The following is a 115343-nucleotide window of genomic DNA, read 5'->3' on the forward strand; positions in this document are numbered from 1 at the left end:
TCCTTACTGACAATACCAGCAAGGATATATGGGCGGATTCCGCCTACCGATCCGAAGAAAGATTGCAGAATCTCGCTAAGCAAGGTTTCCGTGAACATGTTCAACGCAAGGGTAGCCGTCATCGAAAACTGACCCCTACCGAACAGGAGGGGAACAGGACGCGGTCCAGGATTCGCTCCCGAGTCGAGCACGTCTTTGGTGTGCAGGCCCAGAAAGCCGGAAACCTAATTTTGCGTACGATCGGTATAGCTCGAGCCAGGGCAAAAATTGGATTGCGCAACCTGGCGTACAATATCGATCGGGCTGGATTACTACTAACGGCGCGAACGTGAAACGTGCCATGATTCGCCCAACATGGCTCTCGCGTATTCAATCATTGATGCGCTGGCATGAAATTGTTGGGTTCATCCAACCGAACAACCGGAGCTGTTAAAAAAAATTCCCTTAAAAATGGTGCAAACGGGATCCAGGGTAATTTTCAAGGTTCCCTTTATATTTTTTACCCTGTCACCACCTGGACAATTACTGATATCAGGATACAACCCTGCTCCAGCAGTGGTGATCGGCAAAAAAGGCATAAACTCATCAAAGTTTGTGCTTTACCGGGAAGTTACAGCGAATGTTTTCCCGTTGCGGAAAGTGTCAACAACAGCTTGCCTGATCCTCCATTTTAGCACCAAAGAGAAGGCTATTGCCCCCCAAACTGGCCATTTCAAGGCATCATTTCGTTTGCTTTTAAAGAGTTACCTTGGTCCGACCCCGAAAGCTAGGTAGCGGCAAATGCGGTGGCTTGAGCGGCTGACATCCCTTTGCCACCGTCCTGTAAAGCATCAGTATAATCTTTGCCAGACATTCCAGCCGCTAAATTTGAGTACGCCGCAAGTGCAAGTTCTGAGTGCATGAAATATTCTGTTATCATACTCATTTCTTATCCCCTTTTATGAAAACTGCAGACTCAAATTTTAGACCTTGAGTTGGAGCTGGGCACATAAAACTTGATCCATGCCATAGGCCAGGTAGGCCTCCACCAACTCTAGCATAACGGATGAGTTCGCCGAGCACTTTCCCATCATTTCGACGGACAATTCGATGATGTATTCTTGACATCTTAGTATTCCCCTTCAAATAATAATGAATATCGGAATCGTAATAATACTTATCCGAAGGTGTTACCTCAGCTTTATCAGGTATCCGAATCCTGCCGAATTGATCAAGCAGCTCTGAAGTCAGTTCGACCATCTCATACACCTTAACTCCGCCATCCTTGGCGCACATTTCTCGCACCTGATGGTCAAGCCACATATTCCTCCCGACCGCGACCCAGAGAAACCATGCAACAAATCCAACAGTACCAGCCACGATCAGCCCTTTTACCACACGACTCTCTGTCCGAAAAAAAAGCCAACGCGCTAACTGAAATATGCATGCCGGAATTACAACCCAGTAAAAAAACATCAGTACAGCACTCATACGACTATCCTCCGTGGCAATATTCTGACTGAACATCTCCCTGATGGGAGTTCCCAAAGGCAATGGCCCAAAAGTTCAATTGAGTCTTATAGTTGCAATTGGGGTCGCACCAAGCTAACCACTCGATCTCATTTCTTATCCATTCCAAAACTGAAGGTTTTCCACGTCTATACTGCCCTTTTCGGTACCGAAAGAAGCGATATAGGGCGACAGGGACTCTCGCAGCTCATAGCAGTCAACCTTTTCCCGAACCTGGCGGCCGATCGCAAAACTACGCATCTGGCCTTTGACTGGCTCGACAAAGGTGCGCAGTCCCGGGGACAGGACAGGATACCTAACTCAACCGAATCCCATATCCTGTCCCCGGAACTCCACACTCCCCGCACCTGACCACATCTCCGGCGCCGCCACTGTCTCCGGCCGCAAAGAGATAGCTGTTTCTGCCGCTGCCGCCTGCCAGGTAGTCGCTGCCGGTCCCGCCCTGGAGAATATCGTCTCCCCCCTGTCCAAAGAGGTTATCGTCTCCCGAGCCTCCGGACAAGGTATCGAGCCCGTCATTGCCCTGCAGCTCATCATTGCCGCTGCCGCCGAAGAGCTGATCATCGCCGCCATGGCCATAGAGGTGATCGTCGCCGGCCTCGCCAAACAGCCTGTCTGCCCCGGTACCCGTGGCATCACCATTATCGCCATAGAGGGTATCGGTTCCTTCACCGCCCCTCAGGGTATCGTCGCCGGATTCACCGACGAGGATGTCAGAGTCAGCACCACCATACAGCTGATCGTTGCCGCCGTCGCCGTAGAGTTCGTCACCCCCGGTGCCGCCATAGAGGGTATCGTGGCCTGTACCGCCGTTGAGATAGTCGTCTTGATCGCCGCCGCTAAGGAGGTCATCTCCGCCATGGCCGAACAGCTGATCCTGACCCTGCTCACCAAAGAGCCGATCATTGCCGGCAAGGCCGTAGAGCAGGTCATCACCATCGCCGCCCTTAATGAGATCGTCCCCTGTGCCGGAAAGATCGCTGTTGTCCCCGACCAGCCAGTCGTTACCAGCACCGCCGGATAAGTTGTCGTTGCCGTCGCCGCCAAACAAGGTATCATGGTCCGCCTCACCAAGAAGGATGTCATTGCCACCACCCCCCTCGATGTAGTCACGCCCCATACCACCGGCCAGATAGTCGTCGCCCGCATTTGGGGCGTCGTTATGGATCTCGAAGTTAGAAGAGGTGAAGCCCGTTGCGTATCCGAGGGTAGAGTATGCAAAGCTTAACTGAACAAAAAGGGGTCGGATTTAATTTCTCCGCTCCCAGCCGCTCAGCCTCTCACCTCATGTCCAACAGCTTCCTGACACAACTCCTTGCTGTAAATCAGCAGGCAAAGCCCTTTCCCCACCGGCACAGGCCGTCATCCCGGGTAGGAATCAAACCATCCCGGGATAACTCCAGCGCAGCCTGCGCCGCCCTCTCGACAGCCGGCGGGGTAGTACCCCTTATCCTGATGGTTTGTTTAATCAGGCCAAAACACGAAGGCAATAGGCCGAAATACCTATACCCTGATGGGTAGATCTACCCATTGCACCGGCCTATGCCTTGGCCTGCTGCAAGTTTTCTCTGCCCCGGCAGAGGGTCTTATGGCTATTTTCCGAAAAAAATGTCCCTTTTCCCTGCTCGTCTGGACCAGGAGTGCAGGCAGCCTGGAGGGTGCTTCCCCTGAGCTCATTCATCTCTTTTTAACTGGTTCTGGAAGGGATATCTGAGGTTCAGGTCCTGCTCTGCACGCAGCTCCTTCCCTGACCCCGCTTCCAGGTCGGTAAATGTGCTGAGCAAGGGTTTTGCCTTGGTCAGGGTTTCCTTAATCATCACAGGCCCGGCCCAGAGAATGTACTGTTCATTATATTCAGCCTCTGCCCCTGCTGACCTGGGCGGAAAAACCAGCCTGCCGCTCAGGTGCTCGACGGCCAGTACCTCGAGGACGGTCTTGGCCCGTAGGATCTCGTTGTTGGCGAGAAACCAGTCCACCCGGCTGCGTACCGTACCAAAGACATCCACGGTGATGTAGACATCGATCTCCGCCTCAGACGGGGGCACCACATAGACCTCTTTCAGGAAGAAGTAGGTCTGGAGCAGTGCAGAGAGATACTGGAGGTCGTCTGAAGGGATCTCTTCGGAATTATGGTAGGAGCCCAGGCCCTTGTATTCCAGCCCAAGCTGAGCCTCCCCGCCGGTTCCCTCCTGGCTGGTGGTGCTTTTTACCGGATGGTTCAGCATCGTCTCTGTAGCCGAATGAGCGGAGCTTAGGGTTGAGGCGTCTTGGGTCGCTGAAGTGGTCGAGGAAGAGGTCGAAGAAGAGGTGGTTGAGGAGTATCGAGGAAAGACCGACCGCTCCACCGTGGCCGGCGTCTGGATATAATCCCCGCGCAGCTGCGAGACAACCGAAAACCTCCCGCCCAGCAGGTTGCCTGCCCCGTTATCTCCAATGGCATTGACAAAGAGGTTGACCCGCTTGCCGCGAAGAGATGAAAGATCTAGCTGCTTGATTGCCCCTCGGGTGGCAGCGGAGACCAGTTCCTGCTCCACGGCAAATCGTTTACCGCCGCCGTGTCCGGGCAGACCTGTCAAGGTCCCGCAGCCGCTGCAGATGCAGAGGGCAACAAGCAGAAGAACGGACAGAGCAGCGTGGCTGATCGATATCATTTCCCTATACATGCTGTGATTCATTTGATTTTTTTTGGCTGATCCGCCCATCCAACTCACGGCTCCCGGAGACTCTCGTCCAGCGCCCTGATGATCGGATAGAGGAAATAGGAGATCACCGATCGCCTGCCGACCTTGATCTCCGCCCGCACCTTCATCCCCGGCATGATCCGAAAACCAGCCGGGACATCCCGCAAGCGGGTTGAAAGCAGCTCTATCCTTGCCTTGTAATAGGCCTTGCCGGCGGCAGGCTCCCTGGTCGCTTCAAGAGCGGCCCCAAGACCTTCCTGGTGCCAGGCATCCTCACTGATGACCCGGACCCTGCCTGGCAGGGTCCCGTGGCGCTGGAAGGGAAAGGCGTCCAGCTTGACCCGCGCGGTATCATTCTTCCGGATTCTGCCGATATCCTTGGTTTGCACCTCAGCCTCAACCTCAATGGAACAGTCTGTCGGCACCAGGGTTACAAAGGATTCCGCCTGCTGGACAATGGAGCCGACCGAGCGTTTGGCCATCTTCAGGACAATGCCCTGTTCCGGCGCCCGCAGAGAGACCAGCTCGTGCAGTCGTTCCGCTTTTTTGATGCCTTCCAACACCTTCTCAAGTTCTGTGTGCAGGGTGACCTGCTGCTCCATCAGCTCACCCTGTCGTTCTTCCACGAAACGTTGCCATTCGGAACGAACCTGACGGATCTCATTCCGGATGACCTTTGCCTCCGCCTGCAGCCCCTCTTCTTCGTTTTTTGCCAGGGTCCTGGCCTTTTGCGCCTCCAGCAGCCTGAGCCGATACTCCCCGTTGTTTTGCGGCAATCTGGCCGTGGTTCCCTCCACATCGCGCAAGAGTTTCAACTGACGCCCCAGCCCCTGGCAACGTACAACATTGAGGGCAAGCTTTGCCTCCAGAGCGGCAATCCGGTCCTCGCTGGTCTGCTGATTTCTGGCAAAGATACGCCTGCGCTGCTGGAGCAGCTGCTGTTGCAGCTCTCCATCTTCCCCCTCTTCCCGGGTCGGAGCAAAGGCAGCATTGCCCAACTCTGCCTTTATCCTCCTGATTTGGACGCCAAGGGCGAGCTTCTCCCTGGTCAGCTGGGAGAGATCGGCACCGGTAAAGGTCGGGTCAAGGGTGGCCAGGACCTGGCCCTGTTCAACCACCTCGCCGACCTCGACATGGATCGTGCGAACCACCGCAGTGCTCATGGGCTGGACAACGATGGTCGGTGCGGTGGTAATCAACTCTCCCTCGGTGACCACGATACGATCGACCTTAAAGATGATCGCGCCGATGACCACCATGACCAGCGAGCAGAGGATGAGATAGAGCACCCAGCGTATCCTGCCCGGGACCGGTCGCTCCTCGATCTCGACTGCATCCGGCTGGTATTCGAGAATCTCCTGACGGAGAGGGTTGTTCTTTTTCTTCATTCTCTTTCCAGCCGAACCAGGCTCTCAGGTTGTGTCTCCAAAATGGCTCAGACCTCCATCTGCTGTTGCCAGAGATGATGATAGAGGCTGCAGCCTTTCAGCAGTTGTTCGTGGGCACCATGCCCCACCAGGCACCCATCTTCCAGGACGATGATCATGTCCGCGTCCTTGAGCATCGACAGCCTGTGAGAGACGATGACCACGGTTCTGTTTCTGGCAATCTCCACCAGGTTGTTGCGGATGATCCTCTCGCTCTCCGGATCGAGGGAACTGGTTGCCTCATCCAGGATCAGGATCTGCGGCCTGGTGAGCAGGGCCCTGGCGATCGCCAGCCGCTGGCGCTGACCTCCGGAGAGATTTTTCGCCCCCTCCTCCAGCTTGGTATCGTAGCCCTGGGAAAGCTTGACGATGAATTCGTCCGCACCCGCCTGGAGAGCCGCCTGGATAATCTCTTCCCGGCCGGCCTTCGCCTGGCCTGCTCGAATATTTTCGGCCACTGTTGCGTTGAAGAGGAAACTCTCCTGCAGCACTACCCCCATATTCTGACGAAGATGGGCCGTATCGATCTCATTGAGGTAACAGTTACTGATCCGGATGGTTCCGGCAGAAGGGAAATAGACCTTCTGCAGCATCCGGGTCAGGGTGGTCTTGCCGGACCCGCTTGGGCCAACGATGCCCAGGGTCTTATTGGCTGGGATGGTCAGCGAGATCTCCCTGAGCGCGTCGGGCAGGTCAGGAGCATAGCGGAAACGGACCCGCTCGAAAACGATATCCCCGTTCAGAGCCGGCCTGGCCCCGTGCCTGTCAGCACCCCACTCCGGCCTTGCGTTCATCACCACCCCCAGTTTTTCAACGGAAAGGGCCGCCTCCTGATACTGATGAATAAGGCCGACAAGTCGGACCAGCGGTGAAGTCACCCGTCCGGCCAGCATCTGAAAGGCGATCAGGGCCCCCACGGTCAGAGAGCCGTTAAACACCAGGCCTGCACCCAGCCAGATGAGGATGACCGTCATCAGCCGCTCCAGAAGCTGGGTCAGGGATTTTGCGGTTATCGAGATTTTCCCAACCCGAAACTGCATGCTGACCGCCTTGGCGACCTTGTTTTCCCACTGTTTGCGCAGCAGCGGCTCGATAGCCATTGCCTTGACCGTGGCCATGCCGTTGATCGTCTCGACCAGCATGGCCTGCCTGCTTCCCTCAGCTTCATAGAGGGCATCCAGCCGCCTCTTGAACGGCACGATGAGAGAGCCGATGACAAGCCCGATCAAGGTGGTGAACAGCAAGACTATACCCGTCAGGCGAAGGCTGTAGAAAAAGAGGAAGGGGAGAAAGACAAACAGGGATGTCGCCTCCAGGATGGTCAAAAAGACATTGCCGGTGAGAAAGTTCCGGATCTTGGAGGTCTGCTGCATATGCTGGGTCAGGACACCGGCTGCAAGATGCTCAAAAAACCCGAGGGGGAGTTGGAGGAGATGTCGGAAGGTCCGGCCGGTTACCCGAAGGTCGATCTTGTTGGTAGCGTGCAGCAGGAGGTAGTCCCTGAGGAAGTCCAGGCCCGCATTGACCAGCAAGGCTGCCGTCATGCTTATTCCCAGAACGTGGAGGGTGGTGAAGGCCTGGTTCACCAGCACCTTGTCGATGACGATCTGAAAGAAGATAGGTGTCACCAGGGAGATAAGGTTGATAAAGAGCACTGCAAGTGCGATATCCAGAAAGGTCACCTTCTGGCGAAGTATCTCAGGAATGAACCAGCGCAGGCTGAAGGGTTGATTCTCGTCGGTCAGCCTGTATGGCCGTTTTATGACATATGCCCTGCCTGACCAGATCTCTTCGAACTCCTGCCGGGTCAACCTGATATGAGCGCCGCCCATGCCGGCCAGGGGGTCGTAACAGCCGATCAGCAACTCATCCTGTTGTTCGCCCTGTCCCGGTGCCATGCCGGCCAACACCAGATGCCTGCCGTTTGTGAGAACCGCAACAGCAGGATAGCCCTTTCCCAGCTTAGCAAGCTCTTTCCAGTTGAGAGAAAGCAGCCTGGCTTTCAGGCCGACCTCCTTTGCCATCCGCAGGAAACGCTGTTGCGGGATCTCATCCTCATTGAGATGAAACTCATGACGGAGCCGCTCATCGGTGAGGTCAATCTTGTGCTCCTTGGCGACCAGGGAAAAACAGACCAGGGCGGTATTGATTTTTTGAAAAAGAAGAATTCCACCTGACCAGAGCTTAAAGAAGCGGGGAGCCGAGAGCCGACCCTCCTCCCAGGAGCCATCTGCTCCATTTCTGAGGATGCGGACTTCAGGCGCCGCCCCTTGACTGCTGCCGGCTATCTCGCTGAGGAGCACATAGCTGCCGTCCCGCAGTTCGGCCACCACCGGAAACTGATCGGTCATTGCGGCAAGCTGCTCTGCTTGCGGCCTGACGATGAGGGTCTTGAATCCCGAGGCCCGTCCCGCCCTGGTGATCTTTTCCAGGGTTTGTTTGCTGTTTTCTAAATGAGGAACGCCTGGAATGAGGTCCAGTTCATCCACAAGACCCTGCCAACCTGATTGCATGGCAAGCCGGCGACAACTGTCCAGGAGACCTTGCGCGTGGTCCGGTTCATCCACCTTTGTCATCTGAGTCATGAATCTGGTTTGTTTTCCATCTATGCTTTCTGGTCAAAGGGGGCAGGCAGTTCTCTGCTCGCGGGACAGCAGTGCTGGCAACCCCCTTACTCTTACCCTTACCCTTCACACTGTTGACGTTCTTCATGACCGTGGCGCGCAGCACAACAGCGCATCAGGTTCCAGCCACAGATATCTTCACGCTGGTTCGGTATGATTCGGTACGATTCGGTAGAACAGGGGCGGCAGAGGGTCAGCCTGGAGAATTCAACCCGTGATTTATACAGCAATATCAAGATGTTGTCAAACAGGTGACAGGGGGTCAGCAAGAAGACCTGAAGGCCCTGCTACCACATGACTTTTCAGGATATCCACTGTCTCTGCAAGGTGACGACCATAAAAAAAACTGGGATTATTTCCGGATAACAACCACTCCCTCATTCTCCACAGCTTTCCCTGCTCAAATCTTGACTGTCATTGCCGCGCAGGCGGGAATCCACTCCCGGAGGAAGGAAGAAGCAGCAGCCTTAACCGGGATCTCTACCTGGGTGGAGACCCCGCCAGGGACGGCAAGCGCAGAGGGAGCAAACCGGATACCCGCCTGCGCGGGCATGACGGCTGAAGCACGGAAATCCACTCCCGGAGGAAGGATGAAGCAGCAGCCTTAACCGGGATCTCTACCTGGGTGGAGACCCCGCCAGGGACGGCAAACGCAGAGGGAGCAAACCGGATACCCGCCTGCGCGGACATGACGGCTGAAGCACGGAAATCCACTCCCGGAGGAAGGATGAAGCAGCAGCCTTAACCGGGATCTCTGCCTGGGTGGAGATGCCGCCCGGGACGGGAAACGCAGAGGGAGCAACCTGGATGCCTGCCTGGGCGGACATGACGGCAGAAATGCGGTATGAGGGAAAAAACGGGGGAATGACCGATGACGAATGACGGTAACCGTAGGGATTGAGAGAGCCGAAAAAGGGCAATCCGTATAATCGGCGTCTACCCTCTATCTCTGCTGTTCCCTTGTTTTATTTCGCCCCCTCCTTGCCAAGGGCTTCCTGCATCTTTTCTGCAGCGACACAGCGATCAAAGGGGGACTTGTAGAACTCCTCGAGCACGAGGCAGGCAGCACCAAGTGACCAATCAGTATCCTTCCACTGGTGGACGACCACCTCGGTGGCGGCAAGGATATCAGGGGCAGTATTTTCCGCTATGGCCTCTTGCATGGGGGTAAACATCAGCTTCCCCGCTCTCACGCCGTTTCCGGTGACAATGACCTTTGAGGGATTAAAAAGTTGGGCAAGGCCGGCGATGGCCTGCCCCAGGTATTGCCCTGCCTGGGCAAAGGTTTCCACCAAAGGAGCAACACCCTCCTCTGCACCTTTCAGTACCTCCTCATAGCTGAGGATATCAGCTGGATCGTGCTGCCAGTCTCCCCGGAGACACCGCTCTCTTGCGCCGTTCACTATGCCGAAGTTGCTGATATAGGCCTCAAAGCAACCACGCTTTCCGCAACGGCACGGACGGCCGCCCCGGGAGACAACAAAATGGCCGAGCTCCCCGGCAAAACCAGAAGAGCCCCTATAGAGTTCACCATCGATAACCACTCCCATGCCGAGACCATCCTCAATGGTGACAACAATAAAATTATTAATCCCCTTCCCTTTGCCGACCCACAGCTGGGTGAGGGTAACGGTGTTGGTGTCGTTATCCACATAGGTTTCAATCCGAAATCGCTTTCTGATCAGCTCTCGCAAGGAGGCGGTATCGCGGCTGAACAGCGGGCTCCAGTAACTGACACCTTCACGGTTGTCCACATGACCGGGTATCCCGATTCCTATTCCGGAGATCTGCTTGAGTGACAGGCCCGCCTCTTTCACGCAGTGGCGGATAGCCTCCTCGATCAAGTCGGCAACAAACTGTACAGGACGCTCGCTGGTTCGAACCGGCATTACCACAGAACTCTTTACCTCAGCCAGGATATTGCAGACAACACAACCAACGCGAAAAGCAGAGACCTTGACCCCAACGACATAGGCCGCATTCGGATTTATGGCCAGCATCACCCTGTTTCTGCCACGCGCAGACGATCCCTCTGCCTTCTTTTCATAGATCAGGTCGCTTGCTATCATTTTGGCGGTGATATTGCTGACCGTGGCCCTGCTGTGCCCTATTATCCCGGATATTTCGGTTCGCGAGATAGCCCCGGCAATCCGGATTGCGTTGAGGATCTGGTACTGATTTAGCGTTTTTAACGCTATCGGACGCTTGATCATTGAGTTTCCTTGGATACCGGTAGAGCCCAAGACCATGAAGGTTTCCTGTTTTCACTGATACCCGGATTAAATTATGGGTCTGCTGCAGCTTCAAGCGCTCTAGCTCATTTTCTGCACATTATCATACGGTCTCGTGCCTTTGCAGGGGGACGAGTCTGGCACTTCACTCTGAAATGCCGGCGCTCCCTCCTTGCCGGCTGGACCGCAGGGCTGAATTCATTTTGTTAACACCGTAAACAAATCAAGACAACAATAAAGTTCACCGCCAGGGACAGACCTCATATGAGGGGCGAATCCCAGCAAAGTTGAAGGATGCATCCAAAAATGCATTTTTTTGTTAAACAGGTAAAATATATCTTGACAAGAATTCACTTATTAACGATGATCAGCCACATCTTACCAGGGATGACGCCTTTACAACTGTCTAACTTCAGATAATTAGGGTTGCGGATCATCCCGGGCTCACGCCAGTAAGGACAGCTGCTGTTTTTATTCGTTCACCAACTGAAATAAAACATTGCCGGGAGGTTACACCCAATGAAACGCACCTTGATGCTGATCTGTTCAACCCTTTGTCTTCTCTTCATGGTTATGCAGGGCGCTGCCATGGCCAAGACCGTCAAGATTGGCTTTATCCTCAAAACCTTACAAGAGGAGCGATACCAGAGAGACAAGGCCGCCTTTATCGCCAAGGCAGAGTCCCTGGGCGCAAAGGTATATTTCGATTCCGCCAACAACGATGAACAGGCGCAATTAATGAAATTTGAAAATATGCTGGCAAAGGGGTGTCAGGTTATTGTGTTGCAGCCCGTCAATACCGGAACCGCCGGAACAATGGTCAAGACAGCCAACGAGGAGGGGGTCAAAGTCATTGGTTATGATTCTATGCTCGCCAACGGCCCTCTAGATTATATGGTCATGCAGGACAGCTGGGCGGTGGGCAAACTCCAGGGAGAGGCCATGCTCAAGTGGTTTAAAGAAAAGAAGGGTAAGATACAGGGCAAGGTTGCCCTTATCATGGGACAGCCGGGTGACTCCAATGCCCAGGCCATGTCCAGCGGCGCCCTTGAGATAATACAACAGTACCCGGAGCTGGAACTTGTCGCCCAGCAATCCCATGAGGGCTGGTCTTCGGACAAGGCCATGGCCACTGCGGAAAACGTGCTGACCAAATACGATAACAAGGTTGATGCATTCATCTGTAACAACAGCGGCATGGCACGGGGTGTCATCTCTGCCCTTGACGGTCAGGGACTTGCAGATATTGACAGGGTCTTTGTTGCCGGCTCCGATGCCGACCTGGTGAACATTCAATATGTTGCCCAGGGCAAGCAGGCCGTGGAAATTTGGAAAAAGATCGAGCCCCTTGCTGAGACTGCCGCTGAAATGGCTGTGCAGATAGCAAACAAGCAAGACATTACCGTGGACATGCACATAAACAACGGCTTTGTCGATGTGCCAACGGTGGTCACCCCTATCGTTCCGGTTAACAGAGAAAATCTTGATGCAACCATCATAGCAGAAGGGTTCTACACCAAAGAGCAGGTATACGGTAACTAGTCGTCACGGCAGGTCCCTTGGCAAGCGTCGGCAAGATGGGGAGGGCGGGAGCCCTGCCATAATGGCCCGGAGCTCCCGCCTACTCCCTGCCCCTCCCCTTGGCGCTCCTCTTCCCGCTCCCCTCCCCCCATGGCTGCGCTGGGCAATGCGTCTGGGGATGAGCATGGCGATGAACAAATTGTGGTTGATATGGGTGAAGTGGTTTTACAGATGAAGAACATCGTCAAGGATTTTCCCGGAGTACGGGCCCTTGACCGAGTCAGCTTTGAAGCCCGCTCCGGTGAGGTTCTGGCGCTCGTCGGAGAAAACGGGGCAGGCAAATCCACCCTGATGAAGGTCCTGAGCGGGGTGTGGCCCTATCCGAGCTATGAAGGTGAAATAGCCATCAATGGCCACCCCTGCCGCTTCAAGGATACCCGCGAGGCAGAGCGGGCGGGAGTGGCCATCATTTACCAGGAACTCAACCTGATCCCCGAGCTGACGGTCGCTGAAAATATTTTCCTCGATCGCCTGTTCTGCAAGCCTCTGGGCCGTGTGAACTGGGGCAAGGTGTTTGCCGAGGCCCAAAGCCTGCTTGAGCGACTCAATATCAGCGGAGTGGCGCCGGGGGAAAAGGTTGGCGAGCTGACAGTGGGCAAACAGCAGATGGTGGAAATTGCCAAGGCCCTCTCAAAAAAGGCCAAGATTCTGGTGTTTGACGAACCGACCTCTGCCTTGACAGAGAAGGAGGTCGATGCCCTGTTCACCACCATGGAACAGCTGAAAGCGTCAGGGGTTTGCATGACCTACATCTCCCATAAGATGGAGGAGCTGCAGGTCATAGCCGACCGGGTTGCCGTGCTCAGGGACGGCAGGACCATCGGCGAGCCAACGGAGATCAACCGGATCTCCATGGATGAGATCATCAACCGCATGGTGGGGCGGGACATCAGGGAGATGTTCCCGAAGATCGAAGCGGAACAGGGCGACCCTGTTTTGGAGGTTCGCGATTTGAGCCTTGAACACCCGACCATCCCCGGCAAACACCTGGTTAACCGGGTATCCTTTACAGCCTATTCCGGTGAAATATTGGGCATCTCAGGACTGATGGGGTCAGGGAGATCAGAGCTGGCGGCCAGCATCTTCGGCGCTTCAAGGCAACAGATCTCCGGATCGGTGCAACTCAACGGAAAAACGCTCAAGATACGACACCCGCAGGATGCCGTCGAAAAAGGTATCGCCCTGGTTACCGAGGACCGTAAATCGCTGGGCCTGGTACTCGGGCAGAGTGTCCTCAGCAACATGACCCTTGCTGCCCTGGAGAAGGTGGCCGGTCGCTGGGGCATTATCAACAAGGCCAAAGAACACCATCTCGGCCGTAGTTATGTCGATCAGCTCAACATCAAGACCCCGGGCCTGGAGGTTGCGGTGGACACCCTCAGCGGCGGTAATCAACAGAAGGTCATCATAGCCAAATGGCTGAATACCTCACCCAAGGTGCTCATTCTGGACGAGCCTACCAGGGGGATCGACATTGGTGCCAAGGCGGAGATTTACAACCTCCTGAACACGCTGGTTCAGGAGGGAGTTACCGTAATCATGATCTCATCGGAACTGCCTGAAATCATGGGAATGTGTCACCGGATCCTGGTCATGTGCGAAGGCGAGATAACAGCAGAACTCAATGATCGGGAAGCCACCAGGGAACTTATCATGGCATATGGCACCGGTAGAAGAAAGAAAGAGGAGTAGACCATGGCAACAGCGGTGAACAGCGCAAACCCTTTCCATCATGTCGCTGGATTTTTAAAAGAAAATGGGACGCTTGTGGCTCTGGTGGCGCTGGCTCTCATTTTTTCACTCATGGATGAGGCGTTCTTTACCCCCCGAAACCTCACCAACCTTGCCCGCCAGACGACCATCATCGGGATCATCTCCGTGGGGATGACCATGGTTATCATCATCAACGGCATTGACCTTTCGGTGGGTTCCATCGTCGGGCTCTCGGCCATTGTGGTAACCCTGCTCATGCAGCAGGGCATGAATGTCTGGTTGGCAATACCCCTCACCCTGCTGACAACAGGCACACTGATCGGCCTCTGGAACGGATTCTGGATAGCCCACTACAATATCCCCCCCTTTATCATCACCCTGGGCATGATGACCATTGCCCGCGGCCTGGCACTGACCCTGTCCAACGGCAGCTCTGTGCCGGTCACCGATCCGATCTTTCCACAACTTGGCGGCTCGTACATTCCCCCTGCTGTTTCCGGAATCCTCATTATCCTGACCCTGTCCCTCTTTATCTTTGCCCTCTTTCGGGAGGTCGGGCAAAGGAGGAAATATGGTGCTGTCGTCAAGCTGCAGCCCCTCATCGCCTCGACGCTCATCACCGTGGTCGGGCTTGGCCTCTCCTTCTATGTGTTCACCACCTACCGGGGCATCCCCTATCCGGTGGCAGTCTTCTCCATCATTGCCTTTATCGGCATTTTTATGCTGAACAATACCATCTTCGGCAGAAGGATCTATGCCATCGGCGGCAATGAGGAGGCTGCCAGGCTCTCCGGCATCCGTATCTACCGGGTCAAACTGATTGTCTACAGCATCATCACCACCCTCGCGGCCCTGTCCGGCGTTCTTCTGGCCTCCCGGCTGAACGGGGCCTCGCCAAATCTTGGCAACATGTTTGAACTGGATGCAATCTCTGCGGTGATCATCGGAGGCACGAGCTTTTCCGGTGGGGTCGGGACGATATCAGGTACGGTCATCGGTGCCTTTATAATAGGCATCCTGAACAACGGCATGAGTCTCCTGGGTGTGCCCACCTTTTATCAACTCATCATTAAGGGCCTGATAATCATCCTTGCCGTCTGGTTCGATGTCCTGAACAAGAAAAAAAGCGCATAGATCGCTGGAGGCTCCACGCAACCGCAATGAACGATCCAATACTACTTGCCGGCGATATCGGTGGCACCAAGACCCGACTTGGGATTTTTTCACGGGAGCAGGGCCCCTTTAAGCCTCTCGCCGCCTGCACCTACTCCAGCACCTCCCATGGGGGTCTCGAAGATATTGTTCGCGCCTTTCTCCTCGACACGGGATACACGGTCAAGAGAGCGTGTTTCGGGGTGGCCGGACCGGTGAAGGATAATGCCGCAACTATCACCAACTTGCCGTGGCTGATTGATGGCAACACCTTGGCACAGGAGGTCGGCATCGATGAGGTTTGCCTGCTCAATGACCTGGAAGCCATGGCCCATGCAGTTCCTCTTCTCAGCGGAACGTCCATGGAGGTTGTCAGTCCCGGTGAAGCGGAGGCCCAAGGGGTCAAGGCCCTGGTGGCTCCGGGAACAGGCCTGGGTGAAGTCTTTCTCAGCTGGAACGGTTCCAAATATCGGGCTCACCGATCAGAGGGCGGCCACACCGAGTTTGGCCCCAGAACCGATATCGAATCAGAACTCCTCAGCTACCTTCGGCACAGATATGATCACGTCAGTTACGAACGTGTCTGCTCGGGTATGGCCATTCCAGATCTCTACGCTTTTTTTCGCGATACCGGACGCTACCCAGAACCTCCCGGTCTGGCCGAGCAACTCAAAAGAGCTGATGACCCAACGCCGCTCATCATCGAGGCGGCCCTTTGTTTTCCGGAAAAAAATCCGATCTGCGTTGCTGTGGTGGAGTTGTTTGTTTCCGTGCTTGGGGCAGAAGCCGGCAACCTTGCCCTGACAGTTTCCGCCTACGGCGGCATCTATATCGGCGGAGGGATTCCGCCTCGAATTGCACACTATATCCACAGCCCTCTCTTTATCAGGACATTAAAAGATAAAGGACGCCTCAGCCCGATGGTGTCGGACATTCCGGTTTATCTCATCACCCTTGACGACACGGCCTTAACCGGTGCAGCCAGTTACGGCTTACCATAGCAAACCCTATTGGCTGTCATTCCCGCGCAGGCGGGAATCCACTCCCGGAGAAAGGAGGCAGCAGCCTTAACCTGGATCTCTGCCTGGGTGGAGACGCCGCCAGGGACGGGAAGTGCAGCGGGAGCAAACTGAACTATTACGATGCAAGATCTAGACTACCAAGCGCTGTGATCTTCTCACACTCAACAGTAAGATTATCTTCCGCAGATCAAGGGGCTTTACCCAGCAGTTCTCCTCCCAAGTTTCAATCACACCTTAAAGCCGCCTATCATCTGTCGCAATTTTTCTGCAAGTTGCGAGAGCTCTTTTGCGCTGCTCATGACCTGGTTACCACTCGTTGACATTTCCGATGATGACTGACTGACACCTACAATGCTCTGAGAGATATCATTAGACACCACTGCACTTTGAGCAACATTCTCATTTACCTCACCCAGACCTTCTACCCCCTGAGTCACATTGGTCGAGATATCATTAATTGCGGCAGCTTGCTCTTCAACACTAGCAGCAATAGTGGCTACAGTATCATTAATCTGAGAAATAACTTCTGTTATATTAGCGATCTGAGAAACAGAACCAGCAGTAGAATCCTGTATCCGTTCAATCTTATTTTTTATTTCAAGGGTAGCCTCAGCGGTCTGTTTTGCAAGATCTTTGATTTCATTTGCTACCACGGCAAACCCCTTACCAGATTCACCTGCCCTTGCAGCCTCAATGGTCGCATTCAATGCAAGAAGATTTGTCTGGTCGGAGATCTCTGCTATGGTTTCAGTAACCTTGCCAATTTCCTGGGCAGATTTTCCAAGTTCCTCGATCTTTTCGGCAGCGCTACCAGCGACGGTTACGGCATCCTCAGTAACAGTCGCAGCCTTCCCGGTATTTTTTGCCACTTCACTTATAGCCGCAGACATCTCTTCGGTTGAAGAGGCCACCAGGTTCATATTCATGGTTACCTCTTCTGTTGCAGCAGCAACCGAATTCATATTCGTGCTCATCTCTTCAGTAGCTGCTGCAACACTGCTTGATTCGCCAGAGATATTTGTAGCACCAAGAGACATTTGCTCGGAAACGGCAGACAACTCAGTGGTCGCAGATGACATGGTGTTAACACCTTCAGCAACCTGCTTAAACATTTGCTGCAACTTTAGAATAAAACTATTAAAGTATGCTGATAACTGCTGAATCTCATCATATGTGGACTTTTTGTACACTTCACAATCCTCGCAGTGCACATGCTTGCCTGAGGTAAGTACCACACACACAGGGTCTTCACTATAACTTCCTGCCGTTTCCCAGCAGAGGCTATTCTTGCCAAAGTTTTCGCAGTTGTTATTATTACATTTGGTAACCTCAGAGCAAACTGGACAATCCAAGCTAAGACGGGTTGTAAGATCACCTTCACCTTCAGATATACCCTTTAGCATACCAGATACCCTAGATATAGGCCTGACAATCGCATTACTCATCAAGAAGGCCAAAGTAAAACCTGTACAAACAGCAGCAACACCGGCCCCAAAAGCAAATTTACCCAGAGACTTGTTTGCAACTGCAATCGATTCTATCTTTACACTTGATCCATGCTCAGATTTTTCACGAAGAGAATCCACTGCTGGCTCAATCTTATGCACAACGAAACGCATTCGCTCGACCAGATCAGCGATATTCCTATCTTCTTCCACCAGAAGCTCAAATAGATGTTTATATTCATTCAACTCTGCAGTCGTTCTCTCGACATGCTCCGAAAGCACACGACTGCTGCTAAAGCTAGCTAACAACCGATCAACGGCAGCAAATGTTTTCTGCACATACGATTCATCATTGCGAAGCAGATAGTCTTTTTCATTCTTGCGAACATCGAGAAAAAGGGCCTTAGAGTCAGGTACAAAAACATCATAGATAGCCGACTCCATCTGATGGGCTGCATCCCTCATAGCCCGGTAGTGCTGACCTTGGATTTCGGCCGACCCGCCTGCTTCATACCTCCTGAATCTCTCTTCGTACAAAGCAAGAGCCTTTTTTTGAGCCTCTTTGGAATCAGCTTCACAGGCACTGTTATCTATAAGTTTTTTGTAATTTTCTATCGCTGCAGTAAACTTTTTCTGATAGCTAGCGCTCTTGTTCAGAACAAAGTCTTTTTCATAACGACGCATCATCAGCATTGCAACCATCAGGTCATCAATTTGGTGCCCCTGCATGGATTTCGACACTCTCCCTGCAATAGCCCTGAATCTCCCCTGCAACCCAGAATTATGATCAAGCCCCCGCTTCTCCCACGACAAAGCAAGTTCATTGAAAGTTGCCTCATACTCTTCTGCATAGCCGATAATTGTGCTCGCAGCGGTTGCTGAATCTTGATCCCCAATCAGCTGAGCACGTTGAGATATTTCCCGTGCCTCTTCTTTCAAAGAGGCAATATTTTGGTTGAGTTTTTTTATGTACTTTTTATCTTTCCTTATCAAAAAATCTTTCTCATTACGCCTTGACTGCAGCATATAAATGTCACTCTTGTCGCTATGATCTGCAATTGCTAGCTCTTGATCAAAAAGATTTTCAAAATTTTTTACAGACGAACTGATAGCGTACTGATAAATAGCCATCAAACAAACCAGCAAAGAAAGCACCAAGCCAAATGCCCCAAAAAGCTTATACTTTAGGCTAAACTTAAACATAGAAAACCTCCCTTTGACTGTATTAATACGAACTATGGCAAACGAAACTACTTTAATCGACAAGGAGAAACCTACATACTGACGTTACTGGTAACGTTTTCTTTTGCGCTGCTGCTTGCTCTATCTGCTGCTGACTTCTCTACTAAAAACATAAAATAAAGATCAAATATTTACTAAACTCCTGCATAGTGGACCTATTCACAACTCAAAAGCCCTTTGCTCGCCAAAGATGGTTCTGCAAAATATGTTCTCATTATATGGTTTTAAATTATCTATATTCAACTTTTTTATTGAAACAAGGAAAAACACTTCGGTTCTCCTCTAGAAAGGGTGCATAATCCCTGCTTACAAATCCAAAAATGATCTCCTTTTTAGGCTGATAGAATCCCAGGCCAACCACCACCCTCCTCACGAAAGGAAAACCAAGAACAAAAGGGGGCAAGTCAACTTTTGGCTTCACAGGGTCGAAGAATAACACCGCCTCCATTCCGGCCCTAGATATACGAGCCGGCTGTCTCTAAGCTGAAGGGATTGGGAGCATCCGCTACTTATGGCATAATTTGGCAGCCGATTTTTTTCGATTTTACTATGTATTTTTAAACAGTTAGATGCAAACTTAGCTTTAAAAGCGAGCGCTTTTATGGTATAATACTCTGCAAAATCAGAAGGTTATGCCATGGCAAGGGTGCTGAAAATACAGACTGGGACTGAGTGCTATAAAGACATGTACGACGATAGTCTTGATCAAAAAATATCTGATATTATCCAGTGTGTTGATGCGCCCAACAACAGCCTGTTTAAAATCATCGAAAATGTCAGAAATATTTACCCTGCGATAGACCCTGAATTGGTTCAAATTATTATTCAAGGTGAGCTCGACAAACATGTCGCAGCCCCCAGGTGCACTTGTTGTGGGGCCAAAGCCCATAAAAAATATTCCAATAAAAAAGAGTGCTTTACCACAATAGGGACAATTACGATTACTTGCCCTTACTATGCTTGCCCAAAATGCAAGGCCGTTCTTACTCCATACGAAGATGCTCTCAATTTGAGAGATGGCAAGTATCAGTATGATATCCAAAAAATAGCAGCCCTCTTTGGCGCCAAAGAAACCTTTGAAGAGACTGCAGAGATGATGAGCGAAATTTATCGCGTCGACATCTCTCCTGATACGGTGCACAAACTTACCAATCAAATCGCCTCTGAAGTCAGCCTTACAGAGATTATCCCTACACCCAAGGAAGTGTCTAAAATTGTAGAAGATATTTCTAGGGATAATTACCGGAAACCAGTTCTCGTTTTTTCTGCTGACGGAGCGATGGTCCCTATCCGGACAGAAGAGAAAGGGCAGCCTCACTGCTGGCGTGAGGCCAAGGGAATCCGTGGTTACCTGCTCGACAAAGACAAGATTGTTCACCTGCTCAGCTGGCATCAAGTCAGCAACATTGAGGAATTTAAAGGTTTTTTAGCTAATCTGAGAGCCCAGGATATCATCCCTCTCGACAAAGTTCGTCTTTGCTTTGTAGGTGATGGAGCTGATTGGATATGGGACTGTGTCAAAAAGTACTTCCCCGAATGTAGACAGGTCCTCGATTATTATCACTGTTCAGAACATCTATATGACTTTGCCAAAATCCATTTTACTGGCCAGGAGAAGGCAAAGGCGTGGGTAGAGGAGACCAAGGTCCGGCTATTCCACAACAATGCAGTCCATGTCATTGCTGGTCTCAACAGAATGAAATGCAAAACAGCGGAGACTGAGGTTAAGAGAAATAACCTCTTCAATTATCTCAAGAAAAATATAGATAGAGTTGAATACGGCCGGTTGCGTCGTGGCGGCTACCCTCTGGGGAGCGGTGCAATCGAAAGCTCAAACAAGTTCATCAGTAATATTCGCCTCAAGAGATCTGGGGCTTGGTGGAAGGTGGACTATGCCAACAATATTCTGAAATTACGTTGCGCCAAATACAATTCTAAATTTGATTCCTTTTTTGAGGAATACGAGAGCAAGGCTCAGGCTAAACGTGCTTCACGGGAAAAGAGGATCCGAGTCGTTAAGTAATGCCATAAACGTCGGATGCTCCCGAAGGGATTTTACTCACCTCAAAGATAATTGAGACTTGGATACGGACGAGTCAGCTCAAGCCTCGGCTGCTCATCTTTGAATAATGGATTCTTAAAAAAGGGTCTATCCGAATCTCCCAACGCCAACGCATGAGCAGCGCGGTCCTTCCCGTTCCTTCATTCACTTTTTGGCTGCCATTCCCTCGTAGGCGGGAAGACAGTCCCGCATTAAGGGTGCAGCTGCACCCTTAACCCGGATGTCTGCCTGCGTGGAGACGCCGCCAGGGACGGATAGTGCTGTGGAAGCAACCTGGATGCCCGCCTACGCAGGCATGACGGCAGAAGCGCGAGAATGTGGGTAACAGCTGGGAAATGAAGGTAAAAGAAGGATTGACAGATCCACAAAAAAACGGGGACAGAACTATTTTCTGAGCTTCCTTGGCCTGCCAGGCCCCCTGTTGGACAGACGGATACCAAGCTTTCGGGATAGTTCCTCCCGAAACCTGTCTCCGCCGGTGACCTGTCCCCTCTGCAATGCCTCGCGTATCAGTTTGATTTCATCCCCGGGAACGGTCCCAAGGACATATTCGGCATATGCTCTTATTCGTTCATTCTCCCTTGTGCCAAGGGCCAGATAGGAAGGAGGGAGGTCAACGACAGGGTCCTGGCTTCCTGGTTGTACCTTGCGCCAAGCGACATCAGAAATTGGGTCAATCCGGATCTCCCAACACATGAGCAGCGCGGGCATGACGGCAGAAGCACCGGAATCCAGTCATGGAGAAAGGAGGCAGCAGCCTTAACCTGGATCGCTAGTTGGGTGGAGATGCCGCCAGGGACGGGAAATGCAGCAGGAACGAACTGGATACCCGCCTGCGAGGGCATGACGGCAGAAGCGCCGGAATCCACTCCCGGAGAAAGGCGGCAGCAGCACCCTTAAACTGGATCTCTAGTTGGATGGAGACGCCGCCAGGGACGGGAAGTGCAGCAGGAACGAACTGGATACCCGCCTGCGCGGGCATGGGGAAGCGATGCGGGTATGAGGGCAGCTCAGCTGCCGCCGGCGTTGCGCCAGCAGGTGGGGTCGCTGGCCAGGTAGTCGCCGGTGAGCTGGTAGGCGGCGCCGCGGCAGCCGTAGCACTCTGCAGCCTGCTCGCAGTCGCGGCACTCGCCCTTGATGGTCTGACGATAGTTCTTGAGGTCGGCGATCACCTGGCTGGTGGCCAGGATCTCGCCCAGGGGGGTCTGGCGGATGTTGCCCAGGGGGATGGTCACCCCCACGCAGGGCATGACCTCCCCGCTGGCGGTGACCACACAGGAGACCTGGTGGCGCATGCAGCGGTTGCCCACCAGGGGCGGCTGGGGGGTCCAGCTCCGGCCGAACTGGCTTTGGTCGAGCTCGGCCAGGGCGGTGAAGAGGGTCTTGAGCTCGGCGGGCGTCACCCCCAGCCAGTCGTTATCCAGGGCATTGGCCTGGGGGGTGATCACCTCGAAGAAGGGCTCGATCCCCTCCCGGCGCAGCCACTGCCAGAGCGCGGGCAGCTCGGCGATATTCTGCCGACAGATCACGGTGGAGATGGCCAGGAACCGCTCCCGGGAGGGGTAGCCCGCCCCCCTGAGGGCGGCCAGGGCCTGCTGGATCAGCGCAGAGGCCCCGAGCCTGCCGGCCAGCCGGTCCTGGATCTCGGGGTCACGGGAGTTGAGCTTAAGGGCCACCCGTGCCTGTTTTTCGGCGAGAAATGAGGCCAGCTCCGGGGTGATGCCGGAGCCGTTGGTGAAGAGCTCTATGGCCATGCCCTGTGCATCGATGAAGGAGAGCATCTCCCTGAGGTGGGGATAGATAGAGGGCTCACCGCCCAGGACGATGATCTTACGCGCCCCCAGCTCCCTGGCCTGGCGAATCAGCTCCCTGAGCTCCCGGCGGGAGAGTTCGCCTGCCCGCGTGCCCTCCTCCTCCACGTAGCAGTAGGAACAGCGGAAGTTGCAGACCCGGCTGAACTCGATCTCCATGGAGAGCAGCCGGTTCTCGGCCGCGGCCTGGCGAACCTCTGCCTCGCTGAACTCCAGATTATAGATCTGCATCTTTTAATACTCCTCGATATCGCTAAAACGGTTCATCTGCTCCCAGCGCTCCACCTCCAGGCGGTAGCGTCCCTCCCAGCCATAGCGGCGCATGATCCGACGATAGCGGAGCTTTAAGAAGGGCTTAAAGAGAAAACGCCAGATCGAGACCCAGAGCCAGCCCTGGCTCCTGACCTCCCGGGGCGGATTCCACCAGCCCAGCACCAGCTGCCGCTGGTACCAGAACTGGTACTGCAGCTCCCCGGCGCTGAGGTGGTGGGTGCGGACATTGGCCCAGAGGCCGTTATACTTTTTCAGGTCTGCCCTGTTGGTGATCAAGCCCTGCTCCCCCAGGTGCTCGCGCATGCCGGTCCGGGGATAGGGGGTCAGGATCTGGCAGTAGGCGGCATCGGCCTCGATGGATCTGAAGAACTCGTAGTTCTCCCGGATGGAGTCGGTATCGTCTTCGGGAAAGCCGAAGATCAGGCCGCCGATGACCATGATCCCGTGGCGGTGGCAGTTGGCAATGGCCTTCCTGGAGAGGGCGGTGATATCCCCCTTGCCCGCCACCTGGAGGTTCTTCTTGGAGCCATTCTCTATGCCGAGGAAGATCGAGCCAAAACCGGCCTCCGCCATCTTGGCCACCATGGCCTCGTTGTTGGCAATGGTCCGGCAGTCGGCCTGGACAAAGAGCCGCAGCCCGGAATAGTTGCGGGCAATGACGGCCTCGCAGAAGGCCATCACCCGCTCGGTGTCCAGGACCATGTTGTCGTCGACGATGAAGATGGCCCGGGTTTTGCACTTATGGTAGATATCATCGATATCCGCCAGCACCCGGCTTAAGGGGAAGGTCCGGAAGGTGCGGCCATACATGTGGCCCATGGAGCAGAAGTTACAGGCCCGGGTACAGCCCCGGGAGGTCTCGATCAGTTCGATCTTGGAGTTGACCAGGTGATAGCCCCAGGTGAGGCGGCGCCTATCCCGGATGGGCAGCTTGAGGCTGGCCAGATCCAGGTTGGCGGCGCGTGGGTTATGGATAAAGACCCCATCCCGCCTGTAGGAGAGCGAGGGGATCTCCTCCAGCTCCCCCTCACCGGCCAGTTGATTGACCAGCCGCCGGCAGACCTCTTCCCCCTCACCCCGGATCATGAAATCGATCCAGCGTGCCTCGGGGGAGGCGGCGATCTCCTCATACATCAGGGTGGCGTGGTAGCCGCCGATGACGATCCTAACCGCCGGGTCCAGCTCCTTGAGCAGGTGGGCGATCTTGATGCAGGTGTCGTACTGCCAGGCCATGGCCGAGAGGCCGATCAGGCCGAAGCGATGTCTGGCCAGCAGCCGGGTGAGGTACTTTTTGATGGACCTGCGCTTGCGGATCAGATCCACCAGCATGACCTGGTGCCGGTCATCGATGTTGCCGCCGATGCTGGCGATGCCGTGGTTGGGAAAGTGGACCGCGGCCTCGTGGATGATGATCGGCACCACATCGGGCATGGAAATCAACAGCACCTTCATGGGGCCTCCTGGTGGTAGATCTGCCGGATCTGCGCTGCCAACCCGGTCACCCCGGGCGGCTGCTCCCGGTCCCACTCGATCACCCCGAGGTAGCTGACCCTGATCCGGTTTGCGCTGCTGCAGGAGAACCAGAACCGGCCCGGGGTGAAGAGCCGGTCGGTTCCGGAGATCGCCAGCAGGTGAATCGGCCCCCCCTGGAGTCGGGCAATCTTGAGGGCGCCGCTGTGGATGGAGCCCAGGCGGCCGTCACGACTCCTGGTGCCCTCGGGAAAGACAAAGAGCTTGCCCTGGTCCCGGAAAAACTCGGCCAGGGAATCCAGCTGCTCGATCATGATCCCGGCCTGGCCGCCCTGGGCGGTGTCGGGCAGGTAGCCGGAACGACGCAGGACCCAGCCAAAGATCGGCACCCTGAAGAAACGGGATTTGACGATGGAACGGTGGCGGGGATAGAGGGCCATCAGCAGGAGGGGGTCCAGGTAGGAGAGGTGGTTGGCCAGGACCAGCCCGGAAGGGATCCGGCCCGCCTGGGGGTCGATTTTGATCTCCTGGCCGGGGGCCAGCCGGCTGAGCAGCCCGAAAAAGATCCGATAGAACCAGTGGTTGAGGCGCTGGAAGCGGGCCTCTGCCTCTCCCTTCTTGGCCTCGCCTGCCGCAGTGCAGAGCCCCAGGAGGGCGGCCCCCAGATAGAGCCAGGAGAAGATAAAGAGAAAGCCGAAGATAAACCAGGCCCAGCAGCCCAGGGTGACCAGGATGTCACGCCAGCCCGGGGAGCGGCCGGGACGGCAGCCCTGTGGGGCAGGAGCCTCCCTAGCCTTGAGCCGTCCGGCCATCACGCACCAGCAGGCAGGTGTTGACCCCGCCAAAGGCAAAGTTCTGGATGGCCGCGGTCCGGACCGGGGTCTCGGTCAGCTCGCGGGTATGCCGGAGCATCCGGCAACGCTCATCCACCTCCTCCAGGTTAAGGGTGGGCGCCACAAAACCCTGCTCCATCATGTAGAGGGTCAGGATCAGCTCGATCACCCCGCAGGTCCCCATGGTGTGGCCCATGTAGCTCTTCAGGCCGCTGACCAGGGGGCCCTTGCCGTAGACCGCATCGATGGCCTGGGCCTCGATCACGTCGCCCATCTTGGTGGCCGTGGCATGGGCGCTGACAAAATCCACCTCCCCGGGGCTGAGGGCAGCATCGTCCAGGGCCAGACGCAGGGTGGCGGTGATCCCCTCCAGGTTGGGCAGGATCAGGTCGCCGCCGTTGTTGTTGCAGCCGAAGCCGACCAGCTCGCCCAGGATGGTGGCGCCCCGCCGCCGGGCGGCCTCATACTCCTCCAGAAGCACCGCGCCGCCGCCCTCCCCCACCACCAGGCCGTCACGCCCGGCATCAAAGGGACGGGGGGTGCAGCTGGGGGTGTCGTTATAGTCCACCGAACAGGCCAGGAGGTTGTCAAAGACCGCCACCGTGGTGGTATCATACTCATCGGCACCGCCGCAGAGCATGGCGTCCTGCATCCCGTACTTGATCATCTCGTAGCCAAAACCGATGGACTGACTGGAGGTGGTGCAGGCCGTGGACGAGGCGATGATCCGGCCGGTGATCCCGAACATCCTGGAGATATTCACCGCCGTGGTATGGACCATGGAGCGGAGGTAATCGACGGCCCCGATGGAGGAGAACTTGGCATCCAGGTCGGAAAAAAAGGTCTTGTAGATGTCCCGCTGCACCGTGGGGCTGCCATGGGTGGAGCCAAAGGCCACCCCCAGGCGGCCTGAGGTGATGAACTCCTGATCCAGACCCGACTGCGCCAGCACGTCCTTGGCCACCTGGCAGGCATAGAAGGCCACCGGGCCCATGGTCTTGGTGTACTGGCGCTTAAAGCCGTACTCCATGGGATAATCCACGCTGCCAAAGACACGGGAGTGGATATGCTTGCTCAGGAGGCCGTCGTCACGCAGGGGGCTGACCCCGGAACGACCCGAGCGCAGGCTTTGGATGATCTCGTCCTTGCCGTAACCGATGGGGGTGATGGCGGAACAGGCGGTGATGACGACGCGTCGTTTCATGGCAGGCAGGCGGGGAAGGGTTAGCTGTTGCGGGAGCGTTGCAGTTCTTCGATATAGGCAACCACATCCTTGATGGTGCGGATGGCCATGGCCTGTTCCTTCTCCTCCCGGGTCAGGGAGAAGCCGAGGAGCAACTCGATCTTGCCCAGCAGCTCGATGGCATCGATACTGTCAAAGCCGTGGGCATCGCGGAGGTTGTCCTCCAGGCCCGGATTCTCGAACTCAAAGTCCTTGGTGAGGATGGTGATAATGGCTTGCTGTATTTCGTCTCTGGTCATAACACGATCTAGGTGGACAGCAGATGGCGTTCAGCCCCCTGGGGCCGGTTTTGCCGTACGCTCTGCGGATTTGGTCTAATGGGCTCGGATACTACACGGTTTCTCCTCCTTACAAAAGGGAAAAGAGCGGCTGACCGCGAGCCGCCCCCAGGCACCCCCCTGCGCCCTCGGGGATCCGTTCCCGCCGGCCTCTTGCCTGCAGAGACGGCCTTAGTGGAGAAAGCGCTCAAAGTGGTACCACTCAAAGGGATGGCGCCGCAGGGTGGCGGCCAGGAGGTCGGCATACTCCTGGGCAGCCCGGGAAATGGCCTGGTCCCGCTCACCCCGGGCCACCCGCTCGATGGTGATGGGCTCGGCCAGGCTGAAGTGATAGTGGTTGTCCCCCTGACGGAAGGCGAAGAAGGGCAGCAGCGGCGCCCCTGCGACCAGGGCAAAGACAAAGGGGGCCTGGGGCAGGAAGGCGCGGTGGCCCAGAAAGGAGACCTCCACCCGGCGCTGCTCCTCCCGCCAGAGCTGATCGCCGGCCATGGAGACCAGGCCGCCTGCCTGGAGGCAGCGGATCGCCTCCACCCCGCTCATGGGGGCATCGCTGCCCTGCTCCACCCCGATGATGGTGACCCCGGCCCGGCGCAGCTCCTCCTTCTGGCAGCGCTCCACCCCCTCCTGCTCCTTGACCCCCATGTAGAGCAGCAGCTGGAGATCCCCCCTTTGCTGCTTGAGCAGCGCAGCCGCCATCTCCCAGTTGCCCAGGTGGGACATCAGCAGGATCCCGCCCTGCCCGCCGATCAGCGCTTCCAGCCGCTCCCAGCCCCGGGAGGTGCAGCTCGGGGTACCGCGCTCCCGGGCCAGGAAACGATCCAGGTGGATGGAGGTGAAGCGCTGGTACTGCCTGAAGCTGCACCAGCGGTGATAGAGCGCTCCCTGCTCGGGGTAGAGGGCTGCATAGAAGCGGCAGCTCTCCGCCACCTGCCGGGAAAAGAGAAAGTAGCCCAGGGCAATCAGCCGGGAGACCAGCTTCAGCAGCCAGGGGCCGCAGCAGCTGGAGCAGCGGACCAACAGTCGATACCAGAACCCCCTCATCGCCCCACCACCCGGGCAAGCAGAGCAAAGAGGCGGCAGAAGAACAGCCGGCTGAACAGCCGGGAGTTGCGGAGGAAGTCGGTCCAGGGCCGGAAGTGACTGATCCGCTCGCCACGGGGCTGGTAGACCACCTGCACCGGAGCCTCCCGGACCTCCAAGCCGGCCTGGCGGGCCCGGACCAGGACCTCCACCTCAAACTGGTAGCGCCGGGACCGCACCCCGAACTCCAGGACCTCGGGCAGGGGGTAGAGCCGGAAACCGGACTGGGAATCGCTCACCAGCGGTCCACCCACGGCCCAGACCCAGAAGTTGGAGAAGCTGCGGCCAAAGCGGCTGGTCCAGGGCACATGGGCCATGCTCTCCATCTGCTCCCGCCGGCCCAGGACCAGGGCGCGGCTGCCGTCGGCCACCTCCTCCAGGAGCCTGGGACCATCGGCGGGATCGTGCTGGCCGTCGCCATCCAGGCTGAGGGCCCAGTCACAGCCCTGGTCAACTGCGGCCCCAAAGCCGCTGAGCAGGGCAGCGCCCTTGCCCAGGTTCTCCGGATGACGGAGGAGGGTGAGCCCGCTGAGAGCGCCGGAGCCAGCCAAATGGTCCAGGATCGCGGCCGTGCCGTCGGTGGAGCCGTCGTCCACCACCACCATGGGCAGCCCCAGCCGGGCGGCCCGGCGGACCACCGCCTCGATCTGTTGGCCATGGTTATAGACCGGAATAATCACTGCAGGCTTCATGGGCTTATCCTTGGAAAAGACGTAGGGTTCTGGAACGCTGGGGTTACGGGGCAGGCCGGGCGGCCCGGGCTCAGCCCCCTGCAGGGGGTTCAGGGGGGTGGGCAACCACGGCCAGGGACCAGGTCCCGGGGCCCATGTGCACCCCGGAGGTCAGGGAGAGGGGGGTGGTGAGGAGCTCTGCTCCCGGATAGCAACTCCGCACCCGGGGCTCCACCTCCCTGGCCAGCCAGGCCCGGTTATCCGAGTACTGGAGCAGGATCAGCGGTCGCGCCGCCCCATCACACTCCCGGGCCAGCTCTTTCAGGGAAAAGGCCAGCTGCCCCCCCCGGCTGTGGACCATGCCCAGCCGGCGGACTCCCCGGTGGCCGGGAGTGACCACCGGCTTGCAGTGCAAGAGGTCTGCAAAGAAACCGCCGGCCCTGGAGACCCGGCCGCCGGCCACCAGATACTTGAGCTGATCGATGAAGACATACTCCCGGGCCGAGTCGATCAGCTCCCGGGCGCAGGCCAGCACCGAGGTGTAGGAGGCACCCTTTTGGGCAAGACGGGCGGTGAGCAGGGCGATCAGGGCCAAGCGTCCGGAGGCGGCACCGCTGTCCAGCACCGTGAGGCGACCCTCGGGGTCATGCTGCTGCTGCCAGCGGCTGGCCACCTGGTGGTTGCCGGTAAAGGCCGAGCCCACACAGAGGTAGAGGCAGCGGGAGAAGCGTTGGCAGAGACTCTGGTAGTGCTGGTGACGCTCGTAGCGGGAGGCCTGGGCCGTGGTCACCTTGGTGCCCGCGGCCAGTAGCCGGTAGATCTCCCCGGCCGGGCAGAGGGTCTCGGGCACGGCCCGCTCCCGGGTGACGATGTAGCTGTCCAGGAGGGTGATGGCGTGCTCCCTGGCCAGGGCCCGGGTCAGGGAACCGGCGCCATCGGTGACGATCCGTACCGGCGCCTCGCTCCCGGCAGGAGTCCCTGATCCCGCTGACAGCGGGGACTCCGGCCGCAACGAGGGGCTGCCGAGGGGCTGCTCGATCCGCTCCTCCGACCAGTGACGGAGGGCGCCCACCTGGGCCATGGCCAGCCGCAGCTCCTCGGGGGCCCGGGTATGGATGTGGAATTTTACAGCAGGCTCACCCGCGTCAGCACCGTCAGCAGTATCGGCAGTATCGGCAAGCTCAGCAGTCAGCACCACCAGGCTGTCGCCCCAGGGACCGAGTTGTTCCCGGACCTGGTTCTGGTCCAGTTCGGTGGCCAGCACGGCATCGACACAGAAAGAGGGTGCGGAGGCGGCAGCAGAGCGGCCGGGATGGCCCCAACCCTGCTCCAGGGGCTCGGGCCGGTAAGCGCTGTTGATGGTCAGTTGGCCGGAAAATCGATCCAGGATGGCACCGCTCGGTTCCTCCCGCTCCAGGAGACAGGCAAAGAAGCCCTCAAAAAAGAGCAGCATCCCCAGTCCACCGGCATCCACCACCCCGGCCGCCTCCAGCTGGGGCAGCTGGCGGACGCCCGTGGCCACGGCCTCCTGGAGTTCAGCCATGATCCGGGGATGGAGCTCTTCCAGGGGCTCGCCGCTGGCCAGGACCCGGTCCAGGGCGCTGAACACCGAGAGCATGGTCCCCTCCCGGGGATCGGCCACCGCTGCCCAGGCCGCAGCCCGGCCCAGGGCGACTTTCTGGGGCAGCTCTTCAGGGTGGTCGGCGCTGACCAGTTCCCGGAAAAAGGCGGCTGCGATGTTGCCGGAGTTGCCGCTGGCAGAACGGGCCAGTTGGCTGCGAAGGTTGCCGGCAGAGGGTTCCCGCAGGGGCGCCAGGCTGAGCCGCAGGTTGACCCCGGTGTCGCCGTCTGCCACGGGAAAGACATTGATCCGGTCCAGGAGCTCGCTCCAGGCCGCAAGGCAGCTGTAGCCTGCCCCGTAACTGGGCCAAAGCTCCTTCATTGCTGCAGCAGCCGGGTGATGGCCTGGCCGTCGTACTTGCCGTTTGCCTGGAGCGGAATCTGCTCCACGATCAGCAGACGCCTGGGCCGGGCAGCGGGTTCCAGCCTCTCCTCCAGGAAGCCCTGGAGGAACGATGGATCCAGGCCGGGATCCCGGCCTGGATCCACGCCCCTGACCTGGACCAGGGCAGCGATCAGGTGCTGACGGCCGCCGCCCTCGGGCAGGGCCCGGACCAGACACTCCTCCACCCCGGCCACCTCCAGGATCAGCTGCCGCACCTCCTCCAGGTCCACCCGCTTGCCCCCCACCTTGACCACCTGGTCACTGCGCCCCTTGAGGAGAAAGCCCCGGGCGCCGCAGGCCTCCACCCGGTCGCTGGTATGGAAGAAACCGGCCTCATCCCGGGGGAGATCAGGGGAGATGTAGGGGGAGCGCACCGCCAGCTGCTCCCGATGGATCTGCCACTCAACCGTGGGAAAGGGGGTGAACCCCTCTTCCCCGGCCCAGCGGTTCCTGGTGGCAATGCCGCCGGTCTCGGTGGAACCATAGACCTCGATCACCCCCATGGTATTGGCCCGGCAGAAGGCGCTGTTATCCGCCGGATCAAGCATCCCGGCCGAGGAGAAGGCCAGGCGCAGGGGCAGGGTCCGGCCCCGGAGGACCCGATAGTGAGCAGGTACCGCGGCCATGATGCTCACCCCCCGGCTTCGGACCAGCTCCTCGATCTCCCCTGGAAAGGAGGGGCTCTCGGCCACCACCCGGGCCCCGGAGACCAGGGGCAGCAGCACCGAAAAGAGGAGGCCGTAGATATGGTAGGGCGGGATGGTGGCCAGGATCAGATCCTCCTCCCCGACCTGGAAGTGATCGGCCAGGAAGAGGGCCTCGGCCAGCAGGTTGGCCACGCTCTTGGACCAGAGCTGGGGAGCGCCCGTGGTGCCGCCGGTGAAGAGCTGGAGGAGCAGTTCCCCGGGTGCGGCCGGAACAGCCCCCGCCAGACCTGCCCCGGAGGATGGGCTGCCCTTGAGTTGGTGGTCGATCCGCCTGAGATCGGGCGAAAAGCCGGCGGCCTGCTCGCCCAGGACAGCCGCCAGCTCAACGGCCTGGTCCAGTCGCTCCAGGGCAGGAGCAGAGAGTGCATGGGGCAACAGCAGGGTCGGGCCACCGGCCAGCGCGGCCAGCAGGGCGGCCGCCAGGACCCCCTTATCCTCGCTGGCCAGACAGAGCGGAGCCTCTGTCCCGACCGGCTCCAGCGCCTGCCGGAAGCGGGCTGCCAGGCCGTGGACCTCCTGGAGGGTGCATCCCCCATGGATAAAGGGTTTTTCCGGCTGGCCAGGCTCCCCGAGGAGCCGGGCCACAGTTGCCCGGATCCCGGGGCTGATCGCCTCGATGGTCGTGTCGATGGTCGTGTCCCTGTTGGTCTTCATCAGAGCCTCCAAAAAAACTTACGCGCCGGCCCCGGCCTATTCGGCGACTCGGCCAAAGGAGCGCTGCCGCAGACGCCGCTCCCTGGGGCGAAAGGTGTCGGCCGCCATCTCCCGCTGGACCACCTGCTTAAAGAGCCGGGCCATCTTGATATGCTGGGGCTCATCCTGATAAAAGGTGTTCCAGGCATAGTCCAGCAGTTCCCCCAAACGCTCCGGGCTCATCTGTTTGGGTTGGTAGACCACCCGGTCTGCAGAGTAGTCGTCCCAGTCAGTAGAGAGGATCCGGCCCTGCCGACTGAGCTCCTCATAGGCCCGGGTATGGGGAAAGGGGGTCAGGACGGTGAACTCGGCCAGGTCCAGCTCGATCTCCAGGAGAAAATCGATCAGCCGCTTGATGAACTCCTCGTCATGGCTTTCCAGCCCCAGGAGGATGGTCCCCTCCACCCCGATGCCGTGGTCATGGTAGCGTTTGATCCGCTCCTTGATGTAGTCCGAGGTGTCAAAGACCGCCTGATAGACATACCAGGCACCGGCCTGGGCCGCCAGATCCAGGACCTGGGGCTTGTCCTCGATGGGATGGGAGCACCAGTTCTTCTTCAGGGGGATCATCTCCCGAAAGAGGTCCAGCTCCCACTGGGTATTCTGGGCCAGGGAGTTGTCCACGATAAAGAGACGGTTGTTATCGATCCCGGCCATCTCGGCCACGGCCTGGTCGATGGGCCGGGGCCGGAACTCCCGGCCGCCCAGGTAGGAGACCGCACAGGGGTAGCAGTTGAAGCGGCAGCCCCGGGAGGCGTGGACCAGGTCCACCATCTGCACCCCCTTGTGGTTGTAGAGCTCCCGCTTGAGGATATCCCGCCGGGCCGGGCCCACCAGGCCGATGTCCGGCCGACGGTCGAGATAGTCATAGCAGGGCTTGAGCCGCCCCAGCCTGAGGTCCTCCAGGAGCCCCTCCATCCGCCCCTCGGCCTCGCCCAGGAAGACCGCATCGGCATGCGCCATGGTCTCCTCGGCATGGAGCATGGTGGCGATCCCGCCGAAGATGACCTTGACCCCCTGGCGGCGATAGCGGTCAGCGATCTGCCAGCCCCGCTTGACCTGGACCGTGAGCATCATCGAGATCCCCACCACATCCACCGGCTCCTCAAAATCGATCTCGTCCAGATTCTCGTCCACAAAATCCAGTTCCACATAGGCGGGCAGGGTGGCTGCAAAGACCACCGGCCCGTGGGGGGGCAGGTGAAACTCGGTCTGACGGTTGAGCTTGGCCCACTTGGGGTAGATCAGTTTAAATCGCATTAGAACATCTCGGCGCGGAGCAGTTTCAGGTTGAGTTGATAGCCGCCGGGGCCCGGGGCGGTCAGCTCCAGGGTCCCGGCAATGGGGGTAACACCCACCAGGGTGCAGTCGGCGGCACGGATGGTCCGCTCCAGGGCCGCGGTCGGGCTGTAGCTCTGCAGCCGCCAACCGCCCTCTGCCCCGGGGCTGAGATCCACCACCCGGCCACCGGGTTCCAGGTAGCGACAGCTCGCCAAGGGTTCAGCGCCTGAACGGCCGGGGCCGGTTGGCCGCTGCAGACGACCGACCAGGACCTGCCCGGCCCGAGGCCGGCGAAAGAGGGTCCGGAGATCGGCCATCAGGCCCTGGGCAAAGCCAGGGGCATCAAAGGGGGGCACGGCACGGCTCACCGTAAGTTCACCTGCCGGGCCCTGACGGGCGGCAAAGAGGGTCAAGCCCTCGACCGTGACCAGGGCGCACTCCAGCTCCTGCCGGCCCAGGCTGGTCACCCCGATGACGCTGCCCTGGCCGCTCTGCCCCACCCTGTAGTCGATGGCATGGACCAGCTGCCAGCTGCCCCGGGGAAAGAGGGCGGCGCAGCGTAGCCGGGCCATCTCCTCTGCGGGGTTTTCTCCCTCCCGGGACTCCAGGATGCTGAAGGGTGGCAGGGCCGAGGGGGCACAACCGACCAGCAGCAGGCAAGCCAGGCAGCAGAGAGAAGAACGGACCAGGCTCATGGCCCTTGAAAACGGTGCAGCGGTATCTGGCCGTTGAGGAGCCGGTTGCTGAAGGTCATGGTGGTAAAGGCGTCCGGCCCCTCGACAATGGTCACCCGCTCCAGCAGGCCCTGGCCGCCGGACTGCTCGGCCAGCTGCAGCTCGATGGAGCTGATCAGGGTCCGCAGGCCCGCTTCCCTGGGGGTGAGGACGATGGTGCGGGGCTCCGGCCGGCTGGTGGTGAACAGGGGATTGTCGCTGAAGCGGCCATCCAGCCAGTTGCTGATCTCAGCCAGGACCAGCTCCATGGCATCAAACCCCATCCCCGGCTGTTCCACCAGCACCCCCTCGTGCTCCACGAAGCGGCGAATGGTATCGCCGTCACTGATCAGGATCGAGACCATGGGCCGGCGATACTCCCAGCGCAGGGAGCGGGGGGCCTGGAAGGCAAAGCTGCCGTAGGAGACCAGCGGCCGGGCCAGGATTTTGAGGTGCTTCTCCTGGACAAAGTCCGCCTCTATGGAGTGGATCTTGGCAGGGCTGTCGGGACGAGCAAGCGCAGGCTCCGCCTCAGCAGCGATGACAGGGCTCCCGATAGCGAGCAGCAGGCCGAGGGCCAGGGGCAGCCAGCGAGCGTTCATCAGAACATCCCGCCATTCACCGAGATCACCTGGCCGGTCACATAGGAGGCGGCCTCGGAGCAGAGGAAGCCCACCACCTGGGCCACCTCCTCGGGTCGACCGATCCGGGCCATGGGAATCATGGCCTTGATCTGCTCCCTGGGGGCCTCCTGGATCATCTGGGTCTCGATCAGTCCCGGGGCCACCACGTTGACCCGGATCCCCAGGCGGGCCACCTCGCTGGCCAGCGCCTTGCTGGCGGCATTGAGGCCGGCCTTGGCTGCGGCATAGTTGGCCTGACCCCGGTTGGGCATCAGGGAACTGGCCGAGGAAAGCGAGACCACCGCGCCCCGGCGCCTGCGGACCATCTGCTCGATCACCGGCCGGGTGACGTTGTAAAAGCCGTTGAGGCTGGTATCGATCACCGTCTGCCAGCTCTGTTGGGACATCATCATGAAGAGGCCATCGGAGATGATGCCGGCGTTGTTGACCAGGAGATCGATCCTGCCCAAGCGGCTTGCCAGCTCTTCCACCGCCTCCCGGGCGGCCTCGGTGTCGCGGACGTCAAGGGGGGCAATCTCCCCTGCCCCGCCGGCTGCCTCGACCCGGGCCAGGGTGGTCTGGGCCCCCTCCCGGTCGCTGTGATAGTTGATCACACAGTAGTGGCCCTGGCGGGCCAGCTCCAGGCAGATTGCCCTGCCGATGCCCTTACTGCCACCGGTGACGATGGCTATGGTCTGTTCATCTCTTGCTGTCATGACTGTTCTGCCTGAAAGAGTTGCAGGGTGACCCGGGCGATCAGGCGCTGCTCCTGATAGAGCTCACAGGCCACCTCTCGAAGATTTGCAAAGTTATGGGTTGTCCGGGCGCAGCTCACCACCTTTTGAGCAAAGGGCAGGCTATCGACAAAAAATTCCGCCTTCTTGATCCCCACCAGCCAGCCCATCTGGTTGGAGTCCAGGCCCTGGGTCTGGATCCGGTCCCAGCCGTTGCAGACTCCGGCGGTCTGGGCCGCCAGCTCCACCAGGATCAGGGGGTGGACCCCCGACTCCTCGGCCAGGGGCCAGCTTGGCCGGGGACTGGAGCTGGTCCGGGCGTGGCTGGACTCGACCTCCAGGACCTCGTCAACCAGCAGCATCCCCCCACGATGGGGGAGCAGGTCCTCCAAACTCAGACCATTGAGGGGTGTAGCAGCCATGATCTCTCCTGATCCCGAAGCTCTTGAAATAACCTGCCGCCAAGGGTCCAAAGGGGATGACAAATCCCTGGCCAGCAGATAACATAGCACCCTTTATCAACACTGACAACGGCACTGCCCCGGACCACAGCACAGCCGTGGCTCGGGCTCAGCGGTTAATTAATACAAACCAACTGCAAAATCAAAAAATTATGCATGCACTGATCGAAGAGCTCAAGATCAAACTGATCGAGATCCTCAATCTCCAGGATGTGAAGCCTGAAGACTTTGACGAAAACGCCCAACTGGTGGGCGGCGAGCTGGGGATCGACTCCATCGATGTCCTGGAGATGGTGGTCATGGTGGAAAAAGACTATGGCATCGTCATCAACAACCAGGAGGTGGGCCAGCAGGTCTTCTACTCCCTGGCCAACCTGGCCCGCTATATCCAGGAGAACGGCCCGCAAAGCGCTGCCGACACCGCCCCTTGAGTACGACCAGGATCTACATCAACGGCCTGGGCATCATCTCTGGACTGGGTAAAGGCCTGGCAGCCACCGAGCAGGCCCTGCGCGAAAACCGTTCCGCCCTTGCCCCCCTGAGCCTCTTTTCCCTGCTCCGGGGAGAGCCGCTGCCGGTGGGTCAGGTCGAGCTCGCCCCGGAGTCAGCGACCATGCCCCGCACCCATCAGCTGGCCGTAGCGGCAGGCAGGCAGGCCATGGCAGGCTGCAGCCATCCACCGGGCGCCATTATCCTGGGCACCACCACCGGCGGCATCCTGACCACGGAACAGCTCCTGGCCGAGCAGGAAGAGCGGCCCCACTGCTACCGCTATCACGGGCTCCACTCCGTGGCCCAGGCCCTGGCTGAGAGCGTAGGCTGCACGGGTCCGGCCCTGGTTGTTTCCACGGCCTGTTCCTCCGGGGCCGTGGCCCTGGCCCTGGCACGGGAGATGCTCCTGGCAGGAGAGGTGGACTCGGTCCTGGCAGGCGGGGTGGACTCGCTCTCCCGCCTCACCTACTTCGGTTTCCACGCCCTCCAGCTGGTGGACCGGCAGGGCTGTCGCCCCCTGGACAGGGAGCGCCAGGGCATGGCCGTGGCCGAGGGCGCCGGCCTGCTCCTCTTGAGCCGCAGGCCGGGCGAAAACTGCACCAGCCAACTGCTGGGGGCCGGACTCTCCTGCGATGCCTATCACCCTGCAGCGCCCCACCCCGAGGGCGACGGGGCGCTCCGGGCCATGGAACAGGCCCTGGCCGACGGTGGCCTCACACCGGCAGAGGTCGACTACATCAACCTCCACGGTACCGGCACCCCGGACAACGACCGGGCCGAGGCCCGGGCCATCCGCCGGCTGTTTCAGCCGCTGCCGCCCCTCTCCTCCATCAAGGGCGCCACCGGCCACAGCCTGGCAGCGGCCGGGGCCATCGAGGCGGTGATTGCCAGCCTGCTGATCTCCCGTGGGCTGCTGCCGGCCAACACCGGCCTGGAGCAGCTGGACCCGGAGCTCGGCCTCAAGCCGATTACCAGGCCGGAGGAGAGAGCAGTCCGCACCGTGCTCTCCAACTCCTTTGGCTTTGGCGGCAACAACGGTTCCCTGCTCATCGCCGAGCGGTGCTACTCCCCCGGGCCCCGGGCCCAGGTCGACTGCAAGCCTGGCCCCCCGGGCCTGGCCATCCATGGCTTTGCGGCCATCAGCGGTGCCGGCAACAGCGAGGCGACCCTGGAACGGCTCCGCCGGGGTGAGTCGGTGGCCGGCATGGCCTCGGCTGCGACCATCAGCGCGGGGCTCTCCCCCAGGCTGACCCGACGGCTCAAACGGTTGGCCCAGATGAGCCTCTCCCTGGCTGCAGCCGCCCGGAAAGCAGGGACCGACGCCCCCGGGATCGGGAACGTCTTCATGGGCACCAGCTGGGGCGCCCTCTCCGAAACCTTTGATTTCCTCCACCGCCTCAGGACCACGGAGGAGCAGTTTCCCAGCCCCACCGACTTTGTCGGCTCGGTCCATAACGGCCCTGCCGGCCAGGTGGCCCTGCTCCTGGGGGCCACCGGTGCCAACATCACCACCAGCGGCGGCGATTACTCCTTTGAGCAGGCCCTGCTGAGCGCCCAACTGATGAGGTGCAGGAGCGCACGACCGACCCTGCTCATGGGGGTCGACGAAGCCCAGCCCGACCTCTCACCCCTGCTGGATCCCTCCTGTACGACAGCATACCAGGCAGCAGACCGGGCAGCCGACGGCGGCGCGGCCCTCCTGGTCAGCCGGGAGCTCGAGGGGGCCTGCTGCCGCATCTGCCTGCCCTTTTATCAGCAAGACAGCGGCCCGGAGACCATGGCAGCCCTGGTGAGGGCCCTCAAGCTGGGGCCCGGCCGGAGCCAGCCCTACGGGCTGATCCTGGTGGGCATTCCTGCAGCCAGGCGGGATCTGGGCCAGGAACAACTGAGGGCCTTCCAGGCCCTGAGCCGCTCCAAGGCGCCCACCGTCGACTACCGCAGGCTCAGCGGTGAATTCGGCACCGCCTCGGCCCTGGCCGCGACCCTGGCCGCCGCCCTCTGTCAGGCCGGCCGCATCCCGGCAGGCTTGAGCGGGGGCCGGGAGCTCCGCCTGGAAGGCGAAGGCCGACGGATCCTGATCCTGGGCCTGGGCGATTGCCTCACGGCCATGGAACTGCAGCGACCATGAGGATCCTGCTGATTTCCCCCAACACCCTGCGCGAGCCCTACCCGGTCTACCCCCTTGGTCTCGACTATGTGGCAGGCTCCGTTGCAGCCCGCCACCAGGTGCGGATCGCGGATCTCAACACCATGGACCTGGCCGACCTGGCCCGGCTGGTGGCCGAGTTTTCACCGACCCTGATCGGCATCTCCTGCCGCAACATCGACAACACCGAGGCAGCGACCAGCCGCTCCTTTATCCGGGAGTACCAGCAGCTGGTCAGCTGGCTCAGAGCCCGCTCCCGGGCCCTGGTCGTCTGCGGCGGCGCCGGCTTCACCATCATGCCCCGGGCCATCCTGGCCGCCGTGGGCGCGGACCTGGGACTGGTGGGCGAGGGAGAACGCTTCGGCCTCCTGGCCGATGCCCTGGACCAGGAGCAGGACCCCTGCCTGATCCCGGGAGTGATCACCCCGGACTCCCCGGCAGCCCCCCCCCTGCCCCCCCCCTGGACCGGCCCGCAACGACGCGACTTCCGGGACGATGCCGCCCATAAGCGCTTCTACCTGGAGCACGGCGGCATGCTCAGCCTGCAGAGTAAACGGGGCTGCTCGTTTCGCTGCATCTACTGCCCCTATCCCCGGATCGAGGGCCGGCAGCACCGCCTGATCGACCCGGAGGAGGTGGCCCGGATGGCGCTGAAGCTGGAGGCAGCCGGGGCCAGTTATTTTTTTATCACCGACTCGGCCTTTAACTCGGATGTCCCCCACTCTCTGGCCGTGGCCCGGGCCTTTACGGCGGCCGGGGTCTCCATCCCCTGGGGCGCCTTCTTTGCGCCGGTGAAGCTGCCGCCGGAGTACTTTTCCACCATGGCCGAAGCCGGTCTTCGCCATGTGGAATTCGGCACCGAGGCCCTGGCAGACCCCATGCTCGAGAGCTACCGCAAACCCTTTCGGGTCCGGGAGGTCTTCACGGCCCACCGGCAGGCCCTGGAGGCCGGTCTCCATACCGCCCACTACCTGCTCCTGGGCGGTCCGGGCGAGTCCCGGGCCACGGTGAGCGCCACCCTGGAACAGATGGAACGACTCACCCGGACCGTGCTCTTCTGCTTCATCGGCATCCGCGTCTATCCGGGTACCGGCCTCTACCGGATCGCCCTAGAACAGGGCAGGATCGGCCCGGACACCGACCTGCTCAAGCCTGTCTTCTACCAGGCCGAGGGGATCGATCAAGCCGGCATCGAGGCCATGGTCCGAGAGCGGGCAGGCCAGCGAATCAACTGGGTGGTCGGCTCCGGCGGCAGCGGGGGCGCAGACACCGTCCGAAAGCTGCATCAACGGGGATACAGCGGACCGCTCTGGGAGTTTCTGATTCGCTGAACCGACCACCGGGAGAGCCCTCGCCAGACCGAAACAGGACCTGACAACAGAGCCGTCCAACCAAGGCGTTGCAAAGATCCGCACCTAAAGATCCACAGCTGCCACCGGCTTAGCGGTTGAGATATTTTCAGCCAGGTGGTATAAGCAATCTTTTTGGTCCATTCCCTGCTTTTTTATAGATGAACAGGGATCAGGCGACAACACCAAGAAGCTACAGCCGAGACCGATAAGCAGAGCAAGCGCTTTTTTTCAGCGACGAACATGGACCCAATCACCACCACAGCATCGGTGCGCATCGATGCCGGTTCCCCCTGGTTTTCCGGACATTTCCCCGACGACCCCATCCTCCCCGGTATTGCCCAGCTGAAGATGGTCGCCGATCTCCTTGGCCGGACAACAGCGGCCCGGGTGGATGTGCTGGGCCTTAGCCGGATCAAGTTCCGCAAGATCGTCCGTCCCGGTGAACAACTCGATATTGAGGTGAGCTGCACCCCGCAAAGCGACCAGTGCCAGTTCAAAATCACCTGTGGAGACCAGGAAGTCTGCTCCGGCAGGATGACGGTTTCCCCCCCTGCAACCCCCGAATAATTCCATGCCACAGACCATAGACCAGACCATCATCCGCATTGCCGAGATCATCATCAACGAGCTGAAGCTCGAAGATGTCACCCCTGAGACCTTTGACCCTGACCTGGACCTGATCGACGAGGTCGGGATCGACTCCATGGACCTGGCCACCATCGCCCTGGTCCTCAGGGATGAGTTCGGCATCCGGATCGACGAAGACGACTACCCCACCCTGACCTCGGTTCGGATCATCAGCCACTACATCAACGACAAGCTCAACAGCGACGAATAGATGACCGCCCCCCAACCGGAATACAAATTTGCCGAGATCATCGCCGATCCGCTGATCCGCGAGCGCTGGGAAAAGGTGCGCCAATACTTCTTCCTGCGCGAATCAACCTATGACATGACCAACCGCTGCAATATCCGCTGTGAGGGCTGCTACTATTTCAGCGGTGAAAAGCAGTTTGCCCGGGAGAACCGCAGTCAGGCCGACTGGAGAACCTTGCTGGAGGGCGAAAAACAGCGGGGGATCACCTTTGTGGTCCTGGCCGGTGCCGAGCCTTCGCTGGTGCCGGAGCTCTGTGCGGTCTGTCACCAGGTCATCCCCCTGGGCGCCATTGCCACCAACGGTATCAGGCCCATCCCCCGGGAGATCGACTACCGGATCCACATCTCGGTCTGGGGCAATGACCGGAGCAGCGAGCGGATCCGCAAGGCCCCGGACATGCTGGTCCGTCAGCTGGTCAACTATCGCGAAGATCCCAGGGCGCTCTTTGTCTACACCTTTACCCCGGATAACATCGGCGAGGCCCGGGAGGTCAGCCGGATCCTGGCCGACAACGGCCAGCAGCTCACCTTTAACATGTTCTCCGCCCCGGTCGGCTACAGCGGTCCCCTCCGCCACAGCAGGGAGAGCCTCCTCCGGACCAGGGAGATGATGAGCGAGCTCCTGGAGGAATATCCCCAAAACGTGCTCTTCTCGCCCTACAACATCGTGGCCCACACCGCAGAGCAGAGCCTTCATCAGCTCTTCAGCTGCTCCTATCCGCGCCAGAACCCCTCCGCTGCCATCGGCCTGGGCAAGAGCTTCCGCCAGTACCGGACCGACCTCCAGTGGGACCGCCAGGCTGCCTGCTGCGTGCCGGACACCGACTGCAGCGACTGCCGTCACTATGCCGCGGGCAGTGCCGTGGTCACGGCCAGGATGTACCGTCACGCCACCGATCCGGTCACCTTTAGCGCCTGGCTCGACTATATGGATACCTACCTGGCGGTCTGGGTCACAGGCTACCCCAAGGGAGCGACCCTCTGCCCCACCTATATCAATCCGCCTGCAGGCAAGGAGCGCCCATGATAACCGTCAGCTCCCTTCTCGACGATCACTGGTACGCACGCTATAAGAAAATCTCCAAGCTCAACATCCGCAGCTCCATCTACGATGTGACCAACCGCTGCAACCTGCGCTGCAAGGGCTGTTTCTTCTTCTCCTCCGGTGAGGACGAGGCCGCCGCCGAAGAGCATGACCTGGGCCGCTGGCAGGCCTTTATCGATGATGAGACCAGGCGGGGGGTGAACCTGGCCATCCTCATCGGCGGAGAACCCACCCTCTGCCTGGACCGGGTGGAGGCCTTCTATCGGCGTCTGCCCACCTTCTGCGCCACCAACGGCCTGATCAAGGTACCCAGGGAGCGCTTCCCGGATATGATGGTCGGCCTCTCCCTCTGGGGTGATGAGGAGGATGAAAAGACCCTCCGGGGCAAGGACACCTTCAAGATCTCCAGCGCCAACTACCAGGGAGATCCCCACGCCTACTACCTCTACACCATCACCCCCAGACAGCTGGGCAAGACCGAAAAGATCATCCAGAAGATCCGAGACGTGGGACTCAAGGTCCACATGCAGCTGCTCTCCAACGACGAGGAGGTGGACGGCTTTTCCTGGCAAGCCGAAGAGTTGGTCGCGGTGCGGGCAGAGATGGACACCATGCTGGATCGCTATCCCGAGACCGTGATCTCCTCCAGGTACTACCACGAGGTGATCACCACCGGCAGGATGCTGGGCAGACAGTTCGGCTGGCAGGAGTGCCCCTCGGTGACCGAGCCCCTGGACCGTCGGCAGCCGCGGCCCAAACGACTGACCAACTTCATCCGCTGGTCCTCGGACCTGCACACCATGCACCGCTGCTGTACCTCAGAGACCCGTGACTGCTCCACCTGTAAGGACGGGGCCGCCCACATGAGCTGGGTGATGGTCAACAAGCGGGACCATATCCGGACGAGCCGGGATCTCCAGAACTGGATCGAGGTCTACGAGATGTTTGCCAAGCTCTATCAGTTCATCCCCTGGTAGGTCTGCGGCAGCCCCCATGGAGGACACCACCCCGGTTATTCTCGGCTACGATGCCGTCTCCCCCCTGGGACTGGAGCTTGAAGAGCAGTGGCAGCGCGCCCTGGCAGGCGAGAGCGGCATCGGTCCCTTAAGCCGTTTTCCCCTGCCCCCCGAGTTCCCGGTGCGCGTTGCCGGCCAGGTGGAGGAACTTAGCGCTGAACTCTCAACCAGCGACTATCCCTTTCTCAGCCCCCGGCACCGGGCGGCCTGGAGCTCTCCGATCTTTCCCTATGCCCTGCTCTCGGTGAGCCGGGCGCTCAGGCGAGCCGGGCTCGCCATCACCCCGGAGCTGGCCCCCCGCACCGCAGTCACCTACAGCTCGGCCATCGGCGGCCTGGACGCCGTCCTGAACGCCGACCGAAGGCTCCAGGCCGACAACCGCCTGCCCCCGCCCTACACCAACCCCAATGCCTGCATCAACATGGTGGGTGGCAAGATCGCCATGGAGACCGGGGCCCAGGGGCCCATCACCTCCACCATCACCGCCTGTGCCACCGGCCTGAGCTCCCTGCTGATGGGGGCCATGTTCCTGGCCCAGGGCCGGGCAGACCTGGTCATCTGCGGGGCCGTGGACTTTGCCCTGGTGGAACCCATTGTGGCCGGTTTTGCCACCATGAACGGCAGCTACTCACCCAAGCCGGGTCAGGAAGAGGAGGCGCCCCAGCGGGCCAGTCGCCCCTTTTCCCTGGATCGCCGGGGCTTTGTCATCTCCGAGGGTGCCGGCGCCCTGATCCTGGCCTCCCGGGCCTTTGCCCGGGCCCACGGCCTGAGCTACCATACCCGGCTGGCAGGCTGGTCCATGACCTCGGATGCCCACCACTTTGTGGCCCCCCACCTCCCCACCATCCAGCGCTGCATGGCCCAGGCCCTGGCCGACGCCGGACTTGAGCCTGCAGATATCGCCGCCATCAACGCCCATGCCGCCTCCACCCGGGTGGGTGATCAGGTGGAGTACGAGGCCCTGCGCTCGCTCTTTGCCGGGCAGCTGCCCCCGGTCTGTGCCAACAAGTCCCTGATCGGTCATGCCATGGGCGCCTCCAGTGCCATCGAGACCATCTTCGCCCTCCTGGGAATGCGCGACCAGCTCCTCCCCCCCACCATCAACCATACCCCTGACCCGGCCCTGGAGCTGGACTGTGTGAGCGAGGGTAAACGCGCCCTGGACCAGGAGTTTGTCCTCAAGAATGCCTTTGGCTTTGGCGGCTGTAACGCCTGTGCCGTGTTTCAACATGTACTCTAAGCAGATGTAACAGATTTATGAGACCAGCAAAAAACAGAAGAGTGATGGTGGTGGGCTACGATGTCGCCACCGCCCTGGGCAACAACTTTGCCGATACCTGGGAGCAGGCGGCCGCAGGCAGGGCCGGCTTTCGCAGGCTCAGCCGCTGCGAGACCACCAGCCGCAGCAACGTGGTGGGTGAGATCCCGGACTGGGATCCCAGTCAGCTGCCCTATGTCAACCGCAAGGAGGCCAACCTCTGGAACGCGGACTATGTCTTCCTGACCATGGAGACCTGCAGGCGGGCCCTGCTCCATGCCGGCCTGGAGATCGACCAGCAGACCGGGCCCAGGACCGGCTGCCTGATCGGCTCGGCCCTCAACGGCACCGACTCCTACCGGATCGCCATGGACAACTACCTCAACCGGGGACCGTTCAAGGTCAGCCCCTATCTCCTGCCCAATGTCTGTGCCAACCTGCCCGGCGGCAAGGCCGGGATGCTCCTGGGCTTCACCGGTCCGATCTTCTCACCCCAGAGCGCCTGTGCCTCGGCCAACCATGCCATCGGCCTGGGCGCCAGGATGATCCGGGACGGTGAGTGTGACTTTGTCCTGGCCGGAGGGGTGGAGACCTGCCTGGTACCGGAGATCATCCAGGGTTTTGCCAACATGCTGGCCACCATCAAGATCAACCCCAAGGACCGGGCAGCCCAGGATCCCAGCCAGGCCTCCCGCCCCTTCAGCCTGGACCGTAAGGGATTTGTCCTGGCCGAAGGCGCCGGGGTACTGGTCCTGGCGGCCGAGGAGGCGGTCCGGGGCCTGGGCTTAACTGCCAGGGCCGAGGTGGCCGGCATAGGCTGGAACTCCGACGCCCACCACTTTACCCGACCCAACGAAGAGACCATCGTCCGGGCCATGCACGATGCCATCGACGATGCCGAGCTTGAGCCGGCGGATATCGGCGCGGTCAATGCCCACGGCACCTCCACCCCCACCGGCGACGGGACCGAGGTGGCGTGTTTGCGCAGGGTCTTTGCCAAGTCCCTGGCCGGGATCCCGGTCACGGCCAACAAGTCCCAGCTCGGCCACTCCCTGGGAGCCTCGGCCGCCATCGAGGCGGCACTCTCCATCGAGGCCATGGCCCGGGGCATGGTCCTGCCCACGGTGAACCATATCCCGGATCCTGCCTTCAGCGACCTGGATGTGGTCCCCGACACCAGCCGCAACCATAAGCACGAGTTTGTGCTCTCCAACTCCTTTGGCTTTGGCGGCACCAACTGCTGTATCGTCTTTCGAGGTATCTGATGCGTCCCAAACCCTTTGTCCCTGAATTCCTGGACGACCCCGCTTATCTCCGAGATCAGGCCACCGGCATAACCTGGCACCGCTGCCAGCTGCGCACCCTCTATGCCGACACCGACCGCTCCGAGGTGGTCTATCACGCCAACTACCTGAAGTACTTTGAGCTGGGCAGGGCCGAACTGATGCGCAAGGCCAACTACCCCTACAAGGCCATCGAGGAGAGCGGCTACATCTACCCCATCATCAAGACCGAGCTCAACTACTACAGCCCGCTCTTCTATGATGACCTGATGTATATCCACACCCGGCCGGCCAAGATGGAGCTGGTCAAGCTCCAGTTTGACTACCTGATCACCCGGGCGGACAACGGCGAAATCGTCTGCACCGGCTTCACCAGGCACTGTGCCGTCAACAGCAAGCTGATCCCGGTGGAGATCGACGAGCAGACCATCCGCCTCTGGAACGAGTTCCCGGAATAATGGCCTGCCAACGCTTGGAGCTCTCCATCCCGATCCGCCCCTGGTTTTCGGATCATTGCTTCCAGGATCGGGTGGTCCTGCCGGCGGTGGAGACCATCCTGATCCTGGCCGGGGTGATGGGCCGCCACCATCCCCGGATCGATCTCCGGCTGATGGAGGAGGCCCGCTTTGCCAGGTTCCTGCAGATCCCTCCGGCAAGGAAACAGCTCCCGGTGCTGGTGGAGATGACGGCCCAGGGGGAGGACCAGGTGCGGGCGACCCTGCTGAGCAGGGTCCGGATCAAGGCCATGAGCAGGCTCATCGAACATGGCTCGGTCTGCTTCGGCAGCAGCCAGGCCTTGACGGCGCCGGCGCCGGTGGAGCCGAGCACGGCCCGGGCCCAGCCGGACGCAGCTTCCCGTGCCAGCATCAGCGCCCAAACCATCTACCAAAAGCTGGTCCCCTTTGGTCCCCACTACCAGACCCTCCGGGAGCAGCTCCAGCTGGCCGACGGCCAGGCCTGGGGGATCCTCAAGGCCCCTGAGCTCCCGCCCAGCGATCCTGTTCAGGAACTGCTCGGCTCACCCTTTCCCCTGGACGGGGCCCTGCATGCCGCCTGTGTCCTGGGCCAGCAGGCGGTGGACTTCATCCCCTTTCCCGTGGGTTTTAGCCGGCGGATCATCCATCGCCCCGTCCTGCCGGGAGAGCGCTGCCAGACCAGGGTCTGCCAGACCCGGGCCGACCAACAGGAACTCTGCTTTGAGCTGAGCATCAGCGACGAGCAGGGGCGACTCCGGGAGGAGCTCTACGGCGTCCGGATGCGTGACGTCAGTCGCGCCCTTTGAGAATCAAGCTCCACCGCCCAAGGCTGCTCCTGCTCGCTCCCTGACCCGCCTCCGCCCTTGTTACTACCCGAGCCCGGAGAGAGGGTTGATCCCCTCAACTCTTTGCCCCCATTGAATATAATTCCTTGAATTGAGTCACAAACTCTCCTATACTAGCCGCTGTACCAGAACAACACCGACACCGTCTTCAACTGCCTGGACAGCTCCTCTCCACAACAGGCAGTAGCCTTTAGATGGTGCCCGTTTTACCCGAAGCTCAGCCCCCTACCCAGTACCGCAAGCTCAAAGTGAACAACCCGAACCTTTAAGGTAGAAGATCTGATGGCCACCCCGTCCCCCCCCATCGTCGGCCTGCTCATCGAGGCGGCAATCATCACCCCCGGGCAACTTGAACATGCCACCAGGATCCAAGAAAAGTTAAGCTCGTTTCAACCCCTGCTGAAGATCCTCAAAGAGCTCGACTATGTCTCGGACAAAGAGGTCAAGAGCACCATCCAGGCAGCCGCCCACTCCATCAGGATCGGTGACCTCCTGACCGAGCTCGGCTACATCTCCCCGGACGATCTGGACGCCGCCTGCCGGCTCCAGCAGGAGAGCGAGCCAAAGGACAAACTCGGGACCATCCTGGTCAAGCACAACTTCATCAACGAACAGCTCCTGATGAAGGTGCTGTCGATCCAGATGGGCTTCCCCCTGGTAGAACCCAGTCTCGCCTCCCTGGACCGCCAGTTGTGCCGCAAGGTGCCCCAAAAGCTGATGAAGAGCCACTGCTTCCTGCCCATTCATAAGGAGGAGGACGGCAGTGTCAAGGTCGCCTTTGGAGATCCCCTGGATCAGGAGGCCATCGAGATCGCCCGACGTTTTCTGGGCGGCAAGATCACCCCCGCCATTGCCCAGCGGGAGCTGGTGGCAAAAACCGTGGACCTGCTGATCGACAAGCTCAGCCACCGGGCCATGGCCGTGGACACCAAGACCACCGTGGGCACGGTCAACACCATCATCCTGGCCGCCATCGCCAACAATGCCAGTGATATCCATATCGAACCCCTGCCGGATCGCCTCCAGGTCCGCTTTCGCGAAGATGGCGTCCTCAGCCTTTATAAGGACTTTCCCATTGAACTGGCCCCCTCCATCTCCAGCAGGATCAAGGTCCTCTGCGAGGCTGATATCGCTGAGAGACGAAGACATCAGGGGGGACGAATACTCTTTTCCCATGACCAGGGAGAACTGGACCTGCGGGTCTCGATCTACATCACGGTCCATGGGGAAAAGATCGTCATGCGGCTACTCAACCGCAAACAGGAGCTCTTTGATATCCAGTCCATAGGCCTCTCCCCCAGGATGCTCTCCAGGTTCCTGGAAGAGGCCGTCTACCAGCCCAGCGGGGTGCTGCTGGTCACCGGCCCCACCGGCTCGGGAAAGACCTCCACCATCTACAGCTGCATCCATAACCTGAAGAGTCCACAGGTGAGCATCATCACCGCAGAAGAGCCGGTGGAGTATGTGATCGAAGGGATTGCCCAGTGCTCCATTGATCCGAAGATCAACCTGACCTTTGAGGAGACCCTCCGCCATATTGTCCGCCAGGATCCGGACATCATCGTCATCGGCGAGATCCGGGACACCTACTCCGCAGAGGTTGCGGTTCAGGCGGCCCTCACCGGCCACAAGGTGCTCTCCACCTTCCATACCGAGGACTCCATCGGCGGGCTGGTGAGGCTGCTCCATATGAATATCGCCCCCTTTCTGGTCTCCTCCACGGTGGTCAGCGTCCTTGCCCAGCGACTCCTGAGGCGGGTCTGTCCGGCCTGCGCCACCCCGGTCCAGCCCAGCCCCATCCAACTCCAGCGGCTCAGATGCACCCCTGCAGAACTGGTGGGGGCAAAGTTTCAGAAGGGTCGCGGCTGCAGCCACTGCAAGCAGACCGGCTACAAGGGACGGATCGGTGTCTTTGAGCTCCTGGTCCTGGACGAGATGGTGCGCACGGCCATCCTTGAACAGCGAACCAGCCACGAGATCCGCCAGATCAGCACCCAACACTCGGGCCTGATTACCCTGCTGGAAGACGGCCTGGTCAAGGCTGCGGCAGGTATGACCACCCTGGACGAGGTCCTGCGCTGCCTGCCGCTGTTACAGCCCACCCGCCCCCTTGCAGAACTTCGACGCCTCTCCGGTTACTAAGATGACAGCCAAGACCTCCTTTATCGACATTGTTCAACACTACCTCGAATCCGACACCATCACCCTACCGGTGTTCAGTGCGGCCGCCTCACGGATCCAGCAGGAACTGGCAAAGAAAGAGCCGAACATCACCATCATAGAACAAGTCATCACCGCAGACCAGTCCCTCTCCACCCAGGTCCTGAAGACAGCCAACTCCCCCTTTTACAGGGGCCTGGCTGAGATCTCCACCGTACGCACGGCAATCATGCGCCTGGGCATAAAGGAGGTCGCCAAGATCGTGCTCATGGCAACCACCAAGAACACCTTCCGCTGCCAGGACAAACTGGTCAAGATGATCATGAAACGGCTCTGGCAGCACTCGGTGGGCACCGCCTATGGCACGGTGTGGCTCTGTAAGCGCCACGAGTATGGGGTGGAGCAGAGTCAGGCCTTTTTCGCAGGCCTGTTTCACGATGTGGGCAAACTCTTTATCCTGATGGTGATCGAGCATATCAAACAGCAGAAGCAGCAGGTGCGAGTAACCCCCAGCCTGATGATAGAGGCCATGACCAAGCTCCACACCTCCCAGGGCTCCAAGCTGCTGGAGCACTGGAATGTGCCCCAGCCCTTTGTCGTGGTGGCCCGCGACCACCACGACCTGGAGCTGGATCAGAGTAATACCCTCCTGCTGCTGGTACGGATGGCCAGCCAGGTCTGCTCCAAGCTGGGGATCAGCCCTGTGCCGGCCCAGGAGATCGTCCTGCCGGCCACCCTGGAGGCCTCCCTGCTCAACCTGAGCGAACTCGACCTGGCAGAGCTTGAGATCTTTCTCGAGGACAACAAGGTACTGACCGCCTGAACCACTGAGCCAGGGTCCGTTCAGATCCGTTCAAAGACCGCGGCCACGGCCTCCCCCCCGCCGATACAGAGGGTGACCACCCCGTAACGCTTCTCCTGTCGCTCCAACTCCCGAATCAGGGTGGCCACCAGCCGGCCGCCGCTGGCGCCGATGGGGTGACCGATGGCCACAGCCCCGCCGTTGACGTTCACCCGCGCCGGATCGATGGCCAAGAGCTCCATGGTCAAGAGGGCCACCGCGGCAAAGGCCTCGTTGATCTCAAAGAGGTCGATATCCTCCAGGCTGAGCCCGGCCCGGGCTACGGCCAGCCGGATGGCCTCGACATCGGCCTCAGGGAAAAGCTGGGGGCCGGTGCTGGCCGTGGCTGCAGCCACCAACCTGGCCCTGGGGCGCAGGCCATAACGCTCCACCGCAGCCCCACCCGCGACCAGGGCCAGGGCTGCCCCGTCGTTGATGGTGGAGGCATTGCCGGCAGTGATGCTCCCCTGCTCCCTGAAGACCGTGGGCAGGGAGGCAAACTTCTCAGGATCACAGCGCCAGGGCTCCTCATCCTCAGCCACCACCAGCCACCCCTTGCCGGAGTTGAACCGCACCTCCACCAGTTCCGGAGCAAAGATCTGCTCCTTCAGGGCCTGCTGGGCCAGGCCGTAGGAACGGAGGGCATAGGCGTCCTGCTCCCTACGGCTTATCCGGTGCCCCCTCAGCCACTCTTCGGTGATCTCGCCCATGGATCTGCCCGAGGCAGCATCCTCCAACCCGTCCAGGAGCAGCAGGTCCAAGATCTCCCCATGGCCGAAGCGCTGGCCCTTCCTGGCCCTGGCGAGCACATGGGGAGCCAGGGACATGTTCTCCATGCCGCCGGCAATGACCAGAGACGCCTCACCGGCCCGGATGGTGTTGGCAGCCAGCATCATGGCCACCAGCCCGGAACCGCAGACCTTGTTGATGGTCAGGGCATGAACCTGGTCAGGCAGGCCGGCCAAACGCATGGCCTGGCGTGCCGGGGCCTGGCCGCAGCCGCCCTGGAGCACCTGGCCGATGATCACCTCATCCACCAGCGTACCCCCCAGGCCGCTCCGGCCCAGCAACTCCGGGATAACCGCAGCCGCCAGCTCAGGGGCCGGCACCTCTGCAAGGGAACCGAGAAAACTGCCAAAGGGAGTCCGCAGGGCCTCGACAATGAAGATGTCCTGATCAGTGATGGCCATGGTTCTGTCCTCCTGTATCCGGGAAGGTATCGGCTCCAGAGCCAGGCAGAGCCCTGGATAGGTGCCGGCCGCTTCGCGGCCATGATCCGGAAGGCCCCTCCGGCGAACCGGGCAAGCGGAGCAAAGGGTGTTCCTGCTCTTTTTCTTGATTCACACCCCCGAAGTTCTGCTATACTGTTTTATAAGCTAAGAACATCGTGACAAAAAAAAAGGGGCCAGGCAATGACAACCAGCCAGAGAATCATGGTCATAGGGGCCGGACAGATGGGCAGCGGTATCGCCCAGGTGGCGGCCCAGGCAGGCTACCAGGTACTGCTCAGCGATCTCGACCAAGAGATGACAGCCCGCGCTCTTCAAACCATCGAGGCCAGGCTGCAGCGAGAGGTCGAGCGGGCTCACGCCCCTCCTGCCGGGTGCGCATCCGTTCTGGCCCGAATCACACCCACCACCGGCCTGGAGGGCTGCGAAGGAAGCGATTGGGTGATCGAGGCGGCCAGTGAGCGACTTGAGCTGAAGAGAAAACTCTTCCGGGAACTGGGGCAACGCACCGGCAAGGCCACCATCCTGGCCAGCAACACCTCCTCCCTCTCCATCACCGAGATCGCGGCCGCCAGCGGCTCGCCCCGGCGGGTGATCGGGATGCACTTCATGAATCCGGTTCCCAGGATGATGCTGGTGGAGGTCATCCAGGGGCTGGACACCGCAGAGGCAACCTCTACGGCCACCATGGAGTTGGCCCGCAGCCTGGGCAAGGAGCCGGTCCTGGTCAAGGACTATCCCGGCTTCATCAGCAACCGGTTGTTGCTGCCCCTGATCAACGAGGCCATCTTTGCCGTCCATGAGGGGGTGGCCGAGGTCGAGGCCGTGGACCGGATCATGCAGCTGGGGATGAACCACCCCATGGGCCCGCTGGCCCTGGCCGACCTGATCGGCCTGGACACCTGCCTGGCCATCATGGAGATCCTTCAGCAGGGCTTTGGCGATGACAAGTACCGCCCCTGCCCCCTGCTGGTCAAGATGGTCAGGGCCGGCCGTCTGGGCCGAAAGAGCGGCCAGGGATTTTATCCCTATCCAGCCTCTAGGCCGCTGTAACTACCGGCAGAGAGGCGACTCCCTGGCCGGAACCACATCTCCTAAACCAATGGTGCCTGTATGATGAGCTACCCCATGTTGGACTTTGGTCTGGACAAAGAGACGAATACCCTCCGGGAGAGCTTGGCCGACTTTGTTAGCCGGGAGGTCTCGCCCAGGGCGGCTGAGATCGATCAGCACGAGCACTTCTCCTCCACCCTCTGGCAAAAGCTCGCTGACCTGGGGTTGTTGGGCCTGACGGTCTCCAAAAAATACGGCGGTCGGGGGATGAGCTATCGCGCCCATGTCATTGCCGTGGAGGAACTGAGCCGCGGCTCCGCCTCCCTGGGCCTGGTCTACGGGGTACACTCCAACCTCTGCGTCAACCACATCGCCCTCCATGGCAATCAGGAGCAGAAGAAGCGATTTCTGCCACCCCTGATCCACGGCGAGATGATCGGCGGTCTGGCCATGAGCGAGGCCACTGCCGGCTCCGATGTGACCGCCATGAAACTGCGGGCCCTCAGATCCGGGGATCACTATATCCTCAACGGCAGCAAGATGTGGATCACCAACGGCCCCCACGCCGACCTGCTGATCGTCTATGCCAAGACCAACCCGGAGAAACAGCACCAGGGCATCTCCGCCTTTCTGGTGGAAACCAACACCCCGGGCTTCAGCGCCGGTCCTCCCCTGGACAAGCTGGGGATGCGGGGCTCGCCCACCAGCGGACTGCGCTTCAAGGACTGCGCAATCCCGGCAGAGAACCTCCTGGGCGAGGAAGACCAGGGCGTGCGCCTGCTGATGAGCGGCCTGGCCTATGAGCGCTTGATCCTCTCCGGCGGCCCCCTGGGGATCATGGCCGCCTGCATGGACCTGGTGCTGCCCTATCTCCACAAGCGCAGACAGTTTAACCAGGCCATCGGCGAATTCCAGCTGATGCAGGGCAAGCTGGCCGACATGTACACCAACTGGAACGCCTGTCGCTCCTATGTCTACACCGTGGCTGCGGCAGCCGATGCAGGCCAGGATGTCCGCAAAGACGCTGCCGGTGCCATCCTCTACACCGCTGAACGGGCCACCTGGATGGCCCTGGAGGCAATCCAGTGTCTGGGCGGCAAGGGCTACCTCAACGACTACCCGGCCGGCCGGCTGCTGCGTGACGCCAAGCTCTACGAGATAGGGGCCGGCACCAGTGAGGTCCGCAGGATGCTGATTGGCCGCACCCTGTTCCAGGAGACCGCAGACACGGCGAGTCAGGACCGGGCCGGCAATTAAGCAGAGCACAGACAGCGACCATGGCGACCTTAAAGAGTTCCATTAGCACCGATTCCAGCGACTTCCATCACAACCGCAAGGCCATGGAGGGCTTGCTCCGCGACCTCAGGGCCAAGGTCTGTCAAATCAAAGAGGGGGGCACGCCAGAGGCACGCCAACGCCATGCCCAGCGGGGCAAGCTCTTTGTCCGCGAACGGATCCGGAGACTGCTGGACCCGGGCTCACCCTTTTTGGAACTCTCCCAGTTCGCCGCCTGGGAGGTCTATGAGACGCCCACCCCGGCCGCCGGGCTGGTCTGCGGCATCGGCCGGGTGCGTGGCCGGGAGTGCATGATCGTGGCCAACGATGCCACCATCAAGGGAGGCACCTACTTCCCGCTCACGGTCAAGAAGCACCTCCGGGCCCAGGAAATCGCCCAGCAGAACCGGCTGCCCTGTATCTATCTGGTGGACTCGGGCGGTGCCTATCTGCCCGAGCAGGACCAGGTCTTTCCGGATCGTGATCACTTTGGCCGAATCTTCTACAACCAGGCCATGATGTCGGCGGCGGCCATTCCCCAGATCGCGGTGGTCATGGGCTCCTGTACCGCCGGCGGCGCCTATATCCCGGCCATGGCCGATGAATCCATCATCGTCAGGAACCAGGGCACCATCTTTCTCGGCGGCCCGCCCCTGGTCAAGGCAGCCACCGGTGAGGTGATCAGCGCCGAGGAGCTGGGCGGCGCCGAGGTCCACTGCCGCCGCTCCGGGGTGACCGACCACTGGGCGGAGAATGACCGCCACGCACTCACCCTGGCCCGGGGGATCGTGGCCGGGATCAACACCTCCAAGCCCTGCGACCTGGAGGTAGAGGCGCCCCGGGAGCCTCTCTATGACCCCGAGGAACTGGCCGGGATCATCCCGGCCCGCTTGAGCAGCCCCTACGAGGTCCGGGAGATCATTGCCCGGCTGGTGGACGGCAGCGAATTCAGCGAATTCAAACAGCTCTTCGGTCCCACCCTGGTCTGCGGTTTTGCCCACCTGATGGGCTATCCCGTCGGGATCGTGGCCAACAACGGCATCCTCTTCTCCGAGTCTGCGGAAAAGGGCTGCCACTTCATCGAGCTCTGCGCCAAGCGCAAGCTCCCGCTGCTCTTTCTCCAGAACATCAGCGGCTTCATGGTGGGCGGCAAGTATGAGCGGGGCGGCATCGCCAAACACGGGGCCAAGCTGGTGATGGCCACCTCCTGTGTCCAGGTCCCCAAGTTCACGGTGATCATGGGCGGCAGTTTTGGCGCCGGCAACTATGCCATGTGCGGCCGGGCCTTTAATGGTCGCTTTATCTGGACCTGGCCCAACAGCCGGATCTCGGTCATGGGCGGTGAACAGGCGGCCCAGGTGCTGCAGCAGGTCCGCTACGGCGAGGCCCTGGAGGAGGGGAACCGGGAGCAGCAGGATTTTCACGACACCATCCTTACGCAGTACGAACGCCAGGGCCACCCCTACTATGCCGGGGCCAGGCTCTGGGACGACGGCATCATCGAGCCGGCCCAGACCAGGATGGTCCTGGGCCTCTCCATCTCCGCCGCCCTCAACGCCCCCATTGAAGAGACCCGCTTCGGGATCTTCAGGATGTAGCAAGGCCCCGACACCGGGGCCGGCAACAGCCGGCCCTTGGCAGCAGATCAGCAAATCAGCAAACCACGCCGAGGTAGACCATGGCCGATCTCCAGAGCAGCGCGGCAGACGGTGTCGCCACCATCACCCTCAACCGACCGGAACGACACAACGCCTTTGACCATGGCCTGCTCAAGGGCCTGGACCAGGCCCTGACCAGCTGCAGGGATGATCCCGAGATCCGGGTGGTGGTGCTGGCTGCCCGGGGGAGGAGCTTCTCCGCCGGCGCCGACCTGGAGTGGATGAAGAAGATGGCCTCCTTTTCCCTGGAAGAAAACTATAACGATGCCCTGGCCATGGCCGACTGCTTCCACACCCTGGCCAGCCTGAACAAACCCACCATAGCCCTGGTCCAGGGAGCGGCCTATGGCGGCGGCGTCGGCCTGGTGGCGGCCTCCGACCTTGCAATTGCCGCAGAAGAGACGAGCTTCTGTTTTTCAGAGGTCCGGCTGGGGCTGATCCCGGCGGTGATCTCCCCCTACATCATCCAGGCCATGGGCAGGCGGGCGGCCGGCCGCTACTTCCTCAGCGCCGAAACCTTTAGCGCCCTGGAGGCCCTGCAGCTGGGCCTGGTCCACAGGGTGGTGCGCGGCCCGAAGCTTGCCGCAGAGGGCGAGCGCTACTGCTCCCTCTTGCTCAACAACAGTCCTGCCGCCATGGCCGCGGTCAAAGAGCGCCTGCTCGCTCTCCCGCCGCCGGAGGATATCCGGGCCGCCACGGCCCGCTGGATTGCCGAGATCCGCTGTTCTGCAGAGGGCAGAGAGGGGATCTCGGCCTTCCTGGAAAAACGGAGCCCCTCCTGGCTTCATCACCGCCAAGACAAGAGCAGCCATGTTTGAAAAAATACTCATTGCCAACCGGGGCGAAATCGCCTGCCGGATCATCCGCACGGCCAGGACCATGGGGGTCCGCACCGTGGCCGTCTACTCCCAGGCAGACCGGGAGAGCCGCCATGTGCAGCTGGCTGACCAGGCCATCTGTATCGGCCCGCCGCCTGCGGCCCAAAGTTACCTCGACCAGGAACAGATCATCGAGGCAGCCGTACGCTCGGGGGCCCAGGCCATCCATCCTGGCTACGGCTTTCTCTCGGAAAACCCCGAGTTCGCCGAGGGCTGCAGCCGGGCCGGACTGGTCTTTATCGGACCTTCGCCCCAGGTGATCAGGGCCATGGGGATCAAGAGCTGGGCCAAACAGACCATGGGCAGGGCAGGGATTCCGGTGATTCCAGGCTACCATGGCTCGGACCAGGACCAGGCAAGCCTGCTCAGGGAGGCCAAGGCCCTGGGCTTCCCCCTCCTGATCAAGGCTGACCGCGGCGGCGGCGGCAAGGGCATCCGCAGGGTCACCCGGACCGAAGAGTTTCCGGCCGCCCTCATGGCTGCCCAGCGGGAGGCGGCTGCAGCCTTTGGCGATCAGGCGGTTATCCTGGAGCAGCAGCTCTCCACGGCCCGCCACCTGGAGGTGCAGATCTTCAGGGACAGCCAGGGCAACGGAGTCCACCTCTTTGAGCGAGACTGTTCGCTCCAGCGGCGTCACCAGAAGATCATCGAAGAGTCACCGGCTCCCGGAATAGACAGGCAGCTTCGCGAACAGCTCTGCCAGGCGGCCCTGACCGCAGCCCACACCATCGACTACCTCGGGGCCGGCACCGTGGAGTTTCTGGTGGACAGGCAGGGCAACTTCTTCTTCATGGAGATCAATACCCGGCTCCAGGTGGAGCATCCGGTCACCGAGATGATCACCGGCCTGGACCTGGTGCGCTGGCAGCTGCTGGTGGCGGCAGGCGAGCCCCTGCCCGCCTGCCAGGAGGAGATCCTCTGCCAGGGGCACGGGATGGAGGCCCGGATCTATGCCGAGGACCCGGCCCAGGGCTTTCTCCCCTCCTCCGGAATTATCCGGCACCTCCGTGAACCCCGGGAAAACCAACAGATCCGGGTGGACAGCGGCATTGGTCAGGGTGAGCTGGTGAGCCCCTACTATGACCCCATCCTGGCCAAGCTGATCGTCCGGGAGCGCAGCAGGAGGGCTGCTGTTCAACAGCTCCGCCGCGCCCTGGAGGAGTATCAGATCGCCGGCATCGCCACCAATATCGACTTTCTCCAGGCCGTGGTCGAGAGCGCGCCCTTTGTCCGGGGCGACTATGATATCCACTCCCTTGACAGTAACCTGGAGCAGTTGACCCGGCCCGAAGCGCTGCCGGACACGGTCCTGGCCGCAGCCGGCCTCGCCATCCTCTTCAAGGAGCGGCAACAGCTCCACCAGGAGATCCGCCAACAGCCGGATCCCTACTCCCCCTGGAACTCCAACCACGGCTTCCGGCTCAACGGCCAGGGTTCCCGCTCCATCGAACTGCTCCATCTCCAGAGCCCCGTCACCATCGAGATCCGCGCCTGGAGGAGAGGATATCAACTGCTGCTCCCCTCGGGAGCGGTCAGGGTGGAGGATGTCCGCTGGCACGAGGGGATCATCAGCGCCAGGCTGGATAAGCAGCGGCTGGCGCAGCGGGTGGTTTTCTGGGAGGACCAGCTGAAGGTCTTTGCCCGGGGCCGCTCCTTCCCCTTCAGCCGGCTGAGCCACGAGTTCGACCAGGGCAGCGGGCAGGGGAGCGAGGCAGGTTTCCGCGCCCCCATGCCCGGATTGATCGCGACCGTGGTGGTGGAACAGGGCCAGGAGGTCTGCCAGGGCGACCCCCTGCTCAGCCTCGAAGCCATGAAGATGGAGTACACCATCAGCGCCCCCTTGGACGGGGTGGTGGTGGAGTTGTTCTTTCAAGAGGGGGACCAGGTGGATGAGGGCGATCAGCTGCTGATCTTTCAGCCCCGGGAAAAGGATGAGCCCGAGTGAGATCCCAGCCCGCTGCAGCCGGCGCGACAGGCTCAGCCTTCACCCTCCCCCAAGCCCGAGTTCCTCCTCCAGCTCAGCCAGGGCCTGTTGCACCCTGACCCGGAGAATAATGATGGACCGCCCGGCGATCCTGCCCTGGTAGAGCCGCTCCCCCTCTCCTTGGGCCAGGGCCTGCTGATAGTAGCGGCGGGCCAGGGAGAGGTCCCGTTTAAAGCCGGCTGCACCCTTCTTATAGCGGGTTGCCAGAAAGACCATGGCCCCCGGGTGGCCCTGTTCCGCGGCCCTGGTGGCCCACTGTCTGACGGCCTCCTGCTGCTGGGGGCTGTTCTTCTTGCCCCGGATCATCCGTACCGCCAGTTCATACTGGGCCCTGGGCTCACCCTGCTCGGCTGCACGCTCCAACCAGGCCAGGGCCTGCGCCAGCTCATGGCTCTGGAGCAGTTGGGCCAACCCGTACTGGGCCCCTGGATCGCCCGCCTCGGCCCCCTGCCGCAGGGGCGCGATCTCCTGAAGATGCTCCTCCAGGGCCAGATACTCCTCGTCCAAAGCAGCCTGCTCCCCTCCCTGGGCCCGGGCCTGGTGATACCATTCTTCCAGTGCTTCTCGCCGCCCCTCATCCCCTGGGGCAAACCGGAGGCCGGCGCTGAAGGCGGGCAACCGGGCCAGCCAGCGCTCAGCCTGGACTCGCAGCTCCGGATCGGCCCGGGCACGCTCGAAGCCTTGACGGGCCAAATAATAATTTCTGGGGACCATCCCGGTTCCTGCCTGATAGAGGGCTCCCAGCTGCAGACTGGCTGCAGCCAGGCCTTGACGATCCAGGGCCTGGAGTGTGGTGACCGCTGCGACCTCCTCAGCGAAGCTGCGCGGACCGCGCAGGGTCCGCCGGGCCAAGGCCAAACGGGCCTGGGAATCGTTGCGGCCGGCGGCAGAGCGAAGATGCGCTATTCCGGCTGAATATCGACCGGCGCTGAGCATCTCCATGGCCAGGAGATACTCCTGATCGGGATCGACCTCGGCCCGGCGACGGGCCGCCTGCCAGCTGCCGTCCAGACGCCTGAGCCGGGCCAGCCGCCTTTCGCTGTCGCGGTACTCAGCGAGCCAATGCTGGTACCTGAAGCGCTGCCTCTGCTGCCTGGAACCGGAGCCTTTGCGGGGCAAGAGCTCCAGCAGGCGTTGATTATAGGCCAAGGAGTGGACGAGCATCTCCTGGTCAGCCTCCTCCCCGGCCTTGAAATATCGCGCCAGGATCTCCAGGGCCTGGAGGTTGTCCAAGTCCGCAGCACGCCGGTACCACCCCAGGGCCGCTGCACTGATTGCGTCCGCTGCCCTTGCCGCCTTCTCCTTCTCTGCCAGGGCTTGGCTGTCAGCCAGCTGAGCCAGGGCCAGGGCCGCTGCCCCCTGGCCCTGCTCAGCGGCCCGGACGAGATAGTCACGGGCCCGCTGCAGAAGCAGCCCATCCCGGACCGGATGGCCCAGAAAGCGCCGGGCCTCCTGATAGAGGATGGCGCCATCACCGGCCTTGATCCTCTCCCCCCTGGCCCGTGCCCCGGCCAGGTCCTGCTGCAGGGAGGCGGCGCTGAAACCGACTGGTTCTGTATCTAGCGCAGGGGCCTCTGCCAGCACCTCCAACCAGTGGTCGGCAGCCGCCTCATCCCGGGCAAAGAGCAACCCGCCTCCAAGGTACTGGCCGGCCAGAAACAGCATGGCCGGGCGTGAACCCTTTTCAGCGGCCTCCAGGAGTAACTCCCTGGCCCGGTCGAGATCTGTGGCCATGCTCTTTTCAGCCAGGATGAAGAGGGCCTCTGGCTGACCTTTATCCACTGCCAGCTCCAGCCATCTCTGCCGCTCCTCTGCACTGCGCTCTCTTCTGGCCAGTTGGACCATGGCCCGGGGATGCCCCTGCTCTGCGGCCAAACGATACCAGCGCAGCGCCTCCCGATGGCGTCTCGCCCTCATGGCCAGCAGGTATTGGGCCTCGGCAGCCCCGCCTTGCGCGGCCCTGGTATACCAGTGACGGGCCCGGGAGTGGGACTGGGCCAATCCCCCCTGACCGCTCTCGTAATGACGGGCCAGCCAGAGCTGGACCCACGGGACACGACTCTCTGCCCAGAACTGAACATATGATGCCGGCTTAAACCAGAGCAGGTAGCCGAGCAGCAGGCTGATCAAGAGCAGCCAGAAGCCATCCAGCCAGGGGTGGCCCACAACCCAGATGAGCAGCAGGAGCACGGGCAGCAGACAGCCCAGGACAAAGAAGACCACCTGGTAGCCTTGGGGGCGGGAGCCGTGGGAGAGCCCCAGGGCAAAGAGACCGATGGCCAGGATAGCCAGGCAACTGAGGATCAAGGGCAGGGCCACCAGGGCCCTGGATCTCCATGATCGAGGACAGGGACCTTCCCTGTCCGGGGCCTGGCTCCGGTAACGGCGAAGCAGGGAAGCTGCGCTGAGCGTAGCCAGGGCTGCAGCCAGGAAGAGGTAGCCATGAACAAGGACCAGGAGTTGCACTGAAGTCAGCTCATACATCGATTCCCCCGGCTGGTTGCTGTTTCAAAAGAACAGGGCCCTGGGGCCGGGGGACTGCTGCCCCGCGACCAGGCGGTTGCTGCCCTGGGCCTGCCGTATTCCTCCACCATGGACGTGTGGCTCCAGCTTAAGTATACTCCCTTTTTCATGCCCAGCCAAAGATCAGCCGGCCGGTATCCCGGACAGGAGATCCTTTCCGGGAACGGCCCACCCTTCAGCAGACTTTCCGCCCTGTTGCCCGCCTCGCCAAAAGGAGGGCCCATGCCGGCCAAAAGCGCAAGAAGGATCAAGCAGGATTCGAAGAAGAGGCTATAGTCACCCCCATGAACACGTCAAAAGAGAGCACCAAACAAGAATATGCCCGCCGGATGGACCGGGTAGTGGACCATATCCGGGAACACCTGGACCAGGAACTGCCCTTGGAGCGGCTGGCAGGGGTGGCCTGTTTTTCGCCCTACCACTTTCACCGGATCTTTCGGGGCATGGTCGGAGAATCGGTCAAATCCTATGTCCGGCGCCTGCGCCTGGAGCGGGCAGCAGGAAAGCTCAAGCAGACCGCCACCCCGGTGACCACCATTGCCTTTGAGGCCGGCTTTGCCGCCCATGAGTCCTTTACCAGGGCCTTTCAGACCATGTTTGGCTGCTCTCCTCTGGCGTATCGAAAAGCGTGTCAGGTGGAAAACAGCCACCGACAGATCCATTACTGGAAGGAGATGAAGATGAAGGTTGATATCGTTACCCTGGAAGAGATGAAGGTGGTTTTTGTCCGCCACACCGGCCCCTACACGGCCTGCGGCGCTGCCTGGGAGACCCTCTGCTCCTGGGCCGGCCCCAAGGGCCTGCTCCAGCCCGGAGCCCGGATCCTGGGCTTGAGTTATGATGATCCTGAGGTTACCCCGCCGGAGAAACTCCGTTACGAGGCCTGCATCCAGATCGATCAGCCCCTGGAGGTGGAACCGCCGCTGGGGATCAAGGAGATCAAGGAGGGACGCTATGCCATGACCACCCACTTCGGCCCCTATGAAGAGCTCTCGGCAAGTTATGCCCGGCTCTGCGGCCAGTGGATCCCCCAGAACGGGCACCAGATCGATAATCGGGCCTGTCTGGAGATCTATCACAACAACCCAGAAGACACCGAGCCGGAAGAGCTGATCACCGATATCTACGTCCCTCTGGCCTAGCCGGCGCAGGGGAAATCGAACCCGGAGAAAAGACGATGCCAATAACGGAAAAGATCAACCTCTTCAAGGAACTGAAGAACGACTATCAGCAGAGCAAGACGCCGGTCCTCCTTACTGCCAGCCCTGGCCGCTACCTGACGATCACAGGCCAGGGGGCGCCCGGAGGCAGGGCGTTTCAGGAGGCGGTTGGGGCCCTCTACAGCATGGCCTTTACCATCAAGATGACCCGCAAGGCAGAGGGGAGGGGTGACTATGTGGTCTCTAAACTCGAAGCCCTCTGGTGGGAACAGGAGGGCGCGCCCTCAGCCCGGCTGAATCCGGAGCGATGGCAGTGGCAGCTGATGATTCGCACCCCGGACGTGGTCGACCATGATGACCTCGGCCGCGGCTGCCGGGCCCTGGAGAGCCGAGGGAAATCGGAGGCCGTGGCAAGGGTGACCCTGGAGGAACTCGACGAGGGGCTCTCTGTCCAGCTGCTCCACCTGGGCCCCTATGAGAACGAGGAGGAGAGCCTGGCCCTGATCCGGAAGTTCATCCTCAGACAGGGACTGCAGGCCAGGGGGCCCCATCATGAGATCTATCTCTCTGATCCCAGGAGGGTCCCCCCGGAGCGGCTGAAAACCATCCTCCGCCAGCCGGTGGCTCCGCTCTAAACTACGGCTCAAGCTGCGGCCACCCCAGCCAACCCGGTGCCACTGTCACAGCCGCTGCGGCGGCACAGGGTTGGCTCAGCCAGGCTGTACCCGCCAATACCCCGAAGCCGACGGCTCCCCTTCCCCATCCAGATGGACCTTCCCTTTAGCCGGGACAGGCGCTAGAATAGGAACAACTGCAGGAGCAGCTGCAGCCGGATGGCTCCATTGCCGCCCGGAGCTGGGCGCGAGGACGGCAGCACTACAAACCAAGGCAAGGATGGGCCTCCCCGGAACCGGATAAGGGTGTTGACAGCACCCTTTCACCACACTATTCCACAGAGGCCAGGGAGAACAGAGAGTGCAACCTAAAAAAAGCTCCTCCATCAAGGCAGGTAAGGCTCCCGGCACCCTGACCCATGTGGGCAAGAGGATGGAGGCTGAAACCTCTGTCCAGGTGATTGCCTACAGTAAGACAGAGCTGGTGGAAGAGCCGTCGCTGCCCATAGCTGAGTGCCAGGGATTCATCGACAGGGAAGAGATCTCCTGGATCCAGGTCACCGGTATCCATGACCCGGACTCCATCGATGCCCTCGGCAGCTACCTCCAACTCCATCCCCTGGTCCTGGAAGACATCATGAACTCCGGCCAACGGCCCAAGCTGGAGGAGTTTGACGACTATATCTTCATCGTCCTCAAGATGCTCTTTGTCGATGGGACCGGCAAGGGTATAGACGTGGAACAGGTCAGCCTGATCCTGGGTCCGGGCTATGTCATCTCCTTCCAGGAATCGGCAAGAGACCTGTTTGAGCCCCTCCGTCAACGCATCCGCCAGGGAAAAGGGCGGGTCCGCAAGATGGGAGCAGACTACCTGGCCTACTCCCTCATGGACTCCATAGTGGACCAGTACTTTGTGCTGCTGGAACAGATGGGGGAGGTGGTGGACTCCCTGGAGGCGTCCATCGTTGAGGAGCCGGAGCTGGAGACCCTGCAGACCATCCAGCAGATCAAACGACAGCTGCTGCACTTTCGCCGGGCGGTCTGGCCCCTGCGGGAAATCGTTGCCGGTCTCCAACGGGATGGCGGGGCCCTGATCTCCGAGGAGATGTTTGCCTTTCTGCGGGATCTCCATGACCACACCATCCAGGTGATGGAGACCCTGGAGACCTTTCATATGACCATCTCAGAGGCCATGGACCTCTACATGTCCAGCCTCAGCATCCGGATGAACCAGGTCGCCCAGATCCTGACCATCATGGCCACCATCTTCATCCCCCTGACCTTCATCTCCGGGGTATATGGCATGAATTTCAAACACATGCCCGAGTTGAACCATCCCTGGGCCTATCCGGCCTGCCTGTTATTCATGCTCTTGATCGCAGCAGGGATGATCCTCTTCTTCCGGCGAAAGCGATGGCTCTGAGACCGGACTGGACGGTCTTCCCCTTTTACAGCTGCAGAGAGGCGATCTGCTGTGCAGACCTCAGCTCGGCGTCTTTAAGGGGCGCGCTGCCCCCCTTGCCAGGATCAGGTTGGTGTGGGCCTCACCTTCCAGGATAAAGGCGGTCTCTCCCACCTCCTCAAATCCTCGCCCTTGGTACCAGGAGATTGCCGGACCGTTATGGACCCAGGTTCTCAGCCAGTGGGGGTATCCGTACTCTGCGCTCACCCGCTCCAACAGGGCAGAGCCCAGCCCCTGGCCCTGAAAAGGCTCCTGCACATAGAGGGTGACGATCTCATAGCCATAGCCGGGGCCCGCCTCGGACACAGCCTCCAGATCGATGGTGATGAAACCCCGGAGCAGCGCTCCCTCATGGGCGAGGAGCAGCTGCAGGTGATCGGCCTGCTGGATTCGCCTGAAATAGTCCGGGGTAAACTGCTCCAGGACAAAACGGGCCATGGGCCCATTGATCCCCTCCCGGGCATAGGTATGCAGCCAGACCTGGATGGCCAGGGCTGCCAGCGGGGCCGCATCTGATCGCCTGCAGGGCCGGATATTCACGGCCCGCCTCCCCTCCAGGCCTGGTTCTGCGCCCGACTCCATCTTGCCGGTGCGCTTAACAGGGAGCGGCAAGGACATAGCCCAGAGTCATGGCGGCTGCGCACTGCTCGTGGCTGATAGGGAGCGTACTGCTGCTGGTGATGGTAAAGCCGCAACTGCTGATGCATGCACAGAGGCTCTCACAGCTGAAGAGCTGATGGGAGTGGTGCCCTGAGCTTGCCGCCCACTGTTGATAGCTCTCAAGCCCCTCTGCGCTCTCTCCATGACAGTAGGTCGGGGCAAGCAGCCGTCCTGAAGACTTGAGTACCCGCCTGGCCTCCCCTAAGACCGACTGGGGAGAGGACATGAGATGGAGACTGTTCAGGATAAGCACGGCATCAAAGACCCCATCTGCAAATCCCAGGGCAGCACCATCCTGCACCAGAAAGGAGACATTGCCCTGGCAGCGTGCTGCTGCTTTTTTGCGTGCAAGGGCGATCATCTCCGGCTCCAGGTCGACGGCATCCACCCACTGAACCTGCCTGGCACACGCCAGTGCCGCCCTGCCGGTGCCGGCTCCAAGGTCCAGGATCCGCTCCACAGCACCGATCTCCTCGACGATGGTCCGAACCAGTGCATCCATCCCATGGTTGGTATGCCCGTCATAGTGTGCTGTGTTCCGACTCCAATAGCTCTCTCTCTCTGCTGCCTGCACGTTCTTCCTCCTTCCTCTCTGTACGCTGTTCTTGCCATCCGCTCCCCGGAGATCCCGGGTAACAGCAAATAAGGCCCCTGCCTCAATCCGGGGAAAGACTCGGCAGTTTGCGGAGATAAAAACGCTCGCCACGATATTCCGAGACGATCATCTTCTCCTCAGCCACCAGCTGCTCCACCATCGAGAAGCTGCCCTGGGCCTTGTGCAGATACTCTCTCACCGCGTCCTCCCGCATGGGATGGACCGAGGTGATACTCAGGAGGTCGGCTTCGACCTTGCCGGTGTAGGCAAACTCGTTGCCCTCGTAACCGATCAGAAGTTCCGTCTTCAGGCCATGTTCCTGAAAACAATGAAAGGCACGGTTGATTGCCTGCTCTGCAGGCGGCCTGACCCATTTCACTGCAGGCGGCCTGGTGGGGATGCTCAGGAAGGAGACGGCCGGCTCAAGCCCGGCGATAAAGGCGGCTACCTCCCTGACCTCTTCGTTGAGCCCAGCCACCAACATGGTTTCCGTGACCAGCATGCCCTGATACTCTGCAGCAAAGGCCCTGATGCCGCTTAGGATGGGGCCCAGGGAGAGCGTTTTGTGGGGTCGATCGATTTTCCTCCAGATGCGCTCATCCAGGCTGTCCACCTTCAGTGAGACCCAGTCGGCCTGAGCGATCTGGGCCCTGACCTGGGGATCAGCCACTAAGCTGGCATTGGTGATCAGCGCAACCTTGCAGCCCAGGGGTTTGAGCAGGCCGATCAGGGTTCCCAGATTCCTGTCCAGGGTGGGTTCACCGTCGGCGACCAGGGTCAGGTAATCGACCCCCTCCCTGTTCGCACCGGCCCTGTCCAGTTTTTCGACCACCTCGGCCAGGAGCTCATTGGGATCGTAAAAGGCCTGCCGCTCGGCAGACATATCCCAGGAGACACCCAGCTGACAGTAGACACAGGAGTAACTGCAAACCTTGGGGGGGATGTTATTAATGCCTACACTTTGTCCCAGACGCCGTGATGGGACAGGGCCGAATACCCGTATCGTATCCATGGAGTGGCCACCTCCTAATCTTAATTGAAATTTTGCAGAGTTGAAATTATGGCAACCTTGCAAACTTGCAACCTTGCCTTTTCTTCCAATCTTTGCCTCATGAAGGAAAGGTCATCCTCGGAATATCCGTGATATGCCTGCGGAAATAATCTCCCCATGGCTTGGTCTTGATCGAAAAATCTCACTGTTCAAGGTAGCCTTATGCAATGGTGTGCTCTTGTCACAAGCTGTCTGGCAATACCTTTGCCAGCTCTTCGGCTGCCGGAACGGGACCTCTCCTCTCTTCGGCCCCCAAGCCACTGCTGCAGATCTTGCGCTGATCTCGCTCAAGGTGGAGCTGTGGATTCAACCTCAGCCAGCTGCAGGCGACGGACTATTGCCCGCTCAGGCCGTGGCTCAGTTGTCCTCCTGCTCCAGGCGGTACCGCTCTCTCATCTCCAGAATCATCCGGCTTATCCCCTGGACAGCACGCTCCGGATCAGCCACATACTCTTTATTCCCCTGTGCCAACAGCTCCCTGCTGATGCTGCCGTCTGCAGCAAACTCTTTGCCGGCCATGGTGACCGCTTCAAGCTGACCGGCCAGGAGTTCGGGGTGGCTGACCATAAAATGAGAGGCTGGAAAGTAGAATTCACCGACCAGCTGCGCCCCCATACTCTTGACAACCCGGTTAAAGACCCTGCTGATGGAGACAAAGGTTTCCCTCTCCGGATTACCAGCAGTGGAGATGACCACCGCCTTCTGTTGCTGTTCACGGGACTTCAGGTGGTAGGTTCTGCCCTCTCTGAAGGCAAAGTAGGGGCCAAAGGTCGGCCTGAGCCGTTCGATCATCTTTTGCAGGGCGCTGGACATGGAGTCAAAATAGACCGGACTGGCAAGGAGCAGCAGCTCGGCTGCCTCCATTTTTGCAATGATGGCATCCATGTCATCATGATATCGGCACGCACCCGGGGTCTCAAACAGACATTTGCCGCAGCTGGCGCAGGGGGCGATCTTTTGCCTGGCCGGATAGAGCACCTCGCAGCCGGCCTTTCCGGCTTCAGCCCCCTGGACAAAGGCCTGGACTACCCTCTCGGTGAACCCCTGTTCAGCTCGATGACTGCCATTGATAACAAGCATCTTCGTCCCAGTATCTGACATTGCTACGCTCCTTTTCGATACACCACTACTGAAAACCAGTCCCTGCTCTCCGGTGGCTACTTCAGCCAGGACCGGTTCTCTCCCAGAAAGGCGCAGGCGACCGGCAGCTGGGAGGACCTCCTCCCCTCGGCTCAGGTCCTCTGCGCCACCTCACCTCATTGGATTCCGGCAAAAAACAAGGCCCAGAAGGGGTCAGCCTCCGGTTCTTTCAGGGCCTGCACCCTCTGATCCCGCAACACGGTATTCTCCTTTAAGCCGGCGTCGAATCGACCCAGGACAAAGCTCTCGATGCCCAGATCTGCCCAGACCCGCTGCACCTCGGCTGCCCGAGCAGGATCGACCGCAGCCAGGAGGGTACCCTCACTGATGGCCTGCCAGGGATCAAAGTTCAGTTCCCTGGCCAGGGCAGCGATATCTCCGGGGATGGCCAGCCGATCAAAATCCACCCGCAGCGGAATACCGGCAGCAGTGGACATCTCCCAGAGGCCCCCCTGGACCCCACCTTCGGTGGCATCGTGCATGGCATGCACCCCACCGACCCGGAAGGCCACCAGGGCATCCTGGACCACGGAGATCTGTTCCACCCGGGCGCGAAGGGAATCAAGCAACTCCGGAGAGAGGCTCTTCTCCAGCCTACTCCGGTGGACGATGGAGAGCAGGGCTGCGGCCTCGATACAGGGGCCCTTGGTCATCAGAATCAGGTCACCATCCCTGGCGCCGCCGGGTGAGATCCAGCTGTCCCGATCTGCCGTGCCCCAGACCGTCACCCCGCCCACCGTGGGCACGGTGACCGCTCCATACCAGCCGGTATGGCCGCCGACAATGGTAATCTCCAAGGCCTTCGCTGCCTGGGAGATCGAACCGATGATGGTGCGGGCGTCCTCTTCGGGACAGCCCGGCGGCAACAACAGGGTGTAGGTCATAAACTCGGGTTTGACCCCGGTCACGGCCACGTCACTGGCCCCGATGTGGACCGTGAACCAGCCCATGATCTCCAGGGGCAGTCCTGGAGCGGGAAAGATCGGATCCTCGGCAATGGCCATTATCCGACCATCAGCAGATTCCAGGATAGCTGCATCCAAGCCGGGACCAGGTCCCACCAGCACCCGCTCAGAGGGTTTACCCAGTGCCCCCTGGACCAGCGCCTCCAAACGTGAGGGGCTGGGTTTTCCCACCAGATTACTCATGAGTCACCTGCCGGGCTAAGACCTCTTCCACATCGGCAACCTTGCCCTCCAGGCGGCCGCTTGCCCCCCGGCGATCATCCATGGTGATGGAGGTGAGCACCCGGGGGGCCCGCTCCATCATCAGGTTATGGCACTGGATGATCAGCTCCATCACCTCGGCCTGATCGCCCTCGATGGTGGTCTGCATGGCCCCCAGCTTGTGGTCCAGACCTGAGGCGGCAACCAGGGCCACCACCGCTGCCACATGTTCCTTCAACTCCTCACCCACCCCAAAGGGGAGGATGGCAAAACTCGCCAACATCATATACCTCTTGTTTCATGATCTGCTTTGGTGGGCAGAGGTCACCAGGGCGCCCCTTCCCCTAATCTAATACGGTTATCCTAAAACAGCCTTACAGCTGCCCTGCGCTTCTTTCAAGAAAAAAGCGGCTGAGAGGAGAAAGAATCTAACATATTTATTTAAACAAAAGCCGAAACTCACGATTACACATCTGCTCCCTGATGAGCTGAGCGGAGTCATCCCCCTTCAGGGACGGACAATGGCTACGGAGCTCTGCCCAGCGAAAGGAGGTATCAGGAAAGATCGGTGTCCTCCTGAACAATTACTTGATTTTTCATCCTGAAAAGGTAGGCTGGTCGCTGCCTCAACTGTTCTTCCAGCGGTTTGATTTTCCCAGAGATTTGAACATCCAGCCATGAATCCAGACCTCATAGCCCCTCGCTTTTTTGAAAACCAGAGCACCTTCACTCACCTGAAAGTCGGTGATTTCTCCTGTGTGGAGTATCGCTCCTCTACTGATAACCGGAAGAACAGCATCCTGGTTACCTCCTATCTCTTTGTGGTGCTCCTCAGTGGTCGCAAGATTATCCATAACGGGACAGATGACCTCCATATCCGAGCCGGAAATGCTTTTTTTGCGGAAAAAGGTTCCTATCTCTTTTCAGAGATCCTTGAGACAACGGATAGATACCAAGCGCTCATCTTTTTCATAGATGATAGTTTTCTGGCATCTTTTCTCAAATCACACGCCTGTCCTCCATCCCAAAATCATAGCCAGGAAAGAGAACGTATCTTTCAAATCCACCTCAGCCCCTTGCTTCAGGCCAGCATCCAGTCGCTGTTGCCCTTCTTTGTCCACCCAACCGACAACAGTGATACCTTGATGCGCTTGAAGCTCGAGGAGTTGCTCCTTCTTATCCTTGACTCCGGGGATAACGGTTCTTTTCATGCCTTCCTGCATGATCTCCACTCGACCAGAAAACAGAACCTCATCCAGCTCATGGAAGAGTATTACCTGAAACCGGTTTCCCTTAAGGAGTTGGCAGCCCTTTCCGGACGCTCGCTGGCCTCCTTTAAGAGAGATTTTCAAAAAATATTCCAGCAGCCGCCAAGGCAATGGATCAACAACCGCCGACTGGAGCAGGCAAGGGTATTACTGCTCCATCCTGACAACAACGTCAGCGATACCTGCTTTATGGTCGGTTTTCAAAATGTCTCCCATTTTAGCCAGCTCTTCAAAAAGAGATTCGGCTGCTCCCCCAGCGCCCTTAGACCATAACCCTCTTTTTTCCATCTTTATCGCCCCTTGAGCCATAGAGCAAAAAGTCTGATCCTCCTGCAACAGCAGGAATCGCTCTGTTGTATATACTCCTCCCTGAACCATTGAGAGCGGTAAGCCAACTTTTCAAACGCCATCCAAAGGAGAACAAGATGAAACAAAAGGAGCTGAAACAGATCGGAATGAGTGTCGTATTGAGCCTCATCGTTGGACCCTGGGCCTCTGCGGCTGATTTCACCCTGACAAGCCCGCAGCTGACCCCTGGAGGGAAGATGCAGCAAGAACAGCTCTTCAAGGGTTTCGGCTGCAACGGGGAGAACATCTCACCTGAACTTCACTGGCAGGGGGAGCCTTCGGGGACCCGGAGTTTTGCCCTGACCATGTATGACCCCGATGCACCGACAGGGAGTGGCTGGTGGCACTGGATCGTCTTTAATATTCCGGCAGAAAGACATAAACTTGAAAAAAACAGCGGTGGAGCGAGCCCCACCTCGAAAAACAGGGTAGGGATTCAGAGTCGGACCGACTTTGGCTCGACAGGCTACGGCGGAGCATGCCCACCCGCCGGCCATGGTGCGCATCGATATCAATTCCGTATCTGGGCCCTGGACACCCCCCATCTTGAACTGGATGACCAGGCTTCCGGTGCCATGGTGGGCTACTTCCTCAACCAACATGCGCTTGCCCAAGCTGAACTGACCGTCAGCTATGGTCGTTGAACAGAGCGGGGCGAGTTCGACCTTCCCCCACGGGGTATCAGCCCTGTACCGTTCCTCGATAGCTTGGAGAGGATTTAACCACAGGAGATTTTTGGGGCTGAGCCGGGAAGAGCGGCCCTTCACAGCCGTTGCGCAGAGAACTCGGCAGGGCTGGCCCCATGGACAGGTGGCCGGTTCAGGAAGGAGCGTCTCACTTTACAAAAAAGAGTGACGACAACCGGGCCAAATCCGGGGCCCTTGCAGAGGAAAAGCTTCCTTGCTTGAAGGGGAAAAACGAAACAGAAGGGAACGATCAGGAGATTGTTACAAACATGCGGAGAGGGCCGAACAAGACGGCAGAATGAGACCCCGGAGGGAAACAGGATGATGCAAAAAATGGCGGCCCACACAGGGGCCGCTTAATGTTCCGCCTCCTGGTCCAGGCCAACGCTGGACCATTCACTGACCCGCACAAAGTTGGTCCTGCGCTCCACGTTTTGCCGCCGTTCCAGGTCGCTGCGGCGATCCGGATTACCCTGCTCAAAGTAGGGCAGGAAGTAGACCTGTCTGCGGTCCTCTCCTGAACGACGATCCATGAGCGGATCACGCCTGCGGAGGTCTGGGTGGGTTCTTGGTCTCTGCCGTTTATTCACTGCCATCGGCCTGCCCTCTCCGGCTTACTGCCTGCTCTGTTCACCACAAGATCGCCTCTGTATATTACAATAAGGCCTGTTCCAGGGCTTGGCCATGTCTTTCAGCTAAAGGATGAACAGACGGCCGCCAGGGGAAGCTGCAGCGGTTTAGACCATCTTGCGATAGCTGCCGCCGACCTTACGCAGTCGCGCGCTGATCTGCCCCAGGGTGGCACAGCGGACGGTCCGGAGGAGCTCGGCAAAAATATTGCCATCATCGCTCGCGGCAACCGCCTCCAGTCGCTGCAGGGCTGCCTCGGCCTGCTGCTGATGACGGCTGCGGAAGTCCCGGACCCTGCTGATCTGTCGATCCCAGTCAGCCTGGGTGGGACGAACCAGTTGGGGCACCGAGGGCAGTTCCTGATCCACCAGCGGCTGAAGGTAGGTGTTAAAACCGATGATCTTTCTCCTGGCCAGGTCCATGGACAGGGGGTCCGGGACCCGCTCCTGCTCATATCTCGCCGAACTCTCACCAATACTGTTGCGCTGGTACCCCAGCTCCGTGGCTGCGGCCACACCGCCCAGCTGATCGATCCGTTCAAACTCCTTGAGGATCGCGGCCTGGAGCTGACGCGCCATGGCCCTGAAGCCATAGGACCCTGAAAGCAGATTCTGGATGGCAAAGGCCTCGGCCTCCTCCTGGAGATAGTTGGGGATCATGGCAGCCTGGCGGACATACTTCTGGCTGGGGGTGGTCATGGGTTCGTCGGCAGAGTCGATGTGCAGCGAGTTGGTATTGTTCAAGAGGCCCAGATAGGCATGATAGGTCTGACGGATGGGGTTGAGGGTGTCCCACTCCTGTGCCTGCAGGGCCCTGCCCGAGGTCTGAGTATGAAACTTGAACCGCTGGCTGCGGCTGTCCGCCCCATAGCGGTCGCGCAGGGCAATGGCCCAGATCTTCCGACAGACCGGCCCATAGGCAAGCCACTCGGCCTCATGGGAGACCCGAAAGAAGAAACTGAGACTGGGGGCAAAGGCGTTGATCGCCATCTGTCGTTTGAGAAAATATTCCACATAGGTGAAGCCGTTGGCCAGGGTAAAGGCCAGCTCCTGGGCCGGGGTGGCCCCGGCCTCACCGATATGGTAGCCGGAGATGCTGAGGGAGTAGAAGGAGTTGATCCGGTGATCGATGAAGTAGCGCTGGACATCACCCACCATCCGCATGGCAAAGTCAATGGCAAAGATACACTCATTCTGGGCCTGAACCTCTTTGAGGATATCGGCCTGGACCGTGCCGCGCAGACCGGTGAAGGTCTCGGTTTCCAGTTGAGCCCCCTCCTCCGGGCTCAGTGCTCTCCCCAGTTCTGCGGTCAGCCGCTCCTCCTCAAGCTCCAGGGCAGCCACAAAATACATGGCCAGGATCACCGGAGCCGGACCGTTGATGGTCATGGAGGTGGAGATCTTCCTGACATCAAAGCCCTTGAGGATCAGCTTCATATCTTCATAGCTGTCCACGGCCACCCCGCCCTCGCCGATCTTCCCCCTGCTGCCCGGATCTCCATCAGAGTCCTCGCCATAGAGGGTGATGCCGTCAAAGGCGATGCTTAGGCGCGGATTGGCTATGCCGCGGTTGAGAAAATGGAGCCGCTCGTTGGTCTCTCCAGGACCGCGCAGACCGGCAAACTGTCTGGTGGTCTTGCCTGCAGCAGGCAGACGCCAGGGATAGATGCCGGTGGCATAGGGAAAGACGCCGGGCAGCCCCTCCTCCAACAGGAAACGAAGGCTCTCGACCCGGTCTGCGGGATCGGGCAGCCCCAGGCGAGGCAGGCGGTAGCCGTTGGCCGTGGTGATCAGCCCCTCTTCTCCGGCCCCTTGGCTGCCGGTCAGGCGCTGCCAGGTGGCCGGCCACTGTTTGAGCAGTTGGCGGCAGTGAGGAGCAAGGGACTCCAGCCTCTCAGGGTCGTCACGGAGCAGACCAAGCTGCTCCTGAACCCAGCGGTCATAGTCCCGTACGCTCCGGGCCACCTCGGCCAGATAGTTACGCCGCCCATGGGGAACCAGCTCCCCCTGTCCGGCACGGGAAAAGAGATCCGTCGGCTCTGCTGCAGCTGGTTCCTGCCAACCGAGCCGGGCACAGATGACGGCAAAGAGATGATCCATGCCCGGGTCGCGGTGGACCTTGGCCAGGACCCCGATGGGCGGATCGACACTGCCCCGCTGCTCCATGAGTTCGCTCAGATCCTGGAGGGCGGTCTCCGCTCCAGCCAGATCGACCTTGTTGAGTACCACCAGGTCCGCATCCTGGAGCATCTGATCCTTGGCCAGCTGCAGGGAGGAACCATACTCCCTGGTCTTCACACAGAGGGAGAGATCAGGAGCAAGGGCGGCCAGGTCAACCCCGACCTGGCCCACTCCCGGGGTCTCCACCATGACCAGGTCCGCGCCGCTGGAGCGGCAGAGCGACACCATCTCGGGCAGGGCCGGGCTCAGGGCAGTATAGCCCCTGCCGGTGGAACAACTCCGCATGAACACCCGGGGATCGTAGATGGCGTTCATCCGCACCCGGTCGGCGAGCAGGGCGGAGTGCCCCTGGCCACGAACCGTGGTGGGGTCATTGGCCAGGATGACGAGCCTCTTCTCGGGATAGGTCTCCAGAAAGCGACTCACCAGCTCGTCGATGATGGTGGATTTACCGGCCCCTCCGTCGCCGGTGATCACCAGGGTTGCAGCCTGGTCAGGCCCCGAACCGCGCAGGGCCCGCATGGTCGCCGCACCCACCTCCCTCACCCCGCCCTGGTGGAGTTCTTCAACCAGGGAGAGTCGTTTTGCCAGCGGAAGATCTGGGAGCTCAGGGATCATTCCTTCCCCCTCCCTCAGCCGGGTGATGATATCTCCGGCCACAGCGTCCAGGGAAAGCTCCGGCCCATAGATTCGAGTCACCCCCTGCTGCTCCAGGCGGGCCGCCTCCTGGGCGCTGATGGTGGCCCCGCCGCCGCCAAAGAGCTGGATCCCCTGCCCTCCCTGGGCCTTCAGCAGGCTCAACAGGTGAGGAAAAAACTGCATATGACCGCCGTTGTAGGAGGCCACGGCAAGCCCCTGGACATCCTCCTGAAGGGCAGCCGTACAGATCTGTTCGGCTGCCGCATGGTAGCCGAGATAGATGATCTCCACCGGACTGTTGCTGCGCAACAGGGCCCGGTTCAGGGCCAGGACCGAGGCATCATGGCCATCATAACGGGCCACGGCCGTCAATATTCTCAGCGCATGTTCTGCCATAGCTGTTCCCCCAGGAGTTGAGCGTTGTTCCCTCGCCATGCGGCAAGGACGGAACAGGGTGTGCCGCTAGCCCCCCTTGCCTGCGAGGAGATGGGTGGCACTGCCGCTGTAGAGTTCGGCAGCCTCGGCTTCGGTCTCAGACAGGGTCGGGTGGGGATGGATGCTCAGGGCCAGGTCTTCGGCCAGGGCCCCCATCTCGATGGCCAGCACCCCCTCGGCAATCAGCCCTTCGGCGTCTCGGCCGGTGATCCCCAGCCCCAGGATCCGGCCACTCTCCGGATCCACCAGCAGCTTGGTCAGGCCGTCGGTGGCCCCCATGGTGGCGGCACGGCCGGAATACTTCCAGGGAAAGCGCTCCACCCGAACCGGAAGCTTATTCTGGCGGGCCTGTTCCTCGCTCAGGCCACACCAGGCGACCTGGGGATCGGTGTAGACCACCGCCGGGACGGCGCGGACATCAAAGGCCGAGGCCTGACCGGCGATGACCTCGGCCGCGACCTTACCCTGGCGGGTGGCCGTGTGGGCCAGCATCATCCCACCGCAGACATCGCCCACCGCAAAGATCTGGGCCACGTTGGTCCGCTGCTGTTCATCCACCACAATCTCACCGCCAGGGCCCACCCTGACCCCGGCCCGGTCAAGGCCCAGGCCATCGCTGTTGGCAGCCCGACCGATGGCAACCAGCACCCGCTCCACCGACTCTGTGCTGGTCCTGCCGTCGATCTCCAGGCTCACCTCCACCTGGTCAGCACACTCTTTCAGCCCGGTGACCCGAGTCTGGAGACGAATAGAGTCAAAAGCCTGCTCCAGGCGCCGCTGCAGGGGGAGCACCAGGTCCCGGTCAACCCCGCCAAGCAGGCGATCGCTCAACTCCACCAGCCGTACCCGGCTGCCCAGCCCGGCATAGAGGCTGCCCAGCTCCAGACCGATATAGCCGCCGCCGATGACCAGCAGACGCTCCGGAATATCTGCCAGGGCCAGGGCGCCGCTGGAATCCATGATCCGACCATCGGCAACCAGGGGCACCCCGGGCAGAGCCAGAGGGTGGGAACCGGTGGCAATGATGGCCTGGCGAAATTGAATCCGACGCACCGCTGCATCCTCCACAAAGACCGTATCCGCGCTCTCAAAGCGGGCCTTTCCGGAGATGAGCTCGATCCCGCGACGCGCACAGAGGGTGGTCAAGCCCTTGGCCATGGAGTCGACCACCTGCTCCCGCCATGCCCGGACCCGGGCAAGGTCGATGCTGGGTTCGGCAAAGCTTACCCCCATGGCAGAGGCGCGTCGGGCATCGTCGATCAGCTCGCTGAGAAAGAGAAAGGTCTTGGAGGGGATACAGCCCTGGAAAAGACAGACTCCGCCGGGACGGGGGGCCGGATCCACCAGGGTTACCTCCAATCCCAGATCGGCCGCACGAAAGGCCGCCCCATAGCCCCCGGGACCACTGCCGATGACCAGTACCTGGGTGTCTACCACCAGCTCGCCCATTACCATCGTCCACCTCCGTTCCTGTTCTTCCCCTTAAAAAAGCTAGATCATGGTCATCAGCAGTTTATCGGGATCATTGAGCCCATCGATCACCACCTGGAGAAACCTGATGGCATCTGCGCCATCCACCACCCGGTGATCAAAACAGAGCATAATGGGCATGATCAGCCGAGGTTCTATCCCCTGCTCCCCCTGGTCGTCTGTGACCACGGCAGGCTGCAGCCTCGCCTGGCCCAGACCGAGGATGGCGGTTTCCGGGTAGTTGATGATCGGGGAAAAGAAGCCGCCCCCCATGGCCCCGGCGTTGGTGATGGTAAAGGTCCCGCCCTGGAGCTCCTCCCGGGCGACCTTCCGCAGTCGGGCCCGGGCCAGCAACTCGTGGAGTTCGATGGCCAGCTCCCGGATACTCTTACGGTCCACATCCCGGATCACCGGCACCATCAGCCCATGCTCGGTATCTGTGGCCACCCCCAGATGGAAGTAATGTTTGACGATGATCTCCCCGGCATCCAGATCCAGGCTGGCGTTGAAGTGGGGATAGTTCTTCAGGGCCGTGGCCACGGCCTTGAGGGCAAAGACCGTCATGGTCAGCTTGCCGCCGGCCTGGGCTATCTCTTCCCTGTGCCGCTGACGAAAGGCCTCCAGCGCGCTGATATCCACGCTGTCCTGGCAGGTGACATGGGGGATCTCGGTCCAGGAACGGGTCATCCGGGCAGCAGTGGCCCGCCGGATGGAGCGAAAGGGCAGCCGCTCCACCTGGCCTTCCGGGAAACACTCCCTCAGCGGCTCCCCTGCAGAGGTCGACGGCACCGGCGCAGCCGCCTCCGGAACCATCCCGCCTGGAGGCGCTGTCTCGCCGCTCGCCTGTTCGCCTGACGAGGGGGGAACGGTGCGGGCAGCCTCTTGGGCGGCAAAGGCCCGGATATCATCGGCAGTAACCAGGCCGGCGGCGCCGCTGGGGGGAACCAGCTGAAGTTCGATCCCCAGCTCCCTGGCCAGACGACGGCTGGCCGGTGAGGCCGGCACAATCTTGCCCCGGCCCGGGGACGGTTTCGAGCCTGCCCCCTCCCCAGCCGGTTCGGGCTCCGGCCCCGGGGCTGTGCTACGGTTCTGTTCTGCCGGCACCCCAGCCCGGTCATCGGTGGTAAAGACGAGCAGCACCTGACCCACCGCCACCATGGCCCCGGCCTGGACAGCGATCTCCGTCACCACCCCGGTGACCGGGGAGGGAATCTCCACCGCCGCCTTATCGGTCTCCATCTCCAGGATAGTCTGCCCCTCCTTCACCTCCTGGCCCAGCTCCACCAGGATTGAAAGAACCTCTGCCTCATGAATGCCTTCACCCAGATCCGGCATGAAAAACGACGTTGTGCTCATCTGCTCTCCCTGTTCAATCCATCCTCATGGGGACTCCTTCCGCTTCCCCCTCTCAGGAGCGCAAGGTCCTCCGGCCGGCCTCGACAATCCGCTCCACACTGGGGATATACTCCTTTTCCCTGCTGAAGTAGGGGATCACGATATCATAGCCTGTGACCCGCTCAATGGGTGCCTGGAGGTAGTGAAAGGCCCCCTCCATCAGCCGGGAGACCACCTCGGCGCCGGGCCCGAAGCTCCGCGGCGCCTCATGGACTACCACGGCCCTCCCGGTACGGGTGAGCGACTCCACCAGCAGGGTATCATCCAGAGGCGAGATGGTCAGCAGGTCGATCACCTCCGCCTCAACCCCCTCCTCTGCCAGCTCTTCCGCGGCCTTAAGGGTGGGCCGCATCATGGCGCCATAGGCGATCAGGCTCAGATCCGAGCCCTGCCTGACGACCTGGGGCTGCCCCAGGGGCAGGGTCTCCTCTTCCTCGGGCACCTCCTCACGAAAGGCGCGATAGAGTGCCTTGGACTCGTAGAAGATCACCGGGTCGGGATCACGGATGGCGCTGACCAGCAGGGCCCGGGCGTTACGGGGCCCGGAGGGGATCACCATCTTCAGCCCCGGGGTATGGGCCCAGTAGGCCTCCCGACTCTCCGAATGGTGCTCCAGGGCCCGGACGCCGCCGCCATAGGGGGCACGCAGGACCATGGGCACGGTCAGCCGTCCCTGGGTCCGCCAGCGCATCCGGGCGGCATGATTTTCCAGCTGATGAAAATTCTGATAACTGAAGCCCGAGAACTGGATCTCACAGACCGGCCGCAGACCGTAGACCGCCATGCCGATGGACATGCCCACGATCCCGGTTTCCGCCAGGGGCGTATCCACCACCCGCTGGTCGCCAAAGCTCTCGATCAGGCCGTCGGTCACCCGGAAGACGCCGCCGTCAAGCCCCACATCCTCGCCGAGCAGGATCACCCGGTCATCCTTCTCCATCTCCTGGCGCAGGGCAAGGTTGAGTGCCTGGACCATTGTCATCTTAGCCATGGTGTTCCTCCCTGTCGTTTGCAGCCAACTCCCGGGCCAGGGCCTCTTTCTGGGCCTGGGTCGCCGGAGGGAGCTCGGCAAATAGGTGATCAAACATCTGAAGGGGATCGCCCAGGGTCGCCATCTGCTGTTCGGCCCGGTCAACTCCGGCCTGCACCTCTGCAAGCACCGCCTCCTCCACGGCCGCAGCGCTCTCTTCGCTGAGGCTGCCCCTGGCCTTGAGATAATCGCCAAAGCGGGGCAGCGGATCGCGCTCTCTCCAGAGCTCCACCTCCTCTTCAGACCGGTACTTGCTGGGTTCATCGGCAGTGGTATGCATCATCACCCGATAGGTGACGCACTCGATCAGGGTGGGGCCTCCCCCTGCCCGAGCCCGCTCCACCGCCTCCCTGGCAGCCGCATAGACGGCCAGGACATCATTGCCATCCACCTGAATGCCGGGCATGCCGTAGGCGATGGCCTTCTGGGCCAGGGTTGGGGTGGCGGTCTGTCTGGAGAGGGGCACCGAGATGGCCCACTGGTTATTCTGACAGACAAAGACCACCGGTGCCTGGTAGACGGCGGCAAAGTTCAAGCCCTCATGGAAGTCACCCTCCGAGGTGGCGCCGTCTCCGAAAAAGGACATCACCACCTGATCCTGGCGACGATACTTGGCCGCCCAGGCCAGCCCCACCGCATGGAGCACCTGGGAGCCCACAGGCACGGCCATGGGCAGATCACACTGCTCCGGGGGGATCACCGTACCTTCATTGTAGCCGTTATAGTAGAGCAGCACGCTCTCCAGGGAGCGACCGCGCCAGAGTTCGGCCGTGGTCTCCCGAAAGGAGGGGACCAGCCAGTCGCTGGCCTCCAGGCAGGCGATGGCCCCCAGTTGGGAGGCCTCCTGTCCCTTGATCGGAGGAAAGGTGCCGATGCGCCCCTGGCGCTGCAGGTCCAGCATCCGTTCATCAAACCTGCGCCCCAGCAGCATGTAGCGGTAGAGTTTGAGCAGCAGTTCCTCGGGAATATCAGGCTCCAGCTCCCGGTCCAGCTGCCCCTTGTCGTCCAGGATCGAAAGGCGTTCAATACTATCAGCAATCACTAGCTTTTCACGTGGCATGATCTAACTCCTTTTCAGTGAACAGGCAAACGATGGGAAGAGCTCTTTCTTGGCTCAGCTCCCCTGCTCTTCTCGGCAGCGCTGCCTTAAACAGCGATATTCAGGGAGACAGGGGGCGGGCAGGATCGGCTGAGCCATGGTGCAGGCGGCCCAGGTCCGGGCGGGGTGGGATGGACCAGAGGGTCCGCACTCTGCGCCTTGCCCCTGCAAGGTCGTCCAAGCCGCTGCAACCATTCGGTATCAGTTACAATAATAGGCACGATTCCCGGGAACAGCAACTCCGCCGGTGGCCATTCCCGGGAACCGTAGCCTGGCCGGCCCTGGCCACGGCTCCAGGCAGGCGACTCAGCCACAGCTCACCAGCAGCTGCTCCAGTTGACGGAGATGACCACGCTCCTCCTCGATGATCCGCGCCAACTGCTCCATTGCCGCAGGATCATCCACGATCCCCTGGAGAAACTCATAGAAGAGGATGGTGTCCTCTTCAAAGGCCCGGCACTGGCGGAACACCTCGGCCAGGTCGCCGGCAGCCACCAGCCGCTCCTCTTCCAGGGAAAAGGTCTGGCTCTTGACCATATCCTGGAGCAGCCTCCGTCCCATGGCCTCCATCTCCTCCTCCTCTGGAGAGTGTGCCCGCTGCTCCAGGATCAGCTCTTCAAACCAACAGGCATGACGCTCTTCCTCCTCGGCCATCCAGGTGAGCAGTTCCGCCACCTCGGGCTCCTTTGCCCTGACTGCGGCAGAGCGGTAGGTGGCCTCGCCGTTGCGTTCAATCTGGATGGCAACATGGATGATATCCAGCTCAGTAAACATGGCATCTCTCCTCAGGTTAAGAAAACAACCGCATCCTGCTCCCCTCTCGCCAGGCCGGGCAGGAGGCGATCTTCACAAACGAGCTTCAAGGGGCTAGGAGCTCGGGATCCACCTCCACCTCCATGGTCAGCAGGGCCTGGGCCAGGGTCTTTCCCTGGTTGTCCAGGAGCAGCGAAACCGTGCCCCCTCCCCCAAGGGCCTGGTGGAGGACAAAGTTGAGCGCAGCCAGATTGTCCAGCCGAAAGCGTTCAATGGGGCCATGGACATTGCTGGCAAAAAAACGACTGAGCCGCTCCGGAGTCAGCTCCCGCAACAGCTCAGGATAGAGTGATGCCGTGCGGGCGGCCACCCCGATATTGACCAGATCCCCCTTGTCACCGGAACGGGCATGGGCAATACGGCCCAGAGGAACCCTGACCCTGGCCCTGCCCTCCCCTCCGGCTGGCAGTTTCTCCCGGGAAACAAGCCGGGGCGGTCCGCAGGCTCCCTGGTCGCAGTTGAGCTGCAGCTCCTCTCCGGCCAGCTCAAGCCGGGCCGTGACCTGGCTGCGCTCCACCAGAGTCGGCCAGTAGCCGTAGGCCGGCACCACCGGAGGTCTGCCGCCAAAGACTGTCACCCCGGGCGGTCCGGCCAGGATCAGCCCGGCCACCTCCCGACTGAGCAGCTCCAGGCGGGATCGCTCTTTTCCCCGGGCAGAAAACCTGAGCAGGATCTCGTTGGGCTCCACCTCAGGGGCGGCAGACTCACCCCAGCAGGCCGAGTAGCCCACATAATCGGTCCTGGTCTCGAGCAGGCCGTCTCTGCCCACCCGATCCCAGAACATCTCGGCAAAGATCCGGCCCTTGGCCAGGGCCTCCGGGCCACTGACCACCAGCAGGCCGCTGACCTTGTAACCGGCCCGATAGTTGACCGAGACCTTGAGCTGGGCAGGGGGCTGCTGTCCCTTGACGCCCCGAACCCCAACCCGATCCGGCCCCAGCTGCTCCAGGATGGGGGTGGTGAAGTCCGCCACCACATCGGGGCAGATGTAGGCCCTGGGATCACCGATCTCATAGAGGAGTTGCTCCTTGGCGGTCTGGAGGGTGACCATGCCGCCGGTGCCGGGGTGCTTGGTCAGGACAAAAGAACCATCTGCAGCAGCCTCCACCAGGGGATACCCCATGTTCAGAAAGGAGGGTACCTCCTGCCAGCAGCTGCAGTTGCCGCCGGTGGACTGGCTGCCGCATTCGATCAGGTGGCCGGCCAGGAGGGCGCCTGCCAGTTTATCATACTCCTGCCAGTTCCAACCGAACTCGTGAACAAAGGGGGCCACCACGCTGGCGGCATCGTAACAACGGCCGGTGATGATGACCCTCGCCCCCTGCCCCAGGGCCTCGACGATGGGACGGGCACCGAGATAGGCATTGGCCGAGACCAGCCGATCCAGGAGACTGCCCAAAGGCTGACCGCTGCTGAGATGGGGGAAGTCATGCCCCTGGCCGACCAGCCGGGCCAGCTCCGGCAGGAGGTTGTCCCCGGAGACGGTGGCAATGGGCAGCTCCAGCCCCTGCTGGTTGAGGATCTTTTCCAGGGCCCGGGCACAGGCCTGGGGGTTCATCCCCCCGGCATTGGTGATCACGGTGATCCTGCGGTCGTGGATGGTCTGCAGACAGTCGCCGATGGCGGTGAGGAAATCAGCCGCATAGCCGGTCCCGGGATCCCTGGCCAACTGACGGCTGAGGATGATCATGGTGATCTCTGCCAGATAATCCATGGTCAGATAATCGATGGGCCCACCCTCCAGCTGCCGCCTGAGGGCTGCAGCCTCATCCCCCCAGAAGCCGCCGGCATTGGCAATCACTATCTTTTCTTTCATTGAACGGCCTCCACGCTTAAAAAACCGGTTGCCAACCACGGTCAGGGGAACCTGGAGTTCTCCATCCCCCCAGGACCTCCAAGCCTCTGGAAGGACCCGGACAAGGGGATCCAGCGGCATGGTTCTCAAATAATTATTGCAAAACAGGGTGGGTAAAGCAAGGCAATATCACGCTTTCTTCCACAGGGGCCCGAAGAATGGACCGGCCAGAGGCTCCAGGCCAACAAAACCATGACGAGCAACAGGCTTCATGATAAGATGAAGCCACAATGGGTGAGCCGACAGCCCGGTTCCACGAAGAAGAAGGGCTGGAGCAAGACAGCCTCCAGGGCACCCAGCTGAACGAACAGGCAACAGCGCCCCTGCCCTTTCCGAAACAGCACACCCTTGCCCTGGCTCCCCGGCTGCCAGCAGCGCCGGAGCCGCCCCATGAGGAGCAGCCCCATGCACCCCAGAGCGACCATTCTCTTTCTCTGTACCGGTAACTCCTGCCGCAGCCAGATGGCGGAGGGCCTGTGCCGTCACTTCAAAGACCGGGAACTGGAGGCCTTCTCCGCCGGGATCGAGCGCCATGGCCTGAATCCCTTAGCCGTAGAGGTCATGGGTGAAATCGGAATCGACATCTCCGCACAGCAGAGTAAGACCTTGAATGATTTGGCAGGACACAGCTTTGACTATGTGGTCACGGTCTGCGACCATGCCAGGGAGAGCTGCCCCCTCTTCCCCGGAGAGAGCAAGGTAATCCACCGCAGCTTTGCCGACCCGCCCAGCCTGGCGGCGGCTGCAGGCAGCGATGAAGAGGCACTGCCCCACTACCGCCGGGTCCGCGATGAGCTCAAAGAGTTCATTCTTGCGCTGCCCGCCGAGCTGCTCGCCGTCCCTTGAACGACGCTCTGCCGGCAGCACCCCCTCCCAGCTGAGTATATCGCCCTCCAGGGGTGAAGCCCCACTCCTCCCGGGAAAACCTGTTGATTAATGACCCTTTTCCAGTAAAGTGGAGACCTCTCGTCATCGAGGATGATTGCCAGCTGAACCCACCTGATACCCCCTAATCCTGTGCGCCCCTATGCGGATGTTCGATAAAAAACGAGCAGTAACCATCGCCTCCTTTATCCTGATCTTCTGCCTGCTGGCTTTTTTTATCCAGCTGGGCTGCAAAAAACTTTCACTCAAAGAGGCCGAAGAGAGTGTGACCGGGTTTCTGCTCAACCACAAGGCGATTCACAGCTTTGTTGCTGAAGTGCAGCGGCCCGAAGTCTTCCGCCTGCAGAGGGAAGGTGTCCTCTCCGGCGACTATTTCTCTCCCATCTTACTCTCCCGCACCTTTATCGCCCGCAGCATCAGGGATGCCCTGAACAGGGAACGGGAACAGGCTGGCCTGGATACGATTTCCTTTAAACTGGCAGCAGCAAACCCCCGCAACCCCCTGAACAGGGCGGATCCCTTTGAATCGGAGCTCCTCCGGGATTTCAACCGGGGAAAGATCAAGGAGTACCGGGCCATTCTTCCCTCGGATTCCGGCAAAGTCCTCTATCATGCGATCCCGGTCGCAGCCAACAGCCCCTCATGCCTGCACTGCCACGGTGACCCCGCAGATGCCCCCCAGGAGATGGTGCAGCAGTATGGCAACCAGGCCGGATTTTTTGAACAGAGCGGAGAGATCCGCGCCCTGATCTCTGTGCGGGTCCCCCTGGATAACCTACTGGCCTCTGCCCGAAGCACCGCGCTAAGCCTCTCTGGAGCAGTCTTTCTTCTGTTCTCGGTATTCCTGGCCCTTGTCCTATTTTTTTTCAACAAGATGGATCAGCAGCAACAACGTTCGGAAGAGACCTCCACCTACCTGGATTCCATCCTCCAGTCTTCCACCAACACGGCAATAGTCGTTACCGACCGTAAGGATACGCTTATCTACGTCAACCAGGAGGCTGAACGTCTCCTTAATCTTGAAGCAGAACAGATACTCGGCAAGGAGCTGCGCGCTGTTCATGAGGTTCTGGGCGACGCAGCCATCAATCGATTCAACGAACAACTGAACCATCTCAAAGAGACGGGAATTCATCGCTTCCAGCTGGACCGTCAAGGGTGTGTGCTGGATATCAGGATATCAGCCATTAAGGACAAGGACGGCCTCTACCAGGGGCTGCTCTTTATCGGCCATGATGTGAGCGAGCAGGTTGCCGCCCAAAGAGAACAGGAGCAGACCCTGCAAAAACTGCAGAAGGCGGAAAAGATGGAATCCATCGGCCTGATGGCCAGTGGGGTTGCCCATGACCTGAACAACATTCTTGCCGGAATCACCAGCTATCCTGAGTTGATGCTGATGAACCTGCCCGAGGAGAGCCAGCTGAGAAGACCCCTGCTGGCCATTGAGGCGGCAGGACACCGGGCGGCGGCGGTGGTCAACGACCTGCTGACCGTTGCCCGCGGTGCTACCCTTGTCAAAGAGGTGGTGAATCTCAACCAGCTCATTGAGGAATACCTGCTCTCCCCGGAGCACCTGAAGATGGCGGCGCGCTACCCGGGAGTACGCTGGGAGACCGCCCTCCAGCCCCAGTTGAACAACATCTATGCAGCGCCCGTTCACTGCAAGAAGTGCCTCATGAACCTGGTGGGCAATGCGGTTGAGGCCATGGACGGGAGCGGAGCCTGTCGCCTGGTCACCTCCAGCCTGGTCATGGAACCGGCGATGGCGGCAGAGCTGGGGCTGGCTGCCGGTGCATACCATCTGGTCTCTGTTCAAGATTCCGGCCCCGGGATCAGTGAAGAGGATTTACCCCATATCTTTGAACCATTCTATACCAGGAAGAGCATGGGAATCAGCGGCACGGGCCTGGGACTCTCGGTGGTCTGGAATGCCATGCAGGATCATGACGGCACCGTTACGGCCCGGCCCAGGAGAGAGCGCGGCATGCGTTTTGATCTCTATTTTCCTGTGTGCACGGCGGTGAGTTCAGCCCCTCCTGAAAGCGTGTCCCTGGCATCGCTCCAGGGCAACAAGGAGTTGATTCTGGTTGTGGATGACGCCCCCCACCTCCGTGATATCGCCACCCTGAAACTCATTGCCCTGGGCTACAGGGCCGAGGCCGTGGGTTCAGGCGAGGAAGCGCTCCAGTTCTTACGAGAAAGAGAGGCAGCAGTGGTCCTTTTGGATATGATCATGGATCCGGGGATCAGCGGTTACGAGACCTACAGGAGGATAGTGGAGTTCCGGCCTGATCAGAAGGCGATCATCATCAGCGGCTACTCAACCAGGAGCAAGATGGACAAGGCCAAACAGCTTGGGGTGGGAGGATTTATCAAGAAGCCCTACACCATCACCCAGCTTGGCCTGGCCATCCAAGAGGTGCTCAACCGGCGCAGCTAGCTTCTACCACTGCAGGTTCTCCGGCTCACTCTTCCTCCATCTCGACCGGCCTGGCTCCATCACAAGGTCTGGCAGAACTGCCCCGGGTTTTCCCCAGCCATGTGATCAGGGGCCATCGATGTGGCTCACTCCGGCTTGGTGAGCGCTCCCCTCCCCTGATCGGCCCAGGCAAGGAGTCGCTCCATGGTGACCCTGGTCAGCCAGCGGAGGAAGATCATGGAGTAGAGGGCACCGGAGAGGTACATGCCCAGGAGAAAGACCAGGTGGGAGAGGCCGTAGGTCAGGGGACCGCCCAGGGCAGCGATCCAGGGATTATGGAATTTGACCGCCAAAAACCCCAGGGCGGTTACCGCCGGCCAGCCCAGGAGAAAACTCAGGCAGATGGCCGTGACCCCGGCCAGCACCAGGGGGGTGGGCCGCTCCCGAAAGGCCGAGAGGTCGGCCTGCTCCTCGATGGCAGCGGCCACAAAATCATGCTGTCCGAGTTTTCGGATCCGCTCTCTGATGCTTGTCCTCATGGTCACCGAACCGAGGCTCAGAGGGAGAGCCGCTTTTTTCCCTTGGAGAATTGTCTTTTTCAGCAGGCCTGTTTATGATCCCGGCCAGATCGCAGCCGGGCAGGTCAGAGGCCGACCAGTTCACTGCCAGCCTACACCACAACCTCCATCAGAGGCAACAGCTATCAGACCCCCTCTCCCCAGTTCTGCCCCAGGAAACCGGGCAGCGGTCTGGACTTTTTTCGACAGAATCTACTGCATCTCTCTGGAGAACCGCAGGGACCGACGGCAAGAGGCCCGTCGACAGTTTGCCGCTGTGGGGCTGGCAGAGCGGGTGGAGTTTATCCTCGTCACGAAACATCCGGAAAACCCGGAACAGGGTATCTTTCAGTCCCACCAGCACTGCCTCCAGCAGGGGCTGGCAACAGGGGCCCGGCGGATCCTGATCTTTGAAGACGATGTCGTTTTCAGGGACCATGCTTTCCACCGACGGCTGGAGGAGGCCTGCAGGGCCTTGAACGAAGAACAGGGCTGGGAGGCCCTCTTTCTGGGCTGCATCAGCCAGGGGAGTCACAAGACCCGCACCAAGAGCCTGCGAAAGATCCGCTACCGCTGCCTGGCCCATGCCTATGCCCTCAACCGCCCCCTGGCCGGCCGCCTGGCCCGCGAACCCTGGTCCGGTATCCCCTTTGACGAGCTGCTCCGCAGGTATCGTCCCCAGGGCTATGCCCTCTTCCCCATGTGCGCCTTCCAGGGAGAGGCCAGCAGCGATAACCATACCGTCAGCGTGGACCGGCTGCGGAGACTCTTGGGTGGGCTCGCCTTTATCCAGCGGGCCAATGAGCTCTACCAGAACCATAGGCTGCTCCTCCTGCTCGTTCCTGCGGCACTGCTGCTGGCCATCCTCCTGGGCCTTGGGCGATAGCGTCCTGCCCTCCCCTCTGCCTAGGCTGCGACATTCTCTGCCGGCTCAGCTCCCAGCTGACCACGGTTCAACTCATGGATATAGAGCGAACTGCCCTCAATCTTTTTGGCCCTGCCCTTGGCCACGGCAGCCTCCTCGGACAGGTCGAGATGGCACCGGGTGTCAGAGGCTTGCACCAACACCGCCCCCACGGAGAGGGTCATCCGGCTATAACGCTGGGGCTTGCCGTTTCTATCGGTGGACTTGATGCTACAGCCGATATGACCGTTGTACAAGCCGGAAATACTCTCATCAAACTGGCGGAGAATACGCCTGACCACCTCCTGCCAGTCGCTGCTGCAAAAGATGGCCACAAAATCATCGCCCCCCACGTGACCGATAAAGTTCTGCTGTTCATCGATATTGGCCAGCAGCAGTTCGGAACAAAAACGAATCACCTTGTCTCCCCGGGAAAAACCAAAGAAATCATTGAAGGGCTTGAAGTTATCCAGGTCAAAGTAACAAATCACAAAGGACCTGTTTCTGCGAAAGAGCTTTTGGAGCTCTTCCTGGATAGGGACGTTGCCGGGCAACAGGGTCAGGGGGTTGGCGTGGCGGGCCCGATTGATCTGAAGTTTGGTAATGGCGTGCAACAGATCTATCATCCGTGCCTTGCCGGCAAGGGTGCATTTATCCAGGATAATAAACTCATCGGTGTGGAGGTTGAGGGCGCTGGTCAGCCGATAACTGACTTCCTCCAGGGGAAGAGATTTTTCCACCTGGAGGATGTTGCGGTTGATAAAGCGGACAATGGGCTGCTTGCCGTAGAGTTCCTTGCCGTAGAGACTGGCGTACATATTCATGAACTCCCGGCGGAGCACCATGCCCAGGACCTCGGTATCCTGGAGGATGACGATGGACTCCAGTTCTGGCATGGTGGAAAACAGTTCCCCTACCTGGTGCACCCTGGTCTCGGACTGGAGGGAAAACGCAGGTCTCAGGATCTGTGCCACAGTGGGGAGCTCCAGCCGCTCATCGTTGCGCGGCTCCCGGCGAAACACCGTTTCCTGGATCTCCAGAGGCGGCACACTGACCGGCCTGCAGAAATAGTAGCCCTGGACCATCTCGATGCCCAGTTTGCGGAGGGTGGCATACTCCTTCTCGGTCTCCACCCCCTCGGTGATCACCCTGGATCCCAGGGCGGTAGCCGTCTTCAGGATGGCATTGACAAACTGCTGCTTGGTTCGGTCCTCATCGACCCCCTGGATAAAGTGGCGGTCCACCTTGACGATATCCGGCCGAATGGCTGACCAGAGCTTTAAGCCGGAATAGCCGGCCCCCAGGTCGTCTATGGCCACCCTGAAGCCCATCTGCCGGTAATGGTGCATGGCCTGCTGCATCAGCTGGATATCTTCCACCGGATGGGTTTCGGTCAGCTCGATGATGATCCTGCCGGGATCCACCCCGACCTGCTCGATGAACTCCAGGGTCTTGCCCTCCTGGAACTGCTCATGCTGCATGGTGATGGGATCGACATTGATAAAGAGCCGACCGGGAAGGTTGAGCTCGGTGAAGCGATGAATCACCTTCCGGCGGCAGAGGATATCCAGCTCAGCCAACCGATTCTCCCGGGCGGCAACGGCAAACAGCCGGCCGGGTGAGTGGAGGACGGTATTCACCGGGCCGCGGATAAGCCCCTCATAACCATAGATCTGACGGTTATGGAGATGGACGATTGGCTGAAAATGGACGATCAGATCTTCAGAGTGGATTACCCGAGCCAGGAGCGACTCTATGCTTTCATCTCTCATGGAAAAATTCTCAAATCTCTAGACAGGCCGGAAGGCCTGCAATTAAAGGATTCCTCCTTCTACTGCGTCTATATTAGAATTTGATAAGGATTCTTTACGACTATCCACGGCAACTGCCAAAACCTACGCAACAGAACCCTGCAGGGGGAGCTGCAGAGGAAGAAGGGGGAGACAACCCTGGAGCGAGGCCCCGGCACCCCGGCTTAAGGCTACCTTGAAAGACAGCAGTGCGCTCCGAGCGAGCCCTCAAGGGATGATTTGGCTAGAACGAGGCCCTAGTAGGCAAAGATCCTGCCCTCCCTGGAGCCCAGCCAGCGTTCCCGAAAGGAGAGCGGCAGGATCCGTTTTTTCCGTTTACCCTTGGCCAGCCGCTTAAACTGCAGCTCGATGATCCCGCCGAGCTGATCAGGCTGCCCCTGCCGCTCGGCTGGAGCGCTGGAGTCAAGGCTCCTGGCAGCTTCGAGGGTCACTGCAGCCAGGGGCTGATCCCTGGAGGTCAGCACAGTGGGTAAGCACCCCTCGCCTCTGCCATCCCCCTGCTCCATCTTCAGGTGACTCTGGGCAAAGGCGGCCCTCATGCCCTGCGCCCCCCCTGCGCTCTCCAGATCACTGAACAGCACCATGGCACCAAACTGTTCCTTGAGCAGGGGCAGACGAATCATCTCCTCCAAAGGGTTGAGAGCAGACTTGCCCTGGCCTCCAAAGAGCGCGTTGAGCACCAGGATGGAGTTACCGTTGTTGCGGATAACCCCGAACTGGAGCCGGCGGCTTCTGGAGCAGCTCAACAGCGGCAGGCTGCCGCTGTTGAGCATCCAGGAGCTATTTCTGGTCAGGATCGCCAGGTTGCTCTTTGTCGTCTTCCCTCCCCTGACGGAGGAGGCCAGAGGGCTTCGCACCTGGGTCAGGGTGTAGCTCATCTCCAGTGAGGCTGCCAGTTCCGGGAGGACGCTGGGCCCGGCATCCTCCGCCACCATCGATTCCCGGCAGCAGAGGATGTCGATCTCCTCTTTTTTCAGGCTGGCTGTGAGGGTTGGCAGGTCATGCTGTTGGTCCTCTGCGCTTGTTTGCAGGGTGGCAATGGTAATCATGGTCAGGTCACTCCTATGTGAGAGGATGGTGGTTTCATTCAGGCCGCCGGGCGGATCGCCTTCGGTCCCGGGAGATGGAGCGGTTAGGGAGATAAAGCGGTTAAGCAGCCTGGCCCTGGCTTTGCTTCGCCTGGCCAGGGGCAAAGATTTCCCGGACAATGCCCCCCTGCCACAGGGGAAAGGGGGCAAGCTCTGCTGAGACGCCTTTCCGCCTGAAGCCATGCAGACAGCACACATGGGCACACTCAAGGGCTTCACTGCGCAAGCCATCAATAAGTACAAACAGGAGCTTAACCATAGCTCTCTCCGACAGAGGCTTAAAACAGGGGGTGATCACCGGTGCTGCCACAGATCTCCTCCTGCAGCTCCCGGCTTGTCTGATACGCTCTAAGAGGTACCAACGGGCTGTTACGAAGAAGTTAATCAGGGATTATGATTTGATGATTTTAGCTCAAGAGGCCTTGATACCTGGTTCATCTGACCAGCCTCCCGGGAACGGGCAGAAATCCTCCGACTGGTCCTCCGCCTAAAAGGCTAAAAGGCTAAAAGGCTAAAAGGAAGCGTACTCGTCGCTTACGAGTCTACGGAAGCTGGCTGGAACAATCGGGAAGGAAAAACTCACTCTTTTGTAACACCACTGTAACCGCTGATTAAAAATCACCAACCATGATGGCATGGCTTAGCATACGCTGGACAGCCCCCAGGCCGGAAACCTGGGGGCTGTCTGCTTATCTGCCCATCTTCCACTGTTCAGGACATAACCTGCCATGCACACTCGACGACCTGCCCATTGGACCTTCACCCTGTCCCTGATGCTGATCTTCTGCCTGCCGCTGCCGGCCGGGAGTGAGCCCAGCCGCCTCTATCGGCAACAGACCGGTGACCAAATCCAGGAGTTCAGCTGGGAGCTCAACCGCCAAGAGGAGCTGGTGGTGATCACCTCCAGGGAAGAGGACGGAAAGTACAGCACCACCTGCACCCAGGACGGCAACACGCTCCTCTGGAGCTACAGCAAGGGCCAGAGGCAGCTGACTGTCCGCCGGGCAGAGAACATCCTCCAGCTCTCCGGCCGAGACGGGAAAACTCAGCTGAGCCGGACGATTCCCCTGGATCACCGCCCCTGGTACCAGGCCCTCTCCTACAGTCTCCGCACCCTGATCCTGGGCACGACAGAGGAGGTATCATTCTGGATGATCCGACCGGACAATCTGGAGCCAGTGCGGCTGGAGGCCCGGAAAAAGGAATGCGAATCCCTGGAGTGGGCCGAGCAAGAGGTCCCGGCCTGCAGGGTAGAGGTGAGTACGGGAGGATTGATGGCCTCTTTCTGGCACGCCTCCTACTGGTTTCGTCAGAGTGATGCGGCCTTTATCCACTATCAGAGCGTCCATGGGCTGCCGGGAACACCGCCGACCACCATTCGCCTGATCAGAGAGGGGCTATCAGGCCACCCCCGTGGCTGACGCAGCTCTGGGAATCATGCCAATGCAAGGTTGCTGCAGAACTGGCGGGTGCAGGCCTCCCAGGAATACTCCCTGGCCGTGGCCAGACAACCCTCCGGTGCAACCTTCAGCGCCCCGTGGACGGCCTTGGCCAGGTCCTGGTCCACCACCCCGTTGAAGCCGTTTTTAACGATATGGCGCGGCCCGGTAACGGGAAAGGCCGCCACCGGAACTCCGCAGGCCATGGCCTCCAACAGGACCACCCCAAAGGTATCGGTGAGACTGGGAAAGACAAAGACATCGGCAGCGGCCAGAAGACGCGCCAGGGACTCGCCCTGTTGGACTCCGGTGAACCGTACCTCCGGATAGTCACGTTGATAGCTGGCCAGGGCCGGCCCTGCGCCCACCACATACTTGGTCCCGGCCAGGTCCAGATCGAGAAAGGCGGGCAGGTTCTTTTCCACCGCCACCCTCCCCAGATAGAGCAGGATGGGACCCGGCTGGTCACCCTGCTTTTTCTGACGCGGCCGAAACAGGGCGGTGTCCACCCCCCGGGACCAGGGGACCAGGTTGCTGAAATGTCGCTCCTGAAGCTCATCCAACAGGGTGGGCGCGGCCATGGTCCGGACGGCACCGGCGTGGAAACGGCGGACATACCAGTAGCTCAGGGCGAGCGGGATGGGCAGACGTAAGCGGATATATTCCGGGAAACGGGTATGATAGGAGCTGGTAAAGGGTCGGCCCAGCTGCAGGCAGGCCCTCCTGGCAGCCCTGCCAATGGGGCCCTCGGTGACGATATGGACTGCATCGGGACGGTGCTGCTCTAAAACCCTACGGATGGTGTGAGCGCTGACCAGGGCCAGGCGGATCTCCGGATAGGTGGGGCAGGGGACCGTGGGATATTGCCCCGGACAGAGGACCCGGACCTGGTGGCCCCAGGACTCAAGGGTTGCGATGGTCTTACCCAGGGTGGTGACCACCCCGTTAATTTGAGGATGCCAGGCATCGCTTGCTATACAGATGTTCATAGTCTTGATCACCACTCAGCTGCTCCACCCAAAAGAGATCTTTATTCCACTCGATGATGCCCAGATGGCCCTCCTTGCTCTCGGCCAGGGCGGTACAGCTCTCCACCCAGTCACCGGAGTTGTTGTAGAGCATGCTCCCCATGGTACGGATCCCGGCCCGGTGGATATGGCCGCAGATCAGACCGTCCACCTCACACGCCTCCGCCTCCTGAACCACCACCTCTTCAAAACGCCCCATATAGTTGACCGCGATCTTCACCTGGTGCTTCAACCAGGCAGAAAGTGAATGGTACTCCTTGCCCATGGCGCGTCTGCCCAGGTTGACCCAGCGATTGACCACCAGGAGCATATTGTAGACGGAGCTGCCGATGCCTGCCAGCCAGGGGCTGTTCTGGATCACGGGATCAAACTTGTCTCCATGGATGACCAGATAGCGCCGCCCCGAGGCCGTGGTATGGATCACCTGATGCTCGATCTGGATATGGTTGATGGTGTTGCCGCAGAACTTGCGGAGCACATGGTCGTGGTTGCCGGGGATATAGATCACCTTGGTCCCGTTTTTTGCCTTGTCAAAGACGGTCTTGACTATCCGATCATTGACCTCGGGCCAGTGCCATCTCTTCTGGGCCTGAAGCAGATCGAGGATATCCCCGGTAAGATAGAGGAACTCAGATTCCGTCTTCTCTAAGAAGTCCAACAGCTGTCTGCTTTGCAGATTTTTGGTCCCCAGGTGGGTATCCGAGATCCAGATGGAACGAAACGAGGGTATCGACATGTTATGCTTCTCCTCTTGGTTTTTAAAAAGCGTATACGGTGCCTTGAGACCTTGCCGCTTTTGCCGGCTTCAGCCTTTGCCTGCTCAGGGAGAGGGCCTATCCGGCACAGTCCAGCAACGCAGCATCCGCTCTAGCGCTCTAGGTGTGGCCTTCAACCACCTGAAACTCCAGGGTAGAGGCCGTGACCCGACTCCGGCCGAAGTGAAAGAAGAGCAGCAAGCAGAGGAGCTGCAGGCTGATCATGGCCAGAGGCTCGCCCAGGATGGTCAAGCCGTGGCCAATGGAAGGCAAGGAGGTGGGGGCGCTGGAGAGCGGCTTGAGAACCATCCAGACTCCATAGGGCAGTACGGCCAGGCTCATCTTTTGGTAGGCGGAGACAGTGCCAAAACCACGGAAATCGGCGCGCAGGGTCTCGGAAAAGAACCTCCAGAGCTGGGAGACCAGCAGGCTGGAGAGAAAGGCGGTACAGTACCAGCCCCGCAGATAGCAGCCGGCAGCCAACAGACCGGTGCTGGTGTAGACCAACGAGGTGATCCCCTGGATGGGGATCAACTTCTCCCCGGCCAGGGCTCCCTCATAGACCGCCTTTTTGGTTGGCGCCTCAAAGACCACGGCCAACTCGGCAAGGAGTCGCCGGGTCCTCGGGCTGCAGGCGGCAAGCGGTTTACCGTAGCAGCAGCCGAAGCTGAGACAGGCCAACCTGCCCAGCCCCTCGCCCAGGATATAGGCGATCCCCATGGCGGCAAGGACCGCCCTGGTATCGATCTGGGCTTGCTGCAGGGCGGCCAGCAACTGGTTCACCCCCAGGATGGCCCAAGGGATGATGACCATGCCGCAGAAAAATGCCCCGCCGATGGTAAAGGTGTAACGCTTTTTCTCCACCAACCTGGCCATGGTTCCGGCGGCAGGGATGCAGATGGCCAGGATCAGGGCAAACAGGGCCAGGACACCGTTCAGCGGTACGGCGGCCGCCCGCAGCAGAATCAGGGCGTAGAGCAGGGAAAGGCAGGTGGAGCCGGCAATGACCAGCCCATACCAGGTAAAATTGACCCCCTCCCAACTGCTGCCGGCCTGTTTCCTGGCAGGAACAACAGCCACCATCTGAAATTGTTCACCGGGAAGGTAGCGCAGCCCCAGGACGATGATCATAGCGAACAGCAGGGTTGAGCAACAGATAAAGAGCAGATTCATGATACTTCCTTGGAGTTATTGTTTGGGGATGATCCTCTGGCTTGCAGCAAGGGATCAGTTGCTCCTCTCCCGGACGCCAGGGCCGCCGGGTCTGCGATGGCCGATGGTGGAACGAACCTTGATATCGGTCTCCACCAGCGGCTGGCATAGGCCGGAGGAGAACCTGCTGCTGACATCGGTGCGCCTGAGATTGACCAGGAGGTCATCACTGAAGGCCATGGCATTTTTTTGAAAGATCAGGATATCGGTGGAGCTCCCAGGTCGATAGACACTCTTGGCCGCCCCCTTGATCACGGTCATGCCCTTGGTTACGGTGCGGGGCTGGTCGTAACGGATACTGCTGTAGCACTGCCGGATGTCCCCGATCATCAGGGCAACGACCTCGATCATGGCCACCAGGCCCACCAGGCTGCCGCCCTCCACGTTGGTATCGATGATGGTGACCACCCGCCGATTCTTGGCATGGAGCGAGGCCAGCGAAACGATGGCCCTGGGGTTGCAGGAGTGATAGTGCCCGTCCAACTCATAGATATCCACCACCCTGCCGGTGACCGGCAGGTGATTGTAGTGATACTTGTCCGGGGTCAGGCGAAAGACGGCAAAATCGCCGCCAGCAAAACAGGAAAACCAACGCTCCTTGGGACCAAGCAGTTCACGGGCCGAGAAGAACTTTTCCTTGATAAAGAGTTCAGGCGTGCGGGCAAAGGAACCCAGCAGGACCTTGCTGTCCGCCGGAGAGACGATGGCGGTCGGCGAGGGATCCATGGGCCGGCAGTCCCAGTAACGGATCTGTCGTTCAAAGACCTTTCTCGGGGTATCCAGCCGCTCGACCGGGAGCAGGCAATCGCGCCAGTCAGCCCCGATCTTGTTGAGCATCGCCAGGCCGCTCGTCTTCCCGGGCCTGGTCAGCAGGTCATAATGAAGAAAGCCCAGCAGGCTGGAGACCTGCCTGGAGGTCAAGGCCTTGAACAGGGTGGGGGCATGTTCCCGAACCCTGCTGTAGATAAGATGGACAGAGCGGTCGGCGATCAACTCTTCGCTGACGACCTCGCCGGTCTCGCGGACAATGTATTGATGGGTAAGCATGATACTGATTATAAAATATTTTTTTACCGAGTTGCCTCAAGACGCCCTTCCTGCTCCATGATCAGCAGAAAGAGAAGCAGCAGTTGATGCAGTTCCTTTTTGGTGGCGCTGCCATTCATGACCTTCCGGCCGGCTGCACCAATATACCGATCCGCCCTGAGCGGGCCGATAAGCCGCTCTTTCAGCCGGGAGATCTCTGCAGCAGGTTCGCCCTCCAGGACGGCAGCATCGCTGATCAGGGTCTGCAAGCCCTCCTCCATATGCAGGCTGCAGAGCTCTGTACGGTAATAGTGCTCCGCGGCAAGGTTGAACTCGCTGGCCTCGGTCTCCAAGGGACTGCTCAACTGCTGGTGGCTGTTGACCACCCCTGAGGTGAGGATCTCGTTGGCCGTCGACCGACGCTGGTGGATCATTCCCTCCAGGGTTGCCAGGTCATCCAGGTAGCCTGCTGCTGCCGGGGCCTTGAGGGCCGCACGCCGGAGAAAGAGGATACAGGCCTTGAGGTAGGCCGGAACCTCTACCCTGAGATAGCCTTTGTAGCGTCTGCTGCGCCGCTGCCCATCCGCCAGGGCCAGAATCCGGCCGAGGAGGAGATTGGAGCTCTGTTCCCTGACATAAAAGGTGGGGATGCCGATGGCGGTATTGAACAGAACCTGCCGCCGTTCACTCTCGATAAAGGGGCTGTCCGGGATATGATCATGCCTAATCTCCCCTGTCCTCACCCACTCATAGGCCAGGGCCGTGACCAGGGCCTGGATGTTGGCCGCCATGGCCAGGGACTGGCGGTAGTCAGGAAAGAGGGAGTAGTGGCGGCCTTCAAAACCGCTGAAGCCGTAGGAGGCCTGGTCACGGAGCCGGTAGGGCAGATAGATGGTCATCCTGGGATCAAAGATACCCATGGCAAAGAGATCTTTTTTCAGGATATCCTGATTGTTGACGCTGCCGTCCAGGGCCGGACTCGCCTCCAGACTGCGCAGGGCCACCAGATAGTTGATCAACCTGCTGTCCGGGAGATAATCGCCCTTGAGCCCCAGGGTCCTGCTCAGCAGACGATCGATCCATTCAGGGCCCACCGGGGTACAATCGTGGCCACAGAAGCTGAGATGCGCCTTCTTCTTCCATCGCCGCCAGATCATACGCAGATGGGTGGCATCCAACTGGTGCGGCAGAAAGCCCAGGACCTTTTCCGGATGAAAGTCGGCAAAGGCCAGACGATAGGGGGCACCACTGCAGGTGGTTACAAACAGGGGCAGAAAGTGTTCGACAATTTTGACCACCAGATCACCGAAGTACTTTTCATACTGGATTCCGCTGAAACCCTTGCTGTCGGCATAGCATTGGCTGAGGGTCTTGGAGCCCAGGGTGATATGGGTGCCGTTGTTGGCCAGGGAGGTACTCGAGGTGTTAGGCAGGACCACCAGGTTGTTGGTCAGGATCCCTGCCTCCTTGAGGCTGGCAATGGTGTTGAGTTGGCTGCGGCAGAGGGTCCGGTGACAGAGCCCCATATAGCCCCGCTTCTCCTCCCCCCGGGGCCAGCCAGAGAGACAGGGATTTAAAAACAAGTCACAGTAGAGTTCATCGGAGATCAGGCTGTTGAGCCGTTGCTGCCGTACCGGCGGATTTGGGGCAGAATAGATGTGAATGGCCTGACCGTGCTCCTTGAGCCGGAACTGCTGTTCCGCATAACGGACCAGCAACTGAATGAAGAAAAAGCGTCGACTCCCCTCCCGGGCCAGCCCCTCTCCCGGTAGGCTGGTCTCAGTGCCGCTGCTGAGGTTGAACGAGGTGATTTCCGGAGAGATATTATCGCTGATAAAATGACGCATCACCTGCCTGGCCCTGGCCTGCAGGGATGAGCAGGGGGCTTCCAGCTGGCCCACGGCCTCTGCCAGGGAAATCTTCAGGAGATAGCTGATGGGAATACGCAGCCAGCGCACTCCGCCCTGCTCGAGCAGGAAATCGGCCAGATCCCGGCGGCGCCCGGCCTGGGGCTGATTTTTATCCGCCAGAAAGTCGTGCTCCAGTACCGAGGCCGCATAGGGACCGAGCAGATCACGGGGAATCCTGATCCAGGAGTTCTCCCAGACCTGCTGCTCTTCCTCTTCAACAAAGCTGCGCAGTTCGCTGACCGACTGGGAGGGCAACTCCCCCTGGGCGGCCCGCAGCATCAGATTTTTGTAAAAGCTGGACTGGATCAGGGAGAGGGCCAGATCGACCTCCTCTTTGCCCCCCTCCACGGCGACCTGGAGTTCATTCTCCATGCCGGCGGTGACGTCTTGGGGGGCAAAGAAGCACTCCTCATACTGTCGGAGTTGCTGGCAACGAAAGGCCTCGGCCCCGTCATGAAGGTCTACGGGGGCCGAGGGCTGGCTAAGGGTCCCTGGGACAGGCAAAGGTCGGCTCATGGGGCTGCTCTGGCTCTTCTAGGTTTAAGGCTGGGGTTGAAGGCTGGGGTTGAGTTCAACTGACAGTCAGGACCTTAGCCGGTCCGTGTTAGTCCGGGATTAAACCTGGATTAGCCCCCTGTTAGCCCAATGCTAAGACCTGGTCAGGATCTCCTCGGCGAGCATGGCCCGCCAAGGGTGATGGTTGAGCCGGGAGGAAAGGTGGGAAGCTTACAGGGAAGAAAACCAACATGAGCAAGGGGGCCTGGCCACTCCTCCGGCAGGACTCAGAGGGCGGCCCGATACCACTGGAGATAGTGATCGACACTGGCAGCATGGTCAGGTAGCGAGAAGGCGGTCCATTGCGACGGCCGCCTGGCGGACAAATCAGAGAGGGATGGAGGGAGCTGGCCAGCTCAGGCTGCAGGGCGCGATATAGGCGGCCACGCTGCTGCTGATCAGGGGGGGAAAGCCGGCAAAGACCATGGACTGTAAGCGCCGGTGGGAGCTCCCCGCCCCCACCACCCGGGGGGGCAGCGAGCTCAGTTCACAGCCAACAGTGGTTGCAGCGTAGCCCGGCGCCGTTACCCTACGATCATGGCCTGGTTATGATGTGATTATCTTCTCCGCGAACATTCCCGGCAGAGGATCCCCCTGGCAGGGGATCCCAGCAAGAGCTAGACTTTAAACTGTTTCACCATCACGTTGAGCTGTTCCGCCAGGGTGGAGAGTTCTTCGGCACTTCCCTGGACCTGGCTGCTGCCGCTGTCCACCTCGGTGGAGGCCTGGCTGATCATCCCGATCTCGCTGGCGATATTACTGACCACCGTGGTGCTGCGGGCCACGCTCTCATTGACCTCGGCAATCCCCTGGGAGGCCTGGGCAACATTTTGGGCGATCTCACTGGTGGCCGTGGCCTGCTCCTCCACGGCAGAGGCAATGGTATTGGTCACCTTATCAATGTCTGCAATGATTCCCGTGATGGCATCCATGTTGACCACCGTTGACTCGGTGGTCGACTGCATCTCTCCAATCTGATTCTTGATATCCACCGTGGCCGCTGCGGTTTGCTTGGCCAGCTCCTTGATCTCATAGGCAACCACGGCAAAGCCCTTGCCTGCCTCTCCTGCCCGGGCCGCCTCTATGGTGGCATTGAGGGCCAGCAGGTTGGTCTGTTCTGAGATCTCGGTGATGGTTTCGGTGACCTTGCCGATCCGGCCGGCACTCTCCCCCAGCTGGTTCATCTTCTCTGCAGCAGCCTGGGAGGTACGCACCGCCTCCTGGGAAATGGAGCGGGCCTTTTCCGCACTCCTGGCAATCTCATCCACCGTGGAGGTCATCTCTTCGGTGGCAGAGGCCACCATGCTGGTATTGGCGGCAGACTGCTCCATGGCAGCGGAAACCGAGTTAATATTTGCGTTCATCTCCTCGGCGGCCCCGACCACCGTCTCTGTCTTCTCCGAGGTCTCACCTGAGGCGGTTGCCAGCTGATTGGAGACACTGGCCAGTTCGGTGGAGGCGGCCGAGAGGGTACCGATCCCCTGACCGATATCACCCACCATGCCCCCAAGCTGCCTGACCATATCATTCAGGGCCTGGGACATGACCCCGATCTCGTCCCGGCTCTTTACCTTCATACTCGAGGTGAAATCCCCCTGGGCTAGATTTCCTACAAAATCAACAGCTTGCCTTATGGGAACAGTGATGGAATGGGTCAGAAAAAGCGAAAAAAAGATCCCCACGACAAGGGCGGCAGAGGCTATGGAGAGCATAATCCGAATCGCCTTACCGCTCTCTGACTGCAGCAGGGGACCCAAGAGATCCTGTTCCGACTTCACCGAAAGCTTGACCTCTTCCACGTCGCTGGCCATCTCCGGTCCGATGGTGTAGAGCCCCCCGGTGGTGATCCTGTTGCGCTCTTGAATGATCCGGGTAAGTTTCTGGAAGCTCGCCAGGTATTCTTTGCTCTCCCCGCTGAGCCCGCTCATCACGCTCACCAGGTTGCTGCCGGCCCCTGCCTGTTGAAGAAGCGCACCCTGTTCCAGCAGATGGGCAAACTCCTGCTCAACCCGTAAGGCGTCTTCCCTGCTGTTGGCCAGGAGATATCGACTGGCATAAAAACGGGCCATGGCCAGATGATGTACGGCAGCGCTGCCCCCATGGATCAGACGAACATTCTCTGTATCCAGTGCAGCTTGCAGCAACCGGGACGCCCGCTGTTCCATCTTGGCACCCAAGGGTGCCAGGGACTCTTCCACAATCCTGTCCCGCTCGGAGATAAGCTCAACCACCTGCGCCACCTGCTCCTCATAGGTAGCGACATCTCCTGCAGTCTTCCTGATCAACGCAGCCCGTTGGGGGGCGACGATCTCTTCCTTGGCCTCTGCCAGGAAACTGTGCATCAGTTTCAGATGCTCGTGGTAGTGGCCGATATCCTCGGGACTGCCGCTGCGAAGAAAACCCTCTACATCCATCCGAGCCTTCAACATGTTGGCCTGAAGCCGCCCTGCCAGGTTGGCATCGCGGGCCAGCTCACGGTAACTGACAAAGCCATCGGTCACCGCCCGTAGCCCCTTCCAGGAGGCCAGAGAAATAATCAGCAGTAAGAGCAAGACCACCGAGAAACCACCCCCTATCTTCATTGCCAGAGATATCTTCTTCATTTCTCCTCCGTTTACGACTCCTTGTTTCTCAAATATGGAATCCCCTTTCACAGGGATCTGGTTATCTACTGTTACCAGCTGATGGTCAGAGGATATTGCCAGGGATCTGTTTCCTAAGATTCGATGGATCCCATGGCCAGCAGTTCACGGGGCCCCAGCTTCCCCCTCCTGGAGAGCGTTCTCATCCACAGGGAGATAGATCTTCATGGCAGTCCCCTCTCCCGGTTCACTACTGACCACGATGGTGCCGTTATGTTTACTGACAATGCCGAGGGTAACGGATAATCCCAGGCCGGTCCCCTGGACCGGCCCCTTGGTGGTGAAAAAGGGATCAAATATTCTTTTCCGGAGTTCTGGAGAAATCCCCGGACCCGAGTCACCTACCGCCAACTCCAGATACCTGCCCGACTCGATGGCTTTTCCGTCCACTCCATAGATCTCCTGGTCCACCGTTATCTCCCGAAGCCCGATGGAGATCTGACCGTAATCGTTGCCTATGGCCTGGTGAGCATTGGTACAGATACTCAAGAGCACCTGGTGGATCTGGTTGGCATCGGCCAGGACGGCACCGCAATCGGAGCCAAGCTCTACCTCCAGTTCAATGGTAGCAGGCAGGGTGGAGCGAAGGAGCTTGACCGCCTCCGTAACAATGGGTTGCAGCAGAATCGGCCGCAGGGCCTCCTGTCCCTGTCTGCTGAAGGTGAGGATCTGCCTGATCAGGTCGGCGGCTCGATTGCCGGCCTGGAGGATCTGCCTGACTTCATCGCAGAGAGGACTCTCTGCAGGGAGTTTTACCCGCATAATCTGGGCAAAGCCTAAAATCGCCGTCAGAATATTGTTAAAATCATGGGCAATGCCCCCGGCCAGGGTGCCGATGGCCTCCATCTTCAGAGCCTGATGCAGTTGTCGCTCCAGGTTGGTCCGATCCTGTTCGATCCGTTTTTTTTCACTGATATCCAGGCCCAGGGCCAAGAATTTTGCTGAGCCGTTGACCTCGATAAGCTCCCCAAAGTAGAGGCAGGTCACCCTGGTGCCGTCTGCCTTGTAGATCTCCAGCTCCAGGTCTTCAAAACAACCCTCACGTTCCAGGACCATCCTCATCCGCTGCCGGTCTGCTGCGCTGACATAGCCCAGTTCAACGGAGCTGCGACCGATCAGTTCTTCTTTGGAGTAGCCGCTAAAACGAAGCAGCGTATCATTGACCTCCAGGAACCGCCCGCTCTCTATCTCACTGATACTGACAAAGACGGGCAGACGGCTGAAGGCCTCCCTCAGGAAGGCCTCCCTCTTGCTGCGTTCGGTCGTGTCCCGGGAGATGCCGATGACACTCATCACCTCACCTGTACAGGAGAGCTCCGGGGCAAGGAGGAGCTCAAAGCAACGGGCTCCTGCGGGAGTTTCGGTCTCATAGGAAACCCTGCGCCGAGCCCCACAGATAAAGACTTCTGCAATGCCCATATCGATGCGTTGACTTATCGTTCTGCAAAGTCCTAGTTCCTCTTGGGTCCTGCCCACAACCTTTTCCAGAGGAAGGCCGAGACGATCGCAGGCCACAGGATTGGCGTAGATACGGCGACACTGCTCATCAAATCGGGTGATGGCATCGCTGCTGTGGGTGACGATGGCCTCGAACTCCCGCTCTTTTTCCCGTAACAGGGCCAGGGACTTTTTCAGGGTGCAGCGCATGGTGTTGAGCGCAGCGACCACATGGTCAAGCTCATCGGCCCGCTTCCCGAGACCACGTTCCAGGACCAGCGCGGTCTCCAGGTTGCTCAGATCAAGGGAGCTGGAATAGCTCGCCACCCTGGCCAGATGCCTGCCCACCAACAGCTGGAACAGGCCAAAGAGGAGGAGAGCAGCCACCATGGACAAGATAAGGACAATACTGATCATTTTCAGACCAGACTGTGCCAGGATGCCTGAAAAGTCGGCAGCCTCCACCCCAAGGGTCAAGGCGCCCAGGGGAACCTGGAGATCCTGGAGATCCCCATCGGGGTACCAGAGCGGAATGCTTCGCCTCTGAATGGACCGTCCGTCCCCCCTCCCCAGCTCCATTTCGCCCCTTCCCTCCCGGCGGAGCCCCACCTCTTCGACCCCAGGTAGCCGGCCGACTCGGCCGATGATGGCTGCCATAGCCTCCTGCTCATGCTGCAGGAGTGGCTGGGTGTGGGGATACTCAACCCTCAGGCGTAGCCCCTCCAGGAGGAGTTCCCGGTGCTGGCGGCTGTGGAGGACCTCCAGATAGAGATAGAACGAGGCCAGGACGGAACCGACAAGAAAGAAAACGAAAAACATTGCTGCTCCGAATCTGCGCCCGATAGAGCAATGCGGCCGGCCGGCCGAGCCATGGGATTTCATCATTATTTGCACCATCAGAATACGTGCTCCCTTCACTCAAATCTCACCTGAGAGGACCACCCCTGGACAACCGATAACCGGGACCTGCAACCAACAGGGCAAGCGCCTGCCCTGAGTTACTCTGGGGCCAAGCTGACCAGAAAATATGAACAAAAATGAAACATAACTATTTAAGAGGATATCCCAACCTCCCCCTCGATAACAAGAAAATCCAACCAAAAAACAGCCCATTGCCCAATCCAGCCAGCTCCTGATCACCCTGCAGGCCCTGTCGGCCAACGACTTTCCCCATATCCCCAGGCCAGAGGGAAACGATCTTTCCCCTGCTCGCTCCCCCTGCTTGGGCGACAGCCAGAGATTCCCTGCACTCTCTTTCTCCTCAAATCCGGACTCAGGCGCATGAACAACTTGAATAATCAACTTGAATAATAGGATATTTTGTTTAAACTCAGGCCATCCGGAAAAATGTACCTCTGGCTTCCTCTTTTGGGGATAGCTTTTCGGGCAGCAGGCCGATAGCGGGCAACAGTGCAAACCCTTAGCCTGTCTGGAGGGGAAAACCCGGCCGTGGGAGGGAAAACCGATGCAGAACCGATGCAGTTGGCTGAGCGGCCGGTGATCTGGAAGCGGGAATCCAGCCGGGGCAGGATAAAGGAGGAGCACACCATGGGGACCACGAAAGAGCAGGCCGGCATAGCCGGATTACGCGTACTGGACTTTACCGGAGAACTGGGCCCCTACGCGGCAAAGATGTATCTGGGCTTTGGGGCCGAGGTCATTCATCTGGAGCCCATGGGCGGCGATCCCCTGCGCAGGATCGGCCCCTTTTATCGGGGCAAGGCCGGAACAGAGCGGAGCCTGCCCTTCCTCTACTACAACGCCGGCAAACGGGGGCTCGCCCTGGACCTGCACCAGCAGCAGGGACGTGCCATCTTCCGCCAGTTGGTGGCCCGATCCGAGCTGCTGCTGGAGAGCTGTGCCCCGGGCTACCTTGGCGAGCTCGCCCTGGACCACCCGCGGCTCGCTGCCATCAATCCCCGCCTGGTGCACACCTCCATCACCCCCTTTGGCCATACCGGCCCCTACCGCAACCTTCCAGGTTCTGATCTCACCTGCTCGGCCATGGCCGGTTTTCTCTACCTGGCCGGGGTGGAGAACGAGCCGCCGGTGCGCCCCTGTGACAACCAATCCTACCGTATGGCCGAGGCCTATGCTGCTGTGGGCAGTTCCATTGCCCTGTTCCATGCCCAACGCACCGGCGAGGGCCAGTTTGTGGACGTGGCCTGCATCGAGGCCGTGGGCATGGCCCTGGAAAACAGTGCCCAGTACTGGGACCTGGAGGGTAGCCTCCGCCGCGGCGGAGGCCGGGAAGCCGGCAACGGCACCATCCACCCCACCAGGGACGGCTATGTCGTGCTGGTGGCCATCATCGGCCGCAACCGCAACATGTGGAAACGTTTTCTCCAGTGGCTGGAGGCGGAACAGGTTCCGGAGCGGGAGCTCCTGGCCGGGGACCAATGGCTGGAACCCGCCTACCGCAGCTCCAGCCAATCCTACCAGACCTTTTGCCGCATCTTTGAGCGGTTTTCCAGCAGCCAGGACAAGCTCAGCCTCTATGAACGGGCCCAGGCCGCCATGGTGGCCCTGAGTCCTGTCAGTACCGGCAAGGACCTCCTGGAAAACCCGCAACTCAAGGCCAGAAAATTCTGGCAAACCCTGGACCACCCGGAACTGGGCGGTGCGGTGGTCTATCCGGGGCCGCCCTATGAGTTGGGTCGTATTCCCTGGACCTTGGGAGGCCGGGCTCCGGGATATGGGGAACATAGCAGGGAAATCCTCGAGGAACTTGGCTACAGCGAACAAGAGATCAGCCGGTTGGCAAGGAAGGAGGTTATTCATGTCGGTTAAAAACAAGGCCTCGCAGGAGGAGCGAGGAACAAAGGGTGCTCTGAAAGGGATCGTGGTCTGTGATTTTTCCTGGGTCGGTGCCGGCCCCATCACCACCAATATCCTGGGCCAATGCGGGGCCACCGTCATCAAGATTGAGAGCAGCAGGCGACCGGACCTGCTTCGCAGGGGCGGCCCCTTCAAGGATGGGATCGCCGAAGGGTTGGAGCGCAGCGGCTACTTTGCCAACCGCAACCCGGGCAAGCAGTCCATTGCCCTGAACATGAGCGACCCCAAGGCCAGGGAGGTGGCGGTACGCCTGATCAAAAAGAGTGATATCGTCATCAACAACTTCCGGGTGGGGCAGATGGAGAAATGGGACCTGGGTTGGGAGGCCGTCAGCCGGATCAACCCCAGGATCATCTATGTGACCATGAGCCTCCAGGGGACCAGCGGTCCCCACAGCCGTTACATGGGCTTCGGGGTCAACCTCAACGGCCTCTGCGGCTTGACCGCCACTGCCGGCCAACCCGGAGAAACACCCTTTGGCACCGGTACCAACTACACCGACCACGTGATGGTGCCCGGCCACACCATCTTTGCCATCATGGCTGCCCTGCTCCAGCGGGAGGCCACCGGTAGAGGCCAGGCCGTGGCTGTGAGCCAGCTGGAAGCGGCCCTGGCCATGAAGCCCAGTGATGCCATGGCCTGGGCCGCCGGCGCAGGCGCCCTGGAAGCCATGGGGGCCGGAGATCCCCAGGCAGCGCCCCACGGAGTCTTCACCACCCTGGGCTACCGCCGCTGGCTGGCCCTGGCCGTCCGCAGCCAAACACAGTGGCAGCAGCTCAAGAAGATCATGGCCCAGCCGGCCTGGGCGGAAGAGGAACGTTTTTCCACCCTGGCCCTGCGCAAACAGCACGAGCAGGAGCTCAATCAACACCTGGAAGAGTGGACCAGCCACCAGTACGGCGATACCCTGGCAGACCAACTGCAGGAGCAGGGTATCCCGGCTGCGCCGGTCAACGACGCCCGTGACGCCATCGCCGACCCCCAACTTCGGGCCAGGGGCTTCTGGCACTATCTGGACCATCCGGTCATGGGCACCACCCTCTACAACCGGGCACCGCTCTGCTTTTCAAAGACTCCGGTACAGATGACCAGGGCCGCCCCCCTCTTGGGTGAGCATACCCAACAGGTCCTGCAAGAGATGCTGGACTACAGTGAAGAGGAGATCCGCCGGCTGGCTGACCAGGGGGTTCTCTCCTGATTGCGACAGCAAGCCGGCAGGAGGAGATCCAAAAGATCGGCCTCCTCCTGCAGAGACGAGAAAAGCTCCCCCGGTACGACCATATGGAGCGCCATAACAAAGGCCAGGATGGTTCCATGGGGCAACCATCCTGGCAGACTTAGACCTTAAACTGCTGCACCATCATATTGAGCTGCTCCGCCAGGCAGGAGAGCTCTTCAGCACTTCCCTGGACCTGACTGCTGGCGCCGTCCACCTCGGTGGAAGCCTGGTTGATGCTCCCGATCTCTTCGGAGATATCACTCACCACCACGGTGCTGCGGGCGATGTTCTCGTTGACCTCCGCGATCCCCTGGGATGCCTGGGCAATATTCTCGGCAATCTCGCTGGTGGCCGTGGCCTGCTCCTCCACGGCAGAGGCAATGGTGTTGGTGACGTTATCAATGTCTGCAATAATCCCGGTGATGGCATCCATATTCTCCACCGTTGCCCCGGTGGTCGCCTGCATATCTTCAATCTGGTTCTTGATATCCACGGTGGCCTCTGCGGTTTGCTTGGCCAGTTCTTTGATTTCATTGGCAACCACGGCAAAACCCTTGCCTGCCTCTCCTGCCCGGGCCGCCTCAATGGTGGCATTGAGGGCCAGCAGGTTGGTCTGTTCCGAGATCTCGGTGATGGTCTCGGTGACCTTGCCGATCCGGGCGGCACTCTCCCCCAGTTGATTCATCTTTCCGGAAGCAGCCTGGGAGGTACGCACCGCCTCTTCGGAGATGGAGCGGGCCTTTTCCGCACTCCTGGCAATCTCGGCCACCGTGGAGTTCATCTCTTCGGTGGCCGAGGCCACCATGCTGGTATTGGCAGTTGACTGCTCCATGGCCGCAGATACCGAATTGATATTTGAGTGCATCTCATCGGCTGCCCCGACCATCATCCCTGTTTTCTCTGAGGTCTCACCGGAAGCGGCAGAGAGCTGGTTGGAGATACTGGCCAGCTCGGTGGAGGCGGCCGAGAGCGTCCCGACCCCCTGGCCGATATCGCTCAACATGGCCCCAAGCTGTTTGACCATATCATTCAGGGCCTGGGACATGACCCCGATCTCATCCCTGGTCTCTACCTTCATGACCCCGGAAAAGTCTCCCCTGGCAAGATTTTCTACAAAATCAACAGCATGCTTAACAGGCCCGGTGATGGAACGGGTCAGCAAGATGGAGCAGGAGAGCCCCACGACCACGGCCAGAGAGGCCATGACCAGCATAAAGCGGATGGCCTTACTGCTCTGGGACTGCAACAGGGGCCCCAGGGCATCCTGTTCCGACTTCACCGAAAGCTTGACCTCCTCGACCTCGGCAGCCATCTCCGGTCCCAAGCTGTAGAGTTTCGCGCTGGTAAGCAGATTACGCTGCTCGATGAACTCAACAAGTTCCTGGAAACTTGCCAGGTATGCCCTTGTCCGGCCACTGAGTTCCTTGACCAGGACGCCATCAGCGCCAAGGGCGGCAAGCTCCTGGCTACCTCGCTCTTGGTCGAGAAGGTAGCCAAGTTCCTCCTCAACCTGGGCAGCATCCTCTTGACGGTTGGCCTGGAGATACCTGGTCACGGCAAGACGAGCCCGGCCAAGATGGTGGAGGGCGACCCCGGCCCCATAGACCAAGGGAAGCTGGCGCGACGTTCGAGCGGATTGCATCAGCCCGAAAAGCCCCTGTTCCAGCTCATTGCCCAAGGGGATCAGCCGCTCCCTCAGGATCCTGTCCCGCTTGGACACCAGACTGACCACCTGGGCCACACTCTTTTCATAATGGCCGAGATCTTCTCCAGCCTCCTTAAGCAGAGCGGCTCGTTCTGGAGCGACAATTTCCTCCTTGGCCTGTTGCAGAAAGCCCTGGGTCTGCTGCAGGTGCTCCTGGTAGCGGCCAATATCCTCACCACTTCCACTGCGAATAAAGGCCAAGACATCCATCCGGGCCTGCAACATATGGGCCTGGAGCCGTCCAGCCAGGTTGGCATCACGGGCCAGTTCCCGATAGCTGAGAAACCCATCGCCCAGCCCCTGTATGCCCTTCCAGGAAGCCAGGGAAATAAGCAGCAGCAACAGCAACACCAGCGAGAAGCCGCCCCCTATCTTCATTGCCAGAGATATCTTTTTCATTTTTCCTCCTTAAAACAGATGTTATCGTACAACGAGGGTTCAGCCTTCTTTAGGCTCTCCTGATCGTCATTGACTGTAAAATGCAGATAGGTATATCGGGGTAGATCCCTTGGCTGTGCGGTGTACATCCCCCGGACCACCCCTGCCACCTCGGCAATGTCCCTGTCCGAAAAGGTAAGGAATCGCGGACTCAGCCCCTGACTCTGGCCAACAAGCTCCCTCTGCTGGTCATCAAGAATCAGCACAAGCCGGTAGTCGCGGAGCTGATCACCCTCATCGAGTAAGGCCTGCAGGCCCTCGGAGGAGGCGGCAAAGAGGATAAGGATATCGCCGCTCCGCAGGCTCAACCCATTGCCCGATGAAAAACTGTCCTGGGGAGGCAGGAGAAGTACTTCTGGTGTACCGAGATCTGCTCGCAGTCGGTTATAGAGGTCGCAGTAGAGTTGCGACTGCTCAACGGTATAAAAAAATATATTCACGCCTGATATCCCCTGGACAAGATGGATGCACCCCTGTGGACGCCCACTGGGTCTAAGCACCATTCATGCCTGATCAGCCCTGCACGATTTTTTCCTGCAAATCACGTATTGTCGAGGGGATAACAGCTTCAGCTTCCAAGGGGCGATAATGACGGGTCTCATTTTTCAGACCGCAAGGGGGGAGCGACAGGGATTACAAGAGAGAAAGACGAGCGCTAAGACAGCGATCTGAAACGCAACAGCGGAACTGAGGGGGAAGAGGTCCGCCCAGGAAGAGCGGCGGCAGGATCCAGTCTCGTTTTGTAGACTGTCTACTTTACGAGACCGAAGCGGGTTTGTTTTTGCGCAGGAGTTGGTAGAGGCGGGCCCTGGAAATAGCCGATACCTGGCAGGCCTTCTTGATATCGCCTCCGCAATAGCTCATCAGTTGCGCCATATACTGTGATTCCATGGCCGCCTTGTACTCTTTCCAGGACAGGGGTTTTTCCAGATTAGGGCCTGGAGCCGGCGCAGCAGCTCCAGGGGAGCTGCTGAGCTTTGAGCGGGCTCCGCTGATCCGCAACTCTTGGGGCAGGTGAAAGGCAAAGAGGGTCTGATGCTGGCTGGCCCGGGCAAAGACCTCTTCCAGCAGCTGCTTGAGCTCACGGATATTGCCAGGCCAGCCATAGCCTTCCAAATGTTCGACGAACTCGGTGCTGAGCGCCTTGGGCGGGATCTGCCGCCGCTCGCACAAGCGGCTAAGGATATGGTGGGCAAGGTCGTGGATATCTTCGCTGCGCTGGCGCAGGGGCGGCAGGGTTATGGCAAAAGAACGGAGCCGAAAGAAGAGATCCTCACGGAATTTGCCTGCCTGTACCTGTTGCTCGAGATCACAGTTGGTCGCAGCCACCACCCTGAAATCCGAGCTGTTCTCTGTGGTGGAACCAACCGGCCGGTAACGGTGTTCCTGGAGCACCCTGAGAAATTTCTTTTGCAGCTCAAGGGGCAGTTCCCCTATCTCATCGAGAAACAGGGTCCCCTGATCGGCAAGTTGGATGAGGCCGAGGGAACTGGTATCTGCCCCGGTATAGGAACCCTTGAGATGACCGAAGAGGGTGCTTTCGATGAGGGTATCGGGCAGGGAGGCGCAATCCACCACCACAAAGTTATGCGCTGCCCGTTCTGAATTGAGATGGAGGGTTCGGGCAAAGACCTCCTTGCCTGTTCCTGTTTCCCCGGTGATGAGCACCGCTGCATCAGAGGATGCGGCATGGGCAAGCTGGTCCAGGCAGGCGTTGAGGGCTCCACTGTTGCCGACAATCCCCTCTCGCTTCAAGGCAACAGGGAGGGCAGGACAACGTTTCTTTTCCTCCCTATACTGCAGGGCCCTGGTCAGGGGCAGCAGCAGGTCTCTGAGGACATGGGGCTTCTCCAGATAGCTCCAGGCCCCCGAGGAGATCGCCTTTTGGGCACCATCGGAATCTCCTGATCCGGTCATGATAATGATCTCCGGCGCAGCAGGGGCCGCCCTGAAGCGGTGTACATATTCAAGGCCGTTGCCATCGGGGAGTCGCACATCCAAAAAGACCACCTCACAGCCCTCGGCAAAGGCCAGTTCCAGACCACGCCCCAGGGTGGTTGCACTCCGGCAGGAGTAGCCGGCATCGTTCAGCCGGCCGGTGAGCATGGAACAGAGCACCTCGTCATCATCAACGATCAGGATATCAGCCATCTGCCAGACTCTCTCTGATTATTTTTGCCAGCTCCCAGCCCACCACTGGTTTGTCCACCAGGGCAGAGATACCGATGGACTCTGCCTTGGCCTGATTCAGGGAGTCGCTGTAACCGGTACAGAGAATAATCTTCATCTCCGGACGCAGGGCTAAGATCTCCCGGGCCAGGGCAGCCCCGGTCATCACCGGCATGGTCATGTCGGTGACCACCAGATCGATGGTATCTGGATTGCTCTGAAAGAAATGCAAGGCCTCCTGACTGGAGAGAAAGGAGGTGACCTGATACCCTATGCCCCCCAGGGAGCGTTCCAGTATCTCTACCAGCAGAGGTTCATCATCCACCAGCAGGATATGCTCGTCTCCGCCATAGGGTTCCAGCCCCTCCTCCTGAACCGGCTGAAAGCAGGTCTCTGTGACCGGGAGATAGATCTTCATCACCGTGCCGCTCCCTGACTCGCTGTTGACCACGATGGCCCCATTATGTTTGGTGACAATCCCCAGGGTGACCGATAATCCCAGTCCGGTTCCCTGAACCGGTCCCTTGGTGGTAAAAAAGGGGTCAAATATTTTTCTCTGCAGTTCCTTTGACATCCCCGGGCCGGAATCCTGGACCGCCAACTCGAGATATCTGCCTGGCTCAATCAGTTTGCCGTCCACCCCATAAACGGCCTCCGCCATGGACCGTTCCTCCAGCCTGATGGTGATACGACCATAGTCATGGCCTATGGCCTGTTGCGCATTGGTACAGAGATTCAGGAGGACCTGATGAACCTGGGTGGCATCGGCAAGGACCGTGCCACAGCCGGAATCGACGCTCACCTCGAGTTCAATGGTGGTCGGCAGGGTCGAGCGCAGCAGTTTGGCCACCTCTTTGACTATGGGCTGCAGTTGCATCGGCTGCAACTCTTCCTGGCCCTGTCTGCTGAAGGTCAGGATCTGCTTGACCAGGTCCGCGGCTCGATTACCGGCCCTGAGGATCTGATTGATATCATGGCTGAGCGGACTCTCGGCAGGAAGTTTCTCCCGAACGATCTGGCCAAAGCCCAGGATAGCGGCAAGAATATTGTTAAAATCATGGGCAATACCTCCGGCCAGGGTGCCGATGGCCTCCATCTTCATGGCCTGGTGGAGCTGTCGTTCCAGATTGGTCCGTTCCTGTTCGATCCGCCTCTTTTCACTGACATCCTGAGCAAGGGCCAACAGTTTCCTGGAACCGTTCACCTCGATAATTTCACCATAGTAGAGGCAGGTCAGCCTGCTGCCGTCTGCCTTGTGGACCGCTATTTCCAGGTCTTCAAAATAGCCGTCACGATCCAGCATGGTTTTCATCTCCGCTCGATCGCTGGCATCGAGATAACCCAGCTCAACGGAACGGTGGTTCAGGAGCTCTTCCTTGGAGTATCCCAGCAGACGGGTAAAGGTCTCGTTCACCTCCAGAAACTCTCCTGTCTCAATCTCTGTGATGCTCACCAGTACGGGCATATGCTTGAAGGCTGCCCTGCGGACAGCCTCCCCCTCCTTGCGCTCGGTCATGTCCCGGGAGATCCCGATCACGCTGTTCACCTCACCCTCACTGGAGAACTCGGGGGTGAGGAGCAACTCAAAATACCGCACTCCGCCGCCGCCTCTGGTCTCGTAGGATACCCTGCGGGGAGAGCCGCTGGTGAAGATCTCACCAATGGCCCGATTGATCAGCTCCCGCTCCTCCTGGGAAAAACCAATATCCTCCTGGCTCTCGCCCCCAAGCTCTTCCCGGGGAAAGCCCAGATGACGGCAGGCGGCGGGATTGGAGTAGAGCCGGCGACCTTGACTGTCAAAACGGATGATATCGTCGCTGCTGTTGGTGACAATGGCCTCAAACTCCCGCTCCTTTTCCTGCAAAAAGGCCAGGGACTGCTGGAGGGTGCGGCGCATGGAGTTCAAGGCGCAGACCACCTGATCAAGTTCATCGGCCCGTCTTCTGCCGGCAGAACGATCCAGGACCAGGGGCGTGTCCAGGTTGCTCAGGTTTAAGGATCTGGAATAGTCGGCCACCTGGACCAGATGCCTGCCCACCAGAAAATAAAAGAGGCCAAAGAGAAAAAAGGCCCCGACCACCGCCAGGCCCGCGACCACACCGACCATCTTGAGCCCCACCTTCCCGGCCAGGCTGGAGAAGCTCTCCAGCTCAACCGAAATGGTCAGGACTCCCAGGGAAATCTTCCTGGTGTGCTCGAGATAGCTGAGGGGATAGCTGCGGCGCAGGGATGAGGGATCAGCTTCCCCCTCACCCCGGATAGCCGGATAGCTGTTTTCGTCGACCAGCACCTCCCTGACCCCAGGAACCCTGCGGGCCTGGGCCACGATGGCGGCAAGTTCCTCCTGGTCGTTCTCCCAGAGTGCCCTTGCCAGGGAATATTCAATACTCAGGCGGACATTGTCCAACAGCTGCTGCTGGTCCTGTCGACTGTGAACCAGGTCGAGATAGAGGAGGAAGCAGGCCAGCAGGGAGCCTGCAAGAAAAAAGAAGAGGAACATGGCAACACCGAATCTACGGGCGATAGATTGGCGTGGTATACCTGCCAAGGCATGAGATTTCATACTAATTTTTAACACAGGCTACAAGACGTGCCTCCTACACTTAAGACTATTTCCTAATAACTATTACCGCATTATTCCAAACAAATTCATCCCTAATACCCAATAAACCAATTGTCAACAACTGATATTTCAGTCATGAACCAACGTCCTGGCACAGCCTGGACTCGCCAGGGGAGAAACATGGAAACCTTGCTGGAGAGAGCACTCCAGCGTGCTCCGCGGCAACAGCCTGGCAAACTTGCAGGGGCGGCACAGGGTGGGCCCTAAACGCGGCAGTTGCAAAGGGGGCCGGGATTCGCTATGGTCTCGCAGGCGTCGACACCGACAAGCGGCTCTGGCCCGTCCCCAGCCTGTCAGCGGAGGCACAATCCCCTTCAACAACACACCAAGATGCGCCCTTACCGTAAGCTCCTCTCTGTCTCTCTGTTGATCATGGCCATGGCTGCACTGGGTCTGCTCCGGCTGGAGATCGACACCGATGTGGCCCGCTCCCTGCCCAGCAGCGATCCCCTGATCGCTGCAGGCCTCGATTTTTTCAGTCACCATCCCATCCATGATCAGCTTGCAGTGGACCTGATGCTGGAGCAGGAGGATATCCATACCCTGGTGACCATCGGCAAACTGGTGGAAGAGCGGCTTGAGGCAAGCGGCCTCTTTGCCCAGGTGGGCACCCAGGCCATGGCTGAGCTGATCCCCGACCTGGCCCTGGAGGTGAGCCGCAACCTGCCCCTGCTCTTTTCCGCTCAGGAGCTGGCAGAGCAGGTCGCCCCCCTGCTGACTGCGCCCCAGCTGCAGCTCCGGCTCGAGCACTTCCTGGAGCAGCTCAACACCATGGAGGGCATCGGTCAGGCCAGATTCATGGGCCAGGACCCCCTGGGACTCAAAGAGCTGATCCTGGCCAGGATGGCTCCGCTGGCCCCCTCCCTGAAGACCCGCTTCTCCCAGGGCAAGCTGCTCTCCGCCGACGGCCACCACCTCCTGGTCACGGCCCGGCCCTTGAGCGCCGGCACCGATACCGCTTCGGCCCGCAGGATTGCCGACCTGCTGACAGGGCTGGAAGAGGAGCTCAAGGCCCGTTATGGTCCCCAGGGGCACCGGCTCCGTCTCACCCCGGTGGGGGCCTACCGGGCTGCCCTGGATAATGAGCAGCTCATCCGGGGCGATGTCCAGCTGGCCCTCGTCCTGGCCACCGCAGGCATAGGGGTGCTCCTGCTGTTCTCCTTTGCCAGGCCCCTGTTCGGCCTGTTCTCCCTGGTCCCGGCCCTGGCCGGTACCGCCGCAGCCCTCCTGGTCTACTCCCTGTACCAGCCCTCCATCTCCATCATGGTGCTGGGCTTTGGCGGGGCCATCATCTCCATCACCGTGGACCACGGCATCGCCTACCTCTTGTTCTCCGATCGCTCCCAGGAGGCCGGGGCCCGGGAGGCCTCCCATGAGGTGCGCGCCATCGGCATCATGGCGGTGATCACCTCCATCGGCGCCTTTCTCCTGCTCAGCAGAAGCGGTTTTCTGATCTTCAGCGAACTGGGCCAGTTCACGGCCCTGGGCATCTTCTTCTCCTTTACCTTTGTCCATCAGGTCTTTCCCAGGATCCTGCCGACCATGCCGCCGGCTCGCCGCCGCAGGCTGCCCCTGCGGGGCCTGGTGGACCGCTGCTACAAGACAGGGAAGCCCGGGGCCCTGGCAGCCCTGGCGCTCGTCGCGGTGCTCCTCTTCTTTGCCAGACCCGACTTTTATGTCAGCCTCTCGAGCATGAACACGGTCAGTGCAGATACCCTGGCCGCAGACCAGCTCTTTACCCGGGTCTGGGGCGACCTGGGCCAACGGGTCTTTGTGATGACCCGGGCCGACTCCCCCGAAACACTCCAGGAGCGAAACGATCACATCCTGGCCCGACTGGAACAAGACCTGACCCAGAAACGTCTCCAGAGCGGCTTTGTCCCCTCCATGCTCTTTCCCGGACCGGCCAGGGCCCAGCAGAACCTGGCAGCCTGGCACAGCTTCTGGAACCAGCAGCGACGGCAGACCCTGAAAGCAGAACTCAGCCGCATCGCCCCCCCCCTGGGCTTCAGCAGCCAGGCATTCAGCGACTTCTTTTCCCTGCTGGAGCCGACCTTTTCTCCCCTGCCAGAGCCCATCCCCGAACGATACTACGACCTGCTCGGCATCAGGAAGGCAGAGCAGGGAACAGGCCTGATCCAGTTCATCACCCTCCAACCAGGGAGCGCCTACGACCCGGAGGCGTTCCTGGCCGGCTACGGTAAGCAGGCCACCCCCTTTGACAGTCGGCTGTTCACCCAGCGCCTGGCAGAGATCCTCTTCTCCACCTTTACCACCATGCTGGTGATCATCGCCGCAGGGGTCAGCCTGCTGCTCTTCTTCTTTTACCTGGATCTTCCCCTGACCCTGCTCACCCTGCTGCCGCCCTCTTTTGCCTATATCTGCACCCTGGGGACCCTCCACCTCATGGGTCGCCCCCTGGATATCCCGGCCCTGATGCTCTCGGTGGTCATCCTGGGCATGGGGATCGACTACTCGATCTTCTGCGTCCGGGCCCATCAGCGCTACCGTCGCCTGGATCATCCCCAATACGCCCTGGTGCGGATGGCCGTCTTCCTGGCTGCCGGCTCCACCCTGATCGGCTTCGGCGTCCTGGCCATGGCCCGGCACAACCTGCTGCAGAGTATCGGCATCACCTCGCTGTTGGGGATCGGCTACTCCCTGGTCGGTACCTTTCTCCTCCTGCCGCCCCTCCTGGGTCGTTACCTCGGCCGGCAGGAGACGGCCAGGAGCCAGCGAAAGAGCGCCCAGCTCCCGCTCCGGCAACGGGTCTGCGGCCGCTTCCGCACCCTGGAGGCCTACCCCAGGATGTTTGCCCGCTGCAAGCTCCGTTTTGACCCCATGTTCCAGGATCTGAAGCAGCTGCTGGCAGAGCAGCCGGCAGTCAGGACCATCATCGATATCGGCTGCGGTTACGGAGTGCCGGCCTGCTGGTTGCTGGAGCAGTATCCCCAGGCCACCCTCCATGGACTGGATCCGGACCCGGAACGGGTACGGGTGGCGGCCCTGGCCTGCGGCAGCCGCGGGATCAT

At 60.1% G+C, this 115343-nt stretch carries 90 protein-coding genes (1 of these 90 running past the window's edge); 37 read left to right on the forward strand and 53 right to left on the reverse strand.

All coding sequences use genetic code 11. From position 1 onward, the window contains the following. On the forward strand, positions 1–332 hold a 332-nt coding region (locus tag G494_RS22360; protein ID WP_035245825.1), incomplete at its 5' end, for a transposase. A gap of 434 nt (positions 333–766) precedes the next feature. Here G494_RS22360 and G494_RS26655 read toward each other — a convergent pair. The 7 genes from G494_RS26655 to G494_RS0107315 all read right to left on the reverse strand — a co-directional run bounded on the left by G494_RS26655 (position 767) and on the right by G494_RS0107315 (position 10454). Next, positions 767–925, reverse strand: coding sequence for a hypothetical protein (locus G494_RS26655; protein ID WP_153305789.1), 159 nt, complete (start codon positions 923–925; stop codon positions 767–769). Then, positions 922–1470 (reverse strand): hypothetical protein, encoded by a 549-nt coding sequence (locus tag G494_RS0107275; RefSeq protein WP_153305790.1) that lies wholly within the window; start codon positions 1468–1470, stop codon positions 922–924. The genes G494_RS26655 and G494_RS0107275 overlap by 4 nt, the downstream gene beginning before the upstream one ends. Positions 1471–1804: 334 nt before the next feature. Further along, the gene (locus G494_RS22365) at positions 1805–2758 is read right to left on the reverse strand and encodes a calcium-binding protein (protein WP_332307521.1); all 954 of its coding nucleotides are present in this window, start codon (positions 2756–2758) and stop codon (positions 1805–1807) included. A gap of 424 nt (positions 2759–3182) precedes the next feature. After that, on the reverse strand, positions 3183–4172 hold the full coding sequence (locus G494_RS22370; RefSeq protein ID WP_051305487.1) for a hypothetical protein: 990 nt from the start codon (positions 4170–4172) through the stop codon (positions 3183–3185). A gap of 44 nt (positions 4173–4216) precedes the next feature. After that, the gene (locus G494_RS0107295) at positions 4217–5578 is read right to left on the reverse strand and encodes an HlyD family type I secretion periplasmic adaptor subunit (protein ID WP_028584006.1); all 1362 of its coding nucleotides are present in this window, start codon (positions 5576–5578) and stop codon (positions 4217–4219) included. A gap of 47 nt (positions 5579–5625) precedes the next feature. Next, positions 5626–8202, reverse strand: coding sequence for a peptidase domain-containing ABC transporter (locus G494_RS0107300; RefSeq protein WP_208597642.1), 2577 nt, complete (start codon positions 8200–8202; stop codon positions 5626–5628). A 1004-nt stretch (positions 8203–9206) separates the two neighbouring features. After that, complete coding sequence (locus tag G494_RS0107315; protein WP_028584008.1) at positions 9207–10454, reverse strand: ROK family transcriptional regulator; 1248 nt, start codon at positions 10452–10454, stop codon at positions 9207–9209. Positions 10455–10991: 537 nt separating this feature from the next. Here G494_RS0107315 and G494_RS22375 point away from each other — a divergent pair. From G494_RS22375 to glk, 4 genes are all read left to right on the forward strand, one after another. After that, on the forward strand, positions 10992–12014 hold the full coding sequence (locus G494_RS22375) for a sugar ABC transporter substrate-binding protein (protein ID WP_051305488.1): 1023 nt from the start codon (positions 10992–10994) through the stop codon (positions 12012–12014). 210 nt (positions 12015–12224) lie between these two features. Beyond that, positions 12225–13745: a sugar ABC transporter ATP-binding protein gene (locus tag G494_RS0107325; RefSeq protein ID WP_208597643.1), complete on the forward strand. Its 1521-nt coding sequence runs from the start codon at positions 12225–12227 to the stop codon at positions 13743–13745. 84 nt (positions 13746–13829) lie between these two features. Beyond that, positions 13830–14900, forward strand: coding sequence for a sugar ABC transporter permease (locus G494_RS0107330; protein ID WP_208597644.1), 1071 nt, complete (start codon positions 13830–13832; stop codon positions 14898–14900). A gap of 26 nt (positions 14901–14926) precedes the next feature. Beyond that, positions 14927–15919 carry a glucokinase gene (gene glk, locus G494_RS0107335; RefSeq protein ID WP_208597645.1) on the forward strand — a complete coding sequence of 331 codons (993 nt, stop codon included), beginning with the start codon at positions 14927–14929 and terminating at the stop codon, positions 15917–15919. A 248-nt stretch (positions 15920–16167) separates the two neighbouring features. Here the strand turns inward: glk and G494_RS25245 are convergent, their stop codons facing one another. Beyond that, complete coding sequence (locus G494_RS25245) at positions 16168–18588, reverse strand: methyl-accepting chemotaxis protein (RefSeq protein WP_051305490.1); 2421 nt, start codon at positions 18586–18588, stop codon at positions 16168–16170. 676 nt (positions 18589–19264) lie between these two features. Here G494_RS25245 and G494_RS25250 point away from each other — a divergent pair. Next, entirely contained in the window at positions 19265–20650 is a 1386-nt protein-coding gene (locus G494_RS25250) for an ISKra4 family transposase (protein WP_051305491.1), read from the forward strand. Positions 20651–21699: 1049 nt separating this feature from the next. Here the strand turns inward: G494_RS25250 and G494_RS0107355 are convergent. From G494_RS0107355 to G494_RS0107420, 14 genes are all read right to left on the reverse strand, one after another. Next, positions 21700–22731: a radical SAM/SPASM domain-containing protein gene (locus tag G494_RS0107355; RefSeq protein ID WP_028584013.1), complete on the reverse strand. Its 1032-nt coding sequence runs from the start codon at positions 22729–22731 to the stop codon at positions 21700–21702. Between the two features lie 3 nt (positions 22732–22734). Beyond that, positions 22735–24225, reverse strand: coding sequence for a B12-binding domain-containing radical SAM protein (locus G494_RS0107360; RefSeq protein WP_028584014.1), 1491 nt, complete (start codon positions 24223–24225; stop codon positions 22735–22737). After that, positions 24222–25055: a lysophospholipid acyltransferase family protein gene (locus tag G494_RS22390; protein ID WP_051305493.1), complete on the reverse strand. Its 834-nt coding sequence runs from the start codon at positions 25053–25055 to the stop codon at positions 24222–24224. The genes G494_RS0107360 and G494_RS22390 overlap by 4 nt, the downstream gene beginning before the upstream one ends. Next, positions 25033–26280, reverse strand: coding sequence for a beta-ketoacyl-[acyl-carrier-protein] synthase family protein (locus G494_RS0107370; protein ID WP_028584015.1), 1248 nt, complete (start codon positions 26278–26280; stop codon positions 25033–25035). Before G494_RS0107370 ends, G494_RS22390 begins: the two co-directional genes overlap by 23 nt. Positions 26281–26300: 20 nt before the next feature. Beyond that, the gene (locus G494_RS0107375) at positions 26301–26558 is read right to left on the reverse strand and encodes an acyl carrier protein (protein ID WP_028584016.1); all 258 of its coding nucleotides are present in this window, start codon (positions 26556–26558) and stop codon (positions 26301–26303) included. A gap of 210 nt (positions 26559–26768) precedes the next feature. After that, a complete protein-coding gene (locus G494_RS0107380) occupies positions 26769–27638 on the reverse strand; it encodes a lysophospholipid acyltransferase family protein (protein ID WP_028584017.1) in 870 nt (289 codons plus the stop codon). Further along, positions 27635–28369: a glycosyltransferase family 2 protein gene (locus G494_RS22395; protein ID WP_035245864.1), complete on the reverse strand. Its 735-nt coding sequence runs from the start codon at positions 28367–28369 to the stop codon at positions 27635–27637. The genes G494_RS0107380 and G494_RS22395 overlap by 4 nt, the downstream gene beginning before the upstream one ends. 70 nt (positions 28370–28439) lie before the next feature. Further along, positions 28440–30290, reverse strand: coding sequence for a DegV family protein (locus G494_RS0107390; RefSeq protein WP_028584018.1), 1851 nt, complete (start codon positions 30288–30290; stop codon positions 28440–28442). Next, positions 30287–31714 (reverse strand): class I adenylate-forming enzyme family protein, encoded by a 1428-nt coding sequence (locus tag G494_RS0107395; RefSeq protein WP_051305494.1) that lies wholly within the window; start codon positions 31712–31714, stop codon positions 30287–30289. The genes G494_RS0107390 and G494_RS0107395 overlap by 4 nt, the downstream gene beginning before the upstream one ends. A gap of 36 nt (positions 31715–31750) precedes the next feature. After that, on the reverse strand, positions 31751–33013 hold the full coding sequence (locus G494_RS0107400) for a B12-binding domain-containing radical SAM protein (RefSeq protein WP_028584020.1): 1263 nt from the start codon (positions 33011–33013) through the stop codon (positions 31751–31753). Continuing rightward, a complete protein-coding gene (locus G494_RS0107405; RefSeq protein ID WP_028584021.1) occupies positions 33013–33729 on the reverse strand; it encodes a hypothetical protein in 717 nt (238 codons plus the stop codon). The genes G494_RS0107400 and G494_RS0107405 overlap by 1 nt, the downstream gene beginning before the upstream one ends. Continuing rightward, positions 33726–34349, reverse strand: coding sequence for an outer membrane lipoprotein carrier protein LolA (locus G494_RS22400; protein ID WP_051305495.1), 624 nt, complete (start codon positions 34347–34349; stop codon positions 33726–33728). The genes G494_RS0107405 and G494_RS22400 overlap by 4 nt, the downstream gene beginning before the upstream one ends. Beyond that, the gene (gene fabG / locus G494_RS0107415) at positions 34349–35086 is read right to left on the reverse strand and encodes a 3-oxoacyl-ACP reductase FabG (protein WP_028584022.1); all 738 of its coding nucleotides are present in this window, start codon (positions 35084–35086) and stop codon (positions 34349–34351) included. Before fabG ends, G494_RS22400 begins: the two co-directional genes overlap by 1 nt. After that, entirely contained in the window at positions 35083–35526 is a 444-nt protein-coding gene (locus tag G494_RS0107420; RefSeq protein ID WP_028584023.1) for a hypothetical protein, read from the reverse strand. Before G494_RS0107420 ends, fabG begins: the two co-directional genes overlap by 4 nt. Before the next feature lie 191 nt (positions 35527–35717). Here G494_RS0107420 and G494_RS0107425 point away from each other — a divergent pair, with 191 nt between their 5' ends. The 13 genes from G494_RS0107425 to G494_RS0107485 all read left to right on the forward strand — a co-directional run bounded on the left by G494_RS0107425 (position 35718) and on the right by G494_RS0107485 (position 49337). Further along, on the forward strand, positions 35718–35996 hold the full coding sequence (locus tag G494_RS0107425; RefSeq protein WP_028584024.1) for a phosphopantetheine-binding protein: 279 nt from the start codon (positions 35718–35720) through the stop codon (positions 35994–35996). Further along, the gene (locus tag G494_RS0107430) at positions 35993–38185 is read left to right on the forward strand and encodes a beta-ketoacyl-[acyl-carrier-protein] synthase family protein (RefSeq protein WP_051305496.1); all 2193 of its coding nucleotides are present in this window, start codon (positions 35993–35995) and stop codon (positions 38183–38185) included. Before G494_RS0107425 ends, G494_RS0107430 begins: the two co-directional genes overlap by 4 nt. Continuing rightward, positions 38182–39534 carry a lipid biosynthesis B12-binding/radical SAM protein gene (locus G494_RS0107435; protein WP_028584026.1) on the forward strand — a complete coding sequence of 451 codons (1353 nt, stop codon included), beginning with the start codon at positions 38182–38184 and terminating at the stop codon, positions 39532–39534. Before G494_RS0107430 ends, G494_RS0107435 begins: the two co-directional genes overlap by 4 nt. Before the next feature lie 261 nt (positions 39535–39795). Next, the gene (locus G494_RS0107440; protein ID WP_028584027.1) at positions 39796–40122 is read left to right on the forward strand and encodes a 3-hydroxyacyl-ACP dehydratase FabZ family protein; all 327 of its coding nucleotides are present in this window, start codon (positions 39796–39798) and stop codon (positions 40120–40122) included. Between the two features lie 4 nt (positions 40123–40126). Beyond that, the gene (locus tag G494_RS0107445) at positions 40127–40393 is read left to right on the forward strand and encodes an acyl carrier protein (RefSeq protein WP_028584028.1); all 267 of its coding nucleotides are present in this window, start codon (positions 40127–40129) and stop codon (positions 40391–40393) included. Further along, entirely contained in the window at positions 40394–41458 is a 1065-nt protein-coding gene (locus G494_RS0107450) for a radical SAM protein (protein ID WP_035245828.1), read from the forward strand. After that, a complete protein-coding gene (locus G494_RS0107455) occupies positions 41455–42453 on the forward strand; it encodes a radical SAM protein (RefSeq protein ID WP_028584030.1) in 999 nt (332 codons plus the stop codon). Before G494_RS0107450 ends, G494_RS0107455 begins: the two co-directional genes overlap by 4 nt. A gap of 16 nt (positions 42454–42469) precedes the next feature. Continuing rightward, the gene (locus tag G494_RS0107460; RefSeq protein ID WP_028584031.1) at positions 42470–43732 is read left to right on the forward strand and encodes a beta-ketoacyl-[acyl-carrier-protein] synthase family protein; all 1263 of its coding nucleotides are present in this window, start codon (positions 42470–42472) and stop codon (positions 43730–43732) included. A 17-nt stretch (positions 43733–43749) separates the two neighbouring features. Beyond that, a complete protein-coding gene (locus G494_RS0107465) occupies positions 43750–45015 on the forward strand; it encodes a beta-ketoacyl-[acyl-carrier-protein] synthase family protein (RefSeq protein WP_028584032.1) in 1266 nt (421 codons plus the stop codon). Beyond that, positions 45015–45491: an acyl-CoA thioesterase gene (locus G494_RS0107470; protein WP_028584033.1), complete on the forward strand. Its 477-nt coding sequence runs from the start codon at positions 45015–45017 to the stop codon at positions 45489–45491. The genes G494_RS0107465 and G494_RS0107470 overlap by 1 nt, the downstream gene beginning before the upstream one ends. Continuing rightward, on the forward strand, positions 45491–46315 hold the full coding sequence (locus G494_RS0107475) for a polyketide synthase dehydratase domain-containing protein (RefSeq protein WP_028584034.1): 825 nt from the start codon (positions 45491–45493) through the stop codon (positions 46313–46315). Before G494_RS0107470 ends, G494_RS0107475 begins: the two co-directional genes overlap by 1 nt. Positions 46316–46636: 321 nt before the next feature. Continuing rightward, the gene (locus tag G494_RS0107480) at positions 46637–48496 is read left to right on the forward strand and encodes a GspE/PulE family protein (protein ID WP_035245830.1); all 1860 of its coding nucleotides are present in this window, start codon (positions 46637–46639) and stop codon (positions 48494–48496) included. A gap of 1 nt (position 48497) precedes the next feature. Beyond that, the gene (locus G494_RS0107485; RefSeq protein ID WP_028584036.1) at positions 48498–49337 is read left to right on the forward strand and encodes an HDOD domain-containing protein; all 840 of its coding nucleotides are present in this window, start codon (positions 48498–48500) and stop codon (positions 49335–49337) included. Positions 49338–49357: 20 nt separating this feature from the next. On the opposite strand, the gene G494_RS0107490 is transcribed toward G494_RS0107485, so the two are convergent. Beyond that, positions 49358–50545, reverse strand: coding sequence for a thiolase family protein (locus G494_RS0107490; RefSeq protein ID WP_028584037.1), 1188 nt, complete (start codon positions 50543–50545; stop codon positions 49358–49360). Between the two features lie 222 nt (positions 50546–50767). Between G494_RS0107490 and G494_RS0107495 the strand changes: the two genes are divergently transcribed. The 5 genes from G494_RS0107495 to G494_RS0107515 all read left to right on the forward strand — a co-directional run bounded on the left by G494_RS0107495 (position 50768) and on the right by G494_RS0107515 (position 57393). Beyond that, positions 50768–51637, forward strand: a complete 870-nt coding sequence (locus G494_RS0107495) for a 3-hydroxyacyl-CoA dehydrogenase family protein (protein ID WP_028584038.1) — start codon at positions 50768–50770, stop codon at positions 51635–51637. A gap of 60 nt (positions 51638–51697) precedes the next feature. Beyond that, complete coding sequence (locus G494_RS0107500) at positions 51698–52894, forward strand: acyl-CoA dehydrogenase family protein (RefSeq protein WP_028584039.1); 1197 nt, start codon at positions 51698–51700, stop codon at positions 52892–52894. Positions 52895–52914: 20 nt separating this feature from the next. Then, positions 52915–54510 (forward strand): carboxyl transferase domain-containing protein, encoded by a 1596-nt coding sequence (locus G494_RS0107505; RefSeq protein ID WP_028584040.1) that lies wholly within the window; start codon positions 52915–52917, stop codon positions 54508–54510. Positions 54511–54590: 80 nt separating this feature from the next. Continuing rightward, positions 54591–55388: an enoyl-CoA hydratase-related protein gene (locus G494_RS0107510; protein ID WP_028584041.1), complete on the forward strand. Its 798-nt coding sequence runs from the start codon at positions 54591–54593 to the stop codon at positions 55386–55388. Further along, complete coding sequence (locus G494_RS0107515; RefSeq protein WP_028584042.1) at positions 55381–57393, forward strand: acetyl/propionyl/methylcrotonyl-CoA carboxylase subunit alpha; 2013 nt, start codon at positions 55381–55383, stop codon at positions 57391–57393. Before G494_RS0107510 ends, G494_RS0107515 begins: the two co-directional genes overlap by 8 nt. A 39-nt stretch (positions 57394–57432) precedes the next feature. Here the strand turns inward: G494_RS0107515 and G494_RS0107520 are convergent, their stop codons facing one another. Further along, positions 57433–59916, reverse strand: coding sequence for a tetratricopeptide repeat protein (locus tag G494_RS0107520; protein ID WP_028584043.1), 2484 nt, complete (start codon positions 59914–59916; stop codon positions 57433–57435). A 323-nt stretch (positions 59917–60239) separates the two neighbouring features. Here G494_RS0107520 and G494_RS0107525 point away from each other — a divergent pair, with 323 nt between their 5' ends. From G494_RS0107525 to corA, 3 genes are all read left to right on the forward strand, one after another. Beyond that, on the forward strand, positions 60240–61097 hold the full coding sequence (locus G494_RS0107525; protein ID WP_028584044.1) for an AraC family transcriptional regulator: 858 nt from the start codon (positions 60240–60242) through the stop codon (positions 61095–61097). 35 nt (positions 61098–61132) lie between these two features. Next, on the forward strand, positions 61133–61750 hold the full coding sequence (locus G494_RS0107530) for a GyrI-like domain-containing protein (protein ID WP_028584045.1): 618 nt from the start codon (positions 61133–61135) through the stop codon (positions 61748–61750). 340 nt (positions 61751–62090) lie between these two features. Then, positions 62091–63152, forward strand: coding sequence for a magnesium/cobalt transporter CorA (gene corA, locus G494_RS0107535; protein WP_028584046.1), 1062 nt, complete (start codon positions 62091–62093; stop codon positions 63150–63152). Between the two features lie 60 nt (positions 63153–63212). On the opposite strand, the gene G494_RS0107540 is transcribed toward corA, so the two are convergent. The 6 genes from G494_RS0107540 to G494_RS0107565 all read right to left on the reverse strand — a co-directional run bounded on the left by G494_RS0107540 (position 63213) and on the right by G494_RS0107565 (position 68089). After that, positions 63213–63809, reverse strand: coding sequence for a GNAT family N-acetyltransferase (locus G494_RS0107540; RefSeq protein WP_051305497.1), 597 nt, complete (start codon positions 63807–63809; stop codon positions 63213–63215). Further along, entirely contained in the window at positions 63787–64425 is a 639-nt protein-coding gene (locus G494_RS25255; RefSeq protein WP_051305498.1) for a class I SAM-dependent methyltransferase, read from the reverse strand. The genes G494_RS0107540 and G494_RS25255 overlap by 23 nt, the downstream gene beginning before the upstream one ends. 82 nt (positions 64426–64507) lie before the next feature. Continuing rightward, a complete protein-coding gene (locus G494_RS0107550) occupies positions 64508–65458 on the reverse strand; it encodes a radical SAM protein (protein ID WP_028584048.1) in 951 nt (316 codons plus the stop codon). A gap of 396 nt (positions 65459–65854) precedes the next feature. Continuing rightward, on the reverse strand, positions 65855–66577 hold the full coding sequence (locus G494_RS0107555) for a flavodoxin family protein (protein WP_028584049.1): 723 nt from the start codon (positions 66575–66577) through the stop codon (positions 65855–65857). 176 nt (positions 66578–66753) lie between these two features. Next, positions 66754–67785: an AIR synthase family protein gene (locus tag G494_RS22410; RefSeq protein ID WP_051305499.1), complete on the reverse strand. Its 1032-nt coding sequence runs from the start codon at positions 67783–67785 to the stop codon at positions 66754–66756. Next, on the reverse strand, positions 67778–68089 hold the full coding sequence (locus tag G494_RS0107565; RefSeq protein ID WP_084456533.1) for an MTH1187 family thiamine-binding protein: 312 nt from the start codon (positions 68087–68089) through the stop codon (positions 67778–67780). Before G494_RS0107565 ends, G494_RS22410 begins: the two co-directional genes overlap by 8 nt. A gap of 391 nt (positions 68090–68480) precedes the next feature. On the opposite strand from G494_RS0107565, the gene G494_RS0107570 reads away from it, so the two are divergent. Beyond that, positions 68481–69344 (forward strand): helix-turn-helix transcriptional regulator, encoded by an 864-nt coding sequence (locus G494_RS0107570; RefSeq protein WP_028584051.1) that lies wholly within the window; start codon positions 68481–68483, stop codon positions 69342–69344. Between the two features lie 152 nt (positions 69345–69496). Continuing rightward, on the forward strand, positions 69497–70063 hold the full coding sequence (locus G494_RS0107575; RefSeq protein WP_028584052.1) for a YbhB/YbcL family Raf kinase inhibitor-like protein: 567 nt from the start codon (positions 69497–69499) through the stop codon (positions 70061–70063). Positions 70064–70461: 398 nt separating this feature from the next. Here G494_RS0107575 and G494_RS26660 read toward each other — a convergent pair whose 3' ends face one another. The 8 genes from G494_RS26660 to G494_RS0107620 form a co-directional block, all read right to left on the reverse strand. Next, positions 70462–70701, reverse strand: coding sequence for a hypothetical protein (locus G494_RS26660; RefSeq protein WP_161629951.1), 240 nt, complete (start codon positions 70699–70701; stop codon positions 70462–70464). A gap of 141 nt (positions 70702–70842) precedes the next feature. Then, positions 70843–73950 (reverse strand): methylmalonyl-CoA mutase family protein, encoded by a 3108-nt coding sequence (locus tag G494_RS0107590; RefSeq protein ID WP_028584054.1) that lies wholly within the window; start codon positions 73948–73950, stop codon positions 70843–70845. Positions 73951–74016: 66 nt separating this feature from the next. Beyond that, positions 74017–75444, reverse strand: coding sequence for a dihydrolipoyl dehydrogenase (lpdA, locus tag G494_RS0107595; RefSeq protein WP_153305792.1), 1428 nt, complete (start codon positions 75442–75444; stop codon positions 74017–74019). Between the two features lie 36 nt (positions 75445–75480). Next, on the reverse strand, positions 75481–76815 hold the full coding sequence (locus G494_RS0107600) for a dihydrolipoamide acetyltransferase family protein (protein WP_051305500.1): 1335 nt from the start codon (positions 76813–76815) through the stop codon (positions 75481–75483). A 52-nt stretch (positions 76816–76867) separates the two neighbouring features. Beyond that, positions 76868–77845, reverse strand: a complete 978-nt coding sequence (locus tag G494_RS0107605) for an alpha-ketoacid dehydrogenase subunit beta (RefSeq protein WP_028584057.1) — start codon at positions 77843–77845, stop codon at positions 76868–76870. Further along, positions 77838–78944 carry a pyruvate dehydrogenase (acetyl-transferring) E1 component subunit alpha gene (pdhA, locus tag G494_RS0107610; protein ID WP_051305501.1) on the reverse strand — a complete coding sequence of 369 codons (1107 nt, stop codon included), beginning with the start codon at positions 78942–78944 and terminating at the stop codon, positions 77838–77840. Before pdhA ends, G494_RS0107605 begins: the two co-directional genes overlap by 8 nt. 345 nt (positions 78945–79289) lie before the next feature. After that, positions 79290–79757: a ferritin-like domain-containing protein gene (locus G494_RS0107615; RefSeq protein WP_028584059.1), complete on the reverse strand. Its 468-nt coding sequence runs from the start codon at positions 79755–79757 to the stop codon at positions 79290–79292. An 85-nt stretch (positions 79758–79842) separates the two neighbouring features. Continuing rightward, positions 79843–81612 (reverse strand): acyclic terpene utilization AtuA family protein, encoded by a 1770-nt coding sequence (locus G494_RS0107620; RefSeq protein WP_028584060.1) that lies wholly within the window; start codon positions 81610–81612, stop codon positions 79843–79845. A gap of 269 nt (positions 81613–81881) precedes the next feature. Here G494_RS0107620 and G494_RS26665 point away from each other — a divergent pair, with 269 nt between their 5' ends. The 3 genes from G494_RS26665 to G494_RS0107635 all read left to right on the forward strand — a co-directional run bounded on the left by G494_RS26665 (position 81882) and on the right by G494_RS0107635 (position 84976). Beyond that, positions 81882–82097 carry a hypothetical protein gene (locus G494_RS26665; RefSeq protein ID WP_153305793.1) on the forward strand — a complete coding sequence of 72 codons (216 nt, stop codon included), beginning with the start codon at positions 81882–81884 and terminating at the stop codon, positions 82095–82097. Further along, positions 82057–82497 (forward strand): arsenate reductase ArsC, encoded by a 441-nt coding sequence (locus G494_RS22415; protein WP_035245837.1) that lies wholly within the window; start codon positions 82057–82059, stop codon positions 82495–82497. Before G494_RS26665 ends, G494_RS22415 begins: the two co-directional genes overlap by 41 nt. 181 nt (positions 82498–82678) lie before the next feature. Beyond that, positions 82679–84976 carry an ATP-binding response regulator gene (locus G494_RS0107635; protein ID WP_028584062.1) on the forward strand — a complete coding sequence of 766 codons (2298 nt, stop codon included), beginning with the start codon at positions 82679–82681 and terminating at the stop codon, positions 84974–84976. Positions 84977–85101: 125 nt separating this feature from the next. Here the strand turns inward: G494_RS0107635 and G494_RS0107640 are convergent, their stop codons facing one another. Then, complete coding sequence (locus tag G494_RS0107640; RefSeq protein WP_035245839.1) at positions 85102–85494, reverse strand: hypothetical protein; 393 nt, start codon at positions 85492–85494, stop codon at positions 85102–85104. Positions 85495–85807: 313 nt separating this feature from the next. On the opposite strand from G494_RS0107640, the gene G494_RS22420 reads away from it, so the two are divergent. Then, the gene (locus G494_RS22420; RefSeq protein ID WP_153305794.1) at positions 85808–86398 is read left to right on the forward strand and encodes a glycosyltransferase family 25 protein; all 591 of its coding nucleotides are present in this window, start codon (positions 85808–85810) and stop codon (positions 86396–86398) included. A gap of 20 nt (positions 86399–86418) precedes the next feature. On the opposite strand, the gene G494_RS0107650 is transcribed toward G494_RS22420, so the two are convergent. The 3 genes from G494_RS0107650 to G494_RS27355 form a co-directional block, all read right to left on the reverse strand. Next, entirely contained in the window at positions 86419–88188 is a 1770-nt protein-coding gene (locus G494_RS0107650) for a bifunctional diguanylate cyclase/phosphodiesterase (protein WP_028584064.1), read from the reverse strand. A gap of 275 nt (positions 88189–88463) precedes the next feature. After that, positions 88464–89276, reverse strand: coding sequence for a hypothetical protein (locus G494_RS0107655; RefSeq protein ID WP_161629952.1), 813 nt, complete (start codon positions 89274–89276; stop codon positions 88464–88466). 100 nt (positions 89277–89376) lie between these two features. Continuing rightward, a complete protein-coding gene (locus tag G494_RS27355; RefSeq protein WP_208597646.1) occupies positions 89377–89574 on the reverse strand; it encodes a hypothetical protein in 198 nt (65 codons plus the stop codon). A gap of 469 nt (positions 89575–90043) precedes the next feature. Between G494_RS27355 and G494_RS0107665 the strand changes: the two genes are divergently transcribed. Then, positions 90044–90736: a hypothetical protein gene (locus G494_RS0107665; RefSeq protein WP_028584067.1), complete on the forward strand. Its 693-nt coding sequence runs from the start codon at positions 90044–90046 to the stop codon at positions 90734–90736. 14 nt (positions 90737–90750) lie between these two features. Here G494_RS0107665 and G494_RS0107670 read toward each other — a convergent pair whose 3' ends face one another. The 7 genes from G494_RS0107670 to G494_RS25270 all read right to left on the reverse strand — a co-directional run bounded on the left by G494_RS0107670 (position 90751) and on the right by G494_RS25270 (position 102138). Beyond that, positions 90751–91743, reverse strand: a complete 993-nt coding sequence (locus G494_RS0107670) for a glycosyltransferase family 4 protein (protein WP_028584068.1) — start codon at positions 91741–91743, stop codon at positions 90751–90753. Continuing rightward, a complete protein-coding gene (locus G494_RS0107675) occupies positions 91700–92518 on the reverse strand; it encodes a UDP-2,3-diacylglucosamine diphosphatase (protein ID WP_028584069.1) in 819 nt (272 codons plus the stop codon). The genes G494_RS0107670 and G494_RS0107675 overlap by 44 nt, the downstream gene beginning before the upstream one ends. 139 nt (positions 92519–92657) lie before the next feature. Continuing rightward, positions 92658–93710 (reverse strand): prolipoprotein diacylglyceryl transferase family protein, encoded by a 1053-nt coding sequence (locus G494_RS0107680; protein ID WP_028584070.1) that lies wholly within the window; start codon positions 93708–93710, stop codon positions 92658–92660. Positions 93711–93764: 54 nt separating this feature from the next. After that, entirely contained in the window at positions 93765–94796 is a 1032-nt protein-coding gene (locus G494_RS22425; RefSeq protein ID WP_208597647.1) for a phosphatidylserine decarboxylase, read from the reverse strand. Between the two features lie 23 nt (positions 94797–94819). Beyond that, on the reverse strand, positions 94820–97201 hold the full coding sequence (locus G494_RS22430; protein ID WP_153305796.1) for a hypothetical protein: 2382 nt from the start codon (positions 97199–97201) through the stop codon (positions 94820–94822). Between the two features lie 656 nt (positions 97202–97857). Continuing rightward, positions 97858–99843, reverse strand: coding sequence for a methyl-accepting chemotaxis protein (locus G494_RS27600; protein ID WP_051305506.1), 1986 nt, complete (start codon positions 99841–99843; stop codon positions 97858–97860). A 144-nt stretch (positions 99844–99987) separates the two neighbouring features. Next, complete coding sequence (locus tag G494_RS25270; RefSeq protein WP_028584071.1) at positions 99988–102138, reverse strand: PAS domain-containing sensor histidine kinase; 2151 nt, start codon at positions 102136–102138, stop codon at positions 99988–99990. A gap of 657 nt (positions 102139–102795) precedes the next feature. Between G494_RS25270 and G494_RS0107715 the strand changes: the two genes are divergently transcribed. After that, entirely contained in the window at positions 102796–104109 is a 1314-nt protein-coding gene (locus tag G494_RS0107715; RefSeq protein WP_232362507.1) for a CaiB/BaiF CoA transferase family protein, read from the forward strand. Further along, positions 104099–105355 (forward strand): CaiB/BaiF CoA transferase family protein, encoded by a 1257-nt coding sequence (locus G494_RS0107720; RefSeq protein ID WP_051305507.1) that lies wholly within the window; start codon positions 104099–104101, stop codon positions 105353–105355. Before G494_RS0107715 ends, G494_RS0107720 begins: the two co-directional genes overlap by 11 nt. A gap of 139 nt (positions 105356–105494) precedes the next feature. On the opposite strand, the gene G494_RS25275 is transcribed toward G494_RS0107720, so the two are convergent. The 4 genes from G494_RS25275 to G494_RS25280 all read right to left on the reverse strand — a co-directional run bounded on the left by G494_RS25275 (position 105495) and on the right by G494_RS25280 (position 112188). Next, positions 105495–107480, reverse strand: a complete 1986-nt coding sequence (locus G494_RS25275) for a methyl-accepting chemotaxis protein (RefSeq protein ID WP_051305508.1) — start codon at positions 107478–107480, stop codon at positions 105495–105497. Beyond that, a complete protein-coding gene (locus G494_RS0107730; RefSeq protein ID WP_153305797.1) occupies positions 107477–107959 on the reverse strand; it encodes a hypothetical protein in 483 nt (160 codons plus the stop codon). Before G494_RS0107730 ends, G494_RS25275 begins: the two co-directional genes overlap by 4 nt. Before the next feature lie 316 nt (positions 107960–108275). After that, complete coding sequence (locus tag G494_RS0107735) at positions 108276–109670, reverse strand: sigma-54-dependent transcriptional regulator (RefSeq protein WP_028584075.1); 1395 nt, start codon at positions 109668–109670, stop codon at positions 108276–108278. After that, positions 109663–112188: a PAS domain-containing hybrid sensor histidine kinase/response regulator gene (locus G494_RS25280; protein WP_051305509.1), complete on the reverse strand. Its 2526-nt coding sequence runs from the start codon at positions 112186–112188 to the stop codon at positions 109663–109665. Before G494_RS25280 ends, G494_RS0107735 begins: the two co-directional genes overlap by 8 nt. 453 nt (positions 112189–112641) lie before the next feature. Between G494_RS25280 and G494_RS0107745 the strand changes: the two genes are divergently transcribed. Then, a protein-coding gene (locus G494_RS0107745) for a methyltransferase domain-containing protein (protein WP_028584076.1) crosses the window boundary here: on the forward strand, positions 112642–115343 show its 5' portion. Its footprint extends 379 nt past the window's final position; the window shows 2702 of its 3081 coding nt (coding positions 1–2702); it begins with the start codon at positions 112642–112644; its stop codon lies off the right edge, out of view.

Source organism: Desulfogranum mediterraneum DSM 13871 (assembly GCF_000429965.1).
GTDB lineage: Bacteria > Desulfobacterota > Desulfobulbia > Desulfobulbales > Desulfobulbaceae > Desulfogranum > Desulfogranum mediterraneum.

Bases quoted from the DNA above. Each gene is read 5' to 3' on its own strand.
- G494_RS0107720 (WP_051305507.1), top strand. From the start codon at position 104,099: ATGTCGGTTAAAAACAAGGCCTCGCAGGAGGAGCGAGGAACAAAGGGT.
- G494_RS0107665 (WP_028584067.1), top strand. From the start codon at position 90,044: ATGCACACTCGACGACCTGCCCATTGGACCTTCACCCTGTCCCTGATG.
- G494_RS0107275 (WP_153305790.1), bottom strand. From the start codon at position 1,470: ATGAGTGCTGTACTGATGTTTTTTTACTGGGTTGTAATTCCGGCATGC.
- glk (WP_208597645.1), top strand. From the start codon at position 14,927: ATGAACGATCCAATACTACTTGCCGGCGATATCGGTGGCACCAAGACC.
- G494_RS0107480 (WP_035245830.1), top strand. From the start codon at position 46,637: ATGGCCACCCCGTCCCCCCCCATCGTCGGCCTGCTCATCGAGGCGGCA.
- G494_RS0107525 (WP_028584044.1), top strand. From the start codon at position 60,240: ATGAACACGTCAAAAGAGAGCACCAAACAAGAATATGCCCGCCGGATG.
- G494_RS26655 (WP_153305789.1), bottom strand. From the start codon at position 925: ATGAGTATGATAACAGAATATTTCATGCACTCAGAACTTGCACTTGCG.
- G494_RS0107620 (WP_028584060.1), bottom strand. From the start codon at position 81,612: ATGAAAGAAAAGATAGTGATTGCCAATGCCGGCGGCTTCTGGGGGGAT.
- G494_RS0107475 (WP_028584034.1), top strand. From the start codon at position 45,491: ATGGCCTGCCAACGCTTGGAGCTCTCCATCCCGATCCGCCCCTGGTTT.
- G494_RS27600 (WP_051305506.1), bottom strand. From the start codon at position 99,843: ATGAAGAAGATATCTCTGGCAATGAAGATAGGGGGTGGTTTCTCGGTG.
- G494_RS0107295 (WP_028584006.1), bottom strand. From the start codon at position 5,578: ATGAAGAAAAAGAACAACCCTCTCCGTCAGGAGATTCTCGAATACCAG.
- G494_RS0107515 (WP_028584042.1), top strand. From the start codon at position 55,381: ATGTTTGAAAAAATACTCATTGCCAACCGGGGCGAAATCGCCTGCCGG.
- G494_RS0107565 (WP_084456533.1), bottom strand. From the start codon at position 68,089: ATGATGTTGGCGAGTTTTGCCATCCTCCCCTTTGGGGTGGGTGAGGAG.
- G494_RS0107400 (WP_028584020.1), bottom strand. From the start codon at position 33,013: ATGCGATTTAAACTGATCTACCCCAAGTGGGCCAAGCTCAACCGTCAG.
- fabG (WP_028584022.1), bottom strand. From the start codon at position 35,086: ATGACAGCAAGAGATGAACAGACCATAGCCATCGTCACCGGTGGCAGT.
- G494_RS0107470 (WP_028584033.1), top strand. From the start codon at position 45,015: ATGCGTCCCAAACCCTTTGTCCCTGAATTCCTGGACGACCCCGCTTAT.
- G494_RS0107395 (WP_051305494.1), bottom strand. From the start codon at position 31,714: ATGAAGACCAACAGGGACACGACCATCGACACGACCATCGAGGCGATC.
- G494_RS0107420 (WP_028584023.1), bottom strand. From the start codon at position 35,526: ATGGCTGCTACACCCCTCAATGGTCTGAGTTTGGAGGACCTGCTCCCC.
- G494_RS25275 (WP_051305508.1), bottom strand. From the start codon at position 107,480: ATGAAAAAGATATCTCTGGCAATGAAGATAGGGGGCGGCTTCTCGCTG.
- G494_RS0107300 (WP_208597642.1), bottom strand. From the start codon at position 8,202: ATGACTCAGATGACAAAGGTGGATGAACCGGACCACGCGCAAGGTCTC.
- G494_RS0107530 (WP_028584045.1), top strand. From the start codon at position 61,133: ATGCCAATAACGGAAAAGATCAACCTCTTCAAGGAACTGAAGAACGAC.
- G494_RS0107520 (WP_028584043.1), bottom strand. From the start codon at position 59,916: ATGTATGAGCTGACTTCAGTGCAACTCCTGGTCCTTGTTCATGGCTAC.
- G494_RS0107500 (WP_028584039.1), top strand. From the start codon at position 51,698: ATGATGAGCTACCCCATGTTGGACTTTGGTCTGGACAAAGAGACGAAT.
- G494_RS0107360 (WP_028584014.1), bottom strand. From the start codon at position 24,225: ATGAAGGTGCTGTTGATTTCCATGCCCGATGTGGTGCCGATCATCATC.
- G494_RS0107635 (WP_028584062.1), top strand. From the start codon at position 82,679: ATGCGGATGTTCGATAAAAAACGAGCAGTAACCATCGCCTCCTTTATC.
- G494_RS25270 (WP_028584071.1), bottom strand. From the start codon at position 102,138: ATGTTTTTCGTTTTCTTTCTTGTCGGTTCCGTCCTGGCCTCGTTCTAT.
- G494_RS0107435 (WP_028584026.1), top strand. From the start codon at position 38,182: ATGAGGATCCTGCTGATTTCCCCCAACACCCTGCGCGAGCCCTACCCG.
- G494_RS25250 (WP_051305491.1), top strand. From the start codon at position 19,265: ATGGCAAGGGTGCTGAAAATACAGACTGGGACTGAGTGCTATAAAGAC.
- G494_RS0107555 (WP_028584049.1), bottom strand. From the start codon at position 66,577: ATGCTTGTTATCAATGGCAGTCATCGAGCTGAACAGGGGTTCACCGAG.
- G494_RS25245 (WP_051305490.1), bottom strand. From the start codon at position 18,588: ATGTTTAAGTTTAGCCTAAAGTATAAGCTTTTTGGGGCATTTGGCTTG.
- G494_RS0107440 (WP_028584027.1), top strand. From the start codon at position 39,796: ATGGACCCAATCACCACCACAGCATCGGTGCGCATCGATGCCGGTTCC.
- G494_RS0107715 (WP_232362507.1), top strand. From the start codon at position 102,796: ATGCAGTTGGCTGAGCGGCCGGTGATCTGGAAGCGGGAATCCAGCCGG.
- G494_RS0107405 (WP_028584021.1), bottom strand. From the start codon at position 33,729: ATGAGCCTGGTCCGTTCTTCTCTCTGCTGCCTGGCTTGCCTGCTGCTG.
- G494_RS0107505 (WP_028584040.1), top strand. From the start codon at position 52,915: ATGGCGACCTTAAAGAGTTCCATTAGCACCGATTCCAGCGACTTCCAT.
- G494_RS0107490 (WP_028584037.1), bottom strand. From the start codon at position 50,545: ATGGCCATCACTGATCAGGACATCTTCATTGTCGAGGCCCTGCGGACT.
- G494_RS22395 (WP_035245864.1), bottom strand. From the start codon at position 28,369: ATGAAGCCTGCAGTGATTATTCCGGTCTATAACCATGGCCAACAGATC.
- G494_RS0107425 (WP_028584024.1), top strand. From the start codon at position 35,718: ATGCATGCACTGATCGAAGAGCTCAAGATCAAACTGATCGAGATCCTC.
- G494_RS22400 (WP_051305495.1), bottom strand. From the start codon at position 34,349: ATGAACGCTCGCTGGCTGCCCCTGGCCCTCGGCCTGCTGCTCGCTATC.
- G494_RS0107380 (WP_028584017.1), bottom strand. From the start codon at position 27,638: ATGAGGGGGTTCTGGTATCGACTGTTGGTCCGCTGCTCCAGCTGCTGC.
- G494_RS22430 (WP_153305796.1), bottom strand. From the start codon at position 97,201: ATGAGCCGACCTTTGCCTGTCCCAGGGACCCTTAGCCAGCCCTCGGCC.
- G494_RS22415 (WP_035245837.1), top strand. From the start codon at position 82,057: ATGCACCCCAGAGCGACCATTCTCTTTCTCTGTACCGGTAACTCCTGC.
- G494_RS0107510 (WP_028584041.1), top strand. From the start codon at position 54,591: ATGGCCGATCTCCAGAGCAGCGCGGCAGACGGTGTCGCCACCATCACC.
- G494_RS0107540 (WP_051305497.1), bottom strand. From the start codon at position 63,809: ATGTCCTTGCCGCTCCCTGTTAAGCGCACCGGCAAGATGGAGTCGGGC.
- G494_RS0107445 (WP_028584028.1), top strand. From the start codon at position 40,127: ATGCCACAGACCATAGACCAGACCATCATCCGCATTGCCGAGATCATC.
- G494_RS27355 (WP_208597646.1), bottom strand. From the start codon at position 89,574: ATGGTTAAGCTCCTGTTTGTACTTATTGATGGCTTGCGCAGTGAAGCC.
- G494_RS0107675 (WP_028584069.1), bottom strand. From the start codon at position 92,518: ATGTCGATACCCTCGTTTCGTTCCATCTGGATCTCGGATACCCACCTG.
- G494_RS0107485 (WP_028584036.1), top strand. From the start codon at position 48,498: ATGACAGCCAAGACCTCCTTTATCGACATTGTTCAACACTACCTCGAA.
- G494_RS0107315 (WP_028584008.1), bottom strand. From the start codon at position 10,454: ATGATCAAGCGTCCGATAGCGTTAAAAACGCTAAATCAGTACCAGATC.
- G494_RS0107375 (WP_028584016.1), bottom strand. From the start codon at position 26,558: ATGACCAGAGACGAAATACAGCAAGCCATTATCACCATCCTCACCAAG.
- G494_RS26665 (WP_153305793.1), top strand. From the start codon at position 81,882: ATGGGTGAGCCGACAGCCCGGTTCCACGAAGAAGAAGGGCTGGAGCAA.
- G494_RS25280 (WP_051305509.1), bottom strand. From the start codon at position 112,188: ATGTTCCTCTTCTTTTTTCTTGCAGGCTCCCTGCTGGCCTGCTTCCTC.
- lpdA (WP_153305792.1), bottom strand. From the start codon at position 75,444: ATGGTAATGGGCGAGCTGGTGGTAGACACCCAGGTACTGGTCATCGGC.
- G494_RS0107615 (WP_028584059.1), bottom strand. From the start codon at position 79,757: ATGTTTACTGAGCTGGATATCATCCATGTTGCCATCCAGATTGAACGC.
- G494_RS22410 (WP_051305499.1), bottom strand. From the start codon at position 67,785: ATGAGTAATCTGGTGGGAAAACCCAGCCCCTCACGTTTGGAGGCGCTG.
- G494_RS0107650 (WP_028584064.1), bottom strand. From the start codon at position 88,188: ATGAGAGATGAAAGCATAGAGTCGCTCCTGGCTCGGGTAATCCACTCT.
- G494_RS0107670 (WP_028584068.1), bottom strand. From the start codon at position 91,743: ATGAACATCTGTATAGCAAGCGATGCCTGGCATCCTCAAATTAACGGG.
- G494_RS22390 (WP_051305493.1), bottom strand. From the start codon at position 25,055: ATGGCCGGACGGCTCAAGGCTAGGGAGGCTCCTGCCCCACAGGGCTGC.
- G494_RS0107680 (WP_028584070.1), bottom strand. From the start codon at position 93,710: ATGAATCTGCTCTTTATCTGTTGCTCAACCCTGCTGTTCGCTATGATC.
- G494_RS0107370 (WP_028584015.1), bottom strand. From the start codon at position 26,280: ATGAAACGACGCGTCGTCATCACCGCCTGTTCCGCCATCACCCCCATC.
- G494_RS0107590 (WP_028584054.1), bottom strand. From the start codon at position 73,950: ATGGCAGAACATGCGCTGAGAATATTGACGGCCGTGGCCCGTTATGAT.
- G494_RS22425 (WP_208597647.1), bottom strand. From the start codon at position 94,796: ATGCTTACCCATCAATACATTGTCCGCGAGACCGGCGAGGTCGTCAGC.
- G494_RS0107460 (WP_028584031.1), top strand. From the start codon at position 42,470: ATGGAGGACACCACCCCGGTTATTCTCGGCTACGATGCCGTCTCCCCC.
- G494_RS0107640 (WP_035245839.1), bottom strand. From the start codon at position 85,494: ATGAGGACAAGCATCAGAGAGCGGATCCGAAAACTCGGACAGCATGAT.
- G494_RS0107600 (WP_051305500.1), bottom strand. From the start codon at position 76,815: ATGAGCACAACGTCGTTTTTCATGCCGGATCTGGGTGAAGGCATTCAT.
- G494_RS26660 (WP_161629951.1), bottom strand. From the start codon at position 70,701: ATGGCAGTGAATAAACGGCAGAGACCAAGAACCCACCCAGACCTCCGC.
- G494_RS0107605 (WP_028584057.1), bottom strand. From the start codon at position 77,845: ATGGCTAAGATGACAATGGTCCAGGCACTCAACCTTGCCCTGCGCCAG.
- G494_RS0107355 (WP_028584013.1), bottom strand. From the start codon at position 22,731: ATGCAGATCTATAATCTGGAGTTCAGCGAGGCAGAGGTTCGCCAGGCC.
- G494_RS0107465 (WP_028584032.1), top strand. From the start codon at position 43,750: ATGAGACCAGCAAAAAACAGAAGAGTGATGGTGGTGGGCTACGATGTC.
- pdhA (WP_051305501.1), bottom strand. From the start codon at position 78,944: ATGCCACGTGAAAAGCTAGTGATTGCTGATAGTATTGAACGCCTTTCG.
- G494_RS0107570 (WP_028584051.1), top strand. From the start codon at position 68,481: ATGAATCCAGACCTCATAGCCCCTCGCTTTTTTGAAAACCAGAGCACC.
- G494_RS0107450 (WP_035245828.1), top strand. From the start codon at position 40,394: ATGACCGCCCCCCAACCGGAATACAAATTTGCCGAGATCATCGCCGAT.
- G494_RS0107655 (WP_161629952.1), bottom strand. From the start codon at position 89,276: ATGATTACCATTGCCACCCTGCAAACAAGCGCAGAGGACCAACAGCAT.
- G494_RS0107735 (WP_028584075.1), bottom strand. From the start codon at position 109,670: ATGGCTGATATCCTGATCGTTGATGATGACGAGGTGCTCTGTTCCATG.
- G494_RS0107325 (WP_208597643.1), top strand. From the start codon at position 12,225: ATGAAGAACATCGTCAAGGATTTTCCCGGAGTACGGGCCCTTGACCGA.
- G494_RS0107455 (WP_028584030.1), top strand. From the start codon at position 41,455: ATGATAACCGTCAGCTCCCTTCTCGACGATCACTGGTACGCACGCTAT.
- G494_RS0107550 (WP_028584048.1), bottom strand. From the start codon at position 65,458: ATGGATACGATACGGGTATTCGGCCCTGTCCCATCACGGCGTCTGGGA.
- G494_RS0107390 (WP_028584018.1), bottom strand. From the start codon at position 30,290: ATGAAGGAGCTTTGGCCCAGTTACGGGGCAGGCTACAGCTGCCTTGCG.
- G494_RS0107575 (WP_028584052.1), top strand. From the start codon at position 69,497: ATGAAACAAAAGGAGCTGAAACAGATCGGAATGAGTGTCGTATTGAGC.
- G494_RS22370 (WP_051305487.1), bottom strand. From the start codon at position 4,172: ATGTATAGGGAAATGATATCGATCAGCCACGCTGCTCTGTCCGTTCTT.
- G494_RS0107495 (WP_028584038.1), top strand. From the start codon at position 50,768: ATGACAACCAGCCAGAGAATCATGGTCATAGGGGCCGGACAGATGGGC.
- G494_RS22375 (WP_051305488.1), top strand. From the start codon at position 10,992: ATGAAACGCACCTTGATGCTGATCTGTTCAACCCTTTGTCTTCTCTTC.